98 protein-coding genes and 1 riboswitch (2 of these 99 only partly in view) are annotated in these 115,343 nt (G+C 47.7%); of the genes, 29 read left to right on the top strand and 69 right to left on the bottom strand.

The window, feature by feature from the left end; all coding sequences use genetic code 11:
• The 6 genes from ICL80_RS07520 to ICL80_RS07495 all read right to left on the bottom strand — a co-directional run.
• On the bottom strand, positions 1-1,077 hold the 5' portion of the coding sequence (locus ICL80_RS07520) for a methyl-accepting chemotaxis protein (protein ID WP_194215475.1). It extends 159 nt beyond the left edge of the window; 1,077 of the gene's 1,236 nt are visible here — the first part of the coding sequence; its start codon is at positions 1,075-1,077; the stop codon falls past the left edge of the window.
• Positions 1,078-1,079: 2 nt separating this feature from the next.
• The gene (locus ICL80_RS07515) at positions 1,080-1,610 is read right to left on the bottom strand and encodes a PAS domain-containing protein (RefSeq protein WP_194215474.1); all 531 of its coding nucleotides are present in this window, start codon (positions 1,608-1,610) and stop codon (positions 1,080-1,082) included.
• A 157-nt stretch (positions 1,611-1,767) separates the two neighbouring features.
• On the bottom strand, positions 1,768-3,783 hold the full coding sequence (gene asnB / locus ICL80_RS07510) for an asparagine synthase (glutamine-hydrolyzing) (RefSeq protein ID WP_194215473.1): 2,016 nt from the start codon (positions 3,781-3,783) through the stop codon (positions 1,768-1,770).
• A gap of 57 nt (positions 3,784-3,840) precedes the next feature.
• Positions 3,841-4,938, bottom strand: coding sequence for an aspartate/ornithine carbamoyltransferase family protein (locus tag ICL80_RS07505; RefSeq protein WP_194215472.1), 1,098 nt, complete (start codon positions 4,936-4,938; stop codon positions 3,841-3,843).
• Positions 4,939-5,047: 109 nt separating this feature from the next.
• The gene (locus ICL80_RS07500) at positions 5,048-6,490 is read right to left on the bottom strand and encodes a sodium:solute symporter family protein (protein ID WP_194215471.1); all 1,443 of its coding nucleotides are present in this window, start codon (positions 6,488-6,490) and stop codon (positions 5,048-5,050) included.
• A 21-nt stretch (positions 6,491-6,511) separates the two neighbouring features.
• Positions 6,512-6,910, bottom strand: a complete 399-nt coding sequence (locus ICL80_RS07495) for a hypothetical protein (RefSeq protein WP_194215470.1) — start codon at positions 6,908-6,910, stop codon at positions 6,512-6,514.
• 186 nt (positions 6,911-7,096) lie between these two features.
• Between ICL80_RS07495 and ICL80_RS07490 the strand changes: the two genes are divergently transcribed.
• Positions 7,097-8,329 (top strand): Zn-dependent hydrolase, encoded by a 1,233-nt coding sequence (locus ICL80_RS07490; protein WP_194215469.1) that lies wholly within the window; start codon positions 7,097-7,099, stop codon positions 8,327-8,329.
• On the opposite strand, the gene ICL80_RS07485 is transcribed toward ICL80_RS07490, so the two are convergent.
• The 4 genes from ICL80_RS07485 to ICL80_RS07470 are packed head-to-tail and all read right to left on the bottom strand — an operon-like array spanning position 8,326 to position 12,223.
• Positions 8,326-9,063, bottom strand: a complete 738-nt coding sequence (locus tag ICL80_RS07485; RefSeq protein WP_194215795.1) for a proteasome-type protease — start codon at positions 9,061-9,063, stop codon at positions 8,326-8,328. The two genes, ICL80_RS07490 and ICL80_RS07485, sit on opposite strands and share 4 nt — an antisense overlap.
• Before the next feature lie 29 nt (positions 9,064-9,092).
• Complete coding sequence (locus tag ICL80_RS07480) at positions 9,093-9,887, bottom strand: transglutaminase family protein (RefSeq protein ID WP_194215468.1); 795 nt, start codon at positions 9,885-9,887, stop codon at positions 9,093-9,095.
• Positions 9,887-10,825 (bottom strand): alpha-E domain-containing protein, encoded by a 939-nt coding sequence (locus ICL80_RS07475; protein ID WP_194215467.1) that lies wholly within the window; start codon positions 10,823-10,825, stop codon positions 9,887-9,889. Before ICL80_RS07475 ends, ICL80_RS07480 begins: the two co-directional genes overlap by 1 nt.
• A 3-nt stretch (positions 10,826-10,828) precedes the next feature.
• On the bottom strand, positions 10,829-12,223 hold the full coding sequence (locus ICL80_RS07470; RefSeq protein ID WP_194215794.1) for a circularly permuted type 2 ATP-grasp protein: 1,395 nt from the start codon (positions 12,221-12,223) through the stop codon (positions 10,829-10,831).
• Between the two features lie 261 nt (positions 12,224-12,484).
• Between ICL80_RS07470 and ICL80_RS07465 the strand changes: the two genes are divergently transcribed.
• Positions 12,485-12,958 carry a MarR family winged helix-turn-helix transcriptional regulator gene (locus ICL80_RS07465; protein ID WP_194215466.1) on the top strand — a complete coding sequence of 158 codons (474 nt, stop codon included), beginning with the start codon at positions 12,485-12,487 and terminating at the stop codon, positions 12,956-12,958.
• 35 nt (positions 12,959-12,993) lie between these two features.
• Here ICL80_RS07465 and ICL80_RS07460 read toward each other — a convergent pair whose 3' ends face one another.
• The 6 genes from ICL80_RS07460 to ICL80_RS07435 all read right to left on the bottom strand — a co-directional run bounded on the left by ICL80_RS07460 (position 12,994) and on the right by ICL80_RS07435 (position 22,953).
• The gene (locus tag ICL80_RS07460; RefSeq protein ID WP_194215465.1) at positions 12,994-17,304 is read right to left on the bottom strand and encodes a translocation/assembly module TamB domain-containing protein; all 4,311 of its coding nucleotides are present in this window, start codon (positions 17,302-17,304) and stop codon (positions 12,994-12,996) included.
• Positions 17,301-18,971 carry an autotransporter assembly complex protein TamA gene (locus tag ICL80_RS07455; RefSeq protein ID WP_194215464.1) on the bottom strand — a complete coding sequence of 557 codons (1,671 nt, stop codon included), beginning with the start codon at positions 18,969-18,971 and terminating at the stop codon, positions 17,301-17,303. Before ICL80_RS07455 ends, ICL80_RS07460 begins: the two co-directional genes overlap by 4 nt.
• Positions 18,972-19,381: 410 nt before the next feature.
• Complete coding sequence (locus ICL80_RS07450) at positions 19,382-20,587, bottom strand: hypothetical protein (RefSeq protein ID WP_194215463.1); 1,206 nt, start codon at positions 20,585-20,587, stop codon at positions 19,382-19,384.
• Complete coding sequence (locus ICL80_RS07445; protein WP_194215462.1) at positions 20,584-21,324, bottom strand: N-acetylmuramoyl-L-alanine amidase; 741 nt, start codon at positions 21,322-21,324, stop codon at positions 20,584-20,586. The genes ICL80_RS07450 and ICL80_RS07445 overlap by 4 nt, the downstream gene beginning before the upstream one ends.
• On the bottom strand, positions 21,321-22,217 hold the full coding sequence (locus ICL80_RS07440) for a DMT family transporter (protein WP_194215461.1): 897 nt from the start codon (positions 22,215-22,217) through the stop codon (positions 21,321-21,323). Before ICL80_RS07440 ends, ICL80_RS07445 begins: the two co-directional genes overlap by 4 nt.
• Positions 22,204-22,953 (bottom strand): TerB family tellurite resistance protein, encoded by a 750-nt coding sequence (locus ICL80_RS07435; RefSeq protein ID WP_194215460.1) that lies wholly within the window; start codon positions 22,951-22,953, stop codon positions 22,204-22,206. Before ICL80_RS07435 ends, ICL80_RS07440 begins: the two co-directional genes overlap by 14 nt.
• Positions 22,954-23,151: 198 nt before the next feature.
• On the opposite strand from ICL80_RS07435, the gene ICL80_RS07430 reads away from it, so the two are divergent.
• Together ICL80_RS07430 and ICL80_RS07425 are read left to right on the top strand one after the other, a co-directional pair.
• The gene (locus tag ICL80_RS07430; protein WP_194215459.1) at positions 23,152-24,285 is read left to right on the top strand and encodes a beta-ketoacyl-ACP synthase III; all 1,134 of its coding nucleotides are present in this window, start codon (positions 23,152-23,154) and stop codon (positions 24,283-24,285) included.
• A 15-nt stretch (positions 24,286-24,300) separates the two neighbouring features.
• On the top strand, positions 24,301-25,431 hold the full coding sequence (locus tag ICL80_RS07425; protein ID WP_194215458.1) for a beta-ketoacyl-ACP synthase III: 1,131 nt from the start codon (positions 24,301-24,303) through the stop codon (positions 25,429-25,431).
• Here the strand turns inward: ICL80_RS07425 and ICL80_RS07420 are convergent.
• A complete protein-coding gene (locus ICL80_RS07420; RefSeq protein WP_194215457.1) occupies positions 25,428-26,612 on the bottom strand; it encodes a GGDEF domain-containing protein in 1,185 nt (394 codons plus the stop codon). The genes ICL80_RS07425 and ICL80_RS07420 overlap by 4 nt on opposite strands.
• A gap of 272 nt (positions 26,613-26,884) precedes the next feature.
• Between ICL80_RS07420 and ICL80_RS07415 the strand changes: the two genes are divergently transcribed.
• A complete protein-coding gene (locus tag ICL80_RS07415; RefSeq protein ID WP_194215456.1) occupies positions 26,885-28,042 on the top strand; it encodes a dipeptidase in 1,158 nt (385 codons plus the stop codon).
• Between the two features lie 120 nt (positions 28,043-28,162).
• Positions 28,163-28,345, top strand: a complete 183-nt coding sequence (locus ICL80_RS07410; RefSeq protein WP_194215455.1) for a hypothetical protein — start codon at positions 28,163-28,165, stop codon at positions 28,343-28,345.
• Here ICL80_RS07410 and ICL80_RS07405 read toward each other — a convergent pair.
• Complete coding sequence (locus ICL80_RS07405; protein ID WP_194215454.1) at positions 28,335-28,796, bottom strand: YaiI/YqxD family protein; 462 nt, start codon at positions 28,794-28,796, stop codon at positions 28,335-28,337. The genes ICL80_RS07410 and ICL80_RS07405 overlap by 11 nt on opposite strands.
• Positions 28,797-28,897: 101 nt before the next feature.
• Here ICL80_RS07405 and ICL80_RS07400 point away from each other — a divergent pair, with 101 nt between their 5' ends.
• A complete protein-coding gene (locus ICL80_RS07400; RefSeq protein ID WP_194215453.1) occupies positions 28,898-29,500 on the top strand; it encodes a hypothetical protein in 603 nt (200 codons plus the stop codon).
• 559 nt (positions 29,501-30,059) lie between these two features.
• Here ICL80_RS07400 and ICL80_RS07395 read toward each other — a convergent pair.
• Positions 30,060-30,542: a hypothetical protein gene (locus ICL80_RS07395; protein ID WP_194215452.1), complete on the bottom strand. Its 483-nt coding sequence runs from the start codon at positions 30,540-30,542 to the stop codon at positions 30,060-30,062.
• Positions 30,543-30,791: 249 nt separating this feature from the next.
• Here ICL80_RS07395 and ICL80_RS07390 point away from each other — a divergent pair, with 249 nt between their 5' ends.
• The 4 genes from ICL80_RS07390 to ICL80_RS07375 all read left to right on the top strand — a co-directional run bounded on the left by ICL80_RS07390 (position 30,792) and on the right by ICL80_RS07375 (position 37,867).
• Positions 30,792-34,442 carry a hydantoinase B/oxoprolinase family protein gene (locus tag ICL80_RS07390; RefSeq protein ID WP_228073849.1) on the top strand — a complete coding sequence of 1,217 codons (3,651 nt, stop codon included), beginning with the start codon at positions 30,792-30,794 and terminating at the stop codon, positions 34,440-34,442.
• 67 nt (positions 34,443-34,509) lie between these two features.
• Positions 34,510-35,874 (top strand): cytochrome P450, encoded by a 1,365-nt coding sequence (locus ICL80_RS07385; RefSeq protein ID WP_194215450.1) that lies wholly within the window; start codon positions 34,510-34,512, stop codon positions 35,872-35,874.
• Positions 35,875-37,485 (top strand): GMC family oxidoreductase, encoded by a 1,611-nt coding sequence (locus ICL80_RS07380; RefSeq protein ID WP_194215449.1) that lies wholly within the window; start codon positions 35,875-35,877, stop codon positions 37,483-37,485. It abuts the gene before it with no gap.
• A gap of 4 nt (positions 37,486-37,489) precedes the next feature.
• A complete protein-coding gene (locus ICL80_RS07375) occupies positions 37,490-37,867 on the top strand; it encodes a DUF423 domain-containing protein (protein WP_194215448.1) in 378 nt (125 codons plus the stop codon).
• Here the strand turns inward: ICL80_RS07375 and ICL80_RS07370 are convergent.
• The 3 genes from ICL80_RS07370 to ICL80_RS07360 are packed head-to-tail and all read right to left on the bottom strand — an operon-like array spanning position 37,864 to position 40,244.
• Positions 37,864-39,228, bottom strand: a complete 1,365-nt coding sequence (locus ICL80_RS07370; protein ID WP_194215447.1) for an ATP-binding protein — start codon at positions 39,226-39,228, stop codon at positions 37,864-37,866. The two genes, ICL80_RS07375 and ICL80_RS07370, sit on opposite strands and share 4 nt — an antisense overlap.
• On the bottom strand, positions 39,228-39,896 hold the full coding sequence (locus ICL80_RS07365; RefSeq protein WP_194215446.1) for a response regulator transcription factor: 669 nt from the start codon (positions 39,894-39,896) through the stop codon (positions 39,228-39,230). The genes ICL80_RS07370 and ICL80_RS07365 overlap by 1 nt, the downstream gene beginning before the upstream one ends.
• Positions 39,897-39,926: 30 nt before the next feature.
• On the bottom strand, positions 39,927-40,244 hold the full coding sequence (locus ICL80_RS07360) for a PepSY domain-containing protein (protein WP_194215445.1): 318 nt from the start codon (positions 40,242-40,244) through the stop codon (positions 39,927-39,929).
• A 186-nt stretch (positions 40,245-40,430) separates the two neighbouring features.
• Between ICL80_RS07360 and ICL80_RS07355 the strand changes: the two genes are divergently transcribed.
• Entirely contained in the window at positions 40,431-41,552 is a 1,122-nt protein-coding gene (locus ICL80_RS07355) for a glycosyltransferase family 4 protein (RefSeq protein ID WP_194215444.1), read from the top strand.
• On the opposite strand, the gene ICL80_RS07350 is transcribed toward ICL80_RS07355, so the two are convergent.
• The 10 genes from ICL80_RS07350 to ICL80_RS07305 form a co-directional block, all read right to left on the bottom strand.
• Positions 41,549-42,547 carry an aminoglycoside phosphotransferase family protein gene (locus tag ICL80_RS07350; protein WP_194215443.1) on the bottom strand — a complete coding sequence of 333 codons (999 nt, stop codon included), beginning with the start codon at positions 42,545-42,547 and terminating at the stop codon, positions 41,549-41,551. The two genes, ICL80_RS07355 and ICL80_RS07350, sit on opposite strands and share 4 nt — an antisense overlap.
• 2 nt (positions 42,548-42,549) lie before the next feature.
• A complete protein-coding gene (locus ICL80_RS07345; protein WP_194215442.1) occupies positions 42,550-43,773 on the bottom strand; it encodes an MFS transporter in 1,224 nt (407 codons plus the stop codon).
• A gap of 99 nt (positions 43,774-43,872) precedes the next feature.
• Positions 43,873-44,631, bottom strand: a complete 759-nt coding sequence (locus ICL80_RS07340; protein WP_194215441.1) for an enoyl-CoA hydratase-related protein — start codon at positions 44,629-44,631, stop codon at positions 43,873-43,875.
• A gap of 107 nt (positions 44,632-44,738) precedes the next feature.
• Positions 44,739-45,401: a tRNA (guanine(46)-N(7))-methyltransferase TrmB gene (locus tag ICL80_RS07335; protein ID WP_194215440.1), complete on the bottom strand. Its 663-nt coding sequence runs from the start codon at positions 45,399-45,401 to the stop codon at positions 44,739-44,741.
• A 73-nt stretch (positions 45,402-45,474) separates the two neighbouring features.
• Positions 45,475-46,248 (bottom strand): outer membrane protein OmpK, encoded by a 774-nt coding sequence (locus ICL80_RS07330; protein WP_194215439.1) that lies wholly within the window; start codon positions 46,246-46,248, stop codon positions 45,475-45,477.
• Positions 46,249-46,387: 139 nt separating this feature from the next.
• On the bottom strand, positions 46,388-48,376 hold the full coding sequence (locus ICL80_RS07325) for a hybrid sensor histidine kinase/response regulator (protein ID WP_194215438.1): 1,989 nt from the start codon (positions 48,374-48,376) through the stop codon (positions 46,388-46,390).
• 124 nt (positions 48,377-48,500) lie between these two features.
• The gene (locus ICL80_RS07320; RefSeq protein ID WP_194215437.1) at positions 48,501-49,751 is read right to left on the bottom strand and encodes an MFS transporter; all 1,251 of its coding nucleotides are present in this window, start codon (positions 49,749-49,751) and stop codon (positions 48,501-48,503) included.
• 201 nt (positions 49,752-49,952) lie between these two features.
• Entirely contained in the window at positions 49,953-50,582 is a 630-nt protein-coding gene (locus ICL80_RS07315) for a peptidylprolyl isomerase (protein ID WP_194215436.1), read from the bottom strand.
• 27 nt (positions 50,583-50,609) lie between these two features.
• On the bottom strand, positions 50,610-52,169 hold the full coding sequence (locus ICL80_RS07310) for an N-acyl-D-amino-acid deacylase family protein (protein ID WP_194215435.1): 1,560 nt from the start codon (positions 52,167-52,169) through the stop codon (positions 50,610-50,612).
• Between the two features lie 182 nt (positions 52,170-52,351).
• Entirely contained in the window at positions 52,352-53,644 is a 1,293-nt protein-coding gene (locus tag ICL80_RS07305; protein WP_194215434.1) for an amidohydrolase family protein, read from the bottom strand.
• Positions 53,645-53,804: 160 nt separating this feature from the next.
• Between ICL80_RS07305 and ICL80_RS07300 the strand changes: the two genes are divergently transcribed.
• From ICL80_RS07300 to ICL80_RS07290, 3 genes are all read left to right on the top strand, one after another.
• The gene (locus tag ICL80_RS07300) at positions 53,805-54,389 is read left to right on the top strand and encodes a TetR/AcrR family transcriptional regulator (protein WP_194215433.1); all 585 of its coding nucleotides are present in this window, start codon (positions 53,805-53,807) and stop codon (positions 54,387-54,389) included.
• Between the two features lie 187 nt (positions 54,390-54,576).
• The gene (gene glk, locus ICL80_RS07295; RefSeq protein ID WP_194215432.1) at positions 54,577-55,575 is read left to right on the top strand and encodes a glucokinase; all 999 of its coding nucleotides are present in this window, start codon (positions 54,577-54,579) and stop codon (positions 55,573-55,575) included.
• Between the two features lie 93 nt (positions 55,576-55,668).
• Positions 55,669-56,283 (top strand): TetR/AcrR family transcriptional regulator, encoded by a 615-nt coding sequence (locus ICL80_RS07290; RefSeq protein ID WP_194215431.1) that lies wholly within the window; start codon positions 55,669-55,671, stop codon positions 56,281-56,283.
• 71 nt (positions 56,284-56,354) lie between these two features.
• On the opposite strand, the gene ICL80_RS07285 is transcribed toward ICL80_RS07290, so the two are convergent.
• Positions 56,355-57,536, bottom strand: a complete 1,182-nt coding sequence (locus ICL80_RS07285) for an amino acid aminotransferase (RefSeq protein ID WP_194215430.1) — start codon at positions 57,534-57,536, stop codon at positions 56,355-56,357.
• Positions 57,537-57,552: 16 nt separating this feature from the next.
• Entirely contained in the window at positions 57,553-61,023 is a 3,471-nt protein-coding gene (locus ICL80_RS07280) for an indolepyruvate ferredoxin oxidoreductase family protein (RefSeq protein ID WP_194215429.1), read from the bottom strand.
• A gap of 130 nt (positions 61,024-61,153) precedes the next feature.
• Here ICL80_RS07280 and ICL80_RS07275 point away from each other — a divergent pair, with 130 nt between their 5' ends.
• Complete coding sequence (locus ICL80_RS07275; RefSeq protein ID WP_194215428.1) at positions 61,154-61,612, top strand: Lrp/AsnC family transcriptional regulator; 459 nt, start codon at positions 61,154-61,156, stop codon at positions 61,610-61,612.
• 32 nt (positions 61,613-61,644) lie between these two features.
• Here the strand turns inward: ICL80_RS07275 and ICL80_RS07270 are convergent, their stop codons facing one another.
• Positions 61,645-61,908, bottom strand: coding sequence for a hypothetical protein (locus ICL80_RS07270; protein WP_194215427.1), 264 nt, complete (start codon positions 61,906-61,908; stop codon positions 61,645-61,647).
• Positions 61,909-62,022: 114 nt separating this feature from the next.
• Positions 62,023-62,199 carry a hypothetical protein gene (locus tag ICL80_RS07265; RefSeq protein WP_194215426.1) on the bottom strand — a complete coding sequence of 59 codons (177 nt, stop codon included), beginning with the start codon at positions 62,197-62,199 and terminating at the stop codon, positions 62,023-62,025.
• A gap of 218 nt (positions 62,200-62,417) precedes the next feature.
• Positions 62,418-62,636, top strand: a riboswitch (cobalamin riboswitch).
• 110 nt (positions 62,637-62,746) lie between these two features.
• Between ICL80_RS07265 and metE the strand changes: the two genes are divergently transcribed.
• The 3 genes from metE (at position 62,747) to ICL80_RS07250 (ending at position 68,137) form a co-directional block, all read left to right on the top strand.
• A complete protein-coding gene (gene metE, locus ICL80_RS07260) occupies positions 62,747-65,101 on the top strand; it encodes a 5-methyltetrahydropteroyltriglutamate--homocysteine S-methyltransferase (protein WP_194215425.1) in 2,355 nt (784 codons plus the stop codon).
• The gene (locus ICL80_RS07255; RefSeq protein WP_194215424.1) at positions 65,098-65,874 is read left to right on the top strand and encodes an acyl-CoA thioesterase; all 777 of its coding nucleotides are present in this window, start codon (positions 65,098-65,100) and stop codon (positions 65,872-65,874) included. The genes metE and ICL80_RS07255 overlap by 4 nt, the downstream gene beginning before the upstream one ends.
• A gap of 97 nt (positions 65,875-65,971) precedes the next feature.
• On the top strand, positions 65,972-68,137 hold the full coding sequence (locus ICL80_RS07250) for an efflux RND transporter permease subunit (protein WP_194215423.1): 2,166 nt from the start codon (positions 65,972-65,974) through the stop codon (positions 68,135-68,137).
• 9 nt (positions 68,138-68,146) lie between these two features.
• Here the strand turns inward: ICL80_RS07250 and ICL80_RS07245 are convergent, their stop codons facing one another.
• The 3 genes from ICL80_RS07245 to ICL80_RS07235 are packed head-to-tail and all read right to left on the bottom strand — an operon-like array spanning position 68,147 to position 70,821.
• Positions 68,147-68,707 carry a carboxymuconolactone decarboxylase family protein gene (locus tag ICL80_RS07245; RefSeq protein ID WP_194215422.1) on the bottom strand — a complete coding sequence of 187 codons (561 nt, stop codon included), beginning with the start codon at positions 68,705-68,707 and terminating at the stop codon, positions 68,147-68,149.
• Positions 68,708-68,731: 24 nt separating this feature from the next.
• Complete coding sequence (locus ICL80_RS07240) at positions 68,732-69,799, bottom strand: phenylacetaldoxime dehydratase family protein (RefSeq protein ID WP_194215421.1); 1,068 nt, start codon at positions 69,797-69,799, stop codon at positions 68,732-68,734.
• Between the two features lie 2 nt (positions 69,800-69,801).
• A complete protein-coding gene (locus tag ICL80_RS07235) occupies positions 69,802-70,821 on the bottom strand; it encodes a carbon-nitrogen hydrolase family protein (protein ID WP_228073848.1) in 1,020 nt (339 codons plus the stop codon).
• A gap of 178 nt (positions 70,822-70,999) precedes the next feature.
• On the opposite strand from ICL80_RS07235, the gene ICL80_RS07230 reads away from it, so the two are divergent.
• On the top strand, positions 71,000-71,881 hold the full coding sequence (locus ICL80_RS07230) for an NAD(P)H-binding protein (RefSeq protein ID WP_194215419.1): 882 nt from the start codon (positions 71,000-71,002) through the stop codon (positions 71,879-71,881).
• Here the strand turns inward: ICL80_RS07230 and ICL80_RS07225 are convergent.
• Genes ICL80_RS07225 through ICL80_RS07210 form a run of 4 tightly spaced genes read right to left on the bottom strand, consistent with a single transcriptional unit; the run spans position 71,878 to position 77,221 of the window.
• Positions 71,878-72,498 carry an MSMEG_1061 family FMN-dependent PPOX-type flavoprotein gene (locus tag ICL80_RS07225; RefSeq protein ID WP_194215418.1) on the bottom strand — a complete coding sequence of 207 codons (621 nt, stop codon included), beginning with the start codon at positions 72,496-72,498 and terminating at the stop codon, positions 71,878-71,880. The genes ICL80_RS07230 and ICL80_RS07225 overlap by 4 nt on opposite strands.
• A 13-nt stretch (positions 72,499-72,511) precedes the next feature.
• On the bottom strand, positions 72,512-73,882 hold the full coding sequence (locus ICL80_RS07220; protein ID WP_194215417.1) for an amidase family protein: 1,371 nt from the start codon (positions 73,880-73,882) through the stop codon (positions 72,512-72,514).
• Positions 73,883-73,884: 2 nt separating this feature from the next.
• Entirely contained in the window at positions 73,885-74,922 is a 1,038-nt protein-coding gene (locus ICL80_RS07215; protein WP_194215416.1) for an NAD(P)H-dependent flavin oxidoreductase, read from the bottom strand.
• 4 nt (positions 74,923-74,926) lie between these two features.
• Complete coding sequence (locus ICL80_RS07210) at positions 74,927-77,221, bottom strand: TonB-dependent receptor (RefSeq protein ID WP_194215415.1); 2,295 nt, start codon at positions 77,219-77,221, stop codon at positions 74,927-74,929.
• 152 nt (positions 77,222-77,373) lie between these two features.
• Between ICL80_RS07210 and ICL80_RS07205 the strand changes: the two genes are divergently transcribed.
• A complete protein-coding gene (locus ICL80_RS07205; protein ID WP_194215414.1) occupies positions 77,374-78,432 on the top strand; it encodes a helix-turn-helix domain-containing protein in 1,059 nt (352 codons plus the stop codon).
• A gap of 23 nt (positions 78,433-78,455) precedes the next feature.
• On the opposite strand, the gene ICL80_RS07200 is transcribed toward ICL80_RS07205, so the two are convergent.
• From ICL80_RS07200 to ICL80_RS07140, 13 genes are all read right to left on the bottom strand, one after another.
• Positions 78,456-79,640 carry a LysR substrate-binding domain-containing protein gene (locus ICL80_RS07200; RefSeq protein WP_194215413.1) on the bottom strand — a complete coding sequence of 395 codons (1,185 nt, stop codon included), beginning with the start codon at positions 79,638-79,640 and terminating at the stop codon, positions 78,456-78,458.
• A gap of 30 nt (positions 79,641-79,670) precedes the next feature.
• Positions 79,671-80,009, bottom strand: coding sequence for a 5-carboxymethyl-2-hydroxymuconate Delta-isomerase (locus ICL80_RS07195; RefSeq protein ID WP_194215412.1), 339 nt, complete (start codon positions 80,007-80,009; stop codon positions 79,671-79,673).
• 18 nt (positions 80,010-80,027) lie between these two features.
• The gene (gene pcaD / locus ICL80_RS07190) at positions 80,028-80,810 is read right to left on the bottom strand and encodes a 3-oxoadipate enol-lactonase (RefSeq protein ID WP_194215411.1); all 783 of its coding nucleotides are present in this window, start codon (positions 80,808-80,810) and stop codon (positions 80,028-80,030) included.
• An 82-nt stretch (positions 80,811-80,892) separates the two neighbouring features.
• Entirely contained in the window at positions 80,893-81,780 is an 888-nt protein-coding gene (locus ICL80_RS07185) for a dioxygenase family protein (RefSeq protein WP_194215410.1), read from the bottom strand.
• Positions 81,781-81,812: 32 nt separating this feature from the next.
• A complete protein-coding gene (gene catC / locus ICL80_RS07180) occupies positions 81,813-82,103 on the bottom strand; it encodes a muconolactone Delta-isomerase (protein WP_194215409.1) in 291 nt (96 codons plus the stop codon).
• 25 nt (positions 82,104-82,128) lie between these two features.
• Positions 82,129-83,289 carry a muconate/chloromuconate family cycloisomerase gene (locus ICL80_RS07175; protein ID WP_228073847.1) on the bottom strand — a complete coding sequence of 387 codons (1,161 nt, stop codon included), beginning with the start codon at positions 83,287-83,289 and terminating at the stop codon, positions 82,129-82,131.
• The gene (locus ICL80_RS07170) at positions 83,279-84,034 is read right to left on the bottom strand and encodes an SDR family NAD(P)-dependent oxidoreductase (protein WP_194215408.1); all 756 of its coding nucleotides are present in this window, start codon (positions 84,032-84,034) and stop codon (positions 83,279-83,281) included. Before ICL80_RS07170 ends, ICL80_RS07175 begins: the two co-directional genes overlap by 11 nt.
• The gene (locus ICL80_RS07165; protein ID WP_194215407.1) at positions 84,031-84,510 is read right to left on the bottom strand and encodes an aromatic-ring-hydroxylating dioxygenase subunit beta; all 480 of its coding nucleotides are present in this window, start codon (positions 84,508-84,510) and stop codon (positions 84,031-84,033) included. Before ICL80_RS07165 ends, ICL80_RS07170 begins: the two co-directional genes overlap by 4 nt.
• A complete protein-coding gene (locus ICL80_RS07160; RefSeq protein WP_194215406.1) occupies positions 84,507-85,781 on the bottom strand; it encodes an aromatic ring-hydroxylating oxygenase subunit alpha in 1,275 nt (424 codons plus the stop codon). The genes ICL80_RS07165 and ICL80_RS07160 overlap by 4 nt, the downstream gene beginning before the upstream one ends.
• Complete coding sequence (locus ICL80_RS07155) at positions 85,782-86,330, bottom strand: nuclear transport factor 2 family protein (RefSeq protein WP_194215405.1); 549 nt, start codon at positions 86,328-86,330, stop codon at positions 85,782-85,784.
• 8 nt (positions 86,331-86,338) lie between these two features.
• Positions 86,339-86,716 (bottom strand): hypothetical protein, encoded by a 378-nt coding sequence (locus ICL80_RS07150; RefSeq protein ID WP_194215404.1) that lies wholly within the window; start codon positions 86,714-86,716, stop codon positions 86,339-86,341.
• A 50-nt stretch (positions 86,717-86,766) separates the two neighbouring features.
• Positions 86,767-87,924: an acyl-CoA dehydrogenase family protein gene (locus ICL80_RS07145; RefSeq protein WP_194215403.1), complete on the bottom strand. Its 1,158-nt coding sequence runs from the start codon at positions 87,922-87,924 to the stop codon at positions 86,767-86,769.
• Between the two features lie 10 nt (positions 87,925-87,934).
• Entirely contained in the window at positions 87,935-89,119 is a 1,185-nt protein-coding gene (locus ICL80_RS07140; protein ID WP_194215402.1) for an amidase, read from the bottom strand.
• Positions 89,120-89,212: 93 nt separating this feature from the next.
• On the opposite strand from ICL80_RS07140, the gene ICL80_RS07135 reads away from it, so the two are divergent.
• The 3 genes from ICL80_RS07135 to ICL80_RS07125 all read left to right on the top strand — a co-directional run bounded on the left by ICL80_RS07135 (position 89,213) and on the right by ICL80_RS07125 (position 91,157).
• The gene (locus tag ICL80_RS07135; RefSeq protein WP_194215401.1) at positions 89,213-89,923 is read left to right on the top strand and encodes a CoA transferase subunit A; all 711 of its coding nucleotides are present in this window, start codon (positions 89,213-89,215) and stop codon (positions 89,921-89,923) included.
• A complete protein-coding gene (locus ICL80_RS07130; protein WP_194215400.1) occupies positions 89,920-90,558 on the top strand; it encodes a 3-oxoacid CoA-transferase subunit B in 639 nt (212 codons plus the stop codon). Before ICL80_RS07135 ends, ICL80_RS07130 begins: the two co-directional genes overlap by 4 nt.
• 110 nt (positions 90,559-90,668) lie before the next feature.
• Positions 90,669-91,157: a MarR family winged helix-turn-helix transcriptional regulator gene (locus ICL80_RS07125; protein ID WP_194215399.1), complete on the top strand. Its 489-nt coding sequence runs from the start codon at positions 90,669-90,671 to the stop codon at positions 91,155-91,157.
• A 7-nt stretch (positions 91,158-91,164) separates the two neighbouring features.
• Here the strand turns inward: ICL80_RS07125 and ICL80_RS07120 are convergent, their stop codons facing one another.
• From ICL80_RS07120 to ICL80_RS07095, 6 genes are all read right to left on the bottom strand, one after another.
• Positions 91,165-92,343, bottom strand: a complete 1,179-nt coding sequence (locus tag ICL80_RS07120) for an EAL domain-containing response regulator (RefSeq protein ID WP_194215398.1) — start codon at positions 92,341-92,343, stop codon at positions 91,165-91,167.
• 3 nt (positions 92,344-92,346) lie between these two features.
• On the bottom strand, positions 92,347-94,767 hold the full coding sequence (locus ICL80_RS07115; RefSeq protein ID WP_194215397.1) for a response regulator: 2,421 nt from the start codon (positions 94,765-94,767) through the stop codon (positions 92,347-92,349).
• A 9-nt stretch (positions 94,768-94,776) separates the two neighbouring features.
• Positions 94,777-95,142 (bottom strand): response regulator, encoded by a 366-nt coding sequence (locus tag ICL80_RS07110; protein ID WP_194215396.1) that lies wholly within the window; start codon positions 95,140-95,142, stop codon positions 94,777-94,779.
• A gap of 23 nt (positions 95,143-95,165) precedes the next feature.
• A complete protein-coding gene (locus ICL80_RS07105; RefSeq protein WP_194215395.1) occupies positions 95,166-98,159 on the bottom strand; it encodes a response regulator in 2,994 nt (997 codons plus the stop codon).
• Between the two features lie 333 nt (positions 98,160-98,492).
• Positions 98,493-99,914, bottom strand: coding sequence for an aldehyde dehydrogenase family protein (locus ICL80_RS07100; protein ID WP_194215394.1), 1,422 nt, complete (start codon positions 99,912-99,914; stop codon positions 98,493-98,495).
• A gap of 27 nt (positions 99,915-99,941) precedes the next feature.
• The gene (locus tag ICL80_RS07095; protein WP_194215393.1) at positions 99,942-100,823 is read right to left on the bottom strand and encodes a fumarylacetoacetate hydrolase family protein; all 882 of its coding nucleotides are present in this window, start codon (positions 100,821-100,823) and stop codon (positions 99,942-99,944) included.
• A 188-nt stretch (positions 100,824-101,011) separates the two neighbouring features.
• On the opposite strand from ICL80_RS07095, the gene ICL80_RS07090 reads away from it, so the two are divergent.
• Positions 101,012-101,803 (top strand): acetoacetate decarboxylase family protein, encoded by a 792-nt coding sequence (locus ICL80_RS07090; protein WP_194215392.1) that lies wholly within the window; start codon positions 101,012-101,014, stop codon positions 101,801-101,803.
• A gap of 102 nt (positions 101,804-101,905) precedes the next feature.
• Here the strand turns inward: ICL80_RS07090 and ICL80_RS07085 are convergent, their stop codons facing one another.
• Genes ICL80_RS07085 through ICL80_RS07075 form a run of 3 tightly spaced genes read right to left on the bottom strand, consistent with a single transcriptional unit; the run spans position 101,906 to position 105,987 of the window.
• Positions 101,906-103,366: an aldehyde dehydrogenase gene (locus tag ICL80_RS07085; protein WP_194215391.1), complete on the bottom strand. Its 1,461-nt coding sequence runs from the start codon at positions 103,364-103,366 to the stop codon at positions 101,906-101,908.
• A gap of 39 nt (positions 103,367-103,405) precedes the next feature.
• Positions 103,406-104,692 carry a glutamine synthetase family protein gene (locus tag ICL80_RS07080; RefSeq protein ID WP_194215390.1) on the bottom strand — a complete coding sequence of 429 codons (1,287 nt, stop codon included), beginning with the start codon at positions 104,690-104,692 and terminating at the stop codon, positions 103,406-103,408.
• Between the two features lie 32 nt (positions 104,693-104,724).
• On the bottom strand, positions 104,725-105,987 hold the full coding sequence (locus ICL80_RS07075; RefSeq protein ID WP_194215389.1) for a cytochrome P450: 1,263 nt from the start codon (positions 105,985-105,987) through the stop codon (positions 104,725-104,727).
• Between the two features lie 214 nt (positions 105,988-106,201).
• Between ICL80_RS07075 and ICL80_RS07070 the strand changes: the two genes are divergently transcribed.
• Positions 106,202-107,083: a DODA-type extradiol aromatic ring-opening family dioxygenase gene (locus ICL80_RS07070; protein ID WP_194215388.1), complete on the top strand. Its 882-nt coding sequence runs from the start codon at positions 106,202-106,204 to the stop codon at positions 107,081-107,083.
• Positions 107,084-107,151: 68 nt separating this feature from the next.
• Here ICL80_RS07070 and ICL80_RS07065 read toward each other — a convergent pair whose 3' ends face one another.
• The 4 genes from ICL80_RS07065 to ICL80_RS07050 all read right to left on the bottom strand — a co-directional run bounded on the left by ICL80_RS07065 (position 107,152) and on the right by ICL80_RS07050 (position 111,849).
• A complete protein-coding gene (locus tag ICL80_RS07065; protein ID WP_228073846.1) occupies positions 107,152-107,988 on the bottom strand; it encodes a type 1 glutamine amidotransferase in 837 nt (278 codons plus the stop codon).
• A 29-nt stretch (positions 107,989-108,017) separates the two neighbouring features.
• Positions 108,018-108,332, bottom strand: coding sequence for a 2Fe-2S iron-sulfur cluster-binding protein (locus ICL80_RS07060; protein ID WP_194215387.1), 315 nt, complete (start codon positions 108,330-108,332; stop codon positions 108,018-108,020).
• Positions 108,333-108,425: 93 nt separating this feature from the next.
• Positions 108,426-109,454 carry an AraC-like transcriptional regulator QhpR gene (gene qhpR, locus ICL80_RS07055; RefSeq protein ID WP_194215386.1) on the bottom strand — a complete coding sequence of 343 codons (1,029 nt, stop codon included), beginning with the start codon at positions 109,452-109,454 and terminating at the stop codon, positions 108,426-108,428.
• 70 nt (positions 109,455-109,524) lie between these two features.
• A complete protein-coding gene (locus tag ICL80_RS07050; RefSeq protein WP_194215385.1) occupies positions 109,525-111,849 on the bottom strand; it encodes a TonB-dependent receptor in 2,325 nt (774 codons plus the stop codon).
• Positions 111,850-112,077: 228 nt separating this feature from the next.
• Here ICL80_RS07050 and ICL80_RS07045 point away from each other — a divergent pair, with 228 nt between their 5' ends.
• The 3 genes from ICL80_RS07045 to gabT all read left to right on the top strand — a co-directional run.
• On the top strand, positions 112,078-113,130 hold the full coding sequence (locus ICL80_RS07045) for an AraC family transcriptional regulator (RefSeq protein ID WP_194215384.1): 1,053 nt from the start codon (positions 112,078-112,080) through the stop codon (positions 113,128-113,130).
• 112 nt (positions 113,131-113,242) lie between these two features.
• Complete coding sequence (locus tag ICL80_RS07040) at positions 113,243-114,421, top strand: MFS transporter (RefSeq protein ID WP_194215383.1); 1,179 nt, start codon at positions 113,243-113,245, stop codon at positions 114,419-114,421.
• Positions 114,422-114,637: 216 nt separating this feature from the next.
• Positions 114,638-115,343: the 5' portion of a 4-aminobutyrate--2-oxoglutarate transaminase gene (gene gabT / locus ICL80_RS07035; RefSeq protein ID WP_194215382.1), read on the top strand. 581 nt of this gene lie beyond the right edge of the window; 706 of the gene's 1,287 nt are visible here — the first part of the coding sequence; its start codon is at positions 114,638-114,640; its stop codon lies beyond the right edge, outside the window.

The following is a 115,343-nucleotide window of genomic DNA, read 5'->3' as shown; positions in this document are numbered from 1 at the left end:
TCCCTCAGAAGCCTGCTGAATATTCTGGCTAATCTCCAGTGTCGCGGCAGACTGCTCTCTAGTAGCATTGGCAATACTTGATGCAATTTCATTCAGGCTATTAATAATAGTGGATATACCAGAAACCGCATCAACTGTTGTATCTGTATTATTTTGAATAGACTGCACCTGCGAGGCAATTTCGCCTGTTGCTTTAGCAGTTTGCTGTGCCAGTGATTTCACCTCGCTCGCGACAACAGCAAAGCCTTTGCCTGCTTCCCCAGCACGCGCGGCCTCGATCGTGGCATTCAAGGCAAGCAAGTTTGTTTGCTCGGCAATCTCATTAATCAAGCTTACTACGCGCCCAATTGTATCAGACGCCTCCTGCAAAGCTTCTATGGTTGTTGAAGCGCCTTTAGCCTCAGTTGCTGCGAACGATGTTTTCTCAGACGACACCCTCACCTGACGGGCAATTTCTTCAACCGAGGCAGAAAGTTCTTCCGAGGCAGCAGCCACTGTTTGTACATTCTGTGTTGCAAGTTCGGCAATTGCCGCAACTTCATGCGCAATAGCCTGACTATCAGAGGCATATTGTTTTAGCTGTGATGCGGTATCCCTAGTCTGTGTGGCTGCGACCATCAGTTCCGTAACAATATGCATAATAGTTGCTTCAAAACCGCTCGCAATCCGTTCTCTGTCTTCTGTCTGCTGCTTTTCCATGCCTTGCATTCTGTCAACTGTTTCATTGATCAGCTTTGCACCTTGCCTGTAAGCACCAACCATGCCTGTTGTCAAAAACCGTCGATAATATTTGCCCGCAGAGGCTGCATTCAAAGAAGCTGTTGCTTCCCGAATGAAAGCATCATTCAAATCGAGAATGTGGTTGATACCACAGAAAACTTCAGACAGATCTCCATATGTGTCCCAGTCTGTAATACGGGCTTCAAGGTCGCCTGCTTTAATACGCGGTGTTATTTCTTCCAGTGCGGTAAAGGCTTTTTTATATTGCTCAGTATACTGCTTTTGTGCCTCCAATTCAGCTTCGAGCTTGGCAATACGGTCTTGAAGGGCCTTTTTTCCTGTTAGCTTTTCAAACATGATTACACCCCGTACGACCAGATAAATTCATCATAGCTCATGCCTGTTGCAGCAATCTTTGCCTGAAACAGCTCATAGCCCGCCTGCATCCCGTCTTTACGGCTTGTGAAGTCTGCTTCACGGGTAAGGATTTCCCTGTATAGAGCAGCAATCTGTTTTACAGTTTCCTTATTCGCGAACCTTCTATTGGAATGATACCCTATAATCTCCGAGTCATTAACAAAGCTTGGGGTAACGTGTGCAAACACCCAGTAATAGCGCCCTGTCGCTGACATATTTTTCACATAAGCAAAAATCTCGTGCCCGGCTTCAAGGCGCTCCCATAAAAAACGGAATATTGTACGGGGCATATCAGGGTGACGGATAATACTATGAGGTTTTCCAATCAACGCAGATGTGGGCATTTCAGCCAAACGACAAAAAACATCATTCGCGTATGTAATGCGCCCTTTAAGGTCTGTCTTCGAGACAATGACCTCATCTTCGACAAAATGCAGTTCTTCATTAACTGGACGAACGCTAGTTTCCAGCATTAGACACCCCTTAAACAGCTTAATCAGTTGCTTCAATCGCAACAGGCAAAGTATTCTTACAAGCCTTTACTAATCGTTAAGTCTCACAAAATTACAGCAGTGTTTGGCATAAAAGCCCGCTTTGGGGGGCTTTTAAAAGGTGTATAATTGTCGCAGGCTAGTGAACAACCCATCCCAGAGCCTGTGCACGAACCGCAGCAAGAGCAGGAATATCCTCAGCAATAAAATGCTTATGCAGCATCTGCACACCCAGCATATGGTTGATCATGGCATCAAGCTGCACCTTGCGCGCCCGCGGCGTTGCATCGCTTTGCGCTTCTGCTAGCACATCAGCCACCCCTTGCTTATCAAGCAAGCCACCATCCGCAACCATGCTGTCTGACAAATACTCCCGCGAAAGCTCCATCATAGCAGTCCATTTGTCTGAATTTGTGGTAGCAGGCGGTGCCATAAAGGCAAACTTTTCACGTTCGTAAAGTGTTTTTGGAAGCAGGCCTTTCATAGCCTCTTTCAAGACATATTTTTCTTTCCGGTCCTTAATCCTGTGAAGGGGTGGAATTTTCACCGCAGCCTCTGCCAAATGGTGATCAAGGAACGCTGGGCGAGCCTCCATTGAATTTGCCATATCAACCCTGTCACCGCCCCATGTTAAAATCTGCCCTTCCAGCATGGTTTTAGACCAAACATACTGTGCACGGTCTAGCGGGTGCCTGCCGTCCATCATCGCACGATCAAGCTTTTCTGCAATGGCAAGGCCCGGTTTATAGCCCGCAAGCGCTGAACGCCTGTCGCCGCTTAAAAGGGTGCGAGCCGTATCTTCGCAGCTAAGCCAAGGCTGCAAGCAGCTTGGCGTAAATCCTATCCGGTCGGTCAGGTACAGGTCATTATGCTCATTTTCAGCAAGCATTGCCCCTTTAAACAGCTTGTTGCTTTCACCCAGCATTGATTCCCAGCGTGCACGCTCCGCTGGGTCCAGATCATCAAGCCCGTGCAGGAAAAGATCTCGGCGGAAAGACGGATAGCCAGCAAACAATTCGTCTGAACCTTCGCCTGTTACCACAACCTTATAGCCCGCTCCCCGCACATGGCGGCTCATTAAAAACTTGGCGACGGCAAGCGTATTATAAACCGTGCGCTCTGTATGCCAGATTGTCTCTGCAAAATGGCCATAAAGCTGGTTCGCATCAAGCCGTAGAATATCCTGATCAGCCCCGGTTGCTTGCGCCATTTCCTGTGCAATAGGTGTTTCATCGTATGCGGCATCTGTAAAACCAATGGTAAAAGCTTTCACCGGGTTTTGGCGCATAGCAGCAGAAAGCCCAAGAATGGAGCAGCTATCCACCCCGCCTGAGAGATAACACCCAACCGGCACATCCGCCTCCAAACGCAGGCGTACAGCTTCGGTTAAGCCTTCGCGAACAGTTTCAATGCTTTCTTCTTCGCTTTTTTCGCCCTTATGAAAAGCGGCATCAGGAAATTCAAAATCCCAATAGGGTTTATCTTCAATAACGTAACCAGAGCTTTGCCTGCGGAAGGTTACAACATGCCCTGGCTTCACCTGATGAATGCCTTTATAGGCCGTGGTGCCCGGCACCATAACCTGCATTAACTGGTGGAGTAAGCCTTCACTGTCAAACTCGCGCGGTACACCGGGGTGCGCCATCACAACTTTAATTTCAGACCCAAACACAACCCCGTCATCGGTGGTGTAATAATACAGCGGCTTCACGCCAAACCTGTCGCGCACCAGATGCAAGGCATCTTCTTTTGCATCATACAATGCAAAAGCGAACTCGCCGCGCAGCCGGCGCAGCGTTTCTGCCATACCAAAACGCGGAAATAGATGCAGGATAATTTCACTGTCACTTTTGGTTTGAAACCGGGCACCCCTGCTTGTGAGGTCTGTTCTTATACGCTGATAATCATAAAACTCGCCGTTATGAGCAAGCAACATTTGGCCATCAGCGCTTTTAAAAGGTTGGCGCGCACGATTTTCATCCAAATCAATAATTGAAAGCCGGGCATGCGAAAATCCCACACCTTTGCCGTCCAGAACTTCCACACCAAAACCATCTGGGCCCCTGTGATACTGTATTGCTGCCATATTAGCGAGAAGCTGTTGATCAACGGGGCGTTGTTTGTCTCTGTAAAAAATTCCGGCAATGCCGCACATAATATTTTCTGCTTTCTTAAAGTCTGGGGGAATGGATAGGAGTGAAAGGCAAACGACCTAAAGCACATCCATGACCATATCAGTTCGCTGCACAATACAAGTAAGTAGGGCCATGCGCATAAAGACTGCACCGCGTGCCTGCGCAAAATACCAGTTGTGCAATGTATTATCGAGCGAGGTGCATAGTTCTTCCCCGCGTGCAAGTGGGTGCAAAATAATTGCAGTTGGCTTTAAAGGCGACTGGGCATCAAGCTTCAAACTGCCGCCCATAACCTCAAAATCATCTTTCACCCAAGCGATCGCATTAATGTAAACCACATCAAGCTCTGGCAATGTTTTATTAAGGTTGGTACTTTCGCTGATAACAAGGCCACCAGCTTCAAGCTTTTCACGCTGGCCCGCACCAAAAAGGTCTGTATCTGTACCATCATGAATGACGACAACCTCGTCAATCGCGCTTGAAAACTGCGTTAACAACATCAAGAGGCTTCTAACCGTACGCATGCGCTTAGGAACACCAATAATGCCTATTTTTATACGCTCAGCCGGTTCATCTGCAATCAGATCAGGACGCCATTTCAAAATGGTATAAAGGTCTGCCAGTGCCTGTGTCGGGTGCTCGTCTGTACCATTACCCGCATTTATAATAGGGATACGCAATGTGTCCATCATAGCTACAACAGAATCTTCACTATTATCGCGCAGCACAACACAGTCACCGTAGTTATTGAACATTTCAGCAACGTCAGAAAGGCTTTCCCCCTTGGCAATACCTGTGGTGGACCGGTCTGTGATCGACATAATATCGCCGCCAAGCCGGTGCCATGCGCTTTCAAAACTTAAACGCGTGCGTGTTGAAGGCTCGTAAAAAGCACTAATCAACAGTTTGCCAGAAAGCGGCTTCATGGGAGTAGAAAACCGTTCCGGGTTGGCTTCATATTTTGCGGCAAGCCTGAAAAGCTGCAACAGCAGGTCGCGGTTAAACTGCGCCGCAGAAACGATATGGCTATTTGCAAGCGACAAAAGGTGCTCGTGCTCTTCATGGATAGCACGCAGCATGTCTTTTGGGTGCGCGGCCCCATATACATCAGGTCGTGACGGTTCAAACGATCCAGCGCCGTCAACAATGGCCTTTTCAGCCCCCTGAACTACCATAGGGTTTTCTCCTTAACATCGCGCAGAACAAAATACACCAAAACAACAGGCGCAAGACAGGTAAGACCCAAAGCAGGCACCACGAACAAGGCAAGCCCAGTGGCAGAAATCATGTTGTTTCTCCATTTTTAGTACGGGAAGCACCCTGAAGCGTTGCCCATTCAAACGATGGTTTTGTCCAGAAAGCAGTTACCATAACAAGCATTGACACCGCGGCAGAAACAAGTGCCGCCACATAAAAACCAATAGTGAAATAGGCATAAAGCCCCAAAGCTGTGCCTAAAAGCATGGCGGCAGTTGCCTGCAGGCCGTTACCACGCCTGAACAGCAAGCCAATAGCAATAGGCCAGATGGTGCTGGCAACAAAAGCGCCGGTAAAATGCAAAAGCGAGCCCAAGGTTGCCAGCTTCGGCAAACTTAATGCCCATGTTAATGCGCCAAGCCCAAGAATAATCCAGACAGCGGCACGCCGCAGTTCTGCATTCGTTGCATCTGGGCGCATATGCCCCTTATAAATGTCTTTAACAATCAGGTCGCTGGTGGCCGCAAGCACACTATCGAGGCTGGAGGCAAGCGCTGAAAACACTACAACGAACACCACAATAGCCCCGAAAAGGCCAAACAGCTTTCCAGCAACCAGCGGCGCAACCATATCAGGCGACGGCACATTAATGCCAAGTGCGGGTGCCGCCAGAGCAATAAAACCCGCAACAATAGGGATAGGAAGCCAAAACACACCCGCCAGAATATAAGCCCGAAAGCCCACACCCGGTGCAAAAGCAAAAGCCCTAGACCACCAAACGTTAGAATGGAAAATTTCACCCACACCAAAAAACAGGTTATTGAACAAAAACATAATTGAGGCAGGCAGCAGCAGGTTTAGAAGCTCAGGGCGCTCTTCCTGCAGGCGGTCATGAATAGTATCAAAACCCACTTCATTCATCACCATGATTGCAAGTACAATAACCCCAATAAGAATAAGAAGGGTCTGCACAAAATCGGTACTTATCACCGCCCGCAAGCCACCAAACACTGTATAAAGGGTACAAATGGCAACAATCACTGTCATGCCGTACGCATAGGGAATGCCGGATAGAGCGTTAATCAGCAAACCACCTGCCATGCCAAGGCTAACAAGCCAGCCAAGACTGTAGAAAAATGAAATACCCAGAAAAACACGCCATGCAACATTGCCGTAGCGCAGCCTGATAAAGTCGCCACTGGTATAGCCTTGCGGCATCATCTCGCGGATACGTTTTGCGAGCGGCGCAAACAAAAGCAGCCCAACAGCACCAAGCGAATAGCCAACCATGCCCCATATACCAAGCTGGTATGCAAGCTGCGGCGCGGTCATGGTGGTATTGCTTGTCACCCATGTCGCCATGGCTGTTGCTATTGCAAAACCCATTCCTACTTTGCGCCCGGCGAGCATGTAGTCTTCTAGGCTGTCATTCTTTTTACCAAGCCACCAGCCAAGCCAAATCCACAAAATGGAAAAACCGGCAATGATAGCCCAAGCATAAGACGCTGGGAGAACAGCATTAGCATTCATGGTTCGGTCCCTTCTATGCCTTTATGCTTCTGTGTTTTTTCTGGTGCCAACCAGCAACATTCCAACAAGAAGCAGGAACATACCTGCCCCAACAGCAAAGAAAAGCCATGCCCGTGCCAGTGAATGATGTTGGATGGAAACCTCGATAGCATGCGTACCCTGATCCGCAGTTAGCCTGAAACCATAGGTTCCGTTCGGTAAGCCACTTAGGGTTGTTGCGCGGTCAGGGCCTTCATAAACTTCTTGCCACACCTGGCCTTTTTTCTCTTCGAGAACAAAGGACTTACCAGAAACATCTGGCCACGCAAGAGTTACGTAGCCAGCTGCAGAGCCATCATCAGATACATATAAGTCTGCCGAAAAAGCATATGACGCTGGCGCGCAAAAAAGCACCAATACTATAATAAACCTAATAATCATGTGAAAAAAATTGCCGTTACCAGCCGCCGTATAATACCTGTATTATGTTGCATCAACAGGGTCCTCCTGTCGTGTTTGGCAGTCAATCATAGGGAAATATTTTTTGAATTCAAACTATTTATTCTCAATATTTTTCTGTCATGATGCTATAAAGTCATCTCAGGTTAACAATTAAAGGTAGCGTACATGCCAAATGTTTCAGTTGAAAGAATTGAACGGGATTTGTTTGAACTCTCCAGATTCGGCTTCAACGAAACCAATAAAGGCGTGTACAGACAAAGCTTTACCGAAGCTGACATGGCCGCACGGCGCTGGCTAATGGAGCTATTTGAAAAAGAAGGCCTTACCCCCCGCATGGACGGCGCAGGCAATGTTATAGGCCGTTATGGCAGCATGGATAAACCCGTTGTTATGGCTGGTTCACACATTGATAGCGTGCCAGCAGGGGGCATTTTTGACGGTGCCCTCGGCGTTATCAGCGGGCTTGAGTGTGTTCGCACAATTAGAGATAATAATATTCAGCTTGATTATCCCATTGAAATTGTTGGCACCAGCGAAGAGGAAGGCCGCTTTGGCGGCATGCTAGGATCACAGGCCCTTACCGGCAATATTACCCTTGCATGGCTTGAGAATGCCAAGGATGAGAACGGTATTTTCCTAAAAGATGCCATGGCAGACCACGGGCTTGACTATCACGGTGTAATGCATGCCTACCACGACAGAAACAAGCTAAAAGCCTTCCTTGAACTCCATGTGGAACAAGGCCCAGTTCTGGAGGCCGAAAAAAAGACAATCGGCGTAGTGGATGGTATTTCTGGTGTGTTTAAATGGATTGTGCGCCTTATAGGCAAGGCAGACCATGCAGGCACTGCCCCTATGAATATGCGCAGCGATGCCTTCTTGGGGCTTGCCGATTTTGCACACCAAATACAGCGTATCATTGATGAAGAAGGCACTGAAAAATCTCGCATCACCATAGGCCACGTTGAGCTAAAACCCGGCTTTCCGCATACAGTTCCCGGCGAAGTTGATTTCACCATTGTAGGCCGCGACCTTGATGAAGATGTTATGAAAGGGCTTGCGAACGCATGCCGCCGGGTACTTTCCACCATTGCCCGAAAACACCGCCTAATGTTCGAATATGAAGAAATGAGCTGGCTGGAGCCAAAATATTGCAGCAGTAATATTGTAAACATGATTGAACAGAAAACCAAAAGCCGCGATTATAGTTACATTCGCATGCCCTCTGGCGCTGGTCATGATTGCCAGTTTTTCACAGAAATTACTGAAACGGGCCTAATTTTTGTCCCCAGTGTAGGCGGTGTAAGCCATGCACCAGACGAATGGACCCACTGGATAGATATTGAGCGCGGCTCGAATGTGCTGCTTGACTGTCTTATTGATCTGGCAACAGATTAGGCGTTTGGATCAAACGGCGGCAGGCTTAAAAAAGCAACCTTAAGCGCATCTGACCATCCATCAGATATAGCGCTAAAATAGGGATCATGCTGTTCTATTCGGCGTTCATAACCACGCTTTAAGCTACCCGCCTCATAAAACTGCATATCAAGAGGTAACCCAACAGAAAGGTTGGACCGCAGCGTTGAATCAAACGAAACCAGCAAAAGCTTGGCTGCTTCCTCAAAGCTCATATCAGCATCATACGCACGCACCAAAATAGGTTTGCCGTATTTATGCTCGCCTATCTGAAAGAAAGGCGTATCAACCGTCGCCTCAATAAAGTTACCTTCCGGGTAAATTTGAAAAAGCCGTGTTTCCCCGCCTTTAATTTGCCCACCCAGAATGAAGGAGGCCCCAAAAGTTGCCTCACCCTTTTGGCCACCGTCGGCACTAATACGAATAACTTCCTTCACTGTATCACCGATGAGCCGCGCAACCTGAAACAGGGACGGCGCATCATATATACTAGGCGTGCGATTATCTGCGGCTTTACTGCGCTCTTCAAGAAGGCCAATAACAGCCTGCGTTGTCGCCAAATTCCCAGCAGACAAAAGTGTGAGCATGCGATCGCCAGGGCGTTCCCAAGTGTACATTTTCTTGAACGAAGCGATATTGTCGATACTGGCATTGGTGCGGGTATCAGACATAAAAACAAGGCCACGATTGAGGCGAAGACCAACACAGTATGTCATGTAAAAACCTTTAGTCAAACAACCCCATATTACTGCTCGATCCGAATGGAAACAGCAAGCGATTCTTCTGCATTTCCAAGACGAATGCCAGAAATCGGTGCTGCATCACTATAATCCAGCCCGGTTGCAATACGCACATACCGCGCATCTGGCGCCTGATTATTTGCCACATCAAAACCAACCCAGCCTAAGTCCTCGATGTGAACCTCAGCCCACGCGTGGCTTGCAGCTTGCTCGGCTGTGCCTTCAAGCAGCATATAGCCGCTTACATAACGCGCCGGTATGCCCAACACACGCGCAGCTGATATAAACAAATGACTGTGATCCTGACAAACGCCTTCGCCGTGTTCCAGTGCCTCTTCCGCAGTAGTTTCTGAAGTGGTTATGCCAATTTTATAAATAACCTGCTTATGGATTCGACCCATCAAGTCATGCAGCATGGGAAGAGACTCGGCAGGCGGCGTTTCCTTAACCAGCTTATGAATACCTTTTCCCGGGGTAGTTAAAGGGGTTTGCCTAAGGTAGAGCCACAAAGGCACAAATCCAGCATGCGGCCCTACAACCCCTGTTCTGTCAATCGTCTCCACCTCGCCAGACACACGAATACGGATTGTGTGGCTATCACCGTGACAACTGATCAGGGTGGTAATATTGCCCATATGATCTTCATAAGGCACTTCTGCGTTCGCGCCCTCCAGATCAAGCTGCCACGACAAAACCTTTTGGCCATAGCCATCCTGCGGTGTAAGCCGAAGGCGTTGCAAAGCATAATGCAGCGGCGCATCATAAACATAATCTGTGGTGTGGGTTATTTTTAAGTTCATCAATAAAACCCATATGCTTCAGCAATTTCTGCTCCAAGGCAGTTATTGCGTTTCACAAATTTTTGCAAAAACTCATGCAAACCCTCATCAAAAACATCATTAATATCTCTATTAAAAAGCCATGCCTGAATTTCATTTGCAGTGTCGTGCACAGGATGGCGCTGCCCGTAATCCCGTGCCAGATTATTCAGGCTGCCCGTGATTTTATCATAACAGAAAGAAAGTGACCGCGGCATACGAGCATTCAAAATAAGGTAATCTGCGATATTGGCTGAACTATGATCGGCTTCATACATCCAGCGATATGATTTATGAGCAGATACAGAACGAAGAATAGATTCCCACTGCGCATTATCTAGGGAAGACCCCACATAAGACACCGAAGGCAGCAGGACATAATATTTTACATCAAGAATACGCGCTGTGTTATCGGCACGTTCCACATACACACCAATTTTTGAAAAATCAAAAATCTCGTTCCGCAGCATGGTACCATGAAAGCTACCTCGAATAAGGGCTGCATGCCGCTTAATCGCATTAAGCACATCAGGTAAACTGGCATCCCTTACAGCACGCCCCAATATATGCTTCATATCGATCCAGAATTCGTTGGTGCATTCCCATGCTTCACGCGTAAGCGCCGTGCGCACCATACGGGCATTATTACGGGCAGCTTCTACCACACACATAACGCTCGACAGGTTATCGCGGTCACGCAGCAAATAATCCACCACATACGCTTCGCTCGCTTCTTCGTGCTTTCGGTAATAAGCATCCGCAACACCGGCGCTTTTCAAAACAGACGCCCATTCATCATCGGCGGTGTCATAACTTGTAAGGGCCATATGCAGGCCCGCATCAATCAGGCGGGCAATATTTTCAGCCCGCTCAATATAGCGGAACATCCAGTATAGGCCATTCGCGGTTCTACCTAACATACATCAATCCTCCAGCACCCATGTGTCCTTGGTGCCCCCACCCTGACTGGAGTTTACAACAAGTGATCCCTCCTTCATGGCAACCCTGGTCAAGCCACCGGGAATGATACTTATTTTATCAGACACCAGCACAAACGGCCTAAGGTCGACATGGCGCGGCGCGATACCTTTTTTGACATAGATAGGAACAGTCGAAAGCGACAGCGTTGGCTGAGCAATATAGTTACCCGGCCTTGCTTTCAGCTTACGGGTAAATTCTGCTAGGTTTTTCTTGCTGGCTGCTGGCCCCACCAGCATGCCGTACCCGCCAGAGCCATGCACTTCTTTCACCACCAGCTCTGAGAGGTGGTCAAGCACATAAGCAAGACTATCTGGCTCAGAACAGCGCCACGTTGGCACATTTTGAAGAATAGCTTTTCTGCCCGTATAAAATTCCACGATCTCAGGCATATATGAATAGATGGCTTTATCATCGCAAATGCCCGTGCCGGGCGCATTGGCAATTGTAATGCGCCCCGCCCTGTACACATCCATGATACCAGGCACACCAAGCGCAGAATCCGGCTTAAATGTCAGCGGGTCCAAATAGTCATCGTCAACACGGCGGTAGAGCACATCAATGGGCTTATAGCCTTGCGTTGTGCGCATTGCCACCCGGCCATCAACCACCCTCAGGTCTGACCCTTCTACAAGCTCAACCCCCATTTGATCCGCAAGAAAGGCATGCTCATAGTAAGCCGAATTATAAATACCCGGCGTTAACACTGCAATCGTAGGTTTGCCTTCTGTGCAGGCTGGTGCCGTAGCAGACAAGCTTTTACGCAGCAAGGCTGGATAGTTCTCAACCGGACGCACCCGATTTTGGGCAAATAGTTCCGGGAACATCTGCATCATGGTCTCGCGGTTTTCCAGCATATAAGAAACACCAGACGGCGTGCGGGCATTGTCTTCCAGTACACAGAACTGGTCTTCTGCAGTTCGCACAATATCAATGCCGGTTATATGCGTGTAAACCTTGCTCGGCGGCTTCATGCCGATCATTTGCGGTAAGAAGGCATCATTCTGGGTGATCAGTTCCTTCGGTATACGCCCTGCCCTGATAATTTCCTGCTTGTGGTATATGTCATCCAGAAACGCATTCAGCGCCACAACACGTTGCTCAATACCCTGTTCCAGCTTGCGCCATTCCTTGCCAGATATAATCCGGGGAATAATATCAAATGGGATAAGCCGTTCAGAGGCGTCTTGTTGCCCGTACACGGCAAACGTAATACCCGTTCGGCGAAATATTCTCTCAGCATCCCGGCATTTTGCAGCGAGCGTTCTGGGATCTTGGGCCTGAAACCAATTATAATATTCTTTATAGGGTCGTCGGGCCGTTTCATCACCGATCATCATTTCATCAAATAATGTCAAATCGATACTCCCTTGATAGCTTTATTAGATACCATCAAAACCACTTTAGCAATAAGCCCCAGCACACTTTGCTGCATAAAATGCATAAAAAATGATAGCTGCATAAAAAATAATCATATGCTAAAATTTTATTGTCTTTTATGCGTAAAAAACCAGCAGAAAGTCTTAAGGATACAACAGGCATTGCATATGCCAGTGTTTGACTGTAAGCCAAATACTGCTTTCAATTACACTGTGATCTACATGACTGATTATGATGATATCCTGATCTCGCTTAGGCGCATTATTCGTGCGGTTGACCTGCAATCCAAAAAGCTTGCTAAAACCTCTGGCCTTACAGCACCGCAGTTGGTGGTACTGCAAACGCTACATAAAAAGGGCAAAATCAAACTTTCAGTGATTGCAAAAACAGTGTCGTTAAGCCAAGCAACTATAACCTCTATTCTGGACCGCTTGGAAAAAGCTAATCTCGTTAAGCGCGAGCGAAGTCTTACTGACAAACGCAGCATATATGCTTCTCTCACAGAAACAGGCATTCAGCGTTTAAAAGATGCACCAGAGCTTATGCAGGCTGGTTTCCTTAGAGAATATCGTAAGCTGCCAGATTGGGAGCGCACCATGCTCATCAGTTCGCTGCAACGTATTGCAACCATGATGGATGCAGAGGGGCTAGACGCTTCCCCCATTCTTGATACGGGCGACCTATCAAAACAGTAATGCTTGACTGAACACCCTGCCAACATGGTAGCTATTTAATAATCCCAGAACCATTTTATACTTAACCTGCTACCTTGGCGTGGGCCAACCTCGGTTTCTGCAAGCAGGTTTTTGGTAATATCAATTTTCAGTCTCGTTGATGTTTCACTACTGGCTGTAGAGGTTTCAACCTCCAGATAAATATTATCCCTAATATATTTACCCCCCCTGATAAGGGTTGCACTTTCCTCAGTGTCACTCGTGCCAAACGTCAGCGTATCAAGCCCTAATTTACGCCTAAGTTGCCCAACCATATCAAATTTACTGCCGCCGCGCAGTGTATCAATTGCCACAGCAACCTCTGCCACCTGCAAAGCAGAAATTTCCGTAACCGACCGACCAAACAAAATACGCGACATTATCTCGTCTTCTGGCAGCGGCGGCACAGATGACAGCTTGATAACAGGCGCTGATGCCGGGCCGCTTATTTGCAAACGTGCGGCAAGGCTGCCTTCATTATATTCTGCCGTTATAGCAAGGTCTGGGTCAAACCCGCGCCCGCCTTTAAACGACAGCAACCCATCTGATATTTTAAAATCTTTACTGCCGAACTTAAAGTTTCCTTCGCGAATGGTCATGCTGCCCAGCAGGCGTGGATCATCAGACGTACCACCCATATGCAAGTTTCCCTGCCATTCGCTTGTAAGCCCTCGTCCTTCAAAGAAAAAAGCACGCGGAATAGAAACCGCAACATCAAGCACAACCGGCACTTGCTTGGTGGGCTTTTTCAGGTCTAGCGCGGCATCGTCATCGTCAAACCCATTCATTTCAGTAACATCGATTTCCACAACACTACGCGGCAACTCGCGCGGCATAGCTACATTAATACGCCCGGTTTCCACACTGCCTTTAAGTGTAGATGCGCCGCCTTTTTCCCGCACGTATGAGAGATCTGCCGATGCGGTCCCGTTCATATGGTCCTGCCGGGCCACCTGAAAATCAGATAGCGTAAAGTTAAGCTGGCCGGGGAAAGATAAATTCTCCGCCAACTCAACATACCCTGTGCCAGACAAAGTGCCTTTAGCGCCGTCCGTCGCCTCAAGGGCTGCCAGTTTGATACGTTCTTGATTACCGCTCACCTCCAACCGGGCAATGTCCGCCACCAGCCCAAGCGGCTCGTATTCATAGTGGCCATTTTTCATTTCCAACTGCCCGTCAAACACTGGGGCTTCCAGTGTACCCTCAAGGTGTAACTGGCCGTCGAGCAACCCCGAAAGAATATGATTTGGTCGCCGCGCAAGCACCCATATGGGTGCAATATCCCCTTCCCAGTTCAAATCAGCTTTCAAGGGCACACCAGATTTGAGCTTGAATTTACGGCCATCGGCACGCTCATAAGGCAGCTCTGCCACGAGTGTACCAAAAGTTTGGCCCGCTTTAATCGCCGCACCGTCAATATATATAATATGATCTTTCAGCGTGGCCTTCAGGTCCGCTGAATACTGCGACTTTTCCTCCAGAAACGAACCACCTGCAAATTCTGTATTGTTAAAATGAAAATTAGCAACCCCTGTTTCAGCGCCGTGAAGCCGCTCGAAAGTTACATCAGCAGAAAGGGAACCTGCAGACACCGTGCCCGGGCGTAAAATATTAAGAAACGCCATATCTATCGTATCAAGCTTCAATAAAGCTTTTTCTGTATCTCCTTGCAAGGATGCCTCCAAGCTGCCCTCACCGCCCGCAAGCGTAAACGCTGGCGCTGAAAGGGAAAAGCCGTCAGCCCAATCCAGCTTCACCGTGTCAGTGGTAGCGGCCTGAACCCCACCGTAGAGCAGAGAAAAGCTCAACTCTGCCTTTTTATCCTGCGATGTAAGGCCAGCTTCTACCGTAAAGCTATTTCCAAGATAACCGTTTGCCTCAAGGGTAAGCGGTGCATTACTGCCGGAAACACCTGCAATATGTATCACATCAATATGCTGTGACCCTTGCGATATGCCCTTTATAATAATATCCGTATTATAATTCAGCTCTCCCGCATACCAGCCAATATCAAGCGCACCTGCTGCTATTTCCATACGCAGCGGAAAAGCACCCTGACGGATCAACTCCGCATTATCCGCGCTGACATTAATCGCGACCTGAAAATTGTCCGTAGTGCCTGTTAGCTGCATATCCAGTTCAGCCATGCCTTGCAATTGCACGGTTTCAAGCGTGGTTTCCTGTAATTTTAAATTGAGGTACCCATCAACCGGGCCATCAAATGCCAAGGCCATTGCCCCAGTGCCACCAATCCCCGGCAAGGCCACATGAATTTCATCTAACGCCAATATTTCAGGTGTAACCGCAAGGCTGGTGTTAATAGTAACCGTGCCCGCGGTTGTTTCTGTGTGCAAATCCACGGTTCCCGCCCATGCATTTTCAAGAGCAGGGTCAGGGCTAAGCTTTGCCGTTAAAGTGGGGTCTGTTAGCGCTACGCCGTAACCATCAAGAGATGCAAGCGCTGTTTCCAGGGTGATGGCGGGTGCTTTCAAGCTTCCTGTAGCATGGGCCATAACATCTAAGGAGCCGGTCATTGTCATTTTATTACCAGTAAGGGCCGCTATGTTAGCAAGCTTCACTGCGGCTTCAATATCCAAGCCTGTACCATCTGGCTTCACACTGCCTTCGCTTGTAACAGAAAGAGCTGCACCATCAATTTTTAGACCTTGAAGGCTTATCTGTTCCGGTGTCTGGCGTATTTTTGCATTCACTTGAGGTGCCAGCCCTAAAAGAGATGCAAGCTTTTCATCGGCATATGCCATGCTCGCAGTGGTCAGGGTGATATCAGTTTCCACAGCCTCACCGTCACCGTGCGACTCAACATCAAGCTTTAAATTCCCCCCGGTTAAGCGCCCATCGTGGAAAGGCGCCAGTGCACTGACCGAGCTTTCAATATGGCCGCTTGCCATTTCGAACTGCCCGCCAGTTCCCTTCACTGTAACATTGTTTGCAGATGCTATATCAGCAACCGCTTTGCTAACATCCACCTGCCAGTTTTTACCCTCATAGTCATAGGCCCAGCCACCAGATAACACCACACTTTCAAGAGCAGTATCTTCATAAAATGCAGCAAACTTTGCCGTATCAACAGTGCCAGAAACACCTTTTGCATCATACGTTAGCACCCCAAGGGTATCTATCGCACCCAGGTTTGCTGCCCCTTGTTGCAGGCTCGCACCCGTGAGCAAATATTTTACGTGGCCATTCTTCAGGCCAAGTGAACCACCGGCCTCAATACGAATAGTTTCAGCCGCAACCCCAGCGCCTTTAAACGTGGGCACATCAAGGGTAAGATTAGCATTCTCAAGCCGCCATCCATCTTTTGTTTCCAGAACTCCAGAGAGTTTTGCCCCCGCTCCACTTACACGGCTGTCTACTTCTACAGTGATCTCCCGAACATCACCTATCTTGGCTTGAATAACAGCTTCTGCTTCAGCCCCCCACAGCGCCCAAACCTCTGCGGGTAGAAAGCTGTTTTGTGCCTGCTTCAAGGTCAGGGTCAATTCTTCCCTGTTGCCAGAGGCATTTCCCGACACCTGAAGCGCGCCTTCCATTGCAGCGTCTATGGTGCCTTGCCATTTATCAGGCACACCACCGCCAGAGAGGCGTACCACCAAAGGTTCCTGCGCCTTAAGGCCTATCATGTCACCCAGCATCCCACCTTTTTGGGCGAGAAGATCAACAGCTAACCGAAATTTTTTATTGGCTTTGCCTGCGTTATCTGCTGCCCAGCGTACGCTGGCTTGCACCCTGTCTGTTTGGCCTTGATCTGTAAACACCAGCGCGCCCTCTGCCCTTTCGGGCGACAAAGCCACCTTTGAAAGGGAAAGCCTATAGGGCATTTCTGCGTAAACAACCTGCAGATCAACATCACCAATTATGAGGCTCGGTAAAAAAGCAGTTCCACCAGTATCACCTGCCTGCTCAGAAGCCGGCACAGTTGGCATTCTATGGGCGGTAACAGTGTCACCAGCTACCTGCTCAACAGCTATAGTCCCTCCCCATAGCGCAGAAGGTGACCATGTGACATCAAGCTTAGGGGCTTCCAGCCATGTACCTTCAGCATCGGCAATAGTTAGCCCGTGCACGCTAAAGTTTGAAAAAAGCGAGCCCTCTATCGAGGCAAGCGAAATATCAAAACCCGGACTATCCAGCTTTTCTGACAAAACCCCCGCAAGCCAGTTTTTTCCTGTGTCCGATGAAAGCCATAGCAAAGCACCACCCACGGTAACCGCCACAACAGCAGCAAGCCCCAAAAGCGCTGTCAGCAGCTTTTTAGCAAAAGCCTTTAGGCTGCCTGATGGCTTTATGTCTGCTGTTTCAGTCAAAAGCTTTGCCCTATGCTCAAATAAACCGCAACAGCGCTGTCCCCTTCCCGCCGGTCAAGCGGGAATGCAACATCAAGCCGGACCGGGGCAATAGAAGTGTGATAGCGAAGACCGAGCCCTGTGCCCCAGCGAAACCCGTTAAATGTCGGAATTTGGTCTGTATAAAGCGCACCGCCATCAAGGAAGGGAACAATGCTTATGGATGTACTAACCCGCACACGGGCCTCAAACCCCACCTCAAGCACAGATCTACCACCAAGAGGGTCGCCGTCTTCATCCTGAGGGCCTATGCCCTGATAAGAATACCCTCGGACAGACCCACCGCCGCCCGCAAAAAATCTCTCTGTCAGGGGGATCCGGTCCTGATCTGGGCCAAAGGTCATGCCCGCGCGGCCCCTAACAGCAAAGGTAACTGACGACATAAAATCAGGCTGCCAGTATGCAGAGCCTTTTAATTCGCTGGTCAGAAAAAAGAACCTGTCCCCGATCAGTGACATGTTTGGCCCCAACCGCAAATTAAGGCGGATACCGCGTGTTGGATCAAGCAGCACATCAGAGGTGTCGTAGCTGAGGCCGAGGGGCGTGCCAAGAAGCACATATTCATCATGCTCGCCGTCTTCCCGCACCTGTGTCGCCTTACCAGAAACACCAAGCGAGCCGATCCAGCGTTTACCTATTTGGCGCTCTAACCCGGCATACGATTCAAAAATATGAGATTTATAAGCAGGTGTACTTTCACGGCCTGTGCGGGCATTAAAAATAGCAGTTTGGCCGTAGCGCTTGAACTGAGGTTTTCTAAGGTCAGCCTCTAGCGTTTGCTCGCTTTCCCCAAGCTTCATGGAAAATTTGAGATTTTCACCCCGGCCCCATGTATTACGGTGTGTCCACGATGTCTCTAGCTCAAAACCTTCACCTGTTGAATAGCCTGCGCCTGCCTCTATCCTACGCGGCGGGGCCTCTTCTGCATTGACAACTATTGGGGCAATATCTGTGCCTTCATTCGGCTGCTGTAAGGTAACGGTAGTTAAGCGAAACAGGCCCGTTGCCATCAGGCGCGAGCGAAACTCATCCACTTCACTGCGGGTGTATAGATCACCCTCTTGCCACGGCTTTAACCTTTCAAGGTACGAAGCCTCTGTCCGGTCAAGCCCCTCGTAAATAGTTTCACCAAGCTTTGTTTTAGGTCCGTTTTGCAGCACATAATTTACCGCAACACTCGCTGTAGCATGGTTCACGGTTACACTGCGTTCACCCGCCTCCGCAAACGGATAGCCTTGTTCAAGCAACCCAAAAATCAAGACCTGCTCTGTAGCTACAATGTCTGCCGCACTTGCCGGTTCACCCTTTTTTAGAACCGCTTCAAGCTGGATATTTTCGGTATCGCCTTTTTCTGCACCCGCAAAAGAAAAACTAACACTGTCAATTTTATAAAGAACCCCCGCATATACCGCCACGCTGACATCGACCGACTTATCACCCCGCAAGGCTTTGTAATCAACCGACGCGGCATAATACCCCTCTGAGCGCAGAACACGCTGAAAACTGTCTACATCTGACTGAAGGTTACTTTCCACTCTGGCGATAGATCGCAGGCACTGCCCGGTCTTTTCATTCAAAACCGAAACCGACATAAGGATATCGCGCAGGCGTTCGTTAGGTTCCGTCATTTCAAGCGTAAAATGAGTTCTAAAACCACCAGACGAACACGAATCCGCCGCTGAGAGAGGGCGTCCCAAGCAAAAAAACAGCAAAATGACAGAAATTAAGAGGCGCAACATCAAGACCTTAGGGTGTTTCCAGACTACACAGTTATATACCAGCCACTATAAAACAACAGTCCTAAGTATGAACACTGTCAAACATAAGGCAGTCCTGTTACGGACATATCTATAGTATTCACTATAGGTCAGTTGCCTTTATGGCCTTCACAATATCTACTGTGGCGCCATACCAGATAAAAAAGCCATAAGGTAATACCACCAAACATATCAAGAACGGTAAAAATTGTATAAGGCAGCACTCAGCATGCAGCGTGACCAAGCCACTTTACAGCAACCTAAAGTACCACACTTTTCTCTTATGCTAAAAGGGGTGCCAGCAACGCGAGCCCATATGCCTGATTATCATCATCCTCAAGCTTTTTGATGATGGTAATGGCAAGCGCCTTATTTTTGCTTTTTAAAACACCCTCAAGAAGGGTAAGCCGGATAATATCGCGGTCATAAGCGCCTTCAACATCTTCAATCGCACCCAAGAAGTCTGTAATAGCCGCAGCTACCTGACCTGCATTATCTGTAACAGAAAGGCTTGCAAGATAGCCTGCTTTCTCGGTTTCATTTGTAAAATACTCAAGTCGTTTTAACGCTAGTTCTGTCTTCCCGGTTGCAGCCTCAATAGGCCCAACATTATGAGCAAGCTCGATTCTGGCATCCTGCCCTTGCACGCGGGTGCCATGCAGAATAGCAAGATTATAGCTGGTTTCCACAAGAGCTGCATCAAGCCCAGCCTGATACATAAGCCGCGCACGCTCGCCCGTTACCGTGGCCCGCGCCTGCATACCCACAACACTTGGGAACATTTCATCGGCCACGGCGATGAGCGCAGTACTTCTTGCCTCATCGCCCGCTTTACCTGCAATAACAGCAAGCCTAATGAAGCCACGATATTGTTGCGGCTTATCAGTTAGGGCCTGAACTTTTACTTCCAGCTCGTCAAACTCAAGAGAGGTTAAGGCACCGTTTGGCGCCAGTGGTAACAGCCCTAAAAAGCGCCAAAAAGCCCGCGACTCGTTTGTCACCTGATCAAGTGCAACTTTTGCCCCCGATATATTTCCAGCCTTAATAAGCTTTTCCGCAATATTGATAAGCGTTTTATCGCGCACTGTATCTTGTGAAAGCTCCTGTACAAGCGCAAGCCCACCTGCCACATCACCTGCCTCGGCCAGCAGCGGCGCAATAGACGTGATCTTTTCTTGCGTAACGAGGCTAATATTCACAGAACGCGCTTCATCCAGCGCCAGTATAAGGGTTTCTGCAGCCTGTTCTGCTTGGCCCGTTCCCAGCATTGCCCTTGCAACACCTATCAAGACCTTAGCCCGCTCAGCCCCAAAATCTTCATCGATAACCGTTTGGATAGCGGCCTTGACGGCGCAGTCCTTAGTAAGCGATGCAAGGCATGCAAGCGTATAGCTATTAGGTTTATGCTCTGATGTTACAGGTACCTGCTGCGCTTCGACACCCACTGTTGCAGACAGTAAACACACAGCAAAAAGAATTTTATTCATTGAGTTTCCCCGGTTGTCGACATTTGACGTGCCAAATCGGTGAGAAGTGCACGCGTCCCTATATCATAAAAGCCTGTTACCGCCGATTGACGCCAATGCGCCTGAAAGGCTTTTAATACCATAAACGTTTCAGAATCCACGGCCTTGCTATCAGTAAAAGCATAGCCAAGGATAGATAATTTTTCGTGAAGTTCCTGTAACAAAACCCCGTCAGCACCCTTAACCGGCAAAAGTGCTGTGTCAGCCCCATCAACCGCTGAATGTAAACCAAACCCTGCTACCGCCAATTGCTGCCACGGGAAATATTCACCCGGGTCTGTTTTACGCAGCGGCGCAATATCACTGTGCCCTACATATCCATAATAAGGAACTTTATGTCGGGCTTTAATGCCTGATAAAAGGGCAAGCAAACTATCAATTTGCACAGCAGGAAATGGCCGATACCCAAATTCATGACCGGGGTTCACCAGCTCTATACCGATGGATGTGTGATTTATATTGTCACGTCCAAGCCAGCTAGACACACCTGCATGCCATGCACGCTTTTCTTCCGGCACCAAAGCATAAACAGCGCCCTCTTCCCCTATCATATAATGAGCAGAAACCTTGGCTTCCGCATCACAGAGCCGTAAGAGTGCTGCATCCCCTGTTTCCATACCCGTATAATGGAGTACGACCAGATCAATCTGGCTACCGTCCGGTCTTTCATCCCAGTTCGGTGAAGAACAGGTGATCATGTCATCCCTTCAGCATTTGCTACATCTGCCATTTTGCTATGCTTCTTACGGTTTCTGAGGGTTACAATCAAAACCCCCGCAATAGTTAGTACACCACCAAGAACTACTTTTGACGACACTGTTTCATCAAGTGCCATTACCCCTGCCATAACTGCAAAAAGTGGCATAACAAGGAAATAAGGCGTCACAGCGGATACGTCATATTTACGAAACAGATAATTAGCGCCGCCGTGCCCAATGATCGAGGAACCAATCGCACTATATAAGAGAGCAAGCCACGCATCGTTGCTGGCGGCTTTTATCATCTCCAGCTGGTTATTTTCAAAAGCAAAAGAAAACAACAGCGACCCTAGGGCACCGGCGAAGCCCACCCATGCCTGTGTGGTAACGGCAGGAATGTCTTTGAGAGTGCGCATCATAACGGTACTGACCGCATACATAAACGCGGCTAAAGTCACAAGCCCCAGTGCTTGCCAGTATGCAAAAATAACTGGGTCAAAGCCCAAAACAATTACCCCGGAGAAGCTTAATGCAATACCAACAATACGCCGCCAGCCAACTGATTCTTTCAAAACGATAATAGCCAGAATTGTTGAAAACGGCACCCCAAGCTGGCTCGCAATCGCAACAGCGCTCACCCCGTCTGCAACTTGCATGGCAAACAATATCAGCCCAAAATGGGCCACCCCAAGAATGACAGCAACCGCGAGCATGCTTTTCATTCTGCCCGGCACCCACTTCAAAAACGGCGAAAGCGCCAGAAAAACAAATGAAAACCGCAGGGTATTAGCAAGAAACGGAGAGAAAGCATCTACTGCCGCTTTCACCGCAATAAAGTTCACACCCCAAACTGCGGCAATAACAACGGCCAGTACAATATCACGAAACTTCATTCACTGTCTCTTTTGTGCGCTCTGCCATAATCTGGTCATACGCTGCATTAATTTCTGCGGCACGCCTTGTCGCCACGGCAATCATATCGTTTGGGACACCAGCCGCGATCAATCGGTCTGGATGATGCTCGCGAACCAATGCCCGGTACTTATGCTTAAGTGTCGCATTATCTACAGATCTTTCAACCCCAAGAACAGAATAAGGGCATGACGGGTCTGCACCAACATGCCTATGTACTCTGTCTTCAATTTCAGCGCGGCTGAAACCAAAAATTTTAGCCACAGCGCGAATGTAATTCAGTTCATTAGGGTGTACAGAACCATCAGCTTTCGCAATAAAGAATAATGCCTCTATAAGGTCAGATAGCACCCTGCGGTTATCTTTCATGATGCCCGCAATCTGATGTGCATACGCATCAAAGCCAGCAGTATGCTGGCGTGCCATATCAAACACCCGGCCCACATTGGCCATTTCATGAGGCGGCACCTGAAAGACCCGTTTAAAGGCCTCTACTTCTGCGCGGGAGACATGGCCATCCGCTTTTGCCATCTTGGCTGCCAGCGCAATCACACCAATAGTAAAGGTAATACTGCGGGTTGCATCATCAGGCTCGCGGCGGGTTGCATCAACCCCCGCATCAACGGCAGCACCCACCGTTAAGCCAATAAGGGCACCGATAGGCCCGCCTAGTGCAAGCCCTGCTGTACCGCCAATTATTTTACCCCAAATAGACATGACGCATTCCTAGCATAGCAGCCAGTGTTGTTATACAGGAAACTGGCTATAATATTGCGGCTAAATAACGCAATGAACGGTTGGCGGAAAGGATAAAAGGCAGTATACCTGTCCGCCGATGTAACCGGGTTGTCATAATTAGGCGGTGGGCCAAAAAGATTTCCCGGTAGCTTTGCGTAAATAAAAGGATAAGCTTTTATGGTTGATGTTGTTATCTCAGGAACTGGCCTTTATGTGCCTCCGCATAAAATCACCAATGAGGAGCTTGTAGAAACCTTCAATGCATTTGTTGATAAATTTAATGCCGAAAATAAAGCCGACATAGACGCCGGTATTATTCCGGCAAAACAACATTCAAGTGCTGCTTTCATCGAAAAGGCATCTGGCATTAAGGCGCGCCACCTTGTTGACGTGGAAGGGGTCATGGACCTTGACCGGATGATGTCTAAAATGCCTGAAGGCGGCCACGGCACAGACGAAGAGCCTTGTTTTCAGGCTAAAATGGCAATTGAAGCCGCGAAAGCTGCCCTTGAAAATGCCGGACTGCAAGCAGAAGATATTGACCATCTGGTATGTTCCGCTGCACTGCTACAGCGCTATTTTCCGGCAATCGGCATTGAAGTGCAGCATCATCTGGGCACAAAAGGCTCCGCCATGGATATGGTTATGGCCTGTTCTAGCGCCACATACGGCCTTATTGCTGGCGTGAACGCTATCAAGTCAGGTGCTGCTGATCGGGTGCTCATGATCAACCCCGAAATTTTCTCTACTGTTATTGATTTCCGCAACCGCGACAGCCACTTTATTTTTGGGGATATTGCCGTTGCCGTGGTCCTTGAGCGGGCAGACCTTGCCAAAGGCAACAACCTCTGGAAAGTGACAAATACCAAAGCAGAAACCAAATTTTCCAGTAACATTCGCTCACATTACGGCCCAATGACACGGCTTGATGATAATAGCATGTTCCGCGAAGACATGTTTTTCATGCAGGAAGGCCGCAAGGTTTTCCGCGAGCTTCTACCGCTTGTAACCGATTTTATTTGGGCGCAGCTTGAAAGCCAACATCTTGAAGTAAAAGACCTAAGCCGCATGTGGCTGCATCAGGCCAATATCAATATGAACATGTTTGCAGCTAAAAAGCTTTTGGGCCGGGAACCCGAAGCGCTTGAAGCACCAACTGTTCTTGATGAATATGGTAACACGGCGGGTGCAGGCTCTATTGTTGCTTTCCACAAATACCATGATGACCTTAAAGTTGGGGATAAGGGGCTCATCTGCTCGTTTGGTGCAGGCTATTCAATTGGTAGCTTGCTGGTAGAAAAGGTAAAATAACTATAGGGGAATAGTATGGGGGGGATTGTTATCAGCGGCACGGGGGTATTTACCCCCAAACATGCCGTTTCGAACGATGCGCTCGTTGAAAGCTATAATGCCCATTCCGAAGCATGGAATAATGAGCATGCCGCCGAAATAGCAGCAGGGACCCTTGCCGCACGGGAGATGTCGTCCTCAGCTTTTATTGAAAAAGCCTCTGGCATCAAAAACCGGTACCTTATGGACGGCAAAGGCCCCACCGAAGTTGGCCGCATGCGGCCTTACCTTGCTGAGGGTGCGCCTGACAACCTGATGGGTACGCCAGTTCAGGTTCAGATGGCGCTTGCCGCTGCAAAAACGGCCCTCGAAGAAGCTAACCTTAACGGCGAGGACATTGATCTTGTGATCATTTCGGCTTCTGTATGGGAGCGCTTCATTCCCTCGATGGCAACAGAACTGCAAAGTATACTCGGCGCAAAAGGTTTTGCCTTTGATATGTCAATGGCATGCTCCAGCGCCACCTTCGGCATTTCAACGGCAACAGACGCCCTTTTATCCGGCATGGCAAACAAAGCTCTTGTTGTTACCGCTGAATATCTTTCACCTCTGCTGAACTTTGAAGAACGCGACGGCCATTTTATTTTTGGTGATGCCGCCGTTGCTATGGTGCTGGAACGCGAGACTGAAACAACATCCAAGAATGCTTTCCGCATCAACAGCCGCAAACTATTCACTGAATATTCAACCAATATTCAGGCTGGCTTTGGCAGCAGAGCCATGATTGAACGCGACAAAATAAACGACCCTGCCATGCGCTTTGTACAGAATGGCCGTGTGGTGTTTAAAGAGCTTCTGCCAAAGGTTATTGAAATTGTGCAAAACCAAATGGCTGAAACAGGCAGAAAAATTGAAGACTTCAAACGCCTGTGGTTACACCAAGCCAATATCAACATGAATATTTTTGCCACACGAAAGCTGCTGGGGCGAGACCCAAGCCAGGAAGATGCCCCCATCATTCTGGATGATTATGCGAACACCGCCGGCGCAGGCTGCATGATAGCTTTTCATAAATATAAATCAGACTTTGTGAAAGGTGATCTTGGCCTCATATGTTCATTTGGGGCCAGCTATTCTGCGGGTTACATTGAAGTGGAGCGGCTCTAACTACCGGTTTGAATAATTTCAAACTGGAGTTTTTGGTCATTGGATATTTGCTTGTTTACAAAATCCAGCATGCCGTCTGCATCCAGATCATCGCCGCGCGCTGTTACAACGCCCATACTGATTGTTAGCTGAATGGGCACACCAAGCGGCTTCAAGGCAGTGTGCGCAATTTTCTGCCTTATCCGCCGCACTACTAGATCAGCCCCCTCTTCAGCGGTTCCGGGCAACAGCAAAACAAATTCTTCGCCGCCAAAGCGGCAAAACACATCTTGCGCGCGCCTGCCCTCCACGACCAGACCCGCAAACGCCGCGAGTGCAGCATCCCCAACCGCACGGCCATGCTCTGTATTGATTTTTTTAAATCTATCAATGTCCATCATAATAAGGGAAACAGGTTCGGCATTCCGCCTCGCGCGCGCTAAAACAGCTTTTACCACCTCCAGAAAGGCACGCTGTTTAAGCGCTTTTGTAAGGGGATCAAGCATTTCATGCAGCTTTAATTCAGCCTGCAAACGCTCGGCTGTCATAATAATAATGACAACCGCGATCGACATGGAGAACACCACCATCTCCACATAGGATAAAATCTCTATGGAATTGAGAAAGAAGTTACCTGTAAGCTGAAGGAAATCAAGCGGCATCGCACGGTAAAAACCGTAAAACCCATGTACAATGAACAGCAAAAAAGCAAGGGCTGCCCCCACTGTTGCACGCCGTATTACCCCTTTATAAAGCCCTTTGCGCCCCCCAATGGCTTTTAAAAGCGTTGAAGCAATCCCAAACGACACAAGGCCTTCAAATAAGGCTCGGACAGCAGCCACATACCCACCGTCATGAAACAGCATAAGATAGGCCATAATGCCAATGGAAAGCACACTGATAAGCCACAAAGCGATCATCATACGCTTTGACCGCATGGCCCAAAAATCAGTAACCCCAAGCCATAGAATACCGTGACCTAATATAATAACACTTTGCCCAGCCAGATAGGCCAAAGGCTCAGTCTCTAACGGGTTTTCAAAGCTGACACAAGTTCCAAAGGAAACCAAAATAATGCCGAAGGCAATATATAGCAGCCCGTCTATCACACGGTTCGCAAGCCAGTTTACTAACAGCGCAAGTGACGAAAGCAGCATCACCAGCATGACAGCAATAGACAAAGTTGGTATATCAAGTGCCACAGCGATCCCTCTACAACAGCAGGACCACCTTATTGTATATCACCCTGTTTGCAAGCAAGATGTATTTTGAAAACTTCTAATAAGAAGCGCCGTCTGACGTATTGAACCCGCAGGCCTAGACAGGCCAGCCATGAAATAGAGCATGGACAGCTCTGGAGCCACGCTTCCACAAAGCAGGCAATATCCCCTTTTTCTTGTTCCCAACTGTAATTTTATTATTCCCTTCCTTCTTTCAGTGTATAAACTTTTCTTGCAAGAAAAGGGGGCTGGTTATGCGTACTGCAAAAATATGGGTATCTGTTTTGGTTATTGTGGTTGTTCTGGTTATTGCTGAACGCATCATCGTGCCGCCTATCATTGAAAAAAGCATGAACAAAATTGTTGATGTCTCTGACTACAGCGTGTCACCCGCCGCTGACAAATTACACAGCAGCCTTAAAATTGTTGATTGGCATGCCGACAGCCTTTTGTGGTCTCGCGATTTTCTGAAACGCTCTGATTACGGGCAGGTTGACCTGCCGCGCCTTCAAGACGGCAACATAAACCTGCAGGTAATGACAACTGTTACCAAATCGCCAGAAGGCCAAAATTATGAAGAAAATACGGGTTCGAGCGACAGTATAACCAAGCTTGCCATTGCCCAAGGCTGGCCCGTGCGCACATGGAACAGCCTGCTTGAGCGCGCACTCTATCAGTCAGACCTACTGCATACCTATGTCGCCAAATCAAAGGGGCAGATGGTTTTTGTGAAAAACAAAGCGGACCTTGCGGCCCACCGCAACCGCGATAATGGTGCTATTGCCGTTATGCTCGGCACCGAGGGCGGCCACCCATTTGAAGGCGACATCAAAAATGTTGATATTATGTATAATGCGGGTTTCCGTATGGTTGGCCTGACTCATTTTTTTGATAACAAGCTTGCTGGTTCCCTGCACGGCGTTTCAAAAGCCGGCCTAACAGATTTTGGCCGTGCTGTTGTTAAACGGCTTGATGAATTGAACATCATCATTGATCTGGCCCATTCATCAGAAGCCACTGCATGGGAAGTGCTCAGCCTTACCACGCGCCCTGTAGTTATTTCACATACCGGGCTAAAAGGGTACTGCGACACAGCCCGCAACTACCCCGACACACTTATGAAAGCAATCGCTGAAAAAGGCGGTCTGATCGCCATTGGCTACTGGGATGCCGCAGTATGCGACACATCTCCAACCGCTATTGCTGGCGCAATAAAATACGGTATTGACCTAGTGGGCGCTGATCATATCGCTCTGGGCTCTGACTGGGACGGCGCGGTCACGGCGCTTGCCTCAGACCATATTAGCACCATAACCGAAGCCCTTATACAAGCCGGTGTGCCAGAGGCCGATATCCGTAAAGTGATGGGGGAAAACAGCCTGAAGTTTTTACAAACATGGCTGCCTGATTAACCCTGAAAAAGTTATACACAAAAAAATTTTGTAAAATTTTATGCATCTCTGTACAGCCAGCAAAGGCTGTGGCAAAGAAAATTTCAGGCATAAACACCTTTGTATTTTACAGGATTTGACATGATCGAGGCAACAACACCAACACCCCTTCAAATTCAGCCTGGCCAAGGCCTTAAAATTGATACCAGCAAAGAAAGTAAAGTAAAACTGGATGTAAATTCCATCCCGGAAAGCCGGTTTCAGCTTGATATTGCGGTAGACCCCGGCAAAAACAAAGGCCTGAAAATCGATATCAGGGCATAGAGCTGGAACGGCGGGTTTTTTGATACCAGCTTTCCATAGCTTCCAGAAAAGTAGCACGGTCCTGCTTGGTGAAGCTCGCATTAAAACCGCGATCTTCCCCCATATCTCGAAGCTGCGATTTAAGCTCGCGCATGGCAATTGCCATACCAATATTATCTGCTGTAAACAGCCTGCCCCCATGCCCCATAACAGTGGCACCAGCTTTTACGCACCTGTCGGCCAGCAAAATGTCGCCGGTGATAACCACATCACCCTCGCCCGCACGCTCTGCAATCCAGTCGTCAGCCGCATCAAAGCCTGCATCCACAACTACCTTGTTCACTTTTGGGCCAACTGGCAGCCTAAGCCACTGGTTCGAAACAAGATGCAGCACCAGGTCATGGCGGTATGCTACTTTCAAGACCTCATCTTTCACCGGGCAAGCGTCTGCATCTACAAATATTTCAAGCATTTACTACCCTTTAATAGCGTTTGGTCTATAGAAGGGCTTTATAAATGCATTAAAGCTGATAAAACACCCCAAATTAAAAATAATATGAAAGCTGTATTGCCATGAATCGCCTGAACCTTTGGCTGATCATTATATTTACCATCCTTGCCTTGGCCGTGTTTGCCTATGTGAGCGGTAAGGTTTATGCTGAAGAGCCAAAGGAAACAGTAACGCCGACCTCTCCCAGCATGGATGACCCGGCTATCCGTAAATCAATTGAGCACATGCTAAAGCGTGCACAACTAACCCGCACACTGGCCGCCGAACACCTGATCTACATTAAAGAAAACCGCGATACCGCTATCATTCGGCTTATTGAAGACGCAACACAAGTGATGGCTTTTAATCTGATCTGCGAAGACGAGAAAATAGAAGCTCGCGAACTAAACCAGATTGCCGCAGACGTTAGCTTTAAGGTTGCCATGATGGCAGGCAATTCAAGCATCAGTGAGCAATTAGCCCGTATCGCAAGCCAGCAGACAGTGAATGAACGCATGGAGCTAATCGGCGATATTTCAACGACTGTGCTCATGTTCGAGGTGGGGCGTAGACGCGGCCTGTTTGATGCTCTTATGACAGACTTTGGTAAGCCCCGTTTTTGTAGTGGTATGGAGGGTGACATGCGCACTCGCTATAATGCCCTTGTCACTGGCCTTGGCGGATAATACCTGTATTCTATAACATAATTTCAAGGCTAAATATTTTTGTTTTCAGATATTTTACAATATTGAAAATTTCAGAAACATATGTATATTTATCCATGCAGCCGATGGTGGTTGTACTTCGCAGCAAAATGATGCTGCATTATTCTGAAAGGGGCATTAAATGTCCTTGAATAAATCGACTAAAGCACCTGTAAAATCTGGCATTAAATCAGCAGCGACAACAACTCAAATGAGTTCAAAGCCTGGTAAAGCCTCGCCTGTGGCTAACAAGCCAAAAGGCAAATAGTACCTGTATCCCTTCGGGGGAAGCGACCCTTCCCCCGTTTTGGGTAATGATACCTCCCCACCACACAATTTTTCTAAAACATCACCCTAAAAACACAACAGCCAAGGCAAGATGCCGGTTTATATGTGTCACGATCTCTAGACGCAGAACATCCATTAGCCGCATCCTACCGTGTATTCAGTCAGGCTGGTTACACCTAAAATATAGCCGAGAGCTACAGGATATCAGCACAGAATGCTGCCCCTATAGCCCTCATTGTTCTTATAAATGCGCCTACTGTTCTGCGCCAGGGTGCTCTTTCCGCCATTTATCAAGCCGGGCAAGCCACTCTTCTGCACTAACAGGACCGAGTGTTTCCGTATCCGTGTGTGCGATAATATTTTTACGGAAATTCACAAAATACGCCGGGCCACTAGGCATATTCAGTTCCTTGCTTTTTGCTTCCATTGCAGCTTTCTGCTCTGGTGTTGGCTTAACACCTGTCACAGGCTTAAACATCAGCACGTCCCAGTCAGCACCGTTCTGATGAATAAAAAGCTGGATTGGTGGCTGACCACCTGCTTTTGAAACCTCATCGCCTTTGGCAACTTCACGCATAAAAGCTTCATGCCTACCTGGGGCCATTTTAAAAATTTCAAACCATGCTGTCGGCCATTCACGGTCAGCGTCTGGAGCGGCCACAACAGGCGCTGTCATTGCTGGGGCCAGTAAAAATCCGGCATACGCAACTATAGCCAAAAGTGTATTTTTTTTCATTATTATACTCCCTGAAGGTATGTAAGAAATGTCAGGGTAAAAACTCTCACCCCTCATGATACTGCCCCATTATGAAGCTGCATAAACAAACTATAGACTTTCTGGTATCAGTTCGCTTTACCAAAAGGGCCAATATATGTTTTTAAAAAGCCATGCCTTACATACGGTAGCCCAAAACCAACGCTGTTTTTTACTAAGTATTCAAAAACGTGATTTGGAAATTTAGGGCAAGACGCTATGGTCTTGCCCATGAGTAAAAAATGGCAATTCTGGGTTGATCGCGGCGGTACCTTTACCGATGTGATCGCACGCGCCCCAAACGGCACTCTCACTAGCCACAAGTACCTGTCTGAAAATCCCGAACGCTATAGAGATGCTGCTGTTTTTGCCATGCGTGAAATTTTGGGCGTTGCACCAGATGCCCCGTTCCCTTCTGACCGCGTAAAAGCGATCAAAATGGGCACAACGGTTGCGACCAATGCACTTCTGGAACGGCGCGGCGAACCAACCCTTCTTGTTGTTACCAAGGGTTTTAAAGATGCCCTGCTTATTGGCCAGCAACACCGGCCAGACCTTTTTGCTCTTGGCCCCAAACGCCCGGCACCTCTTTACGACAAAGTGGTTGAAGTAACAGAGCGTATAAGCGCGGACGGGAAGCTTGTTACCCCACTGGATGAAGCTGACGCCAAAAATGCGCTGATTAAAGCCTTTAAGGAGGGATTAAGAAGTATTGCTATCTGCCTCATGCATGGCTACCGCTTTACAGATCACGAGGCTAAATTGGCAGAGCTTGCCCATAGCATTGGCTACACCCAGATATCAGCAAGCCACACCGTTAGCCCTTTAATGAAATTTATCCCGCGCGGTGATACAACGGTAGCAGACGCTTACCTGTCGCCTATTCTGATGCGCTATGTGGCCCAGATCCGTAGTGAAATTGGCGATACACCGCTTTATTTTATGCAATCGAGCGGCGGCCTTGTAGAAGCAACCTCTTTCAGCGGTAAAGATGCTGTCCTGTCTGGACCAGCGGGCGGTATTGTTGGTGCAGCAAAAACCGCAGAACGGGCTAACATACAACATATTTTAGGTTTTGACATGGGTGGCACTTCAACCGATGTCAGCCATTATAGCGGCACCTATGAGCGCGTGCAGGATAGTGTTGTAGCTGGTGTTCGCCTCAACGCCCCAATGATGGATATTCACACTGTAGCGGCAGGCGGCGGTTCCATTTGCCGCTTCGAAGGCGGGCGCTTTCAGGTAGGGCCACAGTCTGCGGGTGCAAACCCCGGCCCCGCATCTTATGGTCGGGGTGGCCCCATAACAGTAACCGACTGTAATGTACTTCTGGGCAAACTGCAGCCAGATCTTTTCCCGGCTGTTTTTGGTCCAAAGGGTGACCAGCAGCTTAACCGGCAAGCCACCAAAAAAGGGTTTGCAGAGATTGCAGACCAAATTGAAGCAGAAACCGGCACGCGCCCCGCGCTTGAAACCATAGCGGAAGGCTTCCTTGCTGTTGCAGTTGAGCATATGGCGCGCGCAATCAAAAGGGTTTCGGTTGAACGTGGGCACGATATAAAAGGCCATGCACTGCTTTCTTTTGGCGGTGCAGGCGGCCAGCACGCATGCCTTGTGGCAGCATCCCTTGGCATCACCAAGGTTATTATCCCACCGTTTTCCGGAGTTTTATCTGCCCTTGGTATGGGCATTGCCGAACAAAGCGTCATTACGGAACAAGCCCTCGAATGCTCTGTAAAAAAGGCAAAGACAATTGGCGCTGCTGTTAAAACCGTATCCCGTAGCAGCAAAGCAAAACTTGCCGCACAAGGGATCTCTAAAGAACAGATTATCACCTATCCGTATGTTCAGGTGAAATACGATGGTAGTGATACAGCCCTTACGGTACCCCATGGTAGCACACAGGAAATTATAACAGCCTTTGAAAAGGCACACGACCAGCAGTTTGGCTTTGTCAGCAAAGATACAGATATCATAGTCCAGTCTGTACAAGCAGAGGCAGTGCACAGAGCAAGTGCTACAACCTTAAAGCTAACAGCACAGGGTACAAGCAAGCATGCTGAAACCAAATGTACGCTGTATTCCGGCGCTCAAAGCCATGTCGCAACTATTTATCGCAGAGCAACCCTAAAGCCCAATACAGCCATCATCGGCCCAGCCATTATTTTGGAAGAGGGCGGCACCACCATGATTGAACCCGGCTGGCAAGCTGTGCTGACAAAAAATGATACATTGATCCTGTCTGAAATTGAACATATCAGGCCTAACCAGCATACAGGTACTGCGCTCGACCCCATAATGCTGGAGGTTTTCAATAACCTTTTTATGTCAGTCGCAGAAGAAATGGGCGGTGTTCTGGCAAAAACGGCCCGTTCTGTGAACGTGAAAGAACGGCTTGATTTTTCGTGTGCTGTGTTTGATGCAGACGGCAACCTTATTGCCAATGCCCCGCACATGCCTGTACACCTTGGCAGCATGGGCGAAAGTGTAAAAGCTATCCTGAAAGTCCGCCGTGCAAGTATTCAGGACGGCGATGTCTTTATGGTGAACGACCCCTACGCTGGCGGCACCCATTTACCTGATATTACAGTTATCACCCCAGTGTTTCTGAACAAAACCAGTAAAGAACCTGATTTTTTTGTGGCATCACGCGGGCACCATTCAGATGTTGGCGGCATCAGCCCTGGCTCCATGCCGCCCCACTCAAAAACCATTGCGGAAGAAGGCATTCGCTTCACCAACTTTCACCTTGTAAAATCGGGGCAGCTAGCTGAACCTGAAGTGAGAGCGGCGCTTGCCTCAGGGCCATACCCCGCCCGCAATATAGACCAGAATATTGCTGACCTTAAAGCCCAGATTGCAGCCAACAGGCGCGGGGCATCAGGGGTTAAGGCACTTGTTGCTCATTATGGCCATGCAACAGTTACTGCCTATATGGGCCATGTGCAGGATAATGCAGAAGAAGCCGTCCGCCGTGTTATTGAAACACTGAAGGAAGGGACCTGCACCTACCCCATGGATTGCGGCGGTGTTATTCGTGTGACAATAGCACCCGATGCAACATCACGCACCGCTGTTGTCGATTTCACTGGCACCAGCCCTACCCTTGCCAATAATTTTAACGCCCCACTTGCTGTTACAAAAGCAGCCGTTCTTTATGTTTTCAGGGTATTAACCGGGGCTAACATCCCCCTTAATGCAGGTTGCATGAAACCGCTTCATTTAATCGTACCAGAAGGCTCCATGCTCAACCCTGGCCCCCCCGCCGCCGTTGTTGCAGGCAATGTGGAGACAAGTCAGGCTGTCACCAACGCACTGTTTCTGGCAGCCGGTGCCGTAGCCGCCTCGCAAGGTACCATGAATAATCTAACATTTGGCAACGAGCGGTACCAATATTATGAAACTATCGCAGGCGGCACGGGCGCCGGGCCGGGCTTTGATGGCTGCGATACTATTCAGTCGCATATGACCAACAGCCGGTTAACCGACCCAGAGGTGCTAGAGTGGCGCTATCCGGTGCGGCTGGAAGAGTTTTCCATTCGGCTAGAGAGTGGCGGCGAAGGTAAATGGAAAGGCGGCAATGGGGCATGCAGGGTCATAACATTTTTAGAGCCGATGGAAGTTGCCATTCTCTCCAGTCAGCGGGCAGACGGCCCACCTGGCTTGAGGGGCGGCAAACCCGGTAAACCTGGCAAAGCCACTGTGCTATATACCGCTGGCACAGATGGCACAAATGGCACAGATTTGGCGCAGATTTGGCACAAATTTGGCACAGACATGGCACACAAAACACTGCTCGCGGCATCTGACAGCACCCATGTTAAGCCCGGTGATATAATCGTGGTTGAAACACCGGGTGGAGGCGGGTATGATACCTATTGATAATTTTATCAATAAACTAAGAGCTTGCTATTAAGCCTTTGTTTTACTTCAAGAAGGAACCAAAGAAATGCCTTCACCCAACACAGAATCACAGGTGGGAAAACAGCGCCCCGCCAGTATAATGGATATTCCGGGGGAAAGCGGCCTACCTTTCTTTGGCAATACGCTAAAGCTTCTAAAGGATCCTGCAGCTTACGGCAAGGAAATGCAGGATAAATACGGCTTAGTTTACCGTAATAATGTATTTTTCAATAATAGTATCAATATGATAGGCCCTGATGCGAATGAATTTGTCTTGATGGACAAAGGCAAAAATTTCTCCAGTGAAATGGGCTGGGCGCCCTATCTTGCCAAGCTATTCCCCCGTGGTTTAATGCTCATGGACTTTGACGAACACAAAGCTCACCGCCATGTTATGGGGGCTGCCTTTAAAACCGGGCCAATGAAAGGCTATCTTGAACGCCTGAACGATGCCATGCCAGAGCGCATAAGCGATTGGGGTAAAAAGAAAAATTTCGCATTCTACCCTGCCATCAAACAGCTTTCCCTTGATATGGCGACCACGGTTTTTCTGGGGCTTGAACCCGGAGATGAAAGCGCCAAAGTGAACGAAGCCCTCACGAATATGGTGGCCGCAGCCGTGGGTATTGTGCGTATTCCCATCCCAGGCACCCTCATGTGGAAAGGTGTAAAAAGCCGCAAATTCATGATCAAATACCTTGGTGATCAGATAGAAAAACGGCGGAAAACGGCAGGTACAGATATTTTCACACAGCTTTGCCAAGCCACAGATGAAAACGGAAAACATTTTACGGACCGTGAAATTATTGACCATATGAATTTTCTGTGGATGGCCGCCCACGACACTGTCACCAGTTCCGTTACCACACTTGTTTACGAACTGGGCAGGCATCCCGAATGGCAGCAAAAATTACGAAATGAAATCAATGAACTAGGCCTAAATGATGGCAAGCTGCCGTACGAACTAATGGGGAAACTGGAACTCACAGAGTTTGCTTTTAAAGAAGCCCTTCGTATTAACCCGCCAGTGCCCGCCATGCCGCGCAAAACGGTACGTGATGTAGAATTTCAGGGCCACCGCATTCCGGCAGGCACTAACATTGGCATCAGTACGGTTGCCACGCACCGCCTTGAATCTGTTTGGGAAAATGCCAAAGAGTTTGACCCAATGCGGTTTTCGCCAGAAGGTGGCGCGAAAGAGCGCCACAAGTTTGCATGGGTTCCCTTTGGCGGCGGTGCCCATATGTGCCTTGGCCTTCACTTTGCTTACATGCAGGCAAAGGTTATCATGACACACCTTTTACCAAACTATGAAATTGTGTTGCCACAAGGGTATGAAACCAAGTTCCAGATTTTACCGCTGATCAAGCCCGTAGATGGCCTACCCATTACGTTAAAAGAAATTTCGTAAATGAACACAAAGATTTATGATTACATAATCATCGGTGCAGGGTCGGCAGGATGCGCACTTGCCGCCCGCCTGAGTGAAAACAGATCGGTAAGTGTTTTACTGCTTGAAGCTGGGGACCGCGATACCTCGCTCAACATTTCCATGCCCGGCATGATCATAAATGTTGTACCCCCCAACAAACTTAACTGGAGCTATTGGACAGTACCGCAAAAACACCTACAGGGCCGAAGCCTGTATTGGCCGCGCGGCAAAGTACTGGGCGGATCATCTGCTATTAACGGCCTGCTATACGTGCGCGGTAATAGCCGAGACTATGATGAATGGGCCCAGATGGGCTGTACCGGCTGGTCCTTTGATGAACTACTGCCATACTTTAAAAAGTCTGAAGGTAGCGATAGAGAAAATGACGCCTTTCATAATTCAGATGGGCCGTTAAAAACCAGCCAGCACACTTCTGCAAGCCCTTTGAATATAGCTTTTCTTAAGGCCGCTAAAGAGATGGGCTTGCCCTACACGGATGATTTTAATGGCCCGACCCAAGAAGGTGTTGGCTGGTATGATCAGACCATCAAAAAGGGCCGCCGCCAAAGTGCTGCCAAAGCTTATATACACCCTGCAGCTAACAGGAAAAACCTTACTGTTATAACAGGTGCGCACGTACAGCGTATGTTACTTCAGGGCCGTAAAGTAACAGGGGTGGAGGTTTTCAGAAACAATCAAACCGAAACTTGGCAGGCCGGCAGGGAAATTATCTTATGCGGCGGCGCTGTTAATAGCCCGCAGGTTCTACAATTGTCAGGTATTGGTGACCCCGTTGATATTCAGAACGTCGGCTTACCCGTTCTTCATGAATTACCGGGTGTCGGGAAAAACCTACAGGACCACCTGGACCTAACCCTTTATGCCCACTTAAATGCCCCCCTTTCTGTGATAAAATATAATGCACCGCTCAAAGCTTTTACCGAACTCGCGAAATGGTTTATGAAAAAACCGGGTGTTATATCAGATTGTATCACACCCGTTGGCGGCTTTTTGAAAACAGACAAAGCACTGGAACGCCCTGACATTCAGCTTCATATTATGCTGGCAATGGCGAACAAACCACATGGTTTATCGCGCCCCAAGGAACATGGGTTTGGCATTCACATTTGCCAGTTGCGGCCTCACAGCCGTGGTACGATTAGCCTTAACAGCTGCGACCCCCGTGCCCCTGCACGCATTGACCCCAACTATCTTTCTGCGCCGGAAGACATAAATGTTATGCGGCGCGGTGCCAAAATGGTGCGTGCGCTTATGCGCCAAAACAGCCTTAACGCCATAATAGAGAAGGAAAAGTCACCTTGGGATGAAATAGCCCCAGATGACGATAGCGCAGTTAATGAGGCTATTCGCGCACAGGCTGAGACAATTTACCACCCCGTTGGAACTTGCTCAATGGGGCCAGCACATAGTAAAAGCAGTGTTGTAGACCCAAACCTGAAAGTGATTGGCATTGAAGGGCTACGAATTGCAGATGCGTCTGTGATGCCGCGCCTTATAGGCGGCAATACAAATGCATCAACTATTATGATCGCTGAAAAATGCGCAGATATGATAAAGGCAGGACAATAACGGGATGAAAGCACCCTCTATTATAGCAGTTGCTGGCGTTAGCGGATTTCTGGCTACAGTACTTGCAGCATCAGGCAGCCATAGCTTTAACCTGACCGGTGCTGAGGCTGGCTTCTTTCAGCAAGCCAATGAATTTCATTTTTATCACACCTTTGCCCTTGTAGCCACCGCCGTACTAGCAAAATGGGGCAAGGAACGAACGGCAACAACCGCAGCTCTCATGTTTATTGCAGGGATTTTATGTTTTTCCGGTAGCCTTTATATACGTGCCATTATGGGACCGGGCAGCTTGGGTAGCTTTCACTGGGTAACACCGGTCGGCGGCATGCTTTTAATGGTCGGGTGGCTAGCAATGGCCATTGGTTCCACAAGAAACACCTAGGCTACTTTTGCGGGCAACCGAATAATCGCCGTTAGCCCACCAAGAGCAGACCGGTCCAAATGTGCTGAACCGCCGTACATTTCGACAATATCCCGCACGATGGAAAGCCCAAGCCCTGTGCCCGGCACACGCTCATCAAGCCGCCTGCCCCGTTCAAAAAGCGTTTCCAGTTCACCAACAGGCACCCCCGGCCCATCATCCTCTACCCTGATTTCCAAAAAGGCCCGGCGGTTATCTTCTACGCTTATGGCCTTCACCACAACATGTGCCTTTGCCCACTTGCCCGCATTATCAATCAGATTACCCAGCACTTCGTCAAAGTCTTGTTTTTCCCCGTCAAATTTAAGGTTTTTGGGGCACGTCAAGTCGTAGGTTATGCCCTTGTCACGGGTCATAATTTCCACAGCCCGAACAAGCTTTTGCAGCCTCTCTGCTATTGGCAACCCCTTGCCTGAGCCTCCCCCCGCAATACGGGCGCGTTTCAAATGGTGGTCAATGTGATCGAGAATGAGTTTTGATTGTTCAGCAATCCGGCGGGAACGCTCATCGCCCTTGCCTTCAACATCGTTCTGGATAACAGAAAGGGGGGTTTTAAGGGCATGCGCCAAATTGCCTACATGGGTTCTGGCGCGGTCCACGAGCTGTTCGTTCTGGTCAAGAAGCGCATTTATTTCCTGCGCAAGCGGCTTTAGATCATGCGGCCAACTTCCTACAATTCGGCTTTCTTTACCCGCCCGGATTTCAGCAAGGCTCCGCCCGATTTTTCGAAGCGGCCTAAGGCCGTAGCTTACCTGCAAAACCAGCGCTAATGTTACGGTAAGCATAATAAGGCCAAGCGCCCCAACCAGCATCCAGTTAAACCGGTCGATCGCAGATTGAACCTCAACCATATCTGTTGCTACCTGATAGTGAAACAGCCTGTCTGCTTCAGGCAGAATAATGTCACGCTCCGCCATTCTGAGGCGCTGCCCGTCTGGGCCTTCAGCCTCAATAAAGTGAATAGAGAAGGAGCGATGTTCAAGATCATTATCCAGCTCATAGTCCCATAATGAACGCGAGCGAAAGGCATCTTGCCCCTCTTCTGAAATTTGCCAATAAAGCCCGGAATACGGCGTGGTAAAACGCTGGTCAAAAAGGGGCCGATTAAACCGCAAAACCCCATCAGAGGATATTTCACTAATACCAACCATGGTATCAATCAGCATTGATAAGCGCTGATCAACATCCGAGAGCACATAACTACGAAACACAAAAGAAAGGGCAAGGCCACCAATAGCAAGTGCTGCCAATGACCACAGAATTGCAGACACCAGCAAACGCCCCGTGAGCGTGCTGAAAAATTGCCAAGCCCCCGGCTTCACTAGGCTTCCTCGTCCGCTTCCAGCCTATAGCCAAGGCCGCGCACAGTGCCAATGATATTAACGCCCATTTTTTTGCGTATCCGGTTTACAAACACTTCAATGGTGTTTGAATCCCTATCAAAATCCTGATCGTAAATATGCTCGGTTAGTTCTGTTCTGGAAATCACTTTGCCTTCATGGTGCATCAGGTACGATAACAGCTTAAATTCCTGCGCTGTTAGCTTTATTGACCTACCAGAAACTGTAACCTTGCCGTTTCGGGTATCAAGCAAAACCGGGCCACATTCAAGCGTAGGGTTCGACTGACCCGCAGACCGGCGGATAAGAGCGCGCAGGCGAGCAAGCAGCTCTTCAACAATGAAAGGTTTTGTCAGATAGTCGTCTGCGCCAGCATCAAGCCCCTCTACCTTATCGGTCCAGCTATCGCGAGCAGTAAGCAACAGTACAGGCATTTTTTTGCCGTCAGCACGCCACCGCTTTAAAACACTTTTCCCGTCCATAACCGGGAGGCCCAAGTCAAGGACCACTGCGTCATAAGGTTCTGTATCACCAAGAAAGTGGCCATCTTCACCGTCGTGCGAGACATCAACAGCATAGCCTACATCAAGCAAGCTTTCTTTAATCTGGCTTGCCAGTGCCTCATCATCTTCAACGATTAAAACACGCATAATAGTACCCTTTTCCCTCGAATATCGCTGTTATCTTGTTAACAATATGGCACCAGTGGCAGCGTCTACAATGGCCACCATAACCTTGCCGTTATCACGCCTGACACGCAGGTCATATTGCCACCCCTTATTGGTACGCCGAAGGTTAGACCCCACAACCTGCCCCCCCAGTTGTTTTTCTACTTTTTTCTTGATTTTGGCATAGGGTAAAATGTCACCGTTTTTGAGTGCTTTAAGCGCGGCATCCTGATCATCAAAGGCAAAAACAGGCATGGAGGTTCCTGCCCCCGCTATTAAAAGAGCAAAAGCCACCATTCCCATACGCAAAAAATTACTAATTGTTTTCATACCCTAACCTTCGCACAGTTGCACTGAACCGCCGATGAACCACAACACACACCCCACATTAACCGGCCAACTCGGTCATAGCCAGAAAACTGCACTATTCGTTTGTTCCTGTAAATGATACTTGTATTACTCTAGCCAGTATTTCAGAATTGTAAAAACAGAAACACAAATATAAAGCAGCAAATAGTGACCAAAAACAGCCCACGAATTTTGCATATTTTTTCCTCCCTTGAACTGGGTGGAACACAGCGGCGTTTTGTCGACTATATAAAAGGCTCAGAGGCTGGCTTTACACATCTGGTTTACGCCATGGATGGCCGCTATGACGCCCTAAAACTTTTGCCCGGTGTCGAACCTCTTTTCAATACACAAACCGTTATTAAAAAGGGGCAAACCCTTAAAGCGGTAAAGGCCTGCCGTAAAATATTAAAAGACCTGCGACCAGACCTGCTTATAAGCTATAACTGGGGCGCGATTGAATGGATTTTAGCCAACAGCTTGTTCTCCGTATGTCCCATGGTGCATGTGCAAGATGGCTTTGCGGAAGACGAGCAGTCTGCTGAACTTTCAAGCCGTCGTTTCCTCCGTTCCTTTGCCTACAGGTTTTGTAATAAAACTATCGTGCCATCAAAAACACTGGAAACACTTGCCCGCAAAAGTTGGCATATCAAGAAGAATAAACTGGCCTTTATTCCAAATGGTGTTGACCTGAAACGGTTTGACGGAGCAACCGACCCCGAGATGTTGGCGCGCTTTGGCATAACAGACGCTGATAAAATTATTGGCACTGTAGCGGGCCTCAGGCCTGAGAAAAACATAGGCCGCCTGATAGAGGCCTTTAGCCTTGTGGAAGATAGCGAGCCCACCGCCAAACTGGTTATTGTAGGTGATGGTGTAGGCGTTGCCGCCCTTAAGATGCTGGCTCAGCGGGTTTGTTCTGCTGGCAGGGTTATCTTTACTGGCAACATTTCAAACCCTGAAAAAATCATCCCTGCATTCAATATTTTTGCGCTTTCATCTGATACAGAACAGATGCCGCTTTCCGTTATTGAAGCCATGGCCTGCAGCCTGCCTGTTGTCAGCACTGATGTAGGTGACATACGCCTGATGGTAACAGATGAAAATGCAGCTTATATTTCAGGCCGCGAGGCACAGCCGCTTGCCAGTAATCTTGCCCATTTGCTTGCGCACCCGCAAGAGGCACAAAAAATTGGCGCTGCGAACAGGGAAAAGGCTTTCCGTAACTACGCACTTGATCGCATGATTACACAGTATGATACTCTCTATAAAAGCATCCTTAAAGCCTAAGGCTTTAATACAGTTTTCTTGGCAAAGTCTGGCGCTATATCAGCCAAAACTGTGCGAACCGGCAACATTTCCGCACGCGCAAGACACCTATTCAAAAGATGGAGCACACGGGGAATATGCTTTAAGTATGTATGCTTACCGTCACGGCGGCTAAGCCGCACAAAAATACCTGCAACTTTTGCATGTCGCTGCGCCCCCAGAATATCCATATCCCGCAAAAAAGGGCTACGCGGAATATCAGGGCACCCTGCAAAGAAACGCTCTAGCGCCGCCTCTCTGATCGTATCCGGCACATCAAGGCGTGCATCTTCAAGCAGCGATACCAGGTCATATGCTTTAGACCCAATCAGAGCATCTTGGAAATCCAGAAGACCGCAGGCTGAAATACCTTTTGCCGCTTTTATGATCATCAGATTATCAACATGATAATCCCGCAGAACAAGCGAAGACCTATCTGACGCCAAAGGGGCAAGCACAGCCTGCCAAGCCTCTTGCCAGCGAGTCTGCTCAGCGGCTGTCACCTCGCGGCCATACACTGCTGGTATAAACCACTCCGTAAAAAGGTTCACTTCCCGCAGGTAAACCGCCATATCATATGGTGGCACATCCAGATCAGCGCCGCCGCCCATAGCATGTAAATGCACCAACACATCAACAGCCTGCATATAAAGCGGCATAGCAGCATGACCCGTGGCTAATAACTGGGTAAAGGTATCTGTGCCAAAGTCTTCTATAAGGGCAAAACCGCGTTTTATGTCCGAGGCATAAACACGGGGTGCCCGCAGGCCAAGCCGCTCTAGGTGTGCCTGTACAGTTAGATATGCGCTTAAATTTTCGTGTTCGGGCGGCGCATCCATTAACAGGCATTTTTCTGTGCCCATCTGCAAGCGGCTATATGTTCTGAAGGATGCATCACTTGGCAAGGGGTGAATATCGGCCTCCCCCCAGCCGCTTTCAGTTGCAAAAATATGTTGTTGTTCTAGTCTCGCGATCATGTCTATTCAGCCGCCATTGGTGTTGCAGCATGCATAAAAGCCACCTCGCGGCCGGGTTCTGGCTGGCGCGGAACAAAAAGCGCCAAAAGGAGAGAGATAAACGCCATAATAGCTCCCGCAACAAAAACCAGTGCTGGCGACTTGGTCCACAGATAAGCCCCAAAAAGCCACGGAATAAGAACCGCAGCAATGTGGTTAATAGAAAAGCTAACACTACTGGTAGATGCTATATCGCGGGGATCAGCAATTTTTTGTAAATAGCTTTTCTGGGCAATAGCAAAGGCAAAAAACACATGATCGAGCACATAAAGGCATGATGCAACCACAACACTTTCTGTATAAGCGTATCCCAAGAACACAGCGATCAAGCCAATATACTCAATCACAAGAGCATTGCGTTCACCAAAGCGAATTATCCAGCGCCCTAAAAGCGGTGCAAAAAAGCTGGTAGCAAGGTGGTTGACTAGATAAAGCGCACTTACTTCAGCTGCGGTAAAGTTAAACTTGGTAACCAGCAGAAAGCCTGCAAAAACCACAAAAATCTGGCGTCTCGCACCCCCCATAAAGGTAAGGGCATAATATAGCCAGTACCGCTTGCGCAGCACAGGCTTGCGTATCTGCGGTTCGCCGTGCTCAAATTTTGGGAAGGCAAGCCATATAAAAACGGCAAGACCAACCGTCACACCGCCGCCAATGGCAAAAAGCCATGCGTATTGCACACCAGCAAGTTCAAGACATAACCAGATAAAGCCATAAGCAACAATGGATGAGATTGATTTTGCTGTCATTTGCAGCCCCATGACACGCGGGGCCGTTGCTTTCGGTATCCACTGCAAAGAAAGCGACATCTGTGCCGTTTCATAATAATGAAAGCCAATCGACATTAAAACCGTTGTGAAATACAAGCCGTAAACACTGGGGAAAAACCCAGTTACAGCAACGCCCAAGCCTAAAACAGCAAGCGACAAGATCGCAAAATGCTGCTCTCTAAGAGCCAGCAGTATAAAAACCGCCGTGAAGGATAAAAAGCCGGGAATTTCTCTCAGACTTTGCAAGATACCTATCTCACGCCCGGTAAAGCCCGCTGCCTCTACGGCAAAATTATTCAATAATGCCGACCAGATAGAATACGCAAAAGGAGCACCCCCAGCCATTAAAATAAGGCACATTTCAGGGCTTATCCAATGAGGTCTAGCGGCTAGCCCGGCGTTTTTATCATTTGTCATACATTTATCCACCAGAGCAAATACTGTATTTTTGCATACAGGATAGCTCTAGCAGCTTCAAGCTGGCGGGTATAATATTATATTGAAATACTACCTGGTTTATTGAAAATCAGGAGCCCGCTTTTGCAGGAAAGCCGTAACCGCTTCCGCAAATTCCGCTGATTTCAATTGATCAGAAAAATACCTACTTTCTTCCTGCATGCGTGCCTCGATAACACTTTTATCACCGCGCATGAGGCGCTTGGCGGTTTGTACAGATTTTGGTGCTTTTTTCGATAAAGCCAGCGCAGCCTTATAAGCAACTGCCTCTAGCTTTTCTGGAGCACATACAGTATTTGCAAGGCCCCATGCGCATGCTTCCTCTGCGGATACACGCTTTCCTAGCATAAAGACTTCTGCTGAACGGACATGCCCAATTCTTGCTGGTAACAACAGCGATGACGCCGCTTCCGGCACAAGTGCCAAATCGACAAACGGGGCCTGCAACTCAGCACCCTTAGCCATATAAACCAGATCGCAGTGCAACAGCATGGTAAGGCCAACCCCAACCGCAATACCGTTTACGGCTGCGATAATTGGCTTTTCAGAGATCAATAATTCGTTCAAAAACCGCAATACAGGCTGTGCACCCTCCAAACCACCTGCTTTTTGAAAATCGATTAAGTCATTCCCGGCAGTGAAGGCATCCCCGTTCGCTTGAAAAACAATAACGCGGGTATTTTCATCTTCCCGTGCAGCAGCTAAAGCATCTGCGATTGCCGTATACATTGCATGTGTCAGAGCGTTTTTTTTATCTGGCCGGTTTAATGTAATGACCAGAATACGATCCTTGGTTTCCGTTTTAATCAAGTCTGTCATAACACATTTCCCCATTTCACATATTTTCATTCACTATGAAGTATATTGATTACAGCACACGACAAGCAAAATTGCTTTCAAAGAGCCATTCTTTGAAAATGACACCCTTAATTTGAGAGAAATGCTTCAAGACGCCACAGCATCTGGCCACTCTCATGATATTTTTTCTCAAACGGCGTCAGATACAAACCATCAGGGTTATAAAGGGTAAGCGTGCTATTATACCCCGCAACGGTAAGGGCTATTTGAAACTCTTCCAGATACAGTTTCCAGTTTGAGCGCATTTCAAAGTGCCCCCCAAGGCCAATAATAGATGGAAACACAGGCGCGCCGTGCCAGCGCCGCCCTAAATGAACCGACTTTGGCCAAGGGTTAGGATACAGGATATAATGCCGAGCAGGCTTCCAGCCTGCCTTATGTGCTAGCCGGTAAAAATCGTTCAGATCAGCCCGTACCAGTATAAGGTTCTCAGGAGGCAGGCCGTCACGCTCGCGGCTTAGCCTATGGTTGGATTTATCAATACCAATAACCAAATGATCAGGATAATTCGTCGCTAAGTGCCGGCTGCTATCGCCCACACCGCAGCAGGCATCCAGTATCAGGCTGCGGCTATCACCCGCCAACTGTTGTTCAAGTGTATCAAAAACAACCTGCGTATGGTCTGCAATCGGTTTTTGAAAAGTATGAGCCAAATGCTTTTTGACAGTTTCCACCAACCTGTCATGCGGGCCTGACTGGTTACTCTCAATATTTCGGGAATTCTGTTTCATAGAAAACAACACAACCTAGTGACAAACCAGCCCCGTTATAAAGGCAGCCGCGCCAGCAGCAACAAACTTTTCGTCAAAAAGTGGCCTTTAACAACAAACTGGCTGCAAGTTGGTTTGTTTCCATAGTTTCGCTATCTCTCACACCAAACTGATTTCGCCAAATATCAATTTCCGTTCCCAGATAAAACCTTCCGGGCGCACCCCATGTTGCCCCCATATCCCACTTTACCTGCGGTACAAGATGCAGGTTTGGAACTGCAGACCCAAGGCCAAACTCATAATCTAAAAAACCATCAAGCAGGAATTTTTGCGCCCCCACAGTAAAAGGCCGCGCCCATGAAATGGTAATTTGCATGTCATCTGCGCCAACATCAAAACTGCCTTTATGGTGGGCATACAAATTTGTTTTGAAATATTTAAAACCACTAATATTGAGATCAACTGCCGCGCCTATAAGCAGCGCCTCAACGCCGTTTTTACCGCGTTCCCACGTTGTGGAAACAAGAACATCCTTTACCAAACCATTGCCAAATTTCAACCCAGCAAGCTTGCCAAGACTGAACCGGGGGGAAACCTCCCCGTACCAACTACTATCCTGATTAGGGTTAGAATGAAATTCGAGCACATCCAAAAAGCCATACACATCACCCCATGCCCAACCACTAGCATGTTCAAGCGTGAGCGTAGACACTTTATCGCCCGGTAATTTGAAACCTTGCCCGGTTAAAAGGCTGATACTGTTATTAGCAAATAGCAGAAATTTATCATCGGCACGGACAGAAGATGACAAAGTCACCGTAATCCAGAGAACAGTAATGATGCACAGCCTATACCGTATAGAGCTCATGATAACGCCTCCTCTAGACTATCGGGTTTGACACAAGGCCGCGCAGCACTCATCCTTATCCAGAATAAAATTAAATGCTGTAAACAATTGATATCATTTACATCTTAGCAAATTACTAACGAAGCAAAAAAGAAGAGGTTTACCTGTTTCTTGAGGCCATAAAATCTGCCAAAATCACGAACAGTTCAGACATTTTCATGGGCTTTGAAAGGATTTTCGTAAAGCCATTTTCATAATAGGACTGCACATCATCACTAATAACATTCGCGGTTAAGGCAATAATAGGAATGTGAGGATCCTGATGCCGAATAAGTTGCGTTGCCGTCATACCGTCCATTGCTGGCATTTGAATGTCCATAAAGATTATGTCAGGCTTTGCATCTTCAAATATATCCAGAGCTTCCTTACCGTTCACAGCCCTTAGAATAGTTGCCTCAGTTTTTGCCATCATCCGCTGAAACAGAATAGCATTGAGGTCTACATCTTCTGCCAGCAAAATGACAACGCCTTTCATAGACGGTAATGAGCTACCATTAAAAGTAATCGCTACTTCTTCATTTGTGTCATTAGCTTTTTCGAGAGGTACAGAAACAGTAAAGACAGAGCCTTCCCCAGCCTTACTCCTAACAGAGATAGTGCCCCCCATCATCTCAACAAGCGTTTTGGTAATGAATAACCCTAATCCTGTACCACCAAATCTACGATTTACAGATGTGTCAGCCTGCGAGAAGGATTTAAAAATCCTACTAAGCTCAACGTCATTCATTCCAATACCAGTATCTGTTACATCGCACTCCAAAAAGTAGGCATCATCTCTTACTATCGAGGTGAATTTTAGTGAAACATGCCCATGTTCCGTAAACTTAACCGCGTTGCTTGCTAAATTTAACAATATCTGACCAAGTCTGGTTTGGTCCCCCACCCAGTACTGATAAATTTCTGCTACACCAACAACTTCAAAACCAACATTCTTTGCCTGCGCAAGAGGGGTGATATTACGGCGCACATATTCCACGACATCACGCAATTTAAACGGCGCAGTTTCCAGCTTTAACTGCTGTGCTTCAATTTTTGAGAAATCCAGGATATCATTAATAACATTCAGTAGGTTTTCTGCAGAGTATTTTGCCGTCTCAACCAGATACTTCTGATCAGCAGTTAGTGTCTCATCCTGCAATAACTGAATAACACCGATCACACCGTTCATCGGGGTGCGTATTTCATGAGACATATGCGCTAAAAAGCGAGATTTGGCTGTATTGGCCTGTTCCGCAATCTGCTTTTCTTTAACCAGCCGCTTATCATAAACCAACTGCCGCTGTATAACGAGAATAGTTAACGCGCACAAAACAGCAATCGTTAGAATAAGGGCAAAATGAAACACTGTGTAAGAAGGTGGGTTCACTAATCGAGCAGCAATATACCAGCTACCGTAAGGCAATGCCACTCTTGCATTCACGGACACAGGGTCATCAAAAACAGCCTGCTCCCCCAGAATGATTTCGCCGGCTTCGCCCGCAGCATCTTTACCTCGGATGGCGATATCCAACCCTTTTGCAGCGTCTGTAACACTTGCGAATAAATCATCAGAATTTATCACAACAGAAACAACACCCCATATAGTACCATCATCAGTCAACACTACAGGCTGCCTTGCAATAAGGCCTGAACCACCCTGAACAAGTGTCAAGGGGCCTGCTAGAACGATGGTGTCTTCGTCGACGGCTTTTTGCACGGCCTCATATTGTTTGGCTGACGTTTTATAGGAAAATCCAAGTGCTTTTTCATTACCTTCAAGGGGGTAAATATGGCTAATGACCATATCCTTTGCTGCACCTATATTCCTGATATGGTTTTTCTGAATTAAAAGTTGCTGCGCAAAATGTGAAAACTCTATTTGGTCCAGTTGGGGGTGAACTGCAATATAAGATTTCATGCTAGCCGTAAGAGCTAGGTCTTGCGCCAGCTCCCGCTCTAAAGCACCCCGGTATTGAGCAAGGCTATCTGTTGCCTTTGCAAGGGTTTCCTGCTTTTCAGCCTCAAAAAGCCCATACGTTATACTAAGGCCAATAATCCCGAAAAAGGAAAAGACAAAAAAGGCGCGTTTAGCAAAATTTACAGTTTTCACCCGCATGCTCTCAGCTACAGTCGACCTTACCAATAACCACTCACCTTAACCGCACCCCATAATAGTATGATATAAGTCGCAGATATTAACAAAGCATTATATACTCTATAAAATTAAGCTGCACTTACGCTGATGCTTCATCATCAGCCTCTGCTCTTGGATCAAGTTCAAAAGCAACCGGACTAATACCTTGCGCCAAAACAAAGTCTGTAGAATCGTCGCTAGGCACAACAGATCTTTGCGTCATTCTGTAAATTGTAAACAAGGCTACTATGCCAGAAAATACGGCTAAATATATAAACAGACCGTTTGGCCCTATCCACCCCATTATGGCAGCCGCAATGATCGGCCCTAAAATGGCACCCAACCCGTAAATAAGTAAGAGAGAAGCACTGGCTGGTACAAATTCATGAGGTTCTAAAAAGTCATTTGCATGGGCGATAGCCACACCGTACATCGATAAAAGCATCGCTCCCATTAAAGCACCAAAGGTATATAACCACAATATTCCCTGCAGCACATCAACCCAAACTGCAACGCCCAGTATGGTAGCTGTAATGGTTAATCCCACCAAAACATAGCGCCGGTCCATTCTATCTGAAAGCCGCCCCAGAGGCCACTGCGCCACTGCGCCGCCCGCAACGAGCAAGAACATAAAGATCGCAATCTCAGTTGTCGCCAAACCTTTTGCCTGCGCAAAAACGGCACCGAGAGCGCCGTATGAACCCGATACCAAGCCGGCCCCGCAGCAGCCAACAACCCCCACAGGAGACGTCTTATACAATTTAGCAAGTGACATACGGTGCGGCTCGCTCACCGCCGGTGTTGGCATAGATGTTAAAGCAATAGGAACAAGCGCTATTGAAATAATCACAGAAATCAAGATGAATAGATCGTAGCCTGCTGGTGATGCAAAGATAAGAAAGATCTGCCCCAAGGCGGCTGACATCAACACCACCATAAAATAAACAGCCAGCACCGTACCTCTATTAAGGTTGCTTGATCGTTCATTAAGCCAGCTTTCCGTTACCAAGCTTAATACCGCAAAACAAAAACCCGCGAGTGCCCTGAAAACCAGCCAGCTCACAGGGTCTACAAAAACTGAATGGCAAAGAGCCGCAGCAGATGCCAAAGATGCAAAAGCAGAGAATGTTCTGATATGGCCAACCTTGTTCACTATTTTGGGGGCATAAACGCTGCCTGCAACAAAGCCCGCATAATAGCCTGACATAATGAGGCCAATCAGAATTGCAGGGAAATTCTCAATCCCGGCCCGCACCCCAACAAGCGTCCCTTGAAGGCTCATGCCCATATGAAGGGCACCCGCTCCCGTTAATAGAGCAGATATTCCAATAACAGTGGATCGTAAGGTCATAGGGCCTCGTTACTTTTTGAAAGCTTGATCGTTATGTTCAGGCATAAGGAACACTGGCCCTTGCCAGAATAGCAATATAGTCATTTCCACCATACAATGATGTTCAGAGCCTGCAAGGCCTGTCTGGAAATTTGGTGTATATTTTACGATATACTTAAGCTTGCAAAAGCCTGAAGTCCTGTTTCAGCTACACTGCCTGCTTTACTGTGTGAGCGTTGTGGCGTTTAAAATCAGTAGCGGGTTTTCTAAAATTTGCCCTTTAACATACGCATCATCTATGGAAGCATTGGCGGGTAAAGCCTGAATTGCACGAACAACATCCATACCGATTGTCACCTGCCCAAACACAGCATAACCTTGGCCATCCGGGTTGCGTTTACCACCATAATCAAGAGAGGGCTGATCAGTGACGCAGATAAAGAAAGCTACGGCTGAGCCAGTTCCAACAGTGTCACGCGCCAAAGACACGGCGCCTGCAACATGCTTTAGGCCTGTTAATTCGGTACTTTCATGTGCAACAGAACCAAGCCCTTTGGTTTCATCCAGAAGGCCGCCCTGAATAACCTCAATTTTTGGATTGCCGTTATCATTATCCGCGCGAACCACACGGTAAAAGCCTGCGCCGTTCAAAAGGCCGGTATCAACATATTTCAAAAAATCACCCGCTGATAACGGCGCTTTACCTCGGTAAACCTCTATAACAATAGAGCCAAGCTCGGTTTCGAGCGCTACAGTAACAGGTGGAGCATCTATGTCATGCGCCGCGACAGCGACAGGCGCTATACTACTCCAGCACAACAGAATAAATACCACCTTTACTATTTTCTTCATAAAAAGCCTCGGTATATAGCCTTATTATTAAGGCACATACCTAATAATCTGACCAGGATATTCGCCTGTTGCATTACCTGTATTGTAAACAAGCGTACCATTTACCCAAACATTCTGAATACCAGTAGAAAGCTTTGTGGCTTCAGCGATTGTAGCATTATCAATAATAGTGTCCGCATCAAACAGCACTAGATCAGCTTTATAGCCTTCCTTAATCAAGCCTCGGTCAGTAATACCCATATGGCTTGCAGCAAGCCCTGTCATTTTATGGATAGCCACTTCCAGTGGCATTACATGCTCGTCACGTACAAAGCGCCCCAAAATGCGGGGATATGTGCCGTATCCTCTAGGATGGCCTTCATAAGTGCCATCACTGCATATATTAGTATGAGGCCATAGCATAAGCTTTTTCACATCGTCTGTACGCATACTGCGCCCCATCACACCTTCGGTTTCCATACCGGATTCTGGGTTCGCTTTTTCCCACGCATGCACTTCTTTTAAAAGGGCCATATACGTATCAATAGGGTCTTCGCCGCGCGCTCGTGCAATCTCACCCATGCTTTTGCCAACAAGGGTTGGGGCGGGGGCAAACTGTATCAAGTAATAATCATCAGGTTGCACCAGTTCACTGAGTGCAAATTCAAAATCTGCCCTGTTTTCAAAATCTCTATTCGGCAACAGAACCTCCAAGCTTGAAGCCCAGTAATCATAGGGATAAATATCCGCTGTGACATCAATACCCTCAGCGCGCGCCGCATCCAGCAAGGCAATCATGTCGTCTGCCTTACCCCACAGGCTACGCATGGCAAGCTTGATATGTGACACCTGCACAGGCATGCCGGTTTCGCGGCCAATCTCGATGAGCTCTTCCACCGCAGGCCATATGGCACGGTCTTCACTTCTCATATGGCTAATATAGCGGCCACCAAGGCTTGCAGCAGCTTTAGCCAGTGTCAGTACTTCCCCTGTTGAGGAATATATGCCCGGGTCATATTCAAGCCCAGAGGAAAGCCCCAGTGCCCCTGCAGTTATATCCCTTCTTACAAGGTCTGCCATTTGCTCAATTTCAGCCTGTGTTGCCGGGCGTTTGTTATCATCGCCCATAACCTGCTCACGCACAGTGTTATGCCCAACATAAGAAGCGTAATTCAGGGCAACCGGCGACTTTTCCAAAAAAGCATACATAGATGAAATTGGCACGCTTGAGCTACCATCCTGTCCAACAATGATGGTGGTTATCCCTTGGCTCACCGCAGGCAAAAGTGTTGGGTCTTCTTTCATGGACCAGTCGTGGTGATTATGGGTATCAATAAAGCCTGGAGCCAAAACAAGCCCAGATGCATCAATAATTCGTTCGCCAGCCATAGCGTTCAAATCACCAACAGCAATAATTTGCTCCCCATCAACGCGAACACTTATACGGTGTGCAGCAGAGCCTGTGCCGTCAATAACACTGGCATTCTCTATTAAAAAACTTGTTGGCGTAGGTGCCCTGTCCTGACTTTCGCCACAGGCTGCAAGGCCCAGCAACGCAAAACCATAAATAGAACATATCCTTATGCAGCTTGGTATTATTGATCTCATTTAGCCTACCCCATCCTTTATTCGGTTCACCACTGTTATTTGATACCACAGAGAACCCAAGATAAATGCCTGAAATACGCCTTTATAACCCGTATTACGCCTATAAAAATTAAGGCCTGCAGTGATTTCACCTATAATGAGTTCACTGCAAGCCTCTAAACACAACCATGCTAGTCTATATGTTATTTGGAGATATTATCATCCTTGTAGACTTTCCCGGCCTTCATAACGAATTTGATTTTTTTCATAGCCGAAATATCAGCAAGGGGATTGCCAGAAACAGCAATGATATCTGCAAATTTACCGTCTTTAAGGCTACCAATTTTATCCTGCATATTTAGTACCGTTGCAGCATTAATAGTAGCCGCTTTCAAGGCATCTGTTGGTGTCATGCCCGCTTGTTTTACCAACAATTCAAACTCATCAAGCTGTTTTTCAGGCCCAAACAAGCCCAGATCGGTTCCATATACAATCATCACACCCGTGTTATAAGCATTTTTAGCACCATCAATGGTTTCCTGATAAACATCGCGGCCCGTGGCGGCTTTTATGGCATCCATCCATGATTTAGCTGTTTCATTGGCAATAAGTGTCGGTGTTAGAGCAACTCCGTGCTCTTTCATTAGCTTAACCTCAGCCTCTGCAACAGGGCCGTGTTCGATACTATCTACACCGGCCATAATAATTAGGCGGTTACCTTCAGGCTTTGAGTTTGAGTGCGCAGCAACGGTTCGGTTCAGCTTATGAGCTGTATCAACAATTGCGTTGATTTCATCCTCATACTCGATCGCACCAATATCGTTATCCATAAAACCAAGCCCGGCCATACGCAGCTTTATAACGCCAGCCCCACGGTGAATTTCTTCTCGCACGGCACGGCGGCAGTCAATGGCACCGTCACATGTCCCTCGGTTTTCAAAAAAGTGCTCAGCCTCAGGCTTTACTCCAAAAGAAAAGGCATCGTAATCACCACCCGAGACATTAAACTGCGGCTCTGACGCTAAAATACGCGGCCCTTCAATAATGCCTTGATTAATGGCATCGCGTAGGTCGTATGTGATACTTGCAGGGTCACCAAGATTACGAATTGTTGTAAAACCATTATGTAATACTTGTTGCACCCTTGGCAGGCTGGCAAACACCAGTGGTGGTATCCGCCCTACACCAGCCCTTAAAATGCTAGCCGTTGGATCTATTAGGTTCAAGCTAAGGGTGACATGGGTGTGCATATCAATAAGGCCCGGTAAAACATAAGCACCTTTAAGGTCTACCGTTTTATCGCCCTCAACAAAACCGGGCTTAATCGCTGTAATTTTATCATTTTCTACAATAATGCTGTAGTTTTCTAGAATCGGCTTACCCGGTTCGACAATAATATGTCCTGCATGAATAACCGTCGTTTCGGCAAACACCGCACCCGCCATGCCGAAAAACAGATACGCCACCACAATATTGCAAATTGCTTTCACCTTCATTTTCTATCCTCTCTGAATGTTTTCTATTTTTATATTGTTATTTCAAAATAAAAGAACCATGATTCATTTATTTAAAGCGAACTTATATTCTTTTATTTTTATGTCAAGCTGATAAACAAGCTTATAAACAGAGAACATGCGATTTTAGGAATACACCATCATGCCCAAACGCGACCCAAAACACATGCAAGAAAGAAGGCAGCAAATTCTGGACGCGGCCATAATGTGTTTTACAGAACGTGGCTACGAAGCTGCAACCATGAAGCAGATAAGTGAACAGGCCGGCTTAAGCATAGGGGCGCTTTACACACACTTTAAAAACAAGCGTGAACTTATCATCGAACTTCTGGAATGGGCGAATGAACACCGGGGAAATATTCAAATAAACAGCTTGGAAGAACTAAAAGCATTTTTCCATGCCGGTGCAGACGAACTTTCTGGCGAGAAAAACCCCGGTTTACATCATCTGAATATACATATTTTACAATCTTGCTTCACAGATAAGGAAATACGGGCCGCTCTTGCAAAGTCAACAGAAAGTAGCCAAAGGCTGATGGAACACACCTTAACCAAGCTAAAAGAAAAAGGCGAGATACGGGCTGACTACGACATTCAGGCCAGCGCACTGCTTCTAGCACACATTGGAACATCAGCCACGTTACACAGCTTTATTTCATCAGATATCACAAGTGATAGTATTCGCAGCATTCTCATACAGCAATTGAACCTTATGAAACCAATATAGTATAAAACCAGTCCCCCTATATCCACACTAAAAAGTACCCTTTTACCGTTACTCCGTATCAAACACATGCTAAGCAAACTTTTTGATCTTTGACAGCGCTGTCAATTTGGCATAAAAACCTTTTTCCTATATTCATTGCCATAATCCGTAACGCATGAACGTATACTACAAGGGGTAACAGGGTCATATGGCGGCAAAGCAACCTACTCATACTAGCTCAGTTTTGGTGGCAGATATTGGCGGCACAAATGCGCGGCTTGCAGTTGCTGTTTGCAGCAGTGCAGAATCCAAACCTATACTTTTGTATTATAAAACATATACTTGTGCGGAATTTTCAAATTTTTCTAGTATCCTGCATACCTACCTTTCAACCCTTGAAGGGGATATACCAACAGAAGCTTGCCTTGCTGTAGCTGGCCCTGTGTCAAAAGGGAAAGCGCATATCACTAACATTGGCTGGCATCTGGACCAAGCCGCCCTAAAACACGAATTTGGCTTAGTAGAACTTTTACTGGCTAATGATTTTGAAGCTCTTGCACGGTCGGCCCCTGCCCTTAACATGGAAGATGTAACCGTTTTATACAAAGGGAGCGACAACCCTGTTGGCGCCATTAGCATCATGGGGCCAGGCACTGGCTTTGGATCAGCAATACTCGTGAAACACGATCATAACTATACCGTTGTACCCACAGAGGCAGGGCATATGTCTTTTATACCCTTAGGCAAAGATGCTGTCGATGTGTGGGCAGAGGTTTCCAAAACGATTGGTCGCGTGACAACTGAAACATTGCTATGCGGCGCGGGTATTACACGTATTTACAAAGCTATCTGTGCACTTGAGAATGTAGCCCCAAAAGAGTATGACCCTAAAACCATCAGCATACAGGCGCTTGAAAACAAGGACAGCATCTGCCTTAAAACATTAAGCGTATTTTGCTCTATGCTGGGTGATGCCGCCGGAGACATTGCCTTGGCTCAAGGCGCAACTGGCGGTGTTTATCTCGGCGGCGGGATCCTGCCGCAGATTGCAGACTTTATTGTAACAAGCCAGTTCACCAACCATTTCCTGAATAAAGCGCCCATGGAAAATATGCTCGCGAAAATACCCGCCTATATGATCACAGAAAAAGATGCCGCTTTGTACGGGGCCGCCCTGCTCAGCCAAACACCCACTACGACATCATAAAACGGAAGTTTAAGCGCATATGCTGCCCGGTTTCTGGATACTTGCATCCTATGGTGTTGGTCGCTACAGATAGGAAAAACAAAAGGTATATCAATGGCCCGTCCCCAGTCAGCAGACTATGACACCCGCAAACAGAAGATTCTGGAGACAGCCGCCAATGTCTTTGCTGTTGAAGGCTATCACAAGGCCTCCATCTCAGGTATTGCCGCCAAGTGTGGTATTTCAAAAGCACTGATCTACCATTATTACCCCTCTAAAGAGGATATGCTCTATCACGCCATGCTCGACCATGTGCGCGAACTGGAAGCAAGCGCCACCAGCCTTATGCAGGAAGACCTGCCGCCCGCGGAAACGCTGCGTAAAATCATTCGAGACTATCTGATCATTTATGAGCGCACGGTTGACTGCCATCACCTGCTCGTAAACGAACTTGGCTCCCTGCCCCCTGAGCGGAAAAAGGAAGTGGTCGAGATCCAGAACCGTGTCGTGCATGCCTTTGCAGAACTCGCTGATAGAATAGCCCCGTCTGATCTCAACATCCACAAAGCAAAATCCGTGGTGTCCATGCTCATGCTCGGTATGATCAACTGGACCTACCTCTGGTTTAAACCAAGCGGTAGCCTAAGCTCTGAAAAACTCGCTGATATGATCGCTGATATCCTCCTAAACGGGCTCAACGGCCTAACCGACACCGATACGAAAATTTAAAAAACACCAAAATAAAAGGCCCGCAGTCTTCACTGCAGGCCTATCATTGTTCAGCAATAAGTCTGCCTATATTAGCCGGTAACGCTTTTTATTGATGCGGCGAGATAGTCAATATTATTAGCCGTAACGCCTGCAAGGTTAATACGCCCAGAGTTTACCAGATACACAGAATAATCAGCTTGCAATTTGTTAATTTGCTCTACTGTTAAATCAAGGAAAGAAAACATGCCCTGATTTTGTATCAGGTAAGCAAAATCACCTTCAACACCAGCCTTTTCCAAGCCAGCTTTCAAGAGGGTTCTGGATGTCTGGATAGATGAACAGATACCCGCCAGTTCCTTCTGCCATGAGGCAGTAAGCGACGGTGTTGTCAGAATATGCTCAACAACAGCGCCGCCATGCGCGGGCGGCATTGAATACATACCACGAGCAATCGAGCTGATCTGACCAACAGTAACTTCTTTGCGGTCTGCTTTGGTCATCACAGCCACTTGACCAACGCGGTCACGGTACAGACCGAAGTTTTTAGAGCAGGAAGACGCAAGGATCATTTCCTCAACAGAGGCAGCGATTTTTCTAATGCCGTACGCATCAGCATCAAGCCCTTCACCCAGCCCCTGATACGCACTATCAATGAAAGGAATGAAACCGCGCTCCGCAGCAACAGCGGCAATCTCGTCCCACTGAGCCGGAGACAGATCAGCGCCTGATGGGTTGTGGCAGGATGCATGCAATAGCACCACATCGTTTGGCCCCAACCCCTTTAGAGTTTCAATCATGCCACTAAAGTTCACACCGTGGGATGCTTTATCATAATAAGGGTATGTTTTAATTTTCAAACCAACGCCGCCAATAAGAGGCATGTGGTTTGCCCATGTTGGGTCGCTTACCCATACGGTTGCATCGGGGTTTGCCCGCATCAAAAACTCTGACGCAACCCTTAGCGCGCCGCAGCCGCCTGGCGTTAACGCAGCAGCAATGCGGTCACTTGGGTAGTCAGCGCCGATGAGTAGACGAAGCATCGCATCATTGTAGCCTGGCGTACCCATCATGCCGATATAAGCTTTGGTGTCTTCTGTCTCCAGCCTGTATTTCTCTGCCGCTTTCACAGCTTCAAAAATAGGCGTATGCCCATTAGCTGTTTTATAAACACCGACACTAAGATCAACCTTATCACTGTTCGGGTCTTCACGAAACTTCGCCATCAAACCCAATATTGGGTCAATTGGCAAACTAGCCATACTGCTAAACATACTATCACTCCAAATCTTATGCTGCTTTTGTGTTCACTTCAGGGTTTCTATAGCCATCTATTAAAGCTGGCAATTCCTGATTGTATTTAATTAGGGATTCGTCAAATACAGGGCCATACCCACGAACATCCATAACTTTTGCAAGCACAGTGACCGCCGTTGCATAATTATCGGCATTAATGCTTGCCAGCACATCAGACACAAGCTTTTCATAAGCTGTAATCATAGCGCGCTGGCTTCTGCGTTCCTCTGTCATACCAAAAACATCAAAAGCAGTGCCCCGCAAGAAACGGAACTGGCGCATCACACGCAGTGCAAGTTTCATCCAAGGGCCGAATTGATACTTTTTAGGCCGTCCATTCGGGCCTTTTTTCGCACCAAATATGGGCGGTGCCATATGGTATTTAACCTTATAGTCACCCTCGAATGTTTTCTTCAGGTCAGCCTCGAAACTACCATCAGTATAAAGCCGTGCCACTTCATACTCATCCTTGATGGCGAGAAGCTTGTAATAAGCGCGCGCGACTGTCTCTGACAACAATTTAGGCGCGCCAAGCAACGTCGTATCAGCCTGCTCAACTGCTGCCATAAAGCTATTATATCTTTCTGCGTATGCTGCATTCTGATATTTTGTCAGGAATGCCGCATGAAAAGCCTTCAGGCCCGCATAATCAGGTTTCATCGGTGCTGACGGCGTTTCAATGTTGCTGAACACAAACTCTGGTTTTGCAAAAACAAGCCGGCCCCAATGGAAAGCAGCCTGATTTTTCTCAATAGCTACACCATTAAGCTCGATCGCCCGCATCATTGCCTCAAGCGACACCGGGATAAGGCCTTGCTGCCATGCATAGCCTGCCATTAGCATATTTGAAAAAACGGAATCGCCCAGAAGATCAATCGCAATTTTGCTGGCATTGATAGCATTGAAATTGTCTTTACCCGCTACCGCCTCTAAAAGAGCAACCCTTTTGTCTGCACGCATCAAAGCATCACGGTTTGTCGTAAAGTTACCTGTAGGTATCTCTTCAAGGTTTAAAGAAATACGGGTTTTGCCGTCTGCCAATGTTTTCATTGCTTGCGGTCCAGTTGCTACCACCATATCGCAGCCAACAACAGCATCGGCACTGCCTTCTTCAATACGCACTTGGTGCAGCTCCGATGGCTTGTTTGCAAGCCTTACATAACTCAGAACCGTACCACCTTTTTGTGCAAAGCCCATAAAGTCAAGAACCGAGCTGCCTTTGCCCTCAATATGAGCCGCCATTGTAATCACGGCACCAATGGTCACAACTCCGGTACCGCCAACACCGCCTATAAGTAAGTTATAGGCACGTGCGAGTGTGGTATCAGGCGCCGTAAGCCCGCTTACAGCATCCTTGAAACCATCAATCTCAAGGGCCTGCGGTTTACGGAGCATACCGCCTTCCACCGTAACAAAGCTTGGGCAAAAGCCATTAACACAGGAATAGTCTTTGTTGCAGGAATGCTGATCAATCTGGCGCTTGCGGCCCGCCATTGTTTCCTTTGGTTGAATGGACAAACAGTTTGACTGAACCGAGCAATCACCACAGCCCTCACAAACGGCGTGGTTAATAAACGCACGCTTTGCAGGGTCCGGGAATTGCCCTTTTTTGCGGCGGCGGCGCTTTTCTGCGGCACATGTCTGATCATAAACCAGTACAGTTACACCCTTAATATCCCGGCATTCACGCTGCAATACATCTAGCTCATCGCGGTGATGCACAGATACACCAGATGGCAGGGTCACTGTGTTATATTTTTCAGGTTCGTCGCTCACAACCCTGATCCAGCTAACACCTTCTGCCCGCACCTGATTAACAATAGCAGGTACTGTAATCTGGCCGTCAACCGGCTGACCGCCAGTCATGGCCACAGCATCATTAAACAGAATCTTATAGGTAATATTGGTATTTGCTGCCTGCGCCTGACGAATAGCCAGGTATCCTGAATGGAAATATGTACCCTCACCGAGGTTTTGAAAAATATGTTTGCCGCCATTAAACAGCGAACGGCCAACCCAGTTCACACCTTCGCCGCCCATCTGAATGAGCGATTCTGTTTTCCGGTCCATCCACGAAGCCATAAAATGGCACCCGATCCCTGCAAGGGCCTTACTCCCCTCAGGCACAACAGTTGACCTGTTATGCGGGCAACCCGAACAAAAATAGGGCATTCGGGAAATGTCTGTTATGGGGGCAGCTTTTGTTGGTTTACTGCTTGCCTCAGCTATAATCGTATCAAAAGAGGCACTAAACATTTTACCAAGCTGCTTGGAAACAGCCTTCATCACCATAAGGGGGCTTAGTTCCCCAACCCACGGTAACAATTCAGAGCCATCAGCATTTTCTTTGCCGTACACACGGCATTCTGGCGCACCTTCATGGGAAAAGATATATTCTTTGATTTGGCTCTCAATAATGCCGCGCTTTTCCTCAACAACCAGAATTTCTTCCTTGCCTTCAAGGAACTCACACATGCCTGCAAGTTCAAGCGGCCACACCATGCCAACTTTATAAATACCCACACCAAGTTCTGTGAGGCGTGCTTCATCGAGACCAAGCCTCTCAAGCGCTTCCATCAAGTCTAGGTGGCCCTTGCCTGTTGTTACTATGCCAAATCGTGCGGCTTTTGGATTCAGGATAATTCTGTCGATTGGGTTCGCCCGCGCAAAGGCAAGAACCGCCCCTTTTTTAGCGACCATGCGGTTTTCAATTTGTGGTCCCGGCAGGTCTGGCCAGCGGTAATGGACACCAAGTTCAGGCATTTCAAAATCAGCCGGGATAGTAAAGGTTGGCAGCGGCTTCACCTCGCACGACTGTGCACTTTCAACCGTTTCAGAAATTGCCTTAAAGCCAACCCACATGCCCGAGTAACGGGAAAGGGCATAGCCATAAAGACCAAACTCTTCAAATTCAGCCACACTTGCCGGATTAAGGATCGGCATAAACCAATCCATCAATGCCACATCAGACTGGTGCGCCATACTGGATGACACACAACCATGATCATCGCCTGCAACCACCAGAACGCCACCTTTTGGTGATGAACCATAAGCATTACCATGTTTCAGGGCATCTGCTGCCCGGTCAACACCGGGGCCTTTGCCGTACCACATGGCATACACCCCATCAACATCGCGGTCTGGGTCTGTTTCCACCTGCTGAGAGCCAAGAACTGCAGTTGCGCCCAACTCTTCATTGATAGCGGGTAAAAACTTAACCTTCGCTGCCTCAAGAAGCTTGGAACCACGCCACATTTCCTGATCAACACCCCCTAGCGGCGATCCACGGTATCCACTCACAAAACCAGCAGTATTCAAGCCATCCCGCTTGTCCATCTCAGCCTGCATCAGCATAATGCGGACAATGGCCTGCGTGCCTGTTAGAAAAACACGTTCACGTCCCGCCTTGTAACGGTCCTTCAGTTCATAAGAGAGATCAATATGGCCCATAATATTACTTCGCATTCATTGTTTCTGACATTAAATGCAATTGTAATTCATTTTATCCTATATTTAATTTCATAATTATTATATTTATATCGTATTATGATTAATATATTTCATATATAAATATATATTGGATTATTATTTCAAAATGGAAATAGATCAAATAGACAAAAAAATTTTGGCTTTGCTCACGGAGAATTGCAAACTCAGTTCCCAGCAAATTGCTGAACAGGTAGGTGCCTCTACAGCATCCTGCTGGCGGCGCATCAAGGCAATGGAAGATGCTGGTGTCATTGAAAGCTATCAGGCAACCATTAACCACGACGCTGTTGGCTTTGAGCTAACCGCCTTTGCACAGGTCACGCTAAACCGCCACTCAAAAAACAATGTTAAACTGTTCGAAGAAGCTGTGGGCCGCATGCCGGAAATACTGGCCTGCTATTCTGTTACAGGTCAGTATGATTATATCCTGCATATTCTGGTTAAAAATATCCGGGATTATGAACTGTTTCTCAATGACCGGGTTTTCCACTTACCCGGGGTGGACCATGTACATTCCAGCATATCCATGAAAACGGTCAAAACACGTCAATCAAGGGCAGCATAAAAACCACACTGCCCTTTATCCGGCTGAACAGTCTATATAAGCACATTACCGCCATCATAGAGCGTCTGCAATTCGGCAAGACTTAACCCTTTGATAAAGAGAACATTATCCGCACTCAACTCTATCAGCACGCCGTCACTACCATTCATAGATGTTTCTGTCGTCGCGCTTACAAGATCACTTAAACCAGTAAACCCTGTTCCTGCGCCAGAAATATCAAGTATATCCTCATCGGTTTCAAAGTCGCTCACAACATCAGCGCCGCTCGCTCCTATCAGCTCCGTTCTGCCATACACCGTTCACTGATACCCACAACGAGCCCGTCTCACTGTCATACGCAAGACCGATAACATCTCCGTCTAATAGCCGCGGCAAGCTGTTCAGAACATCATTCGTACCGCTGCCATCACTCACAGAAAGCCGCCCACATGTCCACGGTCTTCAACGCCGTGTTGATTGGAGAAATCTGTATCTGGAATCAGATTGGCATCTGCTGCTACTTTAGGAAGAGCAATATCAGCTTCAACATACTCTTCAGACAGGCTTAAGACGCTACTCTTTACAGTAGAAACTTTATTACTCGGCATAGATACCCCAATCGATCTATTCAATACTTACACATAATGTCGAAAATATAGAAAAGCCTTCCCCAAAAAGAAACCCTTAATTGGGCATTTCTTCAATAAATTGTATTTCAATACTTTGGGGCTGCTCTTTTAATCGAAAAATAGAGTAAAATACCACACAGTCAATCATAATATAAAGAAATCTTTATATTATGATTGACTTCATGCCCACAAGAATGCTACACGCTTCCTGTCACGGTTCTCTGGCCACACTTGGCCAAGAGCTAAGAGGGAATTTGGTGCGTTAGGCTTATGGCCAAGCAATGCCAAAACTGCCCCCGCAACTGTAGGCGGTGAGCTTCTGTCCACTATCAGCCACTGATGTGTCATGCATCGGGAAGGCCGGACAAAAGCATTGACCCGCAAGTCAGGAGACCTGCCGCGACAAAATTGAACGTCCTCGGGCGGGGTGCCCCGGAGGAATGCTTATGCTTTAACGCCAGCTTTTTGCTGCTTGTTCAGGCATGCTTCCCCTTGGCCTTTGCCCCCAACATTTGGGGTTAAGCCTATGTCTAAAAACACTCTATCAATTGCATCACTTGGAACGCCCAGAATTGGGCCACGCAGAGAGCTAAAATTTGCCCTCGAAAAATACTGGTCTGGCCAGCTAAGCGCAAAAGACCTGTCTGAAACAGCAACAGCCCTTCGGTGCGCCAACTGGGCGCGCCAACACGCGCTTGGCATTACCACCATACCATCAAATGACTTTTCGTTTTACGATCATGTTCTGGATACTGCCGTTATGGTTGGTGCCATTCCCAAAGCTTATGGCTGGAGCGGCGGCCCAGTGAACCTTGAAACCTATTTTGCCATGGCACGGGGCAGCGTAGGCGGCGCCTCGCACCCCATATGCGTGCATGGTCACAGCGCACCAGCCCACGGTGTGCCAGCACTGGAAATGACCAAATGGTTCGACACCAATTATCACTATATGGTGCCGGAACTGGAGCCCGATCAAGATTTTACCCTTGCATCCACAAAACCGGTTGATGAGTTCCGCGAAGCGCTAGCGATCGGTTATAAAACTCGCCCCGTAATCCTTGGGCCTATTAGCTTTTTAAAACTGAGCAAATGCACAGATGGTACAACAGAATGTATTAACCTGATTGACAAGATACTGTCAGTTTATCTGGACCTTATGGAGCAACTTCAGGCAGCAGGAGCGGAATGGTTACAAATAGACGAACCCGCCCTTGTGTTGGATCTCAGCGAAATAGAGCGTGCAGCCTACAAAAGGGTATATAGCAAAATTGCTAAAACAGTGCCCTCGCTCAAAATTATGCTAACATCATATTTTGGCAGCCTCGGTAACAATCTTGACATAGCAACATCCCTACCTGTTGCCGGCCTACACATAGATTTGGTGCGCGCACCAGAACAACTCACAGCAGTCAGGCAAAAGCTTCAGCAAAACCAGATATTGTCCCTTGGTGTCATTGACGGCAGGAACATTTGGCGGGCAGACCTGCAAAAGCTGCATGACTGGCTATTACCGGTAGTTCAGGAACGTGGTTTAACAGGCATTGAGCTTGCACCTTCCTGCTCGCTCCTGCACACCCCCATTGATCTTGAACTTGAGACAGAACTGGATAGTGACCTAAAGAGCTGGCTAGCTTTCTCTGTCCAGAAAATGGCAGAGTTATCAACCCTTGGTCAAGCTTTTGAAAAAGGTGTTGAGACTGTCGCAGGCGCGCTGCAAGCAGCAACCAAAGCCCTGCAAGCACGCGCTACTTCTGACAAGGTGCACAATAAAACCGTACAAAACCGTGTGCAGGCTACAGGCTCTGAATTAACCAGTAGAAACAGCCCGTTTAAAACACGCAGTTTCCTACAGCAGGAAGCCACCGGCTTACCACTTTTCCCAACAACGACTATTGGGTCTTTTCCCCAAACAGCTGAGGTACGCAAGGCCCGTACCGCCTTTAACAAAGGAGAACTAAGCCCTACAGCCTACAATGCTTTTTTGAAAACAGAGACAAAAAGAGCCATTCGCTGGCAAGAAGAGATCGGCATTGATGTATTGGTGCACGGCGAGTTTGAACGTAATGACATGGTACAATATTTTGGTGAACAACTGGCCGGCTATGCCTTTACCAAACACGCATGGGTACAAAGCTACGGCTCACGCTGTGTGCGCCCCCCTATCATATACGGCGATGTTGCCCGCCCGCACGCCATGACAGTAGAATGGACCGCATATGCCCAGTCCCTTACCAGCAGGCCCGTAAAAGGCATGTTAACCGGGCCCGTTACCATGCTGCAATGGTCGTTTGTCCGCGATGACATGCCCCGCGCTGACGTATGCAAACAGATTGCCCTTGCCCTCAGAGATGAAGTGACGGACCTTGAAACTGCGGGCATCCGCCTTATTCAAGTTGATGAACCTGCACTTCGAGAGGGGCTGCCCTTAAGGCGTCTGGAATGGAGTGCATATCTTGAGTGGGCTGTTGCCTGTTTCAAGCTTGCAACCAGCGGTGTGACGGATGCAGTCCAGATACATACCCATATGTGTTACTGCGAGTTTAATGACATTATATCCTCTATCGCTGCGATGGATGCCGATGTCATTTCCATTGAAACGTCTCGCTCTAAAATGGAGCTTCTGGATGCCTTTGTATCCTACAGTTACCCAAATGATATTGGGCCAGGCGTTTATGATATTCACTCACCGCGCATCCCCAAAACGGCCGAAATAAGCAACCTGCTTGAAAAAGCCAACGGCCTTTTAAAGGCAACCCAAATTTGGGTAAACCCTGACTGCGGCTTAAAAACACGCTCATGGGACGAAGTGCGCCCGGCCCTGATTGCCATGGTAGCCGCCGCCAAAAACCTTCGCCAACATGCAGAAAGCCGAAATACATGACTGACAGTGCAGCCTATACAGGCATAACCCGTTTGGTTGACATCATCTTCCCGGGTGATGCCAACCACCACGGCACCATGTTTGGGGGTGTAGGGTTGGCGCAAATGGACAAAGCAGCCTTTATAGCTGCCGCGCGCTATGCAAGAGCAAACTTCGTAACCGCCTCGTGTGAGCATATTGATTTTGAGGCCCCTGCTTATGTTGGTGAGATAGCCGATGTGAATGCCCATGTCACACGTGTTGGTCAGCGGTCGCTTACCGTGACAGTTGAACTGATTGCAGAAGCCCTGCTAACTGGTGAAAGGCGGCTTTGCAGCAGAGGCCAGTTCAACATGGTTGCTGTTGGTGCAGAGTTTAATAAAGGGGGCGGCATCTTGCCGCCCTTACCAGCCAAAACTACAATAGATACACTCGAAACCCAAGCTATGGTTGATATTGTGTTCCCTGAGCAAACCAGCCATTATGGCAGTCTGTACGGCGGAAATGCCCTCGCCGCCATGGGGAAAGCTGCCTCTATTACAGCAACAAGGCATTGCCGCAAAGCCGTTGTTATGGCTTCATCACAGCGGGCAGACTTTACCAGCCAAGTCCAAAAAGGTGAGATTATAATACTATATTCGCATGTAACCAGCACAGGCAATAGTTCCATGGCTGTAGCTGTTGAGCTTTGGGCAGAAAGCCTATTTTCTCATAACAGGCGACACTGTGGTCAGGCAAATTTTATTATGGTTGCCGTTAACAAAGACCATAAACCTGTCAGTGCTTTAGACTAGATAAAATCACAGGCGTTGCACGGCAGTTCATTCTGTGCAACGCTAAAAGCGTGCTGGTGATATCCTTTTTGTCAATCAGAAAACGAAAGTAGTCTGTGTGAAAATTCTTCCCAAAACTGAAGGCATTTCAGGCTACCTTATCTATATCGCTGTGCCGGTTTTTGTTATTGCTATCTGGGCAGCATTTTTCCTGAATGTAGACTTGGAACCAGAAGTTACGCCTGACTTTTTCTTTTCCTCTGACAGTAGCATATACAAAAAAAATCAGGCTATCCGAGAGGTATTCCCCTCTAACCAGCAAATACTTCTGAATGTTGGTACAGCAGGCAGTATTGAAGATCCTAATTTTATCACAAAAATTGGCAGCCTCACAACACGCATCAAAGCGCTAAAGGGCGTTACATCCGTACAAAGCATTACAAACGGCCCCGACGACCTTGATGCAGCAAGAAAAAACCCACTTTGGAAACGACTGCTTATCGGCAAAGATGAAAAATCTAGCTTTGTTATTGCATTCATAAACACAGATAACTTCGCAGGCCTTGTTGAAAAGGTTGAACAAATTGCCAGCGAAGAGGAAAGTCAACGCTACAGTATTCATATTTCAGGCCTGCCTTATATTGTTGAGCAAATTCGCCGCAATTTAACAAATGACATGAAAGTGTTCACCCTAGGTGCTGTGATCCTCAGTGCTTTGGTGCTGAGTGTTATTTTCAGGTCTGCCACTGTTGTTTCTGGCGCCGTTGTTACCTGCGTTACGGCGGCGGTTCTTACCCTCACCCTTCAAAGTTTTATGGGCATCCCCATCGGAATTCTAACCGCAAACCTTGGTACTATTGTTTTTGTTCTGACATTGTCGCACATTATTTTTCTGGTTTCGAACTGGTGTAATTCGGAAAACAAAGTTGCCGGTGCAAAACTGCAGGAAACTATCCGCCACACGCTCCCTGCTTCTTTCTGGGCAGGTACGACAACCCTTTTGGGCTTTAGCAGCCTTATTTTTGTTGAAGCAAAGCCCCTAAACCAACTTGGCATTGGTGGCACAATTGGCACGGCCTGTGCCTTTGTATGTGCCTACACCATTTTCCCAGCATTTCTGCGGATGGCACAGGTAAACCCGTCCAGTTTCAGTTATATGCTTGCCAGAAAATTCCCTAGGGCAAGGCACATTACCCGGGTTTTACTGGTTATCACTATTGGGGCTGCCTTAGGGCTAGGCATAACCGGCATCAGCAAATTAAACACGGACCCAAGCCTGTTGTCTTATTTCAAAGAAGATTCCAAAATCTATAAAGGCATTTTTTATGTTGATGACAACGGCGGCAGTAACCCGCTGTTGCTTGTTATTCGCCGTAATGACCTTGGTAAGCTTGATAAGGGAGATTCCTATGACCGTATGTGGGAATTGCAGCAAGCCTTAAGCGAACATGCTTCGGTTGGCTCGGTTATATCATTACCGGTTATTATGGCGGAAGGCGATGAGCACTGGCTTGGCAAGCTATTACCCTGGAATATCTTGCTTGATATTCTGTCAAAGCCTGAATACGGCGCAGTTGCCAACAGCTTTGTGAACAAGGAACGCACGCACGCCCTGTTTATGCTGCGTATGATAGAGGCAGGCCGCGACCGTGACAGGCTTGAAATTATTAATGAAATTGAGAAAATACCAGCGCAGCATGGCTTTGCCGTAACCCTTACTGGTGGCACCTATTATTTGCAAGGTGAACTGGCCGCCTCTGTAACAAAAAGCATGACAATGGGCATTCTAACGCTCATTTTATTATTTGGTGTTATCGCTTTTATTATTTCATCTAGTCTGATGGTCACAGTCGGAGTCATGGTCTGCGCCGCGTCTATTTCTGCAATCGTGCTCGGTACACTCGGTATTGCTGGCATCCCCATAGATATTATTTCATCTCCCGCCATGAATATCTGCCTTGGCCTAATTGTTGATAACATGATCCACCTGACAGTAACCGCAAGACGACAAATGAAAGAAAGAGGTGCCACGTCAATCAGGGACTGGGAAATCTGGAAAAACGCCCTTGATAGCCAAAGCTGGCCAGCGCTTGTTTCCACTATCACAATTATGATTGGCTTTTCTGTTTTTGCCCTTTCCGACTTTCCACCCTCGCAGCGTTTTGGGTTGGAAATCACATATGGTGCTGGCCTTGCTGTCATATTGTCACTCGGCGTTTTCCCACACATAGTCGCACGTGTAGCACCGCCAAACACAAAGGGGCAACAAACACCCTCTCATTGAATAGGTTTTTCATGTGCGATCTGCCGGATGCTGCCACTCATATTTTTTCATCGGGGCATCAACCTCTGTATGCGCCAAAGCGTTTGTGAAATTTGAAATCAACTTTGATGCCAGCCCACACAAAACCTCTAGCGCTTGACGTTTTGTATAGCCCGCACCCAGAAATGCCTGTAGCCGATCATCGCCTATATGACCGCGGTTATCCAGAAGCTCTTTCGTAAAAGTACGCAGCGCCTCAAGCTTGGGGTCAGCAATAGGTGTACCTTCCCGAAGGGCCTCGATAATGTCATCTGGCATTTTGGCAAGCTTCATCCCCATAGTATGGCCCGCCATGCAGTAATGGCAGCGGTTCTCATGGTTTGATGTCATCACCACGACCTGCGCTTCAAGCGGTGTAAACTCCGTGTGTTTGGTAAAAAGATTATAAACAGTATTATAGGCTTCATAGGTTGCAGGGGCACCCGCCAAAATACGGTGCATATTGGGTAACATCCCAAAGATGGCAACAGATTGTTCCATCTGTTTTACAGACTCTTTAGGTGCAGTTTCTTTATCAAAATACGTAAACATCATTCTTCCTTTTTATACTGAATACTACGGCGTCTGTATGGCTGAGGGTAAAACAGGGATGCCAACCGCCATCAAAGTTCCTGCCGCCGAACAGTTAATATAGTCGCCGTAAAGTGTGGCTTTAGGAAACACCGTTATTTCATGCCAAAGATGCAGCCCCGGCTGCCCTTGCCAGTGCTGCACCATGTTTATAAAATTTGCCATAATGGCATGGTGCGTGGGGTGGTTGTGTGTCCAGTTCTCAAGATCTGCAAACGACCGAAAAAAGCCGGTAACACAGCTACGCTCAGACTTAAGGCCTGCTTCCGTAACTTCCTCAACAAAACGAACGCCAGAACACCCGCTGACAGATGGGTTATGTTTCAGATAGCTTAAGCCATTCATCAGGGCAGGTTTCACAGTGCTAAAATACATTTCCTTTTGCTCCGGGTTAGCCCGGGACAGGTCCTGCGAACTTCGAATAAAGCATGCATTTTCAGGCCCCTGAACCGTGATGCGCTGGCCTTTACCGTCTGTCGCATCAGGCTGCACAGGCGCATCTGAGGCTAGGCCATCTTCGGCTGCCGCCACCATTCTGTCACGGGCACTTCCCCAATAGCCATGATGCGGCGTAATCGCCATTTGATCAGCAATATTGGCAATACCGGACAGTTCTTCACTACGTGACCCTGATGTTTCATTGTGGTCTAGCGACAAAAAACAAATTTCCCGCCACAGGCCAACCTGACCAGACAATAAACTGGCATCGCCGAACACTTCTTCAATGCCTGAATTTTTTACCCACGCTTCATAATCTGCGATTGTTTTCCAGTAAACAAAATGCATTTCAGCGTGCGGGCCAATGCTGGATGCCGTTATGCCAGCTTCACGAATTACCGGCTGCGGCGCCGCTTTCAAGCACATTTCCAACCGGGTCTTGACGGCACCCGGGGCTGAATGTGCATCCGGCATCTCAAACCCAAACACAACCAGCACGATATAATCGTGGCTGGCAAACCTCGGCTCAAAAGCATCATACGTTGGTTCGTATCCATCTGGCCTATTAACTGGCGGCGCAGAACGGCGGGGGACAATGGTAGCATGATCACCCATTGTTACGCCTCACCTGTGTCATCATCGCTATCACCCTCTATGTTTGTTACATGATCTGCTTTTTGTTCGGCTGTTTCCACTGCATGCAAAGGTGCCTTGTTCCATAGCAGGCGTGTTGCCTCAGGCTTGGCATAATGCCCGGCCGGGTCTGCAACCGTTTTTGCATATTTGATAAGGTTCAGGTCAATGTCAGCGACTATCAGGCCTTCTGCGGTTTCAGGTAAATAGTCAGCCAGTTCACAGCCATCTGGCCCAAATATCATCGCGGAACCACCGCCTAGGCTTAAAAGATCAGGCACCATCGTTTCGGCATGTAACATTTTAAGGCAGCCCTCTGTTACGACACTGCTGGCTGCAATGACAAAACACTGCCCCTCAACTGCATAAACACGACTAGCCGACATATTCACTTCTTTACCAAGCGCATAAGCATTTTCACGGTACAGGGAAAAGGCCGGCCAACCAGCAATGTGAATCTGCTCATTCTGACTATAAAGTGTATATTTACTAAGTGGCTGTAAGTGTTCCCAACAACAAAGCATACCAACCTTACCAAGACCAGTATCCGACACCATTAAATCACTGCCATATCCTTCGCCGTATACGGTGCGCTCCACATGTGTTGGCTTTAGTTTACGGCGTGCATAGATGAGCTTGCCGTCTGTGCCGATAAGGCACTGCCCCAAATACAGGCTACCGCCACACCGCTCACTGTATCCCATAGAAACCATAATGCTATTGTCTACGGCGGCTTTTAAAAGAACAGCAAAGTCTTCACTTTTCAGGTCAAGCGAGTTATCAAAATAAGGTACGGTGAACTGCATGGACCATGCAGGCGCGCCAAGCCAGATATGAAATGGATACCCTGGCAACCATGCCTCGCCAAAAGCAATAAGGCTACAGCCTTTTTTACTGGCTTCTTCAATAAGACCAACAGCCTTTTTAATGCTGGCTTTTAGGTCATAATACACAGGGGCCGCTTGCACGGCAGCCGCTTTAAATGTTTGAAGCTCATTAGCCAAAAATTCTCTCCACAAACAGAATATGATGAATAGTAGAGCTAATATTTTCATGTCAGATTTGAAAAGTCTTGGCTATCAGCGCCAATTATATGAACCACAGTGCATCGTGCACTTTCAGCAAACTTTAAGGTCCCTTATGAACCAAGACGCTCAAATATTTTTGCTGTAACTATTAGGCATGATGGAAACCCAAAATAAAACCTTATTACTAGGTACCACAGGCCGCGTAGGCGGTGCTGTTTTACAAAAACTAGGCACCACAGAAATGTCAGGTTTGCTGAGGGTGCTAACACGGCGACCTATGGCCGTACCCCACAGTCACCCCTTCCCAATTGAAGTGATAAACGGCGACATTAGCGATATTAGAACCGTAAAGCGCGCCTTAAACGGCGTTGATACAGTCTTGCTTGTTATCGGGGATCATCCCGGCATGGCAGCGCAGGAAATTCAACTCATCAATACAGCGGCGGCACTGGGTACTATTCGAATAGTAAAAATATCTGCCATAACGGCTGGCCTGTCACCCAGAGTGTCATTTGGCGTTCAGCACGGCGCGGTGGAAGACGCCCTTATCGCCTCCGGCCTGCCTTATGTTATTTTGCGACCAACATTTTTCTACCAGTCGCTCGAACTGTTCAAAGAACCAATCAAACGTGGCTTTCTGCCAGCATCAACCAAACGCGGTGCTATAGGTTTTGTTGACCTCGAAGACGTAGCCGTTGCCGCTGCACGCGCTTTAACAGACAGGTCCCTTGATGGCACTGTGCATATTTTAACCGGCCCCGAAACCCTAACTATGGCAGAGGTTGCGGCTGGTCTTACAGTTGCCCTAAACCACAAAGTGCGCCATGTCAGCCCGCCGCGATTTCTAATGCCAACCCTGCTTAAACACGGCGCAAGCTTAAATGGCTGGCTTGCAGGCCAAGTGGCAAGCCTGATGACATGCTGTGCAGCAGGCGGGGAAAATTACACCAGTGATGCCGTTTTAAATCTCACAGGCAAGCAACCTAAAAGCCTCTCTGATTACCTCACCCACGCCGCGAAAACCTTTACACGCTAAAGATTGTCGCGGTAATCTTCCTCAACCAACTGATCAACCATTTTTGCAACCTCATCGCCGCCGCCAGATTCGCGTGCAACAGTTGCTCCAAACCGGAAGGACATTTTGGTTTCTTTTGGGTCCACTTTCCAAAGCTGGCTACGTTTCATGGCCTTGCCACAGTGCAGGAAACTTTGTTTCACCTTAATTTCAAGCGCCAGTAACGCAGGCTGGCCGCGTGCTGTTAAACGCTCCAGTATAACCGGGTCGTTAATGATACGCGCCGTGCCATGCACACGGTATGCCTCATCAACGCCAGGGATGATAAACATGAGAGCAACGTTGGGGTTCTCAAGAATATTCTGCAAACTGAAAGCAAGCTTGTTACCCTGCCGTTCAGGCAAATATAGCGTATGGTTATCTGCTATATAGGCAAAGCCCGGCCCGTCACCACGCGGCGAAACATCAGGCACGCCTTCCTTGCTGGCAGTGGACAGCATTACATAAGGCGAATGCGCAATAAAGCGATGCGCCATGTCATCCAGATACGGTACAATTTTTTTTGTGACCAGTTCGTGTGGCTCGCCAATGATGGCACGCAGTCCGTCAAGGCTCTCAAGTGTATTTGTATCAGTCATATTCACATGTCCTTTATGGGATCGGTCGTGCGGGTAAGGCTTTTTCAATTGTTGCTGCAATAGTCAAAAGCCGGGTATCATCACCGCGTGCACCCACGAGCTGTAAACCTATTGGCAACCCTTCTACCAAGCCACATGGTAGCGACACTGAAGGCTGACCAGACATGCTGTCAGGCCGTGTTGTTGCGGTATAGGCTGGAAAAGTGGGCAGATCGGCACCTGCCACTGAAATCGTTTCCCCCACATCCACGGGCGGCGGCAAAAACAAGCTTGTTGGATAGATCAGCGCATCCACACCCGATACGTTGAAAACCTTTGCAAAAGCCTGCCGAAGCTGTGGCAGTTTCGTATCTACTGCTTCCCGGTAAACACTTTCTGGAATAGCCTCCACACCACCCTGCATAGCAATTAGGCCTTTAACATCAGGGCTTTTAATAGAGGCGACAAAATCAAGCGGCGAGATCCCAAGCTTTGCGGCAGCAAGGCGGGTCAAGCTTGCTTCAGATTCGTAAACCGCAATGATAAACCCACAAGCTTCATCAATGGCTATTGCGTCACCAAGGTCTGCTTCAACAATATTCACACCTTGCGTTTCAAGTGACTTCAAGGCTTTCGAGTAGGCCTCAACCACAGCGGGATCAAACCCCATGCCAAAGCTTTCGGGCGCTACTGCACCCAGCGTGATATTCTGTAGCGGCATGCCGGAAATGGTATTTTCCGCCTGCATAATAACATTGTCAACAAGCGCAATATCCATAACAGACCGGGCAATAACACCGAGCGTATCACGCGATGCAGAAAGTGCGATATAGCCTCCCCCCGGATAACGCCCTGTTGTGGGCCTAAAACCAACAACACCGCAGTGTGCCGCTGGCACACGGCACGACCCCCCGGTATCTGTGCCAATAGCAACTGCCGCTGCACCAACAGCCACTGAAATTGCCGCACCGCTCGAACTGCCCCCTGCAAGCCTTGATGGGTCAAAAGGGTTTAGGGCAGGCCCTGTATGCGCATTTGCACCCGTAATACCAAAAGCCAGTTCATGCAGATTGGTTTTGCCTGCAATCACAGCACCAGCCTTACGTAGTCGTGTAATAGCCGCATTTTCTTCCAGCATTAAAGTAGCAAAAGCCGCGGTTGCGCCCGTCGTCGGCACGCCGTTTACAGCAATATTGTCTTTTACAGAAATAGGCAGGCAGGCCAAAATGCCACCCTTTTCAAGAGCGCTAAACTGTTCTGCCCCCGAAACATAGGCGTTCAGTTCTTTTGCTTTTGCTATAGCAGGGGCTACCGCCTGCATATATCCATCCGGGCTAAGGCTGCCCTCTTTAAAGGCTGCAAGTACTGCAACACCGTCTAACTGGTATATTGGTCTATCCGGCATACTCACCCTGCTGCCTTACCAAGTTTTTGAAGAATAGCTTTTGCGTCTGCCATCATTTTTTCCACGACAACACCCGCAGGTTCTATTGTCTTAATAAGCCCAACACCCTGCCCCGCAAGAAGCGGCATTTGTTCCACATCTGCCGTTGCGGTGCTCATTGGCATCATATTACTAAACTTATGCAAAGGTAGCTCCATATCACCTATTTTCATGGTGCCCAGCAGTTCTTCTGCAAACGGATCAACAGGTGCCTCTTCTTCGCGCCCCTGCCATTCTTCAACGATCTTGTTTCGCAGCAACCGCATGGGGTTAAAGTCTAGCGTATCCCTACCAAAGAGCGAAGATAAAACAGCATCATCTGCTTCTGATTGCAGCATTTTTGTTTTGTAACTATCAACAATATCAGCCTCAACCGTTGCAGCCATCCGGGTGCCAACCCAAACGCCGTCTGCGCCCATAGCAAGAGCGCCAGCAACGCCCCTTCCATCTGAAATAGCGCCCGCTGCCAGCACCATAACAGGTGCCACAGCATCAATAATCTCCGGCAGTAAAACAAACAAGGGCAGTGTGCCAAGGTTATGGCCCCCGGCCTCTGTGCCCTGTGCAATAATCAGGTCGATACCTTCATCAACGGCCAGCTTTGCCGCGTCAACAGAACCAACCTGCTCCCACACTTTTATTCCAGCTGCCTGCAAGCGACTAATCCAGCTTTTAGGCGGGTGCCCCCAGTGGAAAGAAACCACTGCAGGCTTTAGTTTTTCGCACATAGCAATGTGGCTATCTTCTGTGAAAATCGTGATGAAATTCACATTGAACGGACCGTCTGTTGCAGCACGAATGCTGTTCACCAAAAACTCTATATAAGGGGCTGGCATTTTACCAATGCCCACAGCACCCAGAGCACCCACTTTTGATACAGCAATCGCAAGCGGCGGTGTCATTCCAGCAAAAGCAAGCCCCGCACACGCAAAAGGATGGGCAAGGCCATACTCTTGCGTGAAACGGTTGCTGACACTGGCATTTACATATGTATCTGCCATAATCCTAGAAGCTCTTCTCCAGACGAATTCCCCATTCGCTGCCCCGAGAAGGAGACAGCATACGGAAGCCCGCTGGGTCCATAATCTGTTCACCGTGAATATAATAGTCTGTGCCGCCAATGTTTTTACCAAACACAGACACAGACCAACCACCCGTTTCATTCTCCAGCGTCAGGCTTGCATTAACAAGATGGTAGCCCTCCTGCCCAACAAGGTTTTCAGCATCAAAGAAATATGATGATCGGTAGCTCCAGTCCACACGCGGTGTCAGGATCATGTCGCTTCCAACCGCCATGTCATAAGAAACAGAGCTATTCAGTGTCCATTTTGATGTGCCGGGGAAATTGTTATCAAGCGTAATCGTTGGGCTAACACGGCCATCAAGTTCCAGATAGTAGGCATCGGTATAGCCCGCCGCAAAGGACACCAGCAAATTATCAACAGGAACAGCCGTAGCTTCCAGTTCAAAGCCTTTGATCCGTGCTTTGGCTGCATTTTGTGTTGTTGGGGCCACGCCGACAGGCACCGTTACCTGCAAATCATTATACCATGTATAATAAGCAGAACCATTAAGGCGCAGACGCCGGTCAAATGTATCAAGCTTGAAACCACCTTCTACAACATCAACTGTTTCTGGCTCGAAAGACGGCGGCGTTGCAATTGCAGGGAAAATACGCTGCGTAAAACCGCCACTTTTAAAGCCGCGTGAATAACTTGCATATACCATTGCATCGTCATTTGGCCGGAAAGACAGGTTAACATGAGGCGTCCACTCATTCGCTTTCGCTTCCTGCTGGTCAGTTGTCGTAAGCACATCACCCGGCTGGAATTGCAGGAAGGGCGGGAAGAACGGCACGGTATACGTGCTGATAATATACTGGTTAGGCGTAAAACGCTTTGTTTCGTCTGTGTAACGAATACCACCTGTCAGAGATACCCTATCTGTCAGTTCGTATGTTACCTGGCCAAAACCTGCAAGAGATGTATTGTGGATATCACCGCCGCTCAGGAAGCGGGCAAAGCCAAAGTCAACAATATTGGGGTTCTGGCCTTTTTCATCAAAGAAAAAACCGCCCACAATATAATTCAAACGCCCATCCATGGCAGTGCCCAGAAACTGTAGTTCTTCACTCCACTGGCGGTATGTAAAAACATCTTCAGTCGCATTAATCTGAAGCGGGGAGCCATCACCGTCACGGGCAAATTCGCTATCCAGATCGCGGTAAGCAGTGATCGACTTAATCTCGAATGTATCACTTACCTGATAGCTCATAGTAGCAGAAAGCCCCCAGACATCTACATTTGAGTACACATCGTAGGTGCCATAAGTAACATTTGGATCGTCACTTATCCACTGGCTGTTATAGCAGGCTTCACCGCCAACGGCCGCGCCCGCGGGATCAAGGCATCCGTTAGGGAAAGCTTGCAATGCCGGGTTTAGTTGCGGCGCAACCATCAGGTTATGTGCGGCAGGAAATGCTGCACCAGGGTCAACCCCGTCGAGCACCAGCGGCACACCGTTCTCGCGAGAGCGAGTATAGTCTGCTGTGAAGAACAGCTCAAACTTCTCTGTCGGGTTCCACACTGCTGAAGCGCGGGCACTTAAGTTGTCCTTATCGCCCAAGTCCAGATCATCAGATGCGCGGATAACATAACCATCACGCTGGTGGGTCTGGACTGTAAATTTGGTTTTAAACGTGTCGCTAACAGGCAGGTCAACCGTTCCGCCAACGATATACCAATTGTCGCTGCCCACCGTTGCAAAAACCTTGCCGCCAGCTTCATCTGCCGGACGTGATGTTGTAATACTGATAGCACCACCCACGGAGTTGCGGCCAAAGAGCGTTCCTTGAGGGCCGTGCAGCACCTCTAACCGGTCAATGTCGACCAGATCGAGAAGCGCGCCAACGGAACGGGAAATATAAACACCGTCTACATAAATGCCCACACCCGGATCGGTGTTCAATGTAAAGTCCGTTTGCCCAATACCGCGCATAAATACAGAGACACTCTGGCTACTGCCAGAAAAAGCGGATGAACTATTAATCGTCAGCCCCGGTGTAAAATCTGCAATACCGTCTATAGAGTTAATCTGGCGATCTTTTAAACCGGTGCCCGAGAATGCGGTGATTGCAACAGGTGTATCCTGAATGTTTTCACTGCGCCTACGGGCCGTAACAATGATTTCCTCCAATTTGAATTCGCTCTGTTCTTCTTGTGCAGATGCTGGGGCTACATAGATCATAGAACCCAACACAATGGACATACTTGATAAAAAATAAGATCTATTGATAGCCATGATAATTCCTTTAAGGGTTGCCTAAGGTCGGTAAGTGACTATTTCGCGACACAGACGGAGTTGAATCGGCCAAATTCTTACAAAAATATTGCAAAACACGCATAAACTCTTCAGTCTTTTATCGTTGAATAGTAAGCGAGAGGACTATCGTAATGACATCGTCTCAGACATCACGTTATCCCGGCTGGTCGGCAGCGGCTTGGTTGCCAATGCACAAAATGCTGGTTCAGGATGAACGTTCATGGTCTGTTATTCGGCCCCATCAGGTTCACAATATTTCAGCGTTCCACCCAGAAGAAAGATTACGTGCCTGGCAAGACGCTCTAAGGCTCACTTTTACAGACCTGATTCCAGAGACGACTTATAAAAATGACTTTGGCGGCATGATAGAAACAGTTGACTGCGCCGGGCTTAAAATCTCTCGCATAACAGCAGAAGCACAAAAGGTTCACCGTAGTTTCCGCGAGATTGAAAAATCCAAAAGCAATACGGTTTATTTAAACGTGCATCTTGGTGGTACAGCCCGTGTTTTGCACAGTAATGGCACCACTAACTTACGCCTCGGCGACTGTATTCTTGTTGACCCGCGCCAGCCCTACGTTTTGGAGTTTGAAAGCCCTTTCCGGCAGCTCTGCATTCAATTACCTGAATGGAGCCTCCGCGAGCAACTTGATGCCCCTTTGGAAACTGCCCTTGGTCAAAGTTTCAGCATGACATCGCGCACCGGAAAAGTGCTTCTTGCTGCACTTGAACTGATGTTGCTTGAAGCTGATAGTGGTACAGTTCTCGAATCCTCTGCTGAACTGTTCATGCAAGTGATGAATCACAGCTTAAATGAAGCCATCAGAGGCCCATTAAACGGCGACAGTCAAACAACAGCAAAAACCGGTTTGGCAACAAGGTTACGACAATATATTGGGCAAAACTTCAGGGATGAAAACATTACCCCCAATGAAGCAGCGGCGGCCCTTAACTGTTCACTTCGGAATATCCACAAAACCTGCCAGACCATGGGCACCACATTTGGCAAACTTATACTGGATGCCAGACTTTCAGCAGCGGCACAGGCGCTAGCCTATACAAAATACCCACAAGCCCGCATAAGCGATGTGGCGTTTGATTCAGGCTTTAGTGACATTTCGCATTTCTGTAAGGTTTTTCGAGTTCGTTTTGGTGTTTCACCAACCGAGTTTCGCAAACAACGTTCCTAATACATGCCCAGAAACAAATATGGTTATGAGGCAAGAATCGCCTTTGCGTACATGGCTATTTTCGAGACCTCTTCAGACAATTTAGCCCCTTTTTTATGCGCAAGGACAACCTTGGATGGGTCGGCATCCGTATCAAGCTTTATGGCAACCAGTGGCATTCCATCATAGCTTATCATTGTAGCAGGGCGTGTTATAACAACACCAAAACCTAGCCCCTGACCCACCATACCGCGCAACATTTCAAAAGAGGATGCATGAAAAACAACCGCAGGCTCAACACTGTGTTTACGCAGCAACCCTTCCAGCATTTCCCTGCTGGTTGGTTCCGCCACAGAAACCATTGGTTCCCCAATAAGGTCTTGCGGTTTCAAGCACTTTTTTGAGGCCAACGGGTGGTTTTCCGCCACCAGAACATAAGGCTCCAATTCGGTTAAAACAGATGTTTCAATCTCTGACCCCAAATCAAGATCATAGGTAATAGCCAGTTCAATTTCGCCCGACAAAAGCGCCTGTTTCATACGGCGAACATCACCCTCAACCACATCAAGGGAAAGGCTTTGGCCGTCATCAGAGAGCCTTTTTAACAGCTTAGGCAGAATATGCGGTCCAAATGTATGAAAACATCCAATTGCCAGTTTTTTGCCCGATGGTGTTTCATCCGTAACAGCCAAGCGATTTGTAACAATTGGGTGTGCGGCGCCGTACGACCTGTTAGCATAAACAAGAGCTGAACCACGTTCACCAATAAACATGTCTTCAACCTCACCAAAAATTACATGGTGGGTTCCCACTTTTTGGCTGGAAACAATGTGGCAGTCAAACGCCACGAGAGCATCAGCCACACGCGGGGCACCAGACGGGTTAACAGCCCAGTTCGTGCAATCAAACTTATCTGCCAGTTTGTCATTATACATGCCTGCAAAAACATCTGACACATAGGACTGATAATCGCGCAGAATATTCACACAGAACACGCCGTTTTCAAGAATTTTAGCAGCGGCAACGCTCCGTTCATTCACACACACCAGAAGTGTAGGACGCGGTGTATCTGCTGAAACTGAGGACATCGCAGAAACAGTAACACCTGATTTCCCGGCAATACCGTCCGTTGTAATAACATTCACAGTATTGGCTGCAAAGCTCATCCCTTCAAAGAATTTCTTCTTTGTTTCATCTGCTTTTGTAAGAGGTTTTACTGTAACTGCCATAGGTTTTTCCTTAGTACCGCCAGATAGTTTCTAGCGTTTACGGTAGGTGCGCGGGTTCATTTCGCGCAGGTCAATTGTAATTTGCTTCAGATCGGGTAACAGCTTTGTAAGCGCCGCAAAAAGAGCATCGCTCAATTCTTCGCGCGCGCTCAGGCTTGGGCCTTCCATCATGGCAACATTCACATGCAGGAATGCTTCGCCCTTGCGGCCACTTACCCGGTACTGCGAACACGGGATTGCACGCAGTTTAAGATTCTCCAGAACAATAACGCTCGACTGGTCTGCAACCTCAAGAATGGTATCGAGAATATCTTCTATCTTACAATCCAGATCGTCATCACGCGCATATTCAACACTAATATGAGGCATCTTTAGTCCTTAACCCTGTTATGCGGATTGAACAAAATTACGCAGAGCATCTGTGAATTTTTCAGCCTGTTCCAGATTGATCAAATGAGCACCGTCAAGGCTCAGATACTGCGCAGTGGGAATGGCACTGTGCAACACAGCAGCATGACCCTCAGGCGGTGTCGCAGGGTCTTTTTCTCCTGCAACAACAAGGGTCTGAGCGCTGATCATCCGCGCTGTACAGCGCATATCCATATCACGGATAGCGGCACAGCAACCTGCATACCCCGCAGGATGCACATTCAAAAATACCTGCCGTACAGCATCAACCTGCTTTGGATTCACATCCATAAAAGCAGGGGTAAACCACCTGCTGATAACAGCTTCAACAAGTGCTTCCATACCTTCGGCAAGCACCGTTTCAATCCTGCCCTGCCAACTGGACGGTGGCCCCATATAAGGGCTAGTTGCCGCCAGAGTTAATGACTGAAACCTATGTGCTGCACGCGTTGCAAGCCGCTGGCCAACCATACCACCCAGTGATACGCCGCAAAAATGCGCTGTCTCGATTTTCAGAAAATCCATAAGCTCCAGCACATCAAGGCTAAGCCGGTCAAGAGAGTAAGCCCCCCCCGGAGCACCTGAAAGGCCATGCCCTCGGCTGTCATAGGTCACGATAGCAAACTCATCAGAAAGGGCAGCCACTTGCGGTGCCCACATGCTCCGGTCCGTACCCAAAGAGTTTGAAAAAAGAATAACCGGCTTTCCATTTTTTACATGGTATTCATAGGCAATATCAACGTCGTCACTAGCCTTAAACATGGGTATTTCCTGCGGTCATAGTTATACTCTTCCTAAAAAGTACCTGCCGTACATGCTTGCACGACAGGCATAGGAGGAAACATTAAGCCGAAAGCCTTTTACGCTCCGACAGTTCGTACCGAACAGCATCAGAGTTTGGCACCAGTTCAAAATCAAAATTGATTTCTGCATGATCCGACGTGCGGTTTAGCTCGGGGATCAGCTCTTCCCGCGTTGCATACGCAAAATCATCATAAACCAGCGGATCATCGGCAATATTAATTTGGGTGGTCAGGTGCCTATACCCTTCAGCCTGTACAAAAAAGTGAATGTGAGCGGGGCGGCTACCGTGGCGTCCCATTGCTTTCATCAATCTATCAGTAGACCCGTTTGGCGGTACACTGTAACCCACTGGCATAATTGATCTGAATTTATACTTGCCGTCAGCGCCGGTTTGTATTCTCCGGCGATTATTAAAATCTGCCTGCAACCCGGTTGGGTCAAAATGGGAATAAAAACCGCGCGTATCAGCATGCCATACTTCCACCATAGCATTTGGTACAGGATTACCGTCCGTATCCTTGATCACGCCTTCCATCATCAATACTTCGCCGTCATCTTCCTTATCACTCATGACGGCTTCACCTTGAGAAAGCGGTGCGCCTTCCACATAAAGCGGGCCTTCAATAGTGCGCGGTGTACCACCCGTAATACCTTGCTTTTTGTCGGCTTCATCCATGAGAACATCCATATAATGCTCAAGCCCAATGCCTGGTACAATCAAGCCCAGTTCTGGTGATGCTTCGCCGATAAAGTTAACGGCCTTCCATAGTTCATCTTCTGTTACGTTATGTTTTTCAATCGTTTGAAAAAGACCGCTTAGCAAATCATACATGATTTCTTTAAAACGCGGGTCCCCATCCTTTTGGTCCTTACCTGATGCCCGGTGCAAAAGGTCTTGCACATGCTTGCTTTCAAAAACTGTTGTCATACTATTTCCCCTTCCTTCCACTTGAACTAATATTAGCGATCGTCATCATGAATTGATGATGGATGCCGACAAAGTGCCGTAACTTTGGTTTTCATGTATGGGAAAAGCGGCAAGCTCAGCATGATATCATGCAGGGCAACAGGGCTTTCCACATCAAAAACACTGACATTTGCGTACTGGCCTGCAACACGCCACAAATGCCGCCAAACGCCAGATTTTTGCAATTCCTGAGCACGGGCTTTTTCATCAGCGAGTTTTTTCTGCACTACCGCCGGGTCCGCGCTGTCTGGTATGTTCACTTCCATTTCCACCATAAACAACATATGGTTGTCTCCTTTTTATACGGGATTATCCCTTGCCTTCCGTGAAGGCACCAAGCGCCGCATCATTTATTTCAACCCCAAGACCGGGTCCGTCTGGCACGACAAGGGCAAAGTCTTTATAAGTAAGCGGCTTTGTTAAAATATCTTCGGTTAACAGAAGCGGTCCAAACAGCTCTGTTCCCCATGTAATTTGGGGTAATGTTACCAACATCTGTGCGGTTGCAGTGGTACCCACACTGCCTTCAAGCATTGTTCCGCCGTAAAGTTCCAGCCCTGCAGCCAAGCCCATCTGCGCCACATCACGGCATGAAAACAAGCCGCCCGCCTGTGCAATTTTAAGGGAGAGCACATCGGCAGCCCTTGCTTTAATAATTTCAAGTGCAGGACTGACACCCCCGCGCAGGGCTTCATCTGCCATAATAGCCGCGCTGGATATGCTGCGCAGTTCACGAGCACCGTCAAGATTAGTGCCTTTCATGGGCTGCTCAATAAGCGTAACACCCGCTTCTGCAAGGGCTGGGATCGCACACCGTGCTGTTGTCATGTCCCATGCCTGATTTACATCAACCCTGATATCTGCTTCGCCCCGAAACGCATCTGCAATAGCGGCCACATGTGCTACATCCTCACGCCACGCACGGGCCCCAATCTTGAGTTTAAAAATATTATGGCGCCTCGCTTTTAGCATGGCCCGGCCTTCTTCAATATCTTTTGCCGTATCCCCGCTTGCCAGTGTCCATGCAACAGGTAGGGTGTTTCTAACCCGCCCCCCCAGCAGTTCGGACACAGGCAAACCAGCCAGCTTTCCAAGAATATCAAACAAAGCAGTTTCAACAGCGTTTTTGGCAAAATAATTACCAACTGCCATCTTTCTTATCTTGGCCATAATTTCGGCCGGGCGAGTGGCAGAACATCCTTTAATCAGGTCTGCAAAATATAGGTCTATAGTGAGCTGAATACTATCCGGACTTTCATCTGTGTATGATAGCCCGCCAATGGTTGTTGCTTCACCGTAACCGACAACACCGCCTGCAGTTGTGATCTTAACAATCACAAGCCGTTGCTCTTGCATGGTGGCAACAGAAAGTTTGTGCGCCCGTATAGTGGGGATACGAAGAATATGTGTTTCTACACGCTCGATAAGATCCCCGTGCTCCATATTTGCCAAAGGCCCTTTACCTGACATAAAGCCCCCCATTTGCATCCAAGGTTGCCCCCGTCATGGAAACAGCGGCAGGAGACGCCAGTAAAACGACAAGCTGCCCAATAAAGCTTGGGCTGCCAAGGGTGCCAACCGGTATGCTTTTAGTAACTGCTGCCAGCTTTTCAGCGGGCAATATCTCGCGCACCAAATCAACATCAAGCGGACCGGGTGAAATAGCGTTTACAGTGACCCCGTTTGCGGCCAGGTCGCGGGCAAATACTTTCGTTAAGGTAACAATACCACCCTTTGATGCAGCATAATGCGCACCCGTTGCCGCACCGCCGTTTTGGCCTGCAAGAGATGCCATATTAATAATGCGGCCATACCCAAGGCTTGCAAAGGCTTTGCCAAACACCTGACAGCCAAGAAATGTGCCGCGTAAATTCACATCCAGAATTTCTGAAAATTCTTCTGGCGAAATATCAAAAACAGGCGTTGTACGGGTAAGGGCAGCGTTATTTACCAACACACCAACACCACCCCACTTTTCAGTAACCGCTATAAGCGCACTCTCAAAATCTGATTTTTGCAGAACATTAAGAGGCAAGCTGATGACTTCTTTGCCAGATGGATCAAGCTTGGTTGCTGCGGTACTGGCACGCGTTTCGTCAGCATCAGTTACCGCCACACGGTAACCCGCCTTAAAAAGCTCTGTCGCAATGGCAAAACCAAGCCCGCGACCTGCCCCCGTTACAAGTGCTACATTATGGCAAGCAGGCGTCGTCATAACAAATACCCAACACCGCTAACAGCTTCTTCACTGTGGGCCAGCCAGATAACCTTTTTTACCAGTTTCAGGCCGTTTTCAGTACGGCGTACTGTTACATCTACATTAGCAGCAATCGGCCGGGTTTTATCGCGGCGATATTCAACAAGGATTTGCGCTGCTCTTATATCAATCTCATTACTGCGCTCACCTGTTACAACAAAGCGTGATACAGTGCGAATGGTATCCGCCGCTGCGATCGCAGACATAGAGTAACTACTTTTTAGACGGGCAACCCGCATACGGCGCATTTCACCGTCGTCATAAGCATAGTTAAGCCTGTTGGCGAAATCTTCCACGCCCTTTTCAATGGGCACCACATAGATACCATCATCTGACCAAAGGTTTAGCCATGCATCATATTCGCGATGATCAAGCAAGTCTGCTTCCTGCCACAATAAAGCAGCAGCTTCTTCAAGTGTAATTTTCTGTGTCATGCTGTCATCATCCGTTTCCACATGTCATACGCAGCGCGCATACCTGTTTCTGCACTTACATCACCCCGGTTCACGCCCCCCGGTCCATTGCCGTCGCCGTCTGTACCTCTGTTAAGCATAATCCACATGTCGGGGCCTGCTTTTGAGCCACGTTGCACACGTTCCCACGCCTCTGCGTCATCTGGGCTACCAAAACCCATTGGGCCTTGAAAATGTTCATGCAGACGCAAGCGTTTTCTATTAGCAGCTTCGGGGCCGCCATCCATGGTTATGGCAATATGACGAATTTCTGTTTCTTCAACAGAAACAGGGCGCAGCACACGGAAGAAAGCCATCGAGCACGCAAGATTCGGAAAAAGATTTAGATTAAAACCGCTACCTCCAACCGCGCGCACTATACGCCGCACTTCTTCGTCGGAATAATCTGCCGCCAACTCTTCAGCCAGTTCCTTAAAGCGCTCTGGAATTGGCGCATCAAGATTTTCTTCCAAGTCCACAAGCTCTGGGATCATCACCATAACGCTGTGACCATTACCGAGATCTTCTACAAAGCCGTCACCATCAAGGAACGAAAACAGCTCTTCCGCCTGTGCATCAAGCGAGTTCAAAAATGATTTGTGAACAATGGGAAAGTGATAGGCGTCTGTCGTATTCTCTAACTGAATTTTCCAGTTACCGGGGAACCTGAATTTATGTTCGCCGCTAGTGCCAACCGGATAACCACCACCCTGTTTCATGAACAGGTCTATCCAAGGTTTGGCGCGCCCTAAAAACTCATCAAGACTTGGGGCTTCGTCGTTAAAAGTAGCAAATATAAGCCCTGCATAGCTTTCAACGCGCAGGGAGACCAGCGCATAATCGGCTTTATCAAAATCACTGCTATATCCCTTGGGAAGCGGCACACCTAGCATGGACCCATCTTGCGCATAGCTCCAGCCATGATAGGGGCAGACAAACCCTTTGGCATTCCCTTTTCTCGCTTCGCATACGGTTGCTGCACGGTGGCGGCACCGGTTTAGATGCACATGCACCGTGCCCCTCTTGTCACGAACAACAATTGCAGGCTGCAAGCCCACATGCGTTGTAACAAAATCACCCGGATTTGGTACTTCGCTTTCATGAGCAACCCATACCCACGTACGGCCAAATATCTTTTCCATTTCCAACTTAAAGATATGCTCATCATTATAAAGAGACGTGTGAACACGGTCTTCCTTTACAAGCGCTCCCAAGTCGCTATCTGAGACTTTATCTATCAAAGCTTCTTGCATTTATTGCTCCTTACTCTGCGGGTTTTGCGGCACAGGGATCGGTGCAGAACTATGCCAACCGCCCTTTATGGGCCTGCCAAACAGGTTAGTTGTTCGGAAACGGTCTATCCGCCAGTATCCATGTTCATATTTAAATTTCAGTCTCAGACGTGCCGCCAGCACAAAACTTTCACCAGTATTAAAAGACGGCGTTTGCAACATGACCCATGTGCCAACAGCTTGAGTTCCATTCACCGTGAGCGCTTCTGAGGTTAGAAAGTGCACATTCGATGCAAAGTGTGGTTTTGGCTTTCGGTATGTGTCCAGAAAGGCCACGATTGCCTCGCGCCCTTTATGCCCTCCAAAAGCTTTCCCGTACTTTTCACCGCTACCTTCCCAAACAGCATCTTCTGTAAACAGATCACCCAGCTCATCCATGGGTGTATCAGGACCAAGCGCGTCGCAGATTTCCATATAGCGCGCAACAACCCGCCGTATAGCGCCTTCAGCTTCAAGCGCTGAAAGCCGCTGCTCCAAGTCTGTAATCGAACTGCTGCCTGACTGTGCCATGATCAATCCTATTTTTTAGCAAGATATTCGGCAGGCACTTCAAGGGCACGGCCCATTCGAGCTTCAACACGGCAATATTTCCAAAGCCGGTACTGCCCAATTTCGATAGTGCGGAACAGGTTACAAGCAGCTACCACACTGTCCCGGTCTGGCATATCGGCCATAATGTAGGCTGTCCACGGGTACCCATCTGGCGATGTACCTACCATGGTTTCATCATCATCTAGCATGCCCAGTATTTCCACACCGTCCATACCATTCAGACGTCCCATCATCTCGCCAAAAGCTTTCCAGACAGAGCCAATTTCGCTTGAAGGCAAATCAAAAAAGCCTTGCAAAACAGCTATACAGAAAAGGGTTCGTATTTTTTTTGGTTGTTCAGACATATAGTGTATTCCTCACATTAAAATGTTGTTCGCTTGTACCCCAGCTTGTATTAGTCAAATCCGTGCATAAATGGCTGGCCCACCATTACCTTACCGGCATTCATGAAAGTGCCTTCTGCCAAAAAGGCGTGCTGGGCTGTCACCAAGGCGTCTGTCAAATAGCGAGACAGTGGGTTCTCATTAAAAATACCCATAGTGCCTGTCATTTCAAAACATGCGCGCGCTACATCTGCACTGGTTTTTGCTGCATGCGATGATGCAAGCCGCAATTCCATATTCAGGGTGCGATCCAGTTCTTTGCCCGCAAGTATCTGTTTCCACGCTGCATCCGTGCGCTCATAGAACCAGCACTGTGCCGCACGAAGCTTTGCTTCGCATTCGCCGAGGTGAATTTGCACATTGGCCCTGTCCCCCAGTGAAGGGGCGCCTGTGATAGACTTTGATTTGCCTGCAACACCAACCACATGATCAATAGCCGCGCGCGCAACACCAAGGCCGCACACAGCAAGTACCTGTGCTGCCATTGCAAGAGCCGGGTATCTGTAAGCTGGGGTGTCAATTGATGGTGGGCCACCGCGAACAAGTATCCAGTCATCTGGTACAAAAACATCTTCCACTACCAGATCATGGCTGCCCGTTCCTGTCATACCGATTGTATTCCAGACAGGGTCAATTTTCACTTTATCTGCCGGTAAAACAGCCATCAAAGGAAGCTGGCTTTTCTCGCCGTCTTCAACCTTAATGCCAACACCAATAACATCGGCGCCCATACAACCGCTGCCAAAACCCCAGCGACCAGTTACCCGCACACCGCCCTCAACCTTTATGGCTGTTTGCGGCGGGAAAACTGCTCCCGCAAAAACAACATCCGGGCCATCTGCATATATGACCTCAAGCGTTTTAACAGGCAGTGAAGACAGATATTTAGTGGCGAAACAAAAGCTTGCCACCCAGCCAACAGAGCCGTCAGCCGCTGAAATGCGTTCAATATAGCGCATAAAATCGCTAGGGTGCATACCCGTACCGCCAAAGCATTCGGGCACAAAACTATTATAGAGGCCAAGAGCCTTCAGTTCCGCCACTATGTCGTGGCTAACAAAGCGCTGATCCTGAATTTCTTTACGGCGTTTTACAATGTCATTTAGCAGTGCTTCAAAACGTTGCTCGTCAATAACAGCAGCAGTATGGCTTTGGCTTTTTTCAAACATTGTTCATACCTTAGTTAATTAAGTTTTGGTCAGGTGTCGATTTCAAACGGCGGTCATATTCTACAGCAAACGCAATCAGCCGTTCGTCCATCCCTTTGGGTGCAACAAGCTGAAGGCTAAGGGGCTTCCCGTTTAGGGAACCTGCTGGCAAAGCAATTGCAGGGTGGCCGCTAAGGTTAAAGGGCCGGGTAAGAGAGGTAATGCTCACGATATTCAGCATATCGGTCGCATCCTCAACCCTTGGCGGGAAATAGGGCAGCGTTGGCAGTGCCAAGACGTCATATGTCTCAAACAACGTATTAAGCTCTTTTGTGAATGCTACACGTACCCGCTCTGCGTCCGCCACAGCGTTTGCCGTCACCCCAGAGGCCAGCTTCAAGCGCTCTGCAATGTCTGGGCCTAACAGGCCCGTTTCTACCAAGGGAGCAAAAAGCTCAGACATTTCATGTGCCATAATGGTAATGCCCGCCATGTGGGCATCTTCTATTAAGCTTGAGCTCAGGTGTTTCATGTCAGGATTCAGTATTGCTGCTTTCGCCTGCACACCCTCCTGTATTTCAGGTAGCGCCTTCACATCTAGCCAGCCAATAGACAAGCCTGATATATCTGGTAGGGCTGCAAAGCAGGGGTCAAGGCAGCGCATGGCTTCATGCAGCATTTGTGCAGAAGCTGCAAATGGGCCCACACAATCAAGCGACGAACTGTTTGGCGTTAATCCATGACGGGATAAACGGCCAAAAGTAGGCTTTATACCGTAAACGCCACAGCAAGCCGCAGGTAGTCGGATTGAACCACCGGTATCTGTACCAATTGAAAAATCACATAAATTGGCAGCAACAGCCACCGCAGACCCACTTGATGAGCCGCCTGGAATTAAATCAGGATAGTTAAAATTTACTGGTGTTCCAGCCCACGCATTCATACCAGTTACACCGTATGCAAGTTCGTGCAGCGTTGTTTTTCCAACTATTCTACAGCCAGATGAAAGCAGGTTTTCAACGATACTTGCGTTAACTCTAGCAGGATTTCTGGTATTAAATGCGGCACTCCCGGCCTTTGTTGGAAAGCCTTTAATATCGATTACATCTTTAAGCGCGACAGTATAGCCCGAATCGCCCAGATCAAACTCAGCAACAAAAACGGTGCCCACATCCGTTTGCGGCTGTTCTATCTCTGTGTTGTTTGCTGACGACATGTATGCTATCTTCCGCTTTAAAATAAAACTTGATTATTCAAGTAATATAGGTGAAGGACGTTTGGCAAGCAATTTTTTTATGCCGGAGAAAATATGACCAACAAGATTTACGACAGCGCGGCTAACGCGCTTGCCAATACGGTAAAAGACGGAATGACCATAATGGTGGGTGGCTTTGGCTTGTGCGGCATGCCAGCGACACTGATTGAGGCATTACGTGATAGCGGCGCCCGCAATCTTACCTGCGTTTCAAATAATGCAGGCATTGACGGTGCCGGCCTTGCCCTACTGTTGGAAACACGCCAAATAGCAAAAATGATCTCTTCCTATGTAGGCAACAACAAACTATTTTCAGAACTATATTTATCAGGTGCTATTGAGCTGGAATTTTGCCCGCAAGGCACCCTTGCTGAACGTTGCAGGGCGGGCGGTGCTGGCATTGCTGCTTTCTATACCCGCACTGGTGTTGGCACTTTGGTTGCTGAAAACAAGGAAGTGCGTGCGTTCGACGGCCAAGATTACATTATGGAAACAGGCATTGTTGCAGACATAGCGCTTGTAAAAGCTGAAATCGCCGATGAAGACGGCAACCTGATATACCGTAAAACAGCACAAAACTTTAACCCAGACATGGCAATGGGCGGACGTTTGACTATTGCTGAGGTCGAACAGATCACCCCTGTTGGCAGCCTTGACCCTGATCATATTCACACGCCAGGCATCTTTGTGCAGCGGGTTATCAAAAGCCACCACCCTAAACGCATTGAAATAGAAACCACTCGACCAAGGGAGCCACAAGCATGAGTTGGACACGCGATGAAATGGCCGCTCTCGCTGCTGCAGAAATTCAGGACGGCTTTTATGTAAACCTTGGCATTGGGATTCCAACACTGGTTGCCAACCATATCCCTGATGGTATGGATGTTATCCTGCAATCGGAAAATGGTATGCTGGGCATGGGCCCTTTTCCCTATGACGGTGAAGCAGACCCTGACCTTATTAATGCCGGGAAGCAAACCATTACAGAACTGAAACGAACCAGTTACTTTAGCTCCTCTACCTCGTTTTCCATGATTCGCGGCGGTCACATCGACCTTGCCATTCTCGGCACAATGGAAGTGGCACAAAATGGTGACATAGCCAACTGGATGGTGCCGGGTAAGCTCGTAAAAGGCATGGGCGGCGGTATGGACCTTGTGGCAGGGGCAAAACGCGTGGTTGTGATTACAGAACATACAACAAAAGACGGGGCGCCCAAATTGCTAAAACGGTGCAGTCTGCCCCTCACCGGGCAAGGTGTGGTTTCACGTATCATCACCAACCTGGGTGTTTTTGATGTAAAAGGAAATGGGCTTTTTGTAGTAAAAACTGCCCCTAATGTACCCCGTGCGACAATTGAAAGCCAAACTGAGGCTAATATTACAGGCTGGGCAAGCTGATATTGCAATCCTTTGCAAAGAAATTTGCCTTTAAATATTGCTAGGCCTCACCCATATTAAGGCGCATGAACAGAAAATAGTAGCTAGTAACACAATAGAAAGACACATAGATGCCTCAAGCCAAGCTTACGCCAAATGACATGCCTCACGCGACCATAGAGGATGAGCATTTCGACCTTGAAGCTTGGCCTTTTTACTGGCTATCAAAGGCTCACGGCCAATATTTTGCCAAACTTGAAAATGCTTTACGCGAGGTAGAGCTTGATATTCCCCGTTGGCGTGTGCTTATGCTGCTTGAACCAGAGCGCGCTAGAAGCGTTAGCTATTTAGCATCGGGTGCTATTATTAAAGTGTCCACTATGACCCGCATTGTGCAACGCATGCAAGAGGAAGGGCTTGTGATCACCCGGCCACGCGAGACAGATGCCCGTGTAACAGAGGTGCTGCTTACGGGCAACGGTCGACGTGCTCGAACACTTGCATGGCAAAAAGCCAATGGTATTTTCACTCATACTTTTAAAGATATACCGCTAGACACAATCACAACCCTGAACGATACACTGGGCGTGATTGTCAAAAACCTAGAGGAATTACCATAAACGAGCCCTACTTTTCAAAAGTGTCAGATAAAGCAAACTTGAGAATTGTTTCAGGGTTTACCGCCTCACTAAACAGAAAACCCTGCCCGGTATCGCAGCCACTTGCCCTGATAAAAGACAGGGCAGCCTCAGTTTCAATGCCTTCTGCACACACTTTAAGACCCAGTTTTCTGCCAAGCATTGTCAGAATATCAACAATGACCCGAGCCTCGGTATTAGTTTCAATATCAAGCACAAAAGACTTGTCTATTTTCAGCTCGTTAAAAGGAAGATTATAAAGTTGCACCAATGACGAATAACCAGTGCCAAAATCATCAATTGCCAGATTAAACCCTTTAAGGCGCAACCTGGTTGCAACATCCATGGTCGTGGCAGTATCTTCCATAACGGCAGTTTCCGTTATTTCAAACGTGATCCGTTCAGGAGGGATATTGAACTCGCGGGCTTGTTGATCCAGCTTGTCTGGCAATTTCAAATCGGTGAGCATACTGCCATCAATATTAATGGACAGTACAATATCCAGACCTTCATCAAGCCAGACCTTGAGGGCTTTAAATGATTTTTCTACAATCACGGTAGTCAGTTCAGGCATTAACTTAAAGTTAGCAACTGCTGGCAAAAATTCATCAGGCAGTATGTGTTGACCCGACGGTTTAACCCACCGCGCCAATGCCTCTACCCCAACGATCTTATTAAAAGCGCTATTCAAATTCACTTTTGGTTGAAAAAGCGGCACTATTTCCCCCGCACCTAATGCAGCGAGGATACCGTTAGGTGTCGCTTTTCTGGAATTCGCCAAGGTTGGTAGTAATAAATGCTCAAGCTCTTCTATTTTGATCGGCTTTGAAAATGTGCCACAAATATTAAGCTTATACTGATTACCAAGGGTTTTTGCCGCAGCTATTGTTCGCGGGTCAGCACCACTTGCAATAAAAACACAGGCAGTTGAGTGTTGCTCCGCCAAAAAACGCAACAATTCAACACCGTCATAGCCCGGCAGGCCTAAATCAAGCACAATAGCCATAGGCTTATGCTCGGATAAAGAGTTTAAAAAATGCCGTCCATCGTTAATAACAACGGTTTCATACCCTAACCCCTGTGCCACTTCGGCAATAAAGTCAGCAACGTCTTTTTCGTCATCAACGATAAGCAACTTCGGTCGCCTAATTGGGAAACGCTCTGGCATGCTTCACTCCATCAAACTGGCGATAAGGAAAGGTAACTGCTCCAAATTATAAGGCTTTGAAATAAACCGCTCATGTTTTGATAAACTCTTACGGTCATGTAGTGCATTTTCTGCATACCCTGAGGCAAAAATCACAGGAATTTCCGGTCGTAACTTCCTCATTTCTTTTACCATGTCCGTTCCTAGCATGCCCCCTGGCATTACAACATCTGTGAACACAGCTTCTATTTCCTGCTTTTCAGCAAAAATACTCAGGCCTGCCTGGCTGCTATCGGCCTCAAACACGACAAACCCAGCTTCGCGCAATACCGATACAGCAACCTCCCGAACCTCGACATCATCCTCAACAACAAGAACTGTTACAGGCTTCAGTGCTATAGGAGTATCCGTTTCTGTTGCAATAATGTGAGGTGTAACATCAGTACCAGCAGCTTTAGGTATATACAGCTTAAAGGTTGTTCCAAAGCCTAATTCACTGTAGACCATTACGTGCCCGCCAGACTGTTTCATAAAACCAAAAACCGTACTTAGACCCAGCCCTGTACCTTTGCCGCTGTCCTTAGTGGTAAAAAAGGGTTCAAAGATTTTTTCTAAAACACTTGGTTCAATACCTGTCCCTGTATCTGAAACAGATACGGCATAATAATCACCTTCTTTTACATCAGGATGCCGTGAAGTATAGAAACTGTCGAGATACGCTTCAGAGACATCTATTGTAATCTCCCCTCCTGATGGCATTGCATCACGAGCATTAATACACAAATTTAGCAATGCACTTTCAAGCTGGTTTTTATCTGTCAACCCTATGTATGAAGCCGCTGAAATATTCGTTTTAATTTTGATATTATCGCCGACTGTACGTTCCAGAAGGCTTTCAAGTTCCATTACAATTTCATTTAGATCATGCTCTGAGGTTTCTAAAACCTGCTGCCGCGAGAATGTCAGCAAGCGTTTTGTTAATTCGGCCCCGCTTTCCGCGGCCTTCATAATTTTAATTACACGTTCATGCGCTTTCTCATCGCCGTTTATCGACCTGTCCAAAAGCTGCAAGTTACCAATGATCACCGTAAGCAAATTATTGAAATCATGTGCAACGCCGCCGGTTAATCTGCCCACGGCCTCCATTTTAGAAGCTTGCCTAAGCTGGCTTTCCATCGCCACCCGCTCTGACATATCACGTATAACTCCAATGAAAACAATCTCGCCACTAGCCTCAAATTGTCCAACCGACAAGCTAGCTGCAAATGCGCTACCATCACTTCGTAGAGCCGTTATATCCTGCGCGCCTTTGCCTATGACATTCGAGGACTCAGGCGTTTTCTGGTAGCGTACGATAGATGCGAGGTGCGCCTTTGCGTCATCTTTTTTCATAAGGCAAGTAACTTTCTTACCCAAGATATCACATGAGGAATACCCAAAGAGTTTTTCTGCCGAGGCACTAAAAGTTATGATGTTGCTTTCACTATCAATTGCAATAATCGCGTCTGCGGCGTTATTCAATACTGCCTGTAAATGTGCCTCACTCTTTTCAACAATAAGCCGCGACCTTCTTGCCTCAGTAACATCGATAAACTGTGCAACAGCGTGGCTGGGAACGCCGCTTCCATCTCGAATAAGGGATACATTTACCTGAACCCATATTTCAGTGTCTGGCACACAAAACATGCGCTTTACAATTTCATAGTTGCCAATATACCCATCGATCAAGTTACTAAACTGGTCGCGTTCAGCTAACCAGTCATCAGGGTGTGTAACGTCTTTTACAGCCTGCCCAGAAAGGTCTTCATCCGGCACCCCAAGCATCTGGCACAGCGCTTCATTTACCCTTTGAAATTTACCTTCCTTGGTAATAACCGCAATACCGTGCCCTGCTTTATCAAAGGCCTCCCTAAACTGATGCTGGCTTTGAAGCATATGGGCTTCGGCTTCATCGCGCCGCAACTTCTCCTCCAGCAGTTGCTCGTTTATGTTGCTAAGTTCCTGTGTCCTTTCCTTCACCCTTGCTTCCAGAGCATCATTAACTTCGATAAGCTTGTCTTCTGCTTTTTTACGAGCAATTTGGCTTGCAAGCCGCGCAAATAACACCGGAAACTGAATTGGTTTGGAAACAAAGTCATTTGCCGTAGCCTCTAGCGATAATACGATTGACTGTGTGTCGCTTTTTGCTGTCACCATAATGACCGGCAACTGGCTTTCTGTTTTATCTTTCCGAATATGCTTGAGTACCTCTATGCCATCCATTTCAGGCATCATGTAATCCAACAGGACGGCGTCATAAGTCGTTTTAGCGATTTTATCCAACGCCTCCTGCCCGCTCAAGGCATAGTCGGCACTGTAACCGCGCCGCTTCAGGCGCTTTACTAACAAATCTGTATTATCATCATTGTCATCAACAACTAGAATATGACCGAGCATTTCGAGCATTTTTATTCTCTACCTGGTAAGGTGTTGCTCAATGTTTATGAGCAGTTTTGCAAAATCAACCGGTTTGGTTTGAAACCCATTACAGCCTGCAGCGATAGCTTTTTCCCTGTCTTCCGTTAGTGCATTCGCCGTTAATACAATGATAGGTATATGCTGGGTTAGAGCCTGCCGCTTCAAATACCTCGTTGCCTCAAGTCCATCAACTTTGGGTAAGCCAATATCCATAAGGATAAGGTCTGGCCTCCTCTCTAATGCAAAATCAATGGCTTCCTGCCCATCAACCGCCACCCATACGCGATATTCTTTACGCTCTAGTCTGCGTTTTAGCATGTCACGGTTGGGCTCATTATCTTCAACAAGTAGAATAGACGGCATTGTTAGCGCTCCCATCCACCACCCTAATGTAAAGCAAGGCTCAGTTGTTTATGCATATTTTGCAAAACAACCTGTAGGTTTTCCGCCCCTTTTTGCACGATTGCAATTGTCTGCTCAGATAGGTAAGCACGCTCTTGTTCCGTGAGTGATTTTGCTGTCACAACAATAACAGGTATATCAATATTAGACGGCATCGTTCTAAGGATTCTCAAGAACTCAAAGCCATCCATTTCAGGCATCATAAGATCAAGGAGGATAAGGTCTGGCTTTCCAAACTCTCTAATGCGATCAAAAGCTTCAACGCCGTTGCCAGCCACAACTGAATCGCTGCCTAGTTCCCGTGTGTAGCGCACAACAAGGTCACGGGCGTCAACATCATCTTCCACCACAAGAACATAAGGATCTTCTGCAATATTCAAATGCCTGCGCAGTGCCATAACAAGGGCATCCCGGTTTATCGGTTTTGTTAAATAATCAACGGCACCAAGTGTTATACCCTTTTTCCTATCATCAACAATCGTGCACATGAAGGTTGGTATATCTTTGGTGTCATTGTTACTCTTTAAAAGGCTTAAAATTTCCCAGCCGGTTATATCGGGCATAATAACATCCAGTAGAATAGCGTCTGGCATTAGCTTTTCAGCAAGCTTAATACCTTCTGCGCCCGTTGATACTGTCGCCACTTGATAGCCTTCTCGTGTAAGATACCGTGTCAAAATCTCCTGAGATGCTCTATCATCATCTATAACAAGTATTCTATTTTCCATCTCTTTTGAGGCAGGGAGAAGAACAGTATTTTCCATTATTTGAACAGGCTCAGTATTCAGCATAAGCGGGATCTTTACTGTAAAAACTGACCCTTCCCCCTCCGTGCTTTCAACCCCTATGGTGCCTCCCATCATCTCAACAAACCTTTTGCTAATTGCAAGGCCAAGGCCTGTACCACCATATTTGCGGCTTAGGGAGGAATCGGCCTGTGTAAACTCATCAAATAAACACTCTAATTGATCAGGAGGAATGCCAATACCTGTGTCTTTAACACTTAGCCTAAGCCAGTTAGAAGGGTTGCCGGGGCTTTGCCCTACCGTGAACAAAATTGTACCTTCTGTGCAAAATTTCGAGGCGTTACTCAGCAAATTTAAAATTATCTGCCGTAACTTCAGCGAATCTGTTTTTACAGCCCCTATCTGGTCCCCATCATACTTGACCACTAATGTGTTATTGTTTTTCTTGGCTAAACCTTCCGCTGTTAACACCACCTCATCCACCAATGAATCAAAATTCACTTCAGCAACAGATAGCTCCATCTTTCCGGCTTCAATTTTGGAAATATCCAAAATATCATTCACCAGCGCCAAGAGGTGTTTACCGGCTCCAAAAATTCGCTTTATATCAGGTGCCATCTTGGATGCTGGATCATCCTCCAAATCTTCAAGAAGCATTTCGCTATAGCCAATAATAGCATTTAACGGCGTTCTTAGTTCGTGCGACATATTTGCTAAAAATGCTGATTTAGCGTAGCTTGCTTGCTCAGCCTTGTCTTTTTCAGCGGCTAATCGTTCCTGTGTATGCTTCAGTTCAGTTATGTCTGTTGAAATACTAGTAACAGAACGAATACGACCGTCTTCACTTTCCAGCGGAAAATGAACAGTAAGCAGGGATAGATTTTTAAAGTCAGTAACTAAGGTATCTTCGGTTCTGATGGGTGCCTTTTTCTGCAGTACACACCTATGGTTTTCACTATCACTTTGGGCAAAGGATATATCAAAAATGTCTTCTGGTTTTTTGCCTATAATATCCGAACTTACTTTGCCTGCCAGTTCTTCAAATTTTTGGTTCACAAAAATGTAAGCTCCATCTATATCCTTAACAGAGATAATAGCGTCTGCATTGGACACCATTTTTTGCAACACCAAGCTTGATCGTTTTGCTTTGCGTTTTTCAAGAAGATAGCCACTCCACACCCAGCAAATTACAGCTAAAAGAATAAGCAGTGCGGCAAGAACCACTTTTCCAACCCATCTCTCCCATAGGCTTCGGCCTTCAAGGTTATAGAAATTCACCACCTTCCAAGCACCTGCCCCTTCAGCAACTTCAAGAATGGGTGCCACTGAGTTTAAAAGTTTGGGGGGTTCAATGGTCTGAAACACAATAATGTAATTATCGCTCACATATGTCCCACTCGCATTTGCTGATATGCTTTTCCATGCATCTGGGTAATATCGTGCAAAATTTTCTCGGCCATCAAACATGAAAGACCAGAGTTTGGTGTTTTCCTCGCCTGCCAGCCAATAACCAGACTCGTTTAGCAACATCGACTTTTGTAACCGCTCTGGATTATATGAAAACTCTTTTAACAACCCTTTACCAAGCACATTAAGCACAAGAACACCTGAGAGCGTACCTGTCTTGGTATAAAGCGGTGTAGCAAGTCTCAGCATGGGGTTCCATGGCTCTTGAATTTGGCCGTGCTCCACATTCAAATCAAGAGGCGAAATATACAGGCCACCTCGTGGCAATGTGATGACTTCAGAAAAATAATATCTCTGGCTTTTATTTTGCAAGTCTTCATCGTCATAAATTTTCGGCGCCCCATCCATACTGTCAAGACGAACTATTTCCGCGCCTTCTGCGTCCAGAATACGGATTTGGGCAATATATTTTTTCTTCGAAATGGCGTTTCTAAAAATCTCTTCAAGTGTATTTTTATCTGCCTCTACACCTGTCTCGGCAAACTGTAAAACTGAAGGTAACCCAGATAAAAATAAAAGATCGTCCCCCATTGAACTCAAAGATGTATTTAGGTGACTAGTCTGTACATCACTTAAAGCAGCAAGAGAAAGTTGAATGCGCTCATGTTTGCTCGCTTCCTGATAGTTTACGAAAGTAACAAGAAGCCCAACACCCACAATCACACTGACAAAATATAAAAATAGAAATAAACGCCAACGCTTCCCTTGGGCATCAATCAAACTAGAAACCCCAGACTCTGGACCCACATCTACTTGCGACAGCATAAAAATTCTTCTCTTTAAAGTGTACACAACCCTTCCGTTGAGACAAACTCGGCACACAAACGGTTTGTAAAACATCCGTGATGTTTTCAGAGAATTTTGAATCGACCCCCAAGCCGACAATTAAGCAAAAAAACCGTGTGTTCTTACAAATGTCTCAGCATCAACGCTAGCAACAACACGTTAATAATTCCTTTACTAAATAAGTCACTCAGCAAGGAGCTGTTTTATAACATAGCGCAAAATAATCATAGAAATGGGGCCTATACATGCAAAAAAAACGGGGCGAACACAAAGTGTGCTCGCACCGTTTTATGCTTTAATTTAGCGAATTACTTAAGCAGCGCCACCATAAACCGATTTGGTTTCAAGGAATTCTTCAAGCCCGTAAATGCCCCATTCACGGCCATTACCTGAAGCTTTATAACCACCAAATGGTGCCGCGCTATCGAGAGAAGCGCCGTTAATATGCACCATGCCCGTGCGTAGCTCTGCCGCCACCGCATAAGCCGCCGCTTTATCAACGCCCCAAACATAACCAGAAAGGCCATATTCGCTGTCATTCGCCATGTCGATCGCTTCTTCTACCGTTTCATAGGTCATTATAGATAGAACCGGGCCAAATATCTCTTCCCGTGCAATTGTCATGTCAGGTGACACCTTGCCAAACACCGTTGGGCGGATAAAATAGCCTGTATCGAGACCTTCTGGCATATCTGTACCACCCGCGATCAGATCTGCACCCTCATCAATACCGGTTTTGATATAACCCCGTATCTTATCAAACTGCATTTTACTGGCAACAGGACCAATATGAGCATCACTTTCAGGGGCGCCCACCTTAACAGATTTTGCTGCCTTCTCTGCAATTGCCCTCACATCATCATACAGTGCTGCTGGCACCATTAGACGCGTTGGTGCATTACAGCTTTGACCAGAGTTCGACATAACTGATTTCACACTAACAGCTATCGCCTTCTCAAGGTCAACACCTTCCAGAATAATATTGGCTGACTTGCCGCCCAGCTCAAGCGCAACGCGCTTCACCGTTGGTGCCGCGTTTTTAGAGATCATAACACCAGCCCGTGTTGAGCCGGTGAAGGAAACCATGGCAACATCAGGGTGCGATGTCAGCATATTACCAACCGTATCGCCCGCACCGTGCACAAGGTTAAACACACCGGCAGGCAAACCAACACTGTGGCAAATTTCGGCCAAAATAGCCGCATCAAACGGTGTGATCTCGCTTGGTTTTAAAACCATGGTGCACCCAGCTGCAATTGCAGGAGCAACCTTGGTTGCTATCTGGTTCATGGGCCAGTTCCACGGCGTAATAAGCGCACACACACCAATTGGTTCCTTGAGCACTTTTGTCGTGCCCATGGTTTCTTCAAATTCAAACTTCTCCAGCACATCAATAACCGCACCAAAATGCTGCGGGCCAGAGGGAGCTTGTGCATTGCGTGACAAGCCCCTCGGTGCGCCCATTTCAAGAGAGATAGCATCGGCGATTTCGTCATTGCGCCGTATCAGTTCTGCATTGATGGCTTTCAGGTATTCAAGCCGCTCGGCGACAGTTGTTTTACTGAACGTTTTAAAAGCGCGTTTGGCAGCAAGTATGGCTTTTTCTGCATCAGCGGCAGAGCCAAGTGCTACAGTTCCAGCCGGCTTTTCTGTTGCCGGGTTAATCACATCAACCGTTGTTGCCTCTATAGGGTCTACCCACGCACCATCAATATAAAACTGTTTACAATCCACTACATCACCTATTCCTGTTTTTAACTGCTAGTCCTTCAGCGCAGTTTCATAAAACTGTGCTCCTTGGCCACCAGCAGCGCGTTTACCACGATGTTCCCAGTCGCCGCCCATTGCAGTTGAGATCACCTCTTCCGATTCTGTTGGCTGGGCACCAACATCACCGCGAATGGGCGTTGGACCATGCACAATCCTGTTGCGCAGTGTGCCAAGGCCCTCGACTTCAACTTCAACCACATCACCCGGCTGTACCGGGCGGCTGTTTGCGGGCGTACCAGACAACAAAACATCGCCCGGTTCAAGTGTTATTGTACGAGCAATATCAGCAACAAGATAGTGCATATCCCATTCCATTTCATCTGTTGTCGAATTCTGCTTGATTTCACCGTTGACAATTGTACGGATTTGTTTGCCTCTGAAATCCCAGTCATCAACTATGCCAGGGCCGATTGGGCACAAGGTATCTGAGCCCTTCACCCGCAGCATTGAACCCGCATCTGTATCTCTAAAATCGTGAAGGCCGTAATCATTTGCCGGTGCATAACCCGCAATATAATGGCCAGCTTCTTCTGGGCTAACGTTCCTGCAATGCCTGCCAATAATGATCGCAATTTCACCTTCGTAGTTCAGCCATTTGCACCGCTCTGGCCGTACAATATCACCGTCATGGCTATTAAGGGCCGTAATTGGCTTATGGAAATAGGTAGGGGCTGCAGGCAACTTGGTAATAAACTCATCAACCCGGCTCTGATAGTTCAGATGCACACAGATAATTTTGCTGGGTTTGCACGGCGGCAAGTGCACTGCATCTGATATTGCAAGCGTGCGCCCGTCACGAGACACCAGTTCATTTCCTTCGCGGCGAACCATTGTTGGGTAACCATCAAGAAGGATGCGTCGATATTCTGCCATAACCTTAAACCTCTATATTTTTAAGCTGGTAAAAAATATGCGTATTCTTCGGGTATAGTGCTTAGCAAATGCGGACAAATACGGGGCATTATACCACCTCCTGTCGTTCAGTCATTGGTTCAATGTACCAGAAAGCATAGTTTGAAGGCAGTTATACTAATTTCAATGCACGTTTAAAGGATGACCAAATGAAAGGTTTTATGTACCCGCGCACGGACACTGGTAAATCGTCAATCCTGCCACCAACACCGTGGCACTATTCTGGCGAATTGATTACGTTTGAATACCGCGTGGACCCAGCCGAAGTGGCAGCCTTACTCCCTGAAGGCATGGAACTTGCGGACGAAGACCCCGGTGCCATCGCCTTTATCTGGGCTGACTGGCAAAGCTGCTCTGATAGTTTTGAAGAACTGCTCGACCCCATTCGCTGCCAGTATAAGGAAGCGTTCGTGGTTATCCGGTGTAAATATCAGGGTAAAACCTACTCGCGCTGCGCTTATATTTGGGTTGATAAAGACTATGCTATTCTGCGCGGCCAACACCAAGGCTACCCAAAAAAACTGGGATCCATCCACCAAACCCGCGTTTTTGCGCTAGGTAAAGCTACACCGCGCCTTGAAAAAGGTGGTAAATTTGGCTGCACGCTTGCGGCATATGACCGCCGCCTCGCAGAGGGCCGCTTTGAAATAACCGCTGAGGCTGAAAAGCCTGGCTTTGTAAACGGGCACCCCATGCTTCATAATCGCTGGATGCCTGCAATTGAAGGCAACGGCACCGACAGCCTCAATGAAGTTGTTACCATGTCAGGTTTTGATGGCCAAATGGGCCGCTGCTTTAAAGGTAATATTGATTTTAGCCTTTTTGATTCTCCCGTTGAGGAACTAACCCGCCTAAAACCAAAAGAAATAATCGGAGGTTACTGGCACGAAGTTTGTACCAGTTGGAAAGCCGGCACAACACTGGCGCGCAACAACCTGTAATTATAAAAGGCCGGGAAACCCCGGCCTTTTTCTTTGCTGACAAAGAGGGCGCTGCCAGTTATGACAGCGCCCTAGTTTTGGGAAACCCGACTAGATAAATAGTTAAGCAACAGACCCGTCTAAAATCTGGATCGTTTTAAGTTCCGAATGAAAATCAAGGGCATAGTCGCCACCTTCACGGCCAATCCCGCTGGTGCCAACACCGCCAAACGGGGCTGTTAAATCCCGCACAAGGAAACAGTTTACCCACACAGTACCTGCCCTTATGGCAAGGCCCATACGCTCAGCGCGTTCGGCACTCGATGTATAAACAATGCCAGAAAGCCCATATTTTGTACTATTCGCAAGCCTTACGGCGTCTGCTTCATCCACAAATGTTTGAAAAGTTAGAACCGGGCCAAAAATTTCACTTTGCACAACTTCTGAAGCGTTGCTCTTTGGCTCGATCAGTGTGGGCTCATACCAAAGCCCTCCTTCTTTAAAGACCTTGCCGCCGCGTACAATTGTGTCACCATTTTTACGGGCCCGCTCAACAAAGCCTGCCACCCGCGCCATGTGCACGGGGTGAATCATCGGCGAGATTGTCGTGCTTTCATCGCGGCTGTCTCCCATCACATGCTGGTCGGCATAGTGATGGAACAGTTCTAAAAACTTATCCCTAATTGATGCCTGCACCAAAATGCGTGTGCCCGCCAAACAAACCTGCCCAGAATCGTCAAACTGGCCAGCCGCCTTTTTCGCCGCCGCATCAATGTCTGCATCCTCAAACACAATCAAAGGGCCTTTACCGCCCAGTTCCGCAGTAAAAGGTACTATATTTTTAGCCGCAGCCACTCCAATATGAACTGCCGTTTCGGGTGAACCTGTAAAGGAAATACGCCGCACACGCGGATCAGATACAAGGCCTGCGCCCACTTCCTCGCCAATACCCTGAACAATATTAAACACACCAGCCGGGAAACCAGCTTCCACAATCAGGTCGCCCAGAAGTGCCGCAGAAAGCGGAGACCATTCCGCAGGCTTTAATATCACGGTGTTTCCTGCAGCAAGCGCCGGTGCGCATTTCCAGGTAGACAACATAAACGGTGCATTCCACGGTGTAATAATCACCGTTGGACCAGCAGGCATACGAACAACACGGTTAGCCGTTCCTTTGGAAGACCAAACCCGCTCTTTATAATCGACCGCTAAATCAGCATAGTTGCGAAAGTTAAGCGCACCGCGCGGGATAAGTCGCAGACGCAGGCTTTCGTGCAGCATGGCCATATCCATGCACTCAACGATAGCTAGGTCTTCTTTACGCTCTTCTATTAGGTCTGCAAGGCGGTGCAGATATGTTGCGCGCTCTGCGGAGCTGAGGGCAGCCCACGCTGGAAAAGCCTGTTCAGCGGCAGCAACAGCCTGCTGTGCTGTTTCGCCATCACCGCGCGCAATGCGGCCAAGCTCAACAGACCAGTTAAGCGGCGAGTGCACAGCAAATGTTTCTTTCGACGGAACACGTTTACCGCCTATTAAATGATCAGGTGAAATAGAAACACCTTCAACTATAAATCGGTTAGACACGGATCGCTCTCCTGTCATGCATAAATACAAGGCATAGGTTTATATAAACGGGCTATAATAGTTGAATTCCCACTCGCTGGATTTGCCTTCGGCTTCTTCCAGTTCCGCTTCCTTGATAGCAAGAAAGTTGGCAACAAATGTTTCACCGAGCGCCGCAACCAGCTTTGTATCAGCTTTCAAGGCCTTTAAGGCGCTTGCCAAGTCAGGCGGAGTATGCCGGTCTGTACTAACCGTTTCGAAGCTGTCGCCTGTTTCTGGCTGAGGAATGTCATACCCCTCTGTAACGCCAAGAAGTGCGGCTTGCAAAACAGTTGCCGCCGCCACATACGGGCTAACAGCACAGTCTGATTGCCGGTGTTCAAGCCGTGTACCCTTGCCGCGCTCATTGGAAACGCGGGTAGTGGCACCCCTGTGGTCATAGCCCCAGCTTGCCCAGTAACCAGCAAGGCTATCAGCCGTTAAACGGCGGTATGAGTTTGTTGTTGGTGCCAATAAACCAGCCATGCCTTCGTGGTGCTCAACAAGACCTGCAACACATTGTTTTGCAAGAGAGGAAAGGCCGTCCGCTTCGCTTGTATCAGCAAAGGCATTATTACCGTCCTTATCCCACAAGCTAAAGTTCACATGAAGGCCGCTTCCGCCCGCTTCTTCAAGCGGTTTGGGCATAAAGCACAGCAAAAAGCCCTTACGAAAAGCCAGTTCACGTGCCATTAACTTAAATAGAAAAACATCATCAATTGCTTTTAAAGCATCATCATACTTCAAAGTGAGTTCAAACTGCGGGCTATCATACTCTGAGTTCATGGATTCAATTTTGAAACCACACCGCATAGCCTCTTTCCATATATCATCCATCAACCCTGCCGGGTCAGTTGCAGGACCTGTGCCGTATACATAAGCGCCGGGTGTATCATACGGTACCCATGCACCGTTTTCGCCGCGCTGAAACACAAAAGCTTCAAGCTCTATACCAATTTTAGCTGTATACCCGCGCTTTTGCCACGCTGCCAGTGTACGCTTCAAAAGGCTACGCCCGCACATAGGCAGCGGTTCCCCTTCAAATTCCAGGTCTGCAATCACAATTTTGCAATTGTCTTCCCAGCTTTGTACCGCGTCTGCCAAATCAAACACGGCTTCAAGGTCAGGCAAGCCTTCGAGCATTTTAGCGCCGGGGGCATCAATCAGTTTTCGGCAATAGGTAACAGCGTAAGCACCGAGGCAAAACTTTACGTTACCACGCTCAGCATACGAGCGTGGTACATATTTACCGCGCGCAAGGTTCAATTGGTCTGCAAATAAAACCCTAATTCTTTCTTCAACTGACATTTACAAATCCTTTTCGCCCAAACCAGACGCTATTATTTTAATTTAACCGCAAGAGGCAGCTTTTTAATTCCGCCAATAAAGTTGGACCGCAGAAAAGTGTGCGGCGCTGTTTGTTCAAAGCCATCCACCACCTTAACAATTTCCTGAAGCAGCGTTTTTACTTCCAGTTTAGCAAGCCACATACCAAGGCACACATGCGGGCCGCCCTGACCAAAGGACACAAACTTGTTTTGCTGGCGGGTAATATCAATCGCATCGGGGTTCGCAAACACCGTCTCGTCTCGATTTCCGGCAGCAAACCACAGAATAACCTTATCGCCTTCTTTCACCGTTTTATTATGATAATCAAAATCGCGAGTAGCAGTCCGCCTAAAGTACATGGTAGGAGAAGCATAACGGATCAATTCATCTGTTGCCGTATCCCATAGCGCATCGCCGTTTGCCTTCAACTGCTGCATCAGGTGCTTTTCGTTGGCAAGCGCATGGAGCGATGCTGCAATACTATAGCGTGTCGTATCGTTCCCTGCTGCCACCAATAGACAAAAGAAATTACGGAACTCTGCATCACTCATGCAGGTGCCATCTTTCATTGGCTGTTTCACAAGGCTCAAAACACCAACATCTTCACCTTTTTTAATGCGTTTAAGCTGGTCATTCGCATAATCAAACAGATCAACCGCTGCAGGGGACCGGAAAGGCAACAGCCGGTATTCTTCGGTATCCACCTTATCGACCACAAAATCACTATATTCTGGGTCTGTATTCGCGATCAGGTTATCACCGCGTTCTACCAGCCAGTCGGCATCTTGTGCTGGCACACCTAGTATTTGTGCCAGCATCCGCATGGGTAGCTGGCGCGCTATTTTATCAACAGCATCAAATTCTTTTTCCTGAAAAGTTTCTTCAAACAAATCAACCACAATGCTGCGAATTTGCTGCTCGTATTGCGCTACAGTCGCCTTGGAGAACGCTTTATTCACTAACATCCGTGTTTTGCGGTGGTCGGGCGCATCTGTCTCCTGAAAGGTTTTGCGCGCCTCATATTCTTCCTCTGACTGGTCTTCAATGCGAATACCTCGCGCGGAACTCAGCAGCTCTGGCTGTTTATTCAAATCCATAATATCTGCGTGGCGGGTGATAGACCAGAAACCCCGCCCATCTTCCTCTGGGCACCATGCCAAAGGATCATGTTGCTGCATACGCTTAAATGTTTTTAAAGGTGGTCCCTGAATGAAAGAATCATGCTTTGAAAGGTCGGCGTTTTCATCCGCATTGAATGAATAGGGAAATGACATACTACTCTCCACCACAGCAAAATGAGCCACTAGAAAAACGGGCACCCAACAGGAAGCGCCCTCCTGATCTTCACTATGCCTATGTTACCCTTAGGGTTCTTAGCAATTGTGGTCAAAGTTGGTGTATAATGGCCTTTACAGGCCTTGCCATTGGACCAGCCCCTCTGAATCAGGCACTTTTTGATCAAAGCTAATATCCAAACAGGAGGACACTATGGGTGAAATTGTTGGTGTTGGGCTGGTGTCACATGCACCGCCAATCATGATGCCTCAGGAAACACGTTTTGCTTTGAATGACGGGAAAGAAATAACCCTCGTTCCGGGGCTGAAACAATTACGCAGTGAAGTGATTGATGTCTTAAAACCAGATGCTGTTATTGTGTTTGACACACACTGGTTTTCAACAGTTGAATTTATCATTACTGGGCATGAAAGGCGCAGTGGTAAATATACCTCTGAAGAGCTACCTCGCGGCATGAAGCAAATACCCTTTAACCTGAAAGGGGATGCAAGCCTTGCAAAGCTTGCTGCCGCAGAAGCTGTAGCATCAGGCGTGCCTTGTATTGCAAATGATGACCCCTACCTGCCCATCCATTACCCAACCATTAATATCGCGCATTTTTTGCATAGCGATGAGCGGGATGAAGCATGGCTTTCTGTTAGTGTTTGCCAAACAGGCACGACAAAGAATTTTTTAGATGTAGGAAAAGCCATTGGCGAAGCCGTTAAAAAATCTGGCAAACGTGTTGTCTTGCTTGCAAGCGGCGGCATGAGCCACAGGTTCTGGCCTCTTGATGAACTTATCTATCATGAAGCATCTGACCCCATTCATGTATTCACACCAGAAGCACGCGCCGCAGACGAGCAACGCCTTGCATGGTTTAAAGCAGGTGATCATGCGTCTGTTATCAACAATATGGATGCTTATATGGAGCACAAACCAGAAGGCAAGTTTGCCCACTATCTTATGATGGCATCTGCCGTTGGTGGCACAGAGTGTAAAGCCACAGGCCGGCTGTTCGGTGAATATGAAAATTCAACAGGTACCGGGCAGGTTCACGTATGGTTTGACCGCCCAGAAAATGGCTGGACCTAAAGAAGATATCTACAACAGATACAAAAACGGGGCCAAACTGGCCCCGTTTTATTGTGTGCAACGTCGGTTCATTTCAGGATAAACGCCTTTACCCAATTCTGGATTTCAAGTGTTTGGTAAGCATTATCAAGTATATCACTGTCAATTGCCAGTTGCCATGATGCGGCCTTATTAGCTGGATCACTTGCAAGTATACGCACGTTTTTAATATAAGCGTTTAACGAAGCTTCATCTTTAAAAAAGCCTTCAGCCATCATATCTGCCGCGTACAGCCCCAGTAACTGCGCAATATTCGATAGCTCAAATTCAGGATGATATTGCATTGCCCACACTTCAGAGTTCGCAAGTGGAATAATGGCCGCCTGCACATGACTATGCTTGTTTGAGGCTAAAACCGTGCTGCCAGAAGGCAGTTTTACAACTTCATCATAGTGTATACACGGGCTATCGAAAACCAGACGTTTACCGGCATATAATGGGTGTGCCTGCCCCTCTGCTGTTAGATGAATTTTACGGGCAACGCCAATCTCTCGGCCAATTGGGCTGCGCTCTACTGCACCGCCCCCTGCAAGCGCCGCAATTTGCAACCCCCAACAGCTCCCAAGAACTGGCAAACCTGCATCTGTCGCCTGCTTCAAGAGCTCAATCTGGTTTAACACTTCAAATGTCGTATCATAGCAGTGCAGGCCAGAGCCACCAACAATAAACCCGTCGTACCCTTTAAGGTCTGTGCCAGATGGCATCTCAGCATCTCTATCGGCGGCATATACTGTATCAATATCAATTGCCGGAAAATATCTGCGCACAATATCAGCGTAGGTTTCGCCTGCCATTTTGATATTCTGCTTTTGTGCCTTTTTACGGCTTTGGGCTGGGTTGCCCTCCATTACCAAAATACGCGGCAATAATGCCTCCTGTTACATGTGAAATATGGTCAGAAATTTTCAGGTACCGTAATCTCAATGCCGTCTAAAGCTTCTGTCATGGCAATTTGGCACCCAAGGCGCGATGTGGCACACCGTTCTTCTGCCATATCGAGCATATCATCCTCATCTTCCGTCATGGGTTCTAATTCCGTAAACCAGCTATCTGCTACAATAACATGGCATGTGGCACAGCTTAAACAGCCACCACAGGTGCCTTCAACCCCAACACCTGCATCGCGGCCAGCTTCCATGATGGATACACCAATATCCGCTTCAACAGTTTCTTTTACACCGTCTGCCCGCGTGAAAATAATATCTGGCATAGCATGCCCCTTATGGTTACGTGATGGAGCAATTATGACAAAGAAAGCAGGCTAACACTTAACAAAAGCGGCCATCTTAAAGGGTAACCATACTCACATTATAGCGCAGTACTCTGTGCGCTCTACTCGCCTGAAATCTTGTGGTGTCATACCGCACCACCGCGTAAAGGCCCGCGAAAAACTGCTATGCTCTGAATAGCCAAGGCGCAGTGCCGTTTCTGAAAGCGATATATTACGGCGTGTTTTAAGTTCAAGCGACGCAACCCGCATACGGCATTCATCGAGTATAGCCTGAAAGGATACATCTTCCGTTGTTAACTTGCGGCGCAAAGTTCGGCCAGACATACCCAGTTCACGCGCAATAGTATTCTGGTCCACACGCCCCTGCCCAAGCTGGCTATAAATTTCTGTTTTTACCCGCTCTGAAATCGGCATATTACGCTTTTTATAAATAACCTTCTTACTCAAGGCATTTAACGTTTTTGCGGCCACTTCATAATCAGGGTTAAAGGGCCTATCAAGAAAGCTTACAGGAAACCTGATCATATTTGCTTCGCCGCCGTATGTACAGTGCGTGCCTACACACGAAGCAATATCGCTTTTCACGTCGCTGCGTTCACATTCAAGTGTTACTTCCACTTCATGCCAGCTATAGCCCGCGACCTTTCGAATAAGCTGCAAGCATAGCCCAAGTGTAAAAGCGGCATCACAGGTACGCGGCCATATGTTAGGGTCGAGAATACGGTAACTGATAACAGAAAACCGTTCCCCTGTTTCAAAGCTAAGCTCTGTTGCATCTTGCAGCAACAGAAAATAATCAGTGAAGCGCTTCAACGCACCCCGCAAGGTTTTTGCAGATAAGATCGCCTCGCCCACATCACCAAGAACCGAAAAATCATATGTCTCACCAGCACGCCAAAACAGGTTGGGGCGCTTAACATTGTTGCCAATTTTTTCTAAAAGCGCGACAAAATCGGCAAGGCTTATTTCATGTTTGTTAGAACTACTGCTTGCAAACTCAAGCTCGGAAATACGGTTAATTTCAATATTGGCAACTTCGCTGCGTTCAAATAATTCACGCCATCCTGCAAGAACTGCCAAGTTAACACGGGCTTCAATCACCACACACCTCCAGCACATATCAGGGAAAGCCTGAGGCAGGACTTATGAACTGCCTCAGGAGAACGCTATATTAGTAGCGCAAGGTTAGCTCAGCCCCGAACCATTTGGGGCGGCCCGGCATTTCCTGCAAAAAGCCCGCTGTACCGGTGAAGTCGAAGGAATAAACATTATAGTCTTTACCAAAGATATTTTTGGCAAAGGCTGCCAGTTCTACGCTTTCATTTTCACTCATCCATGAAAGCCTTGCATCAACAAGAGTATAAGCCTTTTGTTTTGAGCTTGCCGAATTGGTAATGTCAAAATAATGACTACCTTGGTGGTTAAAGCTAACAGTCGCACCAACAATACCCTTCAGGGCAGTAACCGGCTTTTCATAGTGTACAAGGCCGTTCGCGGTAAACTCAGGCGCAAGCACAGGCGTTACATCAGGGAAGTAAACACCATCAATAAAGACACCGTCAACCTGAGCATCGAGATAGCTTGCCCCTAATTGAATGGAAAGCCCTTCGGCAGGGGTTGCACCCACTTCAAGCTCCATGCCTTTATAGGTGGCATCCGAGTTTGTAATAAACTGTGAAAGGCCAGAGAAACCAAGCGCCTGAAAGTCTTTATAGTCGTAATAGAAAGCAGCGCCGTTAACGCGGAACATACCACCCGTTGAGTTCCACTTGAAACCAGCTTCATACGATGTCAGCTTTTCAGAATCGTAAGGTACATTCGCTGTTGTAAGGCCGTCTGTTGCATCAAGGAAACCGGCATTAAACCCACCAGACTTAAAGCCCCGACTAACACTTACATACAGAAGCAGATCATCGTTTGCAGCATAATCCAGCCCGACTTTACCAGACACATTATTAAAATCATTATCGTTCAGATTGCCCACAGCGCCAGCATCCAGCCCCGGTATGCCGGTACCGTTATTATTAGCCCCTGTACGGAAATCCATATAAGACTGCATACCAAGAACACCACCAAAGGCATCATTCAGAAGGTATCCTGCTGGCATAGCGTTTAGATATTCTATATGGCGTTTTTCATTGGTGTAGCGCAGACCAAAAGTAACTTTCCATTTTTCATCCAGATTATACTCAACCTGACCGTAGCCTGAAATTGACTGGGTATCCTGTGTATAATCAACATCATAGCCAATAGCAGGTAAAAGCACATCATCTGCCGTTGCCCCAAGAGAAGGCGTACCAGCGCCGAGCAAGCCATCAAACACGGTTGGGTCGGAATCAACCGCATTCGCAAAACCTGCATACCAGTTTACGAGTAGGTCAAGCTTGCCAACAACCTTGGTGTCAAAGAAGAAACCTCCCAGCACCCAGTTAAATTTATCATTACCGCCTGAAAAGGTCAGCTCTTCAGAAATTTGCCTGATATTCGCCTGAAATGTTGGTAGAATACCGCTTACTGGGCCAGCGTCTGTGTCTTCTTGGTGGAACTTGTCTGTTTTGCTGTAGGATAAAACATTCGTCACATCAACCTCGCCCCATGTGCCCTCATAGGTACCTGAAACGCCGTATGCTTCAATATTCAGGGCACCAGCGCGGTCATAAGCACCTGCATGCGTGTCGCCGTCTGTATCGCTGTATCCATAAATATCAGACACACCATCAGATGGCACATGTTGATACTGTGCGGCAATAGTGTCGGCTTTTGAGTAATAGCCTTTCAGCATTAGGTTGTGATTGTCCGCAAGCTTGAAATCAAGCAGGCCCCGAACAGCCTTACTATCAGCTTCATTACCATCACGACCAATACGGTTTTCATTATAGCCATCATGATTATTGCTTGAAAAAGAAAGCCTGCCGGAAACTGTGTCACTTAGAGGGCCACTAATAGCACCTTCCAGCTTAATCTGATTATAGCTGCCGTATGTTGCCCTTGCATAAGCTTCAAATTCATCCGTTGGCTTTTTCGAAATAAAATGAATAAGACCACCCGTTGCGTTACGGCCATAAAGTGTGCCTTGTGGCCCTCTTAAAACCTCAACACGTTCCACATCAAAAAGCTGAAATGTCATGCCCGCAAGCGCAGACACATAAACACCATCCTGATAGATCGCGATAGGAGATTCACTATTGTCATTAAAGTCATTCAGGCCAACACCACGCAGTGTAAAGGCAGGGTTATTACCTTCCCCAACAGGCGTACCAACATTCAAGCCTGGCACCTGCGCCACAATATCCACGCTATTGGTAAAACCAAGCCGCTCGATAGACTCGCCCGAAAAAGCAGTAACAGAAACACCAACATCGCTAAGGCTTTGGTCACGCTTTTGCGCCGTTACAACAATTTCTTCAAACATCTGCGCCTGCGCAGCTTGCGGTAAAGCGCTAAAGGCCACAATGGATGCAGAAGCCAACAAGGCTGCAGTAAATCTGGTATTCATATGATCTCTCCTTGATACTCAAACGCCATCTCCCCGATAGCAATATGAGCACTTCCCTGAATATTGAGTTTACACTCTTGTATTGGCGCAGGCCTAAGACCCCCAGCGACCAACTGAGAAACAGACTAAGGTCAGTTGCATAAAGTTTTATTGACTTTTTCGATCATTATATTGACAATATAGATCAATAATCATGGCACTAAATCTATAGAGGTGGCTTTACCGATCATGAAAACCCATGCCGAGTATGTAAAAGAACCTCAAATCACCACCCAGATTTTGAAAGCTATTCTGGACCAGTTGCTTGAAAGAGGCATTAGCCTGCAAAAGACACTTGACCTAGTCGGCTTGAAATGGCCCCAAATTCAAGACCCTGATGCCAAAATCCCATTAAAAAAATACATAAGCTTCTATGAAAAAGCTGCCGAGCAAGTGCAAGACCCCTATTTATCCCTGCACTTGTGCCTTGGTGTTGGGCCAGAAAGCATTGGCGCTGTGGGGTATCTTGTTATGAGTTCCCCCACACTTTATGAAGCCTTATGCTCCCTTGCCCTTTATGTGCGTGCCATTCAAGATTCTTCAGAAATGAAAGTGTTTGAAGAAGATGGTCTCGCCGGTATCAGTTACCGCATTACCGACAGCGACATATGGCCAAGACGGCAAGATGCAGAATACTCCATTGGTATCACTTACCAGCTTATACACAGTTATTTGTCAGGGCGTTTCGAGCTTGTTGAAATTCACTTTGAACATGAAAAGCCTTCTAAAAGCATGGCATTGGAGAATTTTTTCCGCTGTCCAGTTTACTACTCACAGCCTGTGAACGCTATTCATTTTGACCCAAAATACCTGCAACGGTCTTCCAACAATGCCGACAGAAGCCTGTTTCCTATACTGGAAAACTATGTGAAACGCAGCATGGATAATATGCAGCTTGGCAACCAGTCCTTTCTAGAGCAGCTTGATATAACGCTGACCAACCACTTACTGGAACAAGGCGCAACGGCCGAAAAAATAGCTGTCAGCATGGGCATTTCACCCGCGACCCTACACAGAAAAATGCGTGCATCAGGCATTAGCCTAAAAGACTTTATTGACCGCAAAAGGAATGTTCTTGCTAAAAATCATCTGCTTTATTCTGACTTAACAATAAGGGATATCGCCTTCAAAGTTGGCTTTTCAGAAAATGCCCCCTTCACACGCGCCTTTAGGCGCTGGAATGGCATCCCACCAGAACAGTATAGAAACGAGAATGCTTCAACAATTACCAGCCTACTTTGACCGATTATGTCAAGCTGATGCGTGATATTATCAAATACAGTTTTTTCCGGCAGTGTAGCCTGCTCTCTTAGCGATAAACAGAAATATGTGACAACCACGCATAGGAACAAACATGAAAGCTGGCGCAGTATATGATGTAAACAGCAACTCGGCCCGCTACTCGGCCTTTTTGTTTGGGGTAGTAGGTGTACTTGTTTTCATCGTACAACCCGGCCTTGTTCAAGGGCTTGTTAGTGTGCTGGGCATGACAGAAAAACAAGCTGGTTATATTGCCTCTGCTGAAATGGCAGGTGTCGCGCTCACAACCATTCTGATTTCATTTTTTGTTGGCAACATTAACTGGCGCAAATTAGCCTTACTATGTGTAGCTGCGGCTGTTGCCGGGGATGTTGCTTCTATTTTCTGGCTTGACCTACAGCCCCTTATGCTCTCAAGATTCATTGCCGGGCTTGGCTACGGTGGGCTCATATCTATCAGCTTTGGGGCGATAGGCCTAACACGGGAAACAGACCGCAACCTTGCGCTCTATTTGGTGTGGCTTTTGTCATACGGCGCTGTGGGGCTATTCGTAATGCCTACCGCGTTTGATATGTTCGGGTTGCAAGGCCTCTTTGCGTTCTTTGCCTTTATCACGCTTATATCAGTATACTTTGTTAAATATCTACCTGCATCACTCGATAGCCAAGGGGTACCAAGTGAGAGGGCCGTAGACCTTTCCAAAAACCTGAAAATAATCGCGATGCTTGGTGTGCTGAGTTATAATTTGGCACAAGGTATAGCGTGGGCTTACCTTTTCCTGATTGGCACTTCAGAAGGTGTCGGTGAACAAGCCGTCGCAAATGCGCTAACTATATCGCAGATTATGGGCATCGCCGGGGCGCTATTATCCGTCATGCTTGCCAACAAGGTGCGCCGCCTGCTTCCTATCACTGTTGGTATAATAGGCGGTGCTACCAGCATGGCAATCCTGCTGGCAGACTTTAATTATACCATTTATATGATAGCCGTGTGCGGCTTCAACTTTCTATGGAACATGGTGTTGCCTTTCATCCTTGCAAAAGTAGGCGATTTCGACAGGCGCGGTAATATGATGGTGTATGCTATTGCGCTTCAAATGACAGGCCTTGGCCTTGGGCCTTATCTTGGTACGCTCTTCATTGATGAAACCGGTTTTTCAAATGTTATTATTGCTTGCGTCGGTTTCTTTTTAATCAGCTATATTTTGCTTCTTATCCCCGCGCGGGCCCGGCTTACTATTTTAAAAAGCAACGCTAAAATTTCACAGCCATAAACCAGAAATTACCTGTCTGACACAAATAGTCTTGCGCGTGCATAACACGTAACAGAAATGCTAAAATATGGTACCATGGTTAAAGACCAAAGCATTACCAATACTCTCCCTAGAGTCAAAGAGCCTTCAGGGAAAGTCTGTAACAGCCCAATAAATACCACAACCAACTTACAAACATCATGATTTTAAATATTGCCTGATAGGAGGGCTTTCTAAATGACATCCAGTAATAATAGCGATCTATGGGCTCGCCGCACCGCCGCAGTGCCGCGAGGTGTGGGTACTATCCACGCCAAATTTGCAGCAAAAGCCTCTAACGCAGAAATCTTTGATGTTGAAGGCAAGCGTTACATTGACTTTGGTACAGGCATTGCGGTTTGCAACACAGGCCACGGTGACCCACGCATTACAGAAGCGGTGAAAGCGCAAATTGATAATTTTTCCCATGTTTGCTTTCAGGTAAACCCCTATGAAAGCTATGTAGAGCTTGCCGAACGCCTTAACACACTCGCACCCGGTAACACGCCTAAGAAAACCATTTTCCTCACAACCGGCGCGGAAGCAGTTGAAAATGCGGTCAAGGTTGCCCGTGTAGCAACAGGCCGGCCGGGCGTTATTGCTTTCAAAGGTGGTTTTCATGGGCGCACAATGATGGGGATGGCCTTAACTGGTAAAGTTGCACCCTATAAAGCAGGCTTTGGCCCCTTCCCTTCAGATGTGTACCATGTACCGTACCCCATTCCGTACCACGGCATTACCGAGCAAATTTCCCTTGATGCGCTTGAAGCTCTTTTCAGTGCTGATATTGAACCATCCCGTGTTGCAGCTATCATTTTAGAGCCTGTGCAAGGGGAAGGTGGCTTTTATGCTGCAAGTCCAGCCTTTATGCAGGCGATCCGCGCTTTATGCGACAAACACGGCA

Origin of the sequence: Kordiimonas pumila (assembly GCF_015240255.1) — a bacterium.
Taxonomy (GTDB): Bacteria; Pseudomonadota; Alphaproteobacteria; order Sphingomonadales; family Kordiimonadaceae; genus Kordiimonas; species Kordiimonas pumila.
This window is presented reverse-complemented; position numbering and strand designations above follow the sequence as displayed.

What these genes read in the sequence shown, in the direction of transcription:
- ICL80_RS07465 (WP_194215466.1), top strand. Translation starts at nt 12,485, where the DNA reads ATGACTGATTATGATGATATCCTGATCTCGCTTAGGCGCATTATTCGT.
- ICL80_RS07130 (WP_194215400.1), top strand. Translation starts at nt 89,920, where the DNA reads ATGAGTTGGACACGCGATGAAATGGCCGCTCTCGCTGCTGCAGAAATT.
- ICL80_RS07135 (WP_194215401.1), top strand. Translation starts at nt 89,213, where the DNA reads ATGACCAACAAGATTTACGACAGCGCGGCTAACGCGCTTGCCAATACG.
- ICL80_RS07040 (WP_194215383.1), top strand. Translation starts at nt 113,243, where the DNA reads ATGAAAGCTGGCGCAGTATATGATGTAAACAGCAACTCGGCCCGCTAC.
- ICL80_RS07500 (WP_194215471.1), bottom strand. Translation starts at nt 6,490, where the DNA reads ATGAATGCTAATGCTGTTCTCCCAGCGTCTTATGCTTGGGCTATCATT.
- ICL80_RS07285 (WP_194215430.1), bottom strand. Translation starts at nt 57,536, where the DNA reads ATGTTTAGCAGTATGGCTAGTTTGCCAATTGACCCAATATTGGGTTTG.
- ICL80_RS07110 (WP_194215396.1), bottom strand. Translation starts at nt 95,142, where the DNA reads ATGCCGTCTATTCTACTTGTTGAAGATAATGAGCCCAACCGTGACATG.
- ICL80_RS07045 (WP_194215384.1), top strand. Translation starts at nt 112,078, where the DNA reads ATGAAAACCCATGCCGAGTATGTAAAAGAACCTCAAATCACCACCCAG.
- ICL80_RS07155 (WP_194215405.1), bottom strand. Translation starts at nt 86,330, where the DNA reads ATGGCACAGTCAGGCAGCAGTTCGATTACAGACTTGGAGCAGCGGCTT.
- ICL80_RS07430 (WP_194215459.1), top strand. Translation starts at nt 23,152, where the DNA reads ATGGTTGATGTTGTTATCTCAGGAACTGGCCTTTATGTGCCTCCGCAT.
- ICL80_RS07170 (WP_194215408.1), bottom strand. Translation starts at nt 84,034, where the DNA reads ATGACGACGCCTGCTTGCCATAATGTAGCACTTGTAACGGGGGCAGGT.
- ICL80_RS07120 (WP_194215398.1), bottom strand. Translation starts at nt 92,343, where the DNA reads ATGCCAGAGCGTTTCCCAATTAGGCGACCGAAGTTGCTTATCGTTGAT.
- ICL80_RS07475 (WP_194215467.1), bottom strand. Translation starts at nt 10,825, where the DNA reads ATGTTAGGTAGAACCGCGAATGGCCTATACTGGATGTTCCGCTATATT.
- ICL80_RS07220 (WP_194215417.1), bottom strand. Translation starts at nt 73,882, where the DNA reads ATGCCGGATAGACCAATATACCAGTTAGACGGTGTTGCAGTACTTGCA.
- ICL80_RS07230 (WP_194215419.1), top strand. Translation starts at nt 71,000, where the DNA reads ATGATGGAAACCCAAAATAAAACCTTATTACTAGGTACCACAGGCCGC.
- ICL80_RS07060 (WP_194215387.1), bottom strand. Translation starts at nt 108,332, where the DNA reads ATGCCAGATATTATTTTCACGCGGGCAGACGGTGTAAAAGAAACTGTT.
- ICL80_RS07470 (WP_194215794.1), bottom strand. Translation starts at nt 12,223, where the DNA reads ATGATGATCGGTGATGAAACGGCCCGACGACCCTATAAAGAATATTAT.
- ICL80_RS07345 (WP_194215442.1), bottom strand. Translation starts at nt 43,773, where the DNA reads ATGACAAATGATAAAAACGCCGGGCTAGCCGCTAGACCTCATTGGATA.
- ICL80_RS07255 (WP_194215424.1), top strand. Translation starts at nt 65,098, where the DNA reads ATGACTGACAGTGCAGCCTATACAGGCATAACCCGTTTGGTTGACATC.
- ICL80_RS07365 (WP_194215446.1), bottom strand. Translation starts at nt 39,896, where the DNA reads ATGCGTGTTTTAATCGTTGAAGATGATGAGGCACTGGCAAGCCAGATT.
- ICL80_RS07415 (WP_194215456.1), top strand. Translation starts at nt 26,885, where the DNA reads ATGCGTACTGCAAAAATATGGGTATCTGTTTTGGTTATTGTGGTTGTT.
- ICL80_RS07200 (WP_194215413.1), bottom strand. Translation starts at nt 79,640, where the DNA reads ATGGCAGTTACAGTAAAACCTCTTACAAAAGCAGATGAAACAAAGAAG.
- ICL80_RS07320 (WP_194215437.1), bottom strand. Translation starts at nt 49,751, where the DNA reads ATGACCTTACGATCCACTGTTATTGGAATATCTGCTCTATTAACGGGA.
- ICL80_RS07315 (WP_194215436.1), bottom strand. Translation starts at nt 50,582, where the DNA reads ATGAAGAAAATAGTAAAGGTGGTATTTATTCTGTTGTGCTGGAGTAGT.
- ICL80_RS07215 (WP_194215416.1), bottom strand. Translation starts at nt 74,922, where the DNA reads ATGGCAGATACATATGTAAATGCCAGTGTCAGCAACCGTTTCACGCAA.
- ICL80_RS07290 (WP_194215431.1), top strand. Translation starts at nt 55,669, where the DNA reads ATGGCCCGTCCCCAGTCAGCAGACTATGACACCCGCAAACAGAAGATT.
- ICL80_RS07245 (WP_194215422.1), bottom strand. Translation starts at nt 68,707, where the DNA reads ATGTTTACGTATTTTGATAAAGAAACTGCACCTAAAGAGTCTGTAAAA.
- ICL80_RS07425 (WP_194215458.1), top strand. Translation starts at nt 24,301, where the DNA reads ATGGGGGGGATTGTTATCAGCGGCACGGGGGTATTTACCCCCAAACAT.
- ICL80_RS07160 (WP_194215406.1), bottom strand. Translation starts at nt 85,781, where the DNA reads ATGCAAGAAGCTTTGATAGATAAAGTCTCAGATAGCGACTTGGGAGCG.
- ICL80_RS07125 (WP_194215399.1), top strand. Translation starts at nt 90,669, where the DNA reads ATGCCTCAAGCCAAGCTTACGCCAAATGACATGCCTCACGCGACCATA.
- ICL80_RS07410 (WP_194215455.1), top strand. Translation starts at nt 28,163, where the DNA reads ATGATCGAGGCAACAACACCAACACCCCTTCAAATTCAGCCTGGCCAA.
- pcaD (WP_194215411.1), bottom strand. Translation starts at nt 80,810, where the DNA reads ATGTTTAAGGCTAGTGACGACGTTGATATTGCCTATGAATACCATGTA.
- ICL80_RS07350 (WP_194215443.1), bottom strand. Translation starts at nt 42,547, where the DNA reads ATGATCGCGAGACTAGAACAACAACATATTTTTGCAACTGAAAGCGGC.
- ICL80_RS07440 (WP_194215461.1), bottom strand. Translation starts at nt 22,217, where the DNA reads ATGAAGTTTCGTGATATTGTACTGGCCGTTGTTATTGCCGCAGTTTGG.
- ICL80_RS07340 (WP_194215441.1), bottom strand. Translation starts at nt 44,631, where the DNA reads ATGACAGACTTGATTAAAACGGAAACCAAGGATCGTATTCTGGTCATT.
- ICL80_RS07380 (WP_194215449.1), top strand. Translation starts at nt 35,875, where the DNA reads ATGAACACAAAGATTTATGATTACATAATCATCGGTGCAGGGTCGGCA.
- ICL80_RS07445 (WP_194215462.1), bottom strand. Translation starts at nt 21,324, where the DNA reads ATGATCACCTGTTCTTCACCGAACTGGGATGAAAGACCGGACGGTAGC.
- ICL80_RS07375 (WP_194215448.1), top strand. Translation starts at nt 37,490, where the DNA reads ATGAAAGCACCCTCTATTATAGCAGTTGCTGGCGTTAGCGGATTTCTG.
- ICL80_RS07455 (WP_194215464.1), bottom strand. Translation starts at nt 18,971, where the DNA reads ATGACGGAACCTAACGAACGCCTGCGCGATATCCTTATGTCGGTTTCG.
- ICL80_RS07385 (WP_194215450.1), top strand. Translation starts at nt 34,510, where the DNA reads ATGCCTTCACCCAACACAGAATCACAGGTGGGAAAACAGCGCCCCGCC.
- ICL80_RS07505 (WP_194215472.1), bottom strand. Translation starts at nt 4,938, where the DNA reads ATGGTAGTTCAGGGGGCTGAAAAGGCCATTGTTGACGGCGCTGGATCG.
- ICL80_RS07435 (WP_194215460.1), bottom strand. Translation starts at nt 22,953, where the DNA reads ATGTCTATTTGGGGTAAAATAATTGGCGGTACAGCAGGGCTTGCACTA.
- ICL80_RS07400 (WP_194215453.1), top strand. Translation starts at nt 28,898, where the DNA reads ATGAATCGCCTGAACCTTTGGCTGATCATTATATTTACCATCCTTGCC.
- ICL80_RS07490 (WP_194215469.1), top strand. Translation starts at nt 7,097, where the DNA reads ATGCCAAATGTTTCAGTTGAAAGAATTGAACGGGATTTGTTTGAACTC.
- ICL80_RS07305 (WP_194215434.1), bottom strand. Translation starts at nt 53,644, where the DNA reads ATGAAGGTGAAAGCAATTTGCAATATTGTGGTGGCGTATCTGTTTTTC.
- ICL80_RS07090 (WP_194215392.1), top strand. Translation starts at nt 101,012, where the DNA reads ATGAAAGGTTTTATGTACCCGCGCACGGACACTGGTAAATCGTCAATC.
- glk (WP_194215432.1), top strand. Translation starts at nt 54,577, where the DNA reads ATGGCGGCAAAGCAACCTACTCATACTAGCTCAGTTTTGGTGGCAGAT.
- ICL80_RS07140 (WP_194215402.1), bottom strand. Translation starts at nt 89,119, where the DNA reads ATGTCGTCAGCAAACAACACAGAGATAGAACAGCCGCAAACGGATGTG.
- ICL80_RS07150 (WP_194215404.1), bottom strand. Translation starts at nt 86,716, where the DNA reads ATGTCTGAACAACCAAAAAAAATACGAACCCTTTTCTGTATAGCTGTT.
- ICL80_RS07275 (WP_194215428.1), top strand. Translation starts at nt 61,154, where the DNA reads ATGGAAATAGATCAAATAGACAAAAAAATTTTGGCTTTGCTCACGGAG.
- ICL80_RS07115 (WP_194215397.1), bottom strand. Translation starts at nt 94,767, where the DNA reads ATGCTCGAAATGCTCGGTCATATTCTAGTTGTTGATGACAATGATGAT.
- ICL80_RS07240 (WP_194215421.1), bottom strand. Translation starts at nt 69,799, where the DNA reads ATGGGTGATCATGCTACCATTGTCCCCCGCCGTTCTGCGCCGCCAGTT.
- ICL80_RS07195 (WP_194215412.1), bottom strand. Translation starts at nt 80,009, where the DNA reads ATGCCTCATATTAGTGTTGAATATGCGCGTGATGACGATCTGGATTGT.
- ICL80_RS07080 (WP_194215390.1), bottom strand. Translation starts at nt 104,692, where the DNA reads ATGTCAGTTGAAGAAAGAATTAGGGTTTTATTTGCAGACCAATTGAAC.
- metE (WP_194215425.1), top strand. Translation starts at nt 62,747, where the DNA reads ATGTCTAAAAACACTCTATCAATTGCATCACTTGGAACGCCCAGAATT.
- ICL80_RS07145 (WP_194215403.1), bottom strand. Translation starts at nt 87,924, where the DNA reads ATGTTTGAAAAAAGCCAAAGCCATACTGCTGCTGTTATTGACGAGCAA.
- ICL80_RS07300 (WP_194215433.1), top strand. Translation starts at nt 53,805, where the DNA reads ATGCCCAAACGCGACCCAAAACACATGCAAGAAAGAAGGCAGCAAATT.
- ICL80_RS07405 (WP_194215454.1), bottom strand. Translation starts at nt 28,796, where the DNA reads ATGCTTGAAATATTTGTAGATGCAGACGCTTGCCCGGTGAAAGATGAG.
- ICL80_RS07515 (WP_194215474.1), bottom strand. Translation starts at nt 1,610, where the DNA reads ATGCTGGAAACTAGCGTTCGTCCAGTTAATGAAGAACTGCATTTTGTC.
- catC (WP_194215409.1), bottom strand. Translation starts at nt 82,103, where the DNA reads ATGTTGTTTATGGTGGAAATGGAAGTGAACATACCAGACAGCGCGGAC.
- ICL80_RS07070 (WP_194215388.1), top strand. Translation starts at nt 106,202, where the DNA reads ATGGGTGAAATTGTTGGTGTTGGGCTGGTGTCACATGCACCGCCAATC.
- ICL80_RS07390 (WP_228073849.1), top strand. Translation starts at nt 30,792, where the DNA reads ATGAGTAAAAAATGGCAATTCTGGGTTGATCGCGGCGGTACCTTTACC.
- ICL80_RS07335 (WP_194215440.1), bottom strand. Translation starts at nt 45,401, where the DNA reads ATGAAACAGAATTCCCGAAATATTGAGAGTAACCAGTCAGGCCCGCAT.
- ICL80_RS07165 (WP_194215407.1), bottom strand. Translation starts at nt 84,510, where the DNA reads ATGACACAGAAAATTACACTTGAAGAAGCTGCTGCTTTATTGTGGCAG.
- ICL80_RS07225 (WP_194215418.1), bottom strand. Translation starts at nt 72,498, where the DNA reads ATGACTGATACAAATACACTTGAGAGCCTTGACGGACTGCGTGCCATC.
- ICL80_RS07210 (WP_194215415.1), bottom strand. Translation starts at nt 77,221, where the DNA reads ATGGCTATCAATAGATCTTATTTTTTATCAAGTATGTCCATTGTGTTG.
- ICL80_RS07450 (WP_194215463.1), bottom strand. Translation starts at nt 20,587, where the DNA reads ATGAATAAAATTCTTTTTGCTGTGTGTTTACTGTCTGCAACAGTGGGT.
- asnB (WP_194215473.1), bottom strand. Translation starts at nt 3,783, where the DNA reads ATGTGCGGCATTGCCGGAATTTTTTACAGAGACAAACAACGCCCCGTT.
- ICL80_RS07280 (WP_194215429.1), bottom strand. Translation starts at nt 61,023, where the DNA reads ATGCGAAGTAATATTATGGGCCATATTGATCTCTCTTATGAACTGAAG.
- ICL80_RS07485 (WP_194215795.1), bottom strand. Translation starts at nt 9,063, where the DNA reads ATGACATACTGTGTTGGTCTTCGCCTCAATCGTGGCCTTGTTTTTATG.
- ICL80_RS07495 (WP_194215470.1), bottom strand. Translation starts at nt 6,910, where the DNA reads ATGATTATTAGGTTTATTATAGTATTGGTGCTTTTTTGCGCGCCAGCG.
- ICL80_RS07095 (WP_194215393.1), bottom strand. Translation starts at nt 100,823, where the DNA reads ATGGCAGAATATCGACGCATCCTTCTTGATGGTTACCCAACAATGGTT.
- ICL80_RS07185 (WP_194215410.1), bottom strand. Translation starts at nt 81,780, where the DNA reads ATGACAACAGTTTTTGAAAGCAAGCATGTGCAAGACCTTTTGCACCGG.
- ICL80_RS07480 (WP_194215468.1), bottom strand. Translation starts at nt 9,887, where the DNA reads ATGAACTTAAAAATAACCCACACCACAGATTATGTTTATGATGCGCCG.
- ICL80_RS07105 (WP_194215395.1), bottom strand. Translation starts at nt 98,159, where the DNA reads ATGCTGTCGCAAGTAGATGTGGGTCCAGAGTCTGGGGTTTCTAGTTTG.
- ICL80_RS07075 (WP_194215389.1), bottom strand. Translation starts at nt 105,987, where the DNA reads ATGTCATTTCCCTATTCATTCAATGCGGATGAAAACGCCGACCTTTCA.
- ICL80_RS07175 (WP_228073847.1), bottom strand. Translation starts at nt 83,289, where the DNA reads ATGTCAGGTAAAGGGCCTTTGGCAAATATGGAGCACGGGGATCTTATC.
- ICL80_RS07050 (WP_194215385.1), bottom strand. Translation starts at nt 111,849, where the DNA reads ATGAATACCAGATTTACTGCAGCCTTGTTGGCTTCTGCATCCATTGTG.
- ICL80_RS07265 (WP_194215426.1), bottom strand. Translation starts at nt 62,199, where the DNA reads ATGCCGAGTAATAAAGTTTCTACTGTAAAGAGTAGCGTCTTAAGCCTG.
- ICL80_RS07395 (WP_194215452.1), bottom strand. Translation starts at nt 30,542, where the DNA reads ATGAAAAAAAATACACTTTTGGCTATAGTTGCGTATGCCGGATTTTTA.
- ICL80_RS07310 (WP_194215435.1), bottom strand. Translation starts at nt 52,169, where the DNA reads ATGAGATCAATAATACCAAGCTGCATAAGGATATGTTCTATTTATGGT.
- ICL80_RS07205 (WP_194215414.1), top strand. Translation starts at nt 77,374, where the DNA reads ATGACATCGTCTCAGACATCACGTTATCCCGGCTGGTCGGCAGCGGCT.
- ICL80_RS07330 (WP_194215439.1), bottom strand. Translation starts at nt 46,248, where the DNA reads ATGAGCTCTATACGGTATAGGCTGTGCATCATTACTGTTCTCTGGATT.
- ICL80_RS07360 (WP_194215445.1), bottom strand. Translation starts at nt 40,244, where the DNA reads ATGAAAACAATTAGTAATTTTTTGCGTATGGGAATGGTGGCTTTTGCT.